90 protein-coding genes and 1 pseudogene (2 of these 91 cut by a window edge) are annotated in these 115,343 nt (G+C 39.2%); 62 read left to right on the top strand and 29 right to left on the bottom strand.

The window, feature by feature from the left end:
* The 6 genes from DFQ12_RS10645 to DFQ12_RS10620 form a co-directional block, all read left to right on the top strand.
* On the top strand, window positions 1-962 hold the 3' portion of the coding sequence (locus DFQ12_RS10645; protein ID WP_120258896.1) for a winged helix-turn-helix domain-containing protein. The gene continues 286 nt to the left of window position 1, outside the view; 962 of the gene's 1,248 nt are visible here — the last part of the coding sequence; its start codon lies beyond the left edge, outside the window; the stop codon is at window positions 960-962.
* A 222-nt stretch (window positions 963-1,184) separates the two neighbouring features.
* Complete coding sequence (locus DFQ12_RS10640) at window positions 1,185-1,730, top strand: RNA polymerase sigma factor (RefSeq protein ID WP_120258895.1); 546 nt, start codon at window positions 1,185-1,187, stop codon at window positions 1,728-1,730.
* A 51-nt stretch (window positions 1,731-1,781) separates the two neighbouring features.
* Complete coding sequence (locus DFQ12_RS10635) at window positions 1,782-2,882, top strand: FecR family protein (protein ID WP_120258894.1); 1,101 nt, start codon at window positions 1,782-1,784, stop codon at window positions 2,880-2,882.
* A 254-nt stretch (window positions 2,883-3,136) separates the two neighbouring features.
* Window positions 3,137-6,499, top strand: a complete 3,363-nt coding sequence (locus tag DFQ12_RS10630; RefSeq protein ID WP_244211713.1) for a SusC/RagA family TonB-linked outer membrane protein — start codon at window positions 3,137-3,139, stop codon at window positions 6,497-6,499.
* A gap of 13 nt (window positions 6,500-6,512) precedes the next feature.
* Window positions 6,513-8,327 carry a RagB/SusD family nutrient uptake outer membrane protein gene (locus tag DFQ12_RS10625; RefSeq protein WP_120259310.1) on the top strand — a complete coding sequence of 605 codons (1,815 nt, stop codon included), beginning with the start codon at window positions 6,513-6,515 and terminating at the stop codon, window positions 8,325-8,327.
* Between the two features lie 246 nt (window positions 8,328-8,573).
* Window positions 8,574-10,865 (top strand): outer membrane protein assembly factor BamB family protein, encoded by a 2,292-nt coding sequence (locus DFQ12_RS10620; protein WP_244211712.1) that lies wholly within the window; start codon window positions 8,574-8,576, stop codon window positions 10,863-10,865.
* Between the two features lie 189 nt (window positions 10,866-11,054).
* On the opposite strand, the gene pdxR is transcribed toward DFQ12_RS10620, so the two are convergent.
* A complete protein-coding gene (pdxR, locus tag DFQ12_RS10615; RefSeq protein ID WP_120258891.1) occupies window positions 11,055-12,476 on the bottom strand; it encodes a MocR-like pyridoxine biosynthesis transcription factor PdxR in 1,422 nt (473 codons plus the stop codon).
* Window positions 12,477-12,576: 100 nt separating this feature from the next.
* Between pdxR and DFQ12_RS10610 the strand changes: the two genes are divergently transcribed.
* The 3 genes from DFQ12_RS10610 (at window position 12,577) to DFQ12_RS10600 (ending at window position 14,489) form a co-directional block, all read left to right on the top strand.
* Complete coding sequence (locus DFQ12_RS10610) at window positions 12,577-13,077, top strand: cupin domain-containing protein (RefSeq protein WP_120258890.1); 501 nt, start codon at window positions 12,577-12,579, stop codon at window positions 13,075-13,077.
* Window positions 13,078-13,104: 27 nt separating this feature from the next.
* The gene (locus tag DFQ12_RS10605; protein WP_120258889.1) at window positions 13,105-14,007 is read left to right on the top strand and encodes a dihydrodipicolinate synthase family protein; all 903 of its coding nucleotides are present in this window, start codon (window positions 13,105-13,107) and stop codon (window positions 14,005-14,007) included.
* Between the two features lie 149 nt (window positions 14,008-14,156).
* Window positions 14,157-14,489: a 2Fe-2S iron-sulfur cluster-binding protein gene (locus tag DFQ12_RS10600; RefSeq protein WP_120258888.1), complete on the top strand. Its 333-nt coding sequence runs from the start codon at window positions 14,157-14,159 to the stop codon at window positions 14,487-14,489.
* Between the two features lie 89 nt (window positions 14,490-14,578).
* Here DFQ12_RS10600 and DFQ12_RS10595 read toward each other — a convergent pair whose 3' ends face one another.
* Window positions 14,579-15,175, bottom strand: coding sequence for an RNA polymerase sigma factor (locus DFQ12_RS10595; RefSeq protein ID WP_120258887.1), 597 nt, complete (start codon window positions 15,173-15,175; stop codon window positions 14,579-14,581).
* Window positions 15,176-15,664: 489 nt separating this feature from the next.
* Between DFQ12_RS10595 and DFQ12_RS10590 the strand changes: the two genes are divergently transcribed.
* The 9 genes from DFQ12_RS10590 (at window position 15,665) to DFQ12_RS10550 (ending at window position 28,977) form a co-directional block, all read left to right on the top strand.
* Complete coding sequence (locus DFQ12_RS10590) at window positions 15,665-16,237, top strand: LacI family DNA-binding transcriptional regulator (protein WP_120258886.1); 573 nt, start codon at window positions 15,665-15,667, stop codon at window positions 16,235-16,237.
* A gap of 443 nt (window positions 16,238-16,680) precedes the next feature.
* Window positions 16,681-20,142, top strand: coding sequence for a SusC/RagA family TonB-linked outer membrane protein (locus DFQ12_RS10585; protein ID WP_120258885.1), 3,462 nt, complete (start codon window positions 16,681-16,683; stop codon window positions 20,140-20,142).
* 38 nt (window positions 20,143-20,180) lie between these two features.
* Window positions 20,181-22,145: a RagB/SusD family nutrient uptake outer membrane protein gene (locus DFQ12_RS10580; protein WP_120258884.1), complete on the top strand. Its 1,965-nt coding sequence runs from the start codon at window positions 20,181-20,183 to the stop codon at window positions 22,143-22,145.
* 39 nt (window positions 22,146-22,184) lie between these two features.
* Window positions 22,185-23,345 (top strand): DUF1735 domain-containing protein, encoded by a 1,161-nt coding sequence (locus tag DFQ12_RS10575; protein WP_120258883.1) that lies wholly within the window; start codon window positions 22,185-22,187, stop codon window positions 23,343-23,345.
* Window positions 23,346-23,417: 72 nt separating this feature from the next.
* Window positions 23,418-25,175 (top strand): M60 family metallopeptidase, encoded by a 1,758-nt coding sequence (locus DFQ12_RS10570; RefSeq protein ID WP_120258882.1) that lies wholly within the window; start codon window positions 23,418-23,420, stop codon window positions 25,173-25,175.
* 284 nt (window positions 25,176-25,459) lie between these two features.
* Window positions 25,460-26,170 (top strand): hydrolase, encoded by a 711-nt coding sequence (locus DFQ12_RS10565; RefSeq protein ID WP_120258881.1) that lies wholly within the window; start codon window positions 25,460-25,462, stop codon window positions 26,168-26,170.
* Between the two features lie 216 nt (window positions 26,171-26,386).
* The gene (locus DFQ12_RS10560; protein WP_120258880.1) at window positions 26,387-26,977 is read left to right on the top strand and encodes a Crp/Fnr family transcriptional regulator; all 591 of its coding nucleotides are present in this window, start codon (window positions 26,387-26,389) and stop codon (window positions 26,975-26,977) included.
* 326 nt (window positions 26,978-27,303) lie between these two features.
* Entirely contained in the window at window positions 27,304-27,945 is a 642-nt protein-coding gene (locus DFQ12_RS10555) for a hydrolase (protein WP_120258879.1), read from the top strand.
* Between the two features lie 441 nt (window positions 27,946-28,386).
* Window positions 28,387-28,977 carry a Crp/Fnr family transcriptional regulator gene (locus tag DFQ12_RS10550; protein WP_120258878.1) on the top strand — a complete coding sequence of 197 codons (591 nt, stop codon included), beginning with the start codon at window positions 28,387-28,389 and terminating at the stop codon, window positions 28,975-28,977.
* A 13-nt stretch (window positions 28,978-28,990) separates the two neighbouring features.
* Here DFQ12_RS10550 and DFQ12_RS10545 read toward each other — a convergent pair whose 3' ends face one another.
* The 4 genes from DFQ12_RS10545 to DFQ12_RS10530 form a co-directional block, all read right to left on the bottom strand.
* Complete coding sequence (locus DFQ12_RS10545; protein ID WP_120258877.1) at window positions 28,991-30,178, bottom strand: c-type cytochrome; 1,188 nt, start codon at window positions 30,176-30,178, stop codon at window positions 28,991-28,993.
* 170 nt (window positions 30,179-30,348) lie between these two features.
* Window positions 30,349-30,987: an isochorismatase family protein gene (locus tag DFQ12_RS10540; protein ID WP_120258876.1), complete on the bottom strand. Its 639-nt coding sequence runs from the start codon at window positions 30,985-30,987 to the stop codon at window positions 30,349-30,351.
* 261 nt (window positions 30,988-31,248) lie between these two features.
* On the bottom strand, window positions 31,249-32,613 hold the full coding sequence (locus DFQ12_RS10535; protein ID WP_120258875.1) for an alginate export family protein: 1,365 nt from the start codon (window positions 32,611-32,613) through the stop codon (window positions 31,249-31,251).
* 33 nt (window positions 32,614-32,646) lie between these two features.
* On the bottom strand, window positions 32,647-34,053 hold the full coding sequence (locus DFQ12_RS10530) for an amidohydrolase family protein (protein ID WP_167457238.1): 1,407 nt from the start codon (window positions 34,051-34,053) through the stop codon (window positions 32,647-32,649).
* Between the two features lie 343 nt (window positions 34,054-34,396).
* On the opposite strand from DFQ12_RS10530, the gene DFQ12_RS10525 reads away from it, so the two are divergent.
* The 6 genes from DFQ12_RS10525 (at window position 34,397) to DFQ12_RS10500 (ending at window position 45,469) form a co-directional block, all read left to right on the top strand.
* The gene (locus DFQ12_RS10525; protein ID WP_120258873.1) at window positions 34,397-35,977 is read left to right on the top strand and encodes a ThuA domain-containing protein; all 1,581 of its coding nucleotides are present in this window, start codon (window positions 34,397-34,399) and stop codon (window positions 35,975-35,977) included.
* 111 nt (window positions 35,978-36,088) lie between these two features.
* Entirely contained in the window at window positions 36,089-37,117 is a 1,029-nt protein-coding gene (locus DFQ12_RS10520) for a FecR family protein (protein WP_120258872.1), read from the top strand.
* A 27-nt stretch (window positions 37,118-37,144) separates the two neighbouring features.
* On the top strand, window positions 37,145-40,504 hold the full coding sequence (locus tag DFQ12_RS10515; RefSeq protein ID WP_120258871.1) for a SusC/RagA family TonB-linked outer membrane protein: 3,360 nt from the start codon (window positions 37,145-37,147) through the stop codon (window positions 40,502-40,504).
* Between the two features lie 27 nt (window positions 40,505-40,531).
* Window positions 40,532-42,175 carry a RagB/SusD family nutrient uptake outer membrane protein gene (locus DFQ12_RS10510; RefSeq protein ID WP_120258870.1) on the top strand — a complete coding sequence of 548 codons (1,644 nt, stop codon included), beginning with the start codon at window positions 40,532-40,534 and terminating at the stop codon, window positions 42,173-42,175.
* 13 nt (window positions 42,176-42,188) lie between these two features.
* Entirely contained in the window at window positions 42,189-44,903 is a 2,715-nt protein-coding gene (locus DFQ12_RS10505; protein WP_208642502.1) for a GH116 family glycosyl hydrolase, read from the top strand.
* Window positions 44,900-45,469, top strand: a complete 570-nt coding sequence (locus DFQ12_RS10500) for an RbsD/FucU domain-containing protein (protein ID WP_167457237.1) — start codon at window positions 44,900-44,902, stop codon at window positions 45,467-45,469. The genes DFQ12_RS10505 and DFQ12_RS10500 overlap by 4 nt, the downstream gene beginning before the upstream one ends.
* Before the next feature lie 123 nt (window positions 45,470-45,592).
* On the opposite strand, the gene DFQ12_RS10495 is transcribed toward DFQ12_RS10500, so the two are convergent.
* Window positions 45,593-45,985: a DUF5367 domain-containing protein gene (locus tag DFQ12_RS10495; RefSeq protein ID WP_244211711.1), complete on the bottom strand. Its 393-nt coding sequence runs from the start codon at window positions 45,983-45,985 to the stop codon at window positions 45,593-45,595.
* Between the two features lie 314 nt (window positions 45,986-46,299).
* Here DFQ12_RS10495 and DFQ12_RS10490 point away from each other — a divergent pair, with 314 nt between their 5' ends.
* The 5 genes from DFQ12_RS10490 (at window position 46,300) to DFQ12_RS10470 (ending at window position 48,334) form a co-directional block, all read left to right on the top strand.
* Window positions 46,300-46,629, top strand: a complete 330-nt coding sequence (locus DFQ12_RS10490; protein ID WP_120258866.1) for a hypothetical protein — start codon at window positions 46,300-46,302, stop codon at window positions 46,627-46,629.
* A 171-nt stretch (window positions 46,630-46,800) separates the two neighbouring features.
* Window positions 46,801-47,082, top strand: a complete 282-nt coding sequence (locus tag DFQ12_RS28280) for a hypothetical protein (protein WP_120258865.1) — start codon at window positions 46,801-46,803, stop codon at window positions 47,080-47,082.
* Window positions 47,083-47,093: 11 nt separating this feature from the next.
* Window positions 47,094-47,450, top strand: coding sequence for a hypothetical protein (locus DFQ12_RS10480; protein ID WP_120258864.1), 357 nt, complete (start codon window positions 47,094-47,096; stop codon window positions 47,448-47,450).
* 167 nt (window positions 47,451-47,617) lie between these two features.
* A complete protein-coding gene (locus DFQ12_RS10475) occupies window positions 47,618-47,905 on the top strand; it encodes a hypothetical protein (RefSeq protein WP_120258863.1) in 288 nt (95 codons plus the stop codon).
* A 153-nt stretch (window positions 47,906-48,058) separates the two neighbouring features.
* Entirely contained in the window at window positions 48,059-48,334 is a 276-nt protein-coding gene (locus DFQ12_RS10470; protein ID WP_120258862.1) for a hypothetical protein, read from the top strand.
* 86 nt (window positions 48,335-48,420) lie between these two features.
* Here the strand turns inward: DFQ12_RS10470 and DFQ12_RS10465 are convergent, their stop codons facing one another.
* Both DFQ12_RS10465 and DFQ12_RS10460 read right to left on the bottom strand, forming a co-directional pair.
* Window positions 48,421-48,720, bottom strand: a complete 300-nt coding sequence (locus DFQ12_RS10465) for a hypothetical protein (RefSeq protein ID WP_120258861.1) — start codon at window positions 48,718-48,720, stop codon at window positions 48,421-48,423.
* A 78-nt stretch (window positions 48,721-48,798) separates the two neighbouring features.
* A complete protein-coding gene (locus DFQ12_RS10460; RefSeq protein WP_120258860.1) occupies window positions 48,799-49,386 on the bottom strand; it encodes a hypothetical protein in 588 nt (195 codons plus the stop codon).
* A 493-nt stretch (window positions 49,387-49,879) separates the two neighbouring features.
* Here DFQ12_RS10460 and DFQ12_RS10455 point away from each other — a divergent pair, with 493 nt between their 5' ends.
* The 6 genes from DFQ12_RS10455 (at window position 49,880) to DFQ12_RS10430 (ending at window position 54,738) form a co-directional block, all read left to right on the top strand.
* Window positions 49,880-50,521, top strand: a complete 642-nt coding sequence (locus tag DFQ12_RS10455) for a MarR family winged helix-turn-helix transcriptional regulator (protein WP_120258859.1) — start codon at window positions 49,880-49,882, stop codon at window positions 50,519-50,521.
* Between the two features lie 25 nt (window positions 50,522-50,546).
* On the top strand, window positions 50,547-52,043 hold the full coding sequence (locus DFQ12_RS10450) for a phytoene desaturase family protein (protein WP_341867859.1): 1,497 nt from the start codon (window positions 50,547-50,549) through the stop codon (window positions 52,041-52,043).
* A 4-nt stretch (window positions 52,044-52,047) separates the two neighbouring features.
* Window positions 52,048-52,884 carry a phytoene/squalene synthase family protein gene (locus tag DFQ12_RS10445; protein ID WP_120258857.1) on the top strand — a complete coding sequence of 279 codons (837 nt, stop codon included), beginning with the start codon at window positions 52,048-52,050 and terminating at the stop codon, window positions 52,882-52,884.
* A 36-nt stretch (window positions 52,885-52,920) separates the two neighbouring features.
* Entirely contained in the window at window positions 52,921-53,379 is a 459-nt protein-coding gene (locus tag DFQ12_RS10440) for a sterol desaturase family protein (RefSeq protein ID WP_120258856.1), read from the top strand.
* Window positions 53,376-54,077, top strand: a complete 702-nt coding sequence (locus DFQ12_RS10435) for a lycopene cyclase domain-containing protein (protein WP_120258855.1) — start codon at window positions 53,376-53,378, stop codon at window positions 54,075-54,077. Before DFQ12_RS10440 ends, DFQ12_RS10435 begins: the two co-directional genes overlap by 4 nt.
* Before the next feature lie 337 nt (window positions 54,078-54,414).
* On the top strand, window positions 54,415-54,738 hold the full coding sequence (locus DFQ12_RS10430; protein WP_120258854.1) for a hypothetical protein: 324 nt from the start codon (window positions 54,415-54,417) through the stop codon (window positions 54,736-54,738).
* Between the two features lie 242 nt (window positions 54,739-54,980).
* Here DFQ12_RS10430 and DFQ12_RS10425 read toward each other — a convergent pair whose 3' ends face one another.
* A complete protein-coding gene (locus tag DFQ12_RS10425; protein WP_120258853.1) occupies window positions 54,981-55,919 on the bottom strand; it encodes a proline dehydrogenase family protein in 939 nt (312 codons plus the stop codon).
* Window positions 55,920-56,330: 411 nt separating this feature from the next.
* Between DFQ12_RS10425 and DFQ12_RS10420 the strand changes: the two genes are divergently transcribed.
* The gene (locus tag DFQ12_RS10420; protein ID WP_167457236.1) at window positions 56,331-57,698 is read left to right on the top strand and encodes a M60 family metallopeptidase; all 1,368 of its coding nucleotides are present in this window, start codon (window positions 56,331-56,333) and stop codon (window positions 57,696-57,698) included.
* 15 nt (window positions 57,699-57,713) lie between these two features.
* Window positions 57,714-58,010 (top strand): annotated as a pseudogene (locus tag DFQ12_RS10415) (discoidin domain-containing protein); the annotation flags it as partial.
* A gap of 63 nt (window positions 58,011-58,073) precedes the next feature.
* Here DFQ12_RS10415 and DFQ12_RS10410 read toward each other — a convergent pair.
* A complete protein-coding gene (locus DFQ12_RS10410) occupies window positions 58,074-59,564 on the bottom strand; it encodes a catalase (protein WP_120258850.1) in 1,491 nt (496 codons plus the stop codon).
* A gap of 276 nt (window positions 59,565-59,840) precedes the next feature.
* Here DFQ12_RS10410 and DFQ12_RS10405 point away from each other — a divergent pair, with 276 nt between their 5' ends.
* On the top strand, window positions 59,841-61,115 hold the full coding sequence (locus tag DFQ12_RS10405) for a S41 family peptidase (RefSeq protein WP_120258849.1): 1,275 nt from the start codon (window positions 59,841-59,843) through the stop codon (window positions 61,113-61,115).
* Between the two features lie 239 nt (window positions 61,116-61,354).
* On the opposite strand, the gene DFQ12_RS10400 is transcribed toward DFQ12_RS10405, so the two are convergent.
* Entirely contained in the window at window positions 61,355-62,236 is an 882-nt protein-coding gene (locus DFQ12_RS10400) for a bestrophin family protein (protein ID WP_120258848.1), read from the bottom strand.
* Between the two features lie 222 nt (window positions 62,237-62,458).
* Window positions 62,459-62,782 (bottom strand): DUF6660 family protein, encoded by a 324-nt coding sequence (locus DFQ12_RS28665; RefSeq protein WP_425275586.1) that lies wholly within the window; start codon window positions 62,780-62,782, stop codon window positions 62,459-62,461.
* A 160-nt stretch (window positions 62,783-62,942) separates the two neighbouring features.
* Here DFQ12_RS28665 and DFQ12_RS10395 point away from each other — a divergent pair, with 160 nt between their 5' ends.
* The gene (locus tag DFQ12_RS10395) at window positions 62,943-65,234 is read left to right on the top strand and encodes a glycosyl hydrolase family 95 catalytic domain-containing protein (protein WP_208642501.1); all 2,292 of its coding nucleotides are present in this window, start codon (window positions 62,943-62,945) and stop codon (window positions 65,232-65,234) included.
* Here DFQ12_RS10395 and DFQ12_RS10390 read toward each other — a convergent pair.
* Window positions 65,231-65,686, bottom strand: coding sequence for a hypothetical protein (locus DFQ12_RS10390; RefSeq protein ID WP_147420382.1), 456 nt, complete (start codon window positions 65,684-65,686; stop codon window positions 65,231-65,233). The genes DFQ12_RS10395 and DFQ12_RS10390 overlap by 4 nt on opposite strands.
* Before the next feature lie 421 nt (window positions 65,687-66,107).
* Between DFQ12_RS10390 and DFQ12_RS10385 the strand changes: the two genes are divergently transcribed.
* The 7 genes from DFQ12_RS10385 (at window position 66,108) to DFQ12_RS10355 (ending at window position 76,604) form a co-directional block, all read left to right on the top strand.
* Window positions 66,108-66,713, top strand: coding sequence for an RNA polymerase sigma factor (locus tag DFQ12_RS10385; RefSeq protein ID WP_120258845.1), 606 nt, complete (start codon window positions 66,108-66,110; stop codon window positions 66,711-66,713).
* A 71-nt stretch (window positions 66,714-66,784) separates the two neighbouring features.
* The gene (locus tag DFQ12_RS10380; protein ID WP_120258844.1) at window positions 66,785-67,897 is read left to right on the top strand and encodes a FecR family protein; all 1,113 of its coding nucleotides are present in this window, start codon (window positions 66,785-66,787) and stop codon (window positions 67,895-67,897) included.
* 91 nt (window positions 67,898-67,988) lie between these two features.
* A complete protein-coding gene (locus DFQ12_RS10375) occupies window positions 67,989-71,321 on the top strand; it encodes a SusC/RagA family TonB-linked outer membrane protein (RefSeq protein ID WP_120259309.1) in 3,333 nt (1,110 codons plus the stop codon).
* Window positions 71,322-71,397: 76 nt separating this feature from the next.
* Window positions 71,398-72,963, top strand: a complete 1,566-nt coding sequence (locus DFQ12_RS10370; RefSeq protein ID WP_120259308.1) for a RagB/SusD family nutrient uptake outer membrane protein — start codon at window positions 71,398-71,400, stop codon at window positions 72,961-72,963.
* A 10-nt stretch (window positions 72,964-72,973) separates the two neighbouring features.
* Window positions 72,974-74,002 carry a glycoside hydrolase family 18 gene (locus DFQ12_RS10365; protein WP_120258843.1) on the top strand — a complete coding sequence of 343 codons (1,029 nt, stop codon included), beginning with the start codon at window positions 72,974-72,976 and terminating at the stop codon, window positions 74,000-74,002.
* A 5-nt stretch (window positions 74,003-74,007) separates the two neighbouring features.
* Window positions 74,008-75,153, top strand: a complete 1,146-nt coding sequence (locus DFQ12_RS10360) for a DUF1735 and LamG domain-containing protein (protein ID WP_120258842.1) — start codon at window positions 74,008-74,010, stop codon at window positions 75,151-75,153.
* Between the two features lie 29 nt (window positions 75,154-75,182).
* On the top strand, window positions 75,183-76,604 hold the full coding sequence (locus tag DFQ12_RS10355) for a BT_3987 domain-containing protein (protein ID WP_120259307.1): 1,422 nt from the start codon (window positions 75,183-75,185) through the stop codon (window positions 76,602-76,604).
* A 142-nt stretch (window positions 76,605-76,746) separates the two neighbouring features.
* On the opposite strand, the gene DFQ12_RS10350 is transcribed toward DFQ12_RS10355, so the two are convergent.
* Both DFQ12_RS10350 and folE read right to left on the bottom strand, forming a co-directional pair.
* Window positions 76,747-77,766 (bottom strand): CobW family GTP-binding protein, encoded by a 1,020-nt coding sequence (locus DFQ12_RS10350; protein ID WP_120258841.1) that lies wholly within the window; start codon window positions 77,764-77,766, stop codon window positions 76,747-76,749.
* Between the two features lie 102 nt (window positions 77,767-77,868).
* Entirely contained in the window at window positions 77,869-78,534 is a 666-nt protein-coding gene (folE, locus tag DFQ12_RS10345) for a GTP cyclohydrolase I FolE (protein WP_120258840.1), read from the bottom strand.
* A 287-nt stretch (window positions 78,535-78,821) separates the two neighbouring features.
* On the opposite strand from folE, the gene DFQ12_RS10340 reads away from it, so the two are divergent.
* Both DFQ12_RS10340 and DFQ12_RS10335 read left to right on the top strand, forming a co-directional pair.
* Window positions 78,822-79,043 (top strand): hypothetical protein, encoded by a 222-nt coding sequence (locus DFQ12_RS10340; RefSeq protein ID WP_244211709.1) that lies wholly within the window; start codon window positions 78,822-78,824, stop codon window positions 79,041-79,043.
* 15 nt (window positions 79,044-79,058) lie between these two features.
* Window positions 79,059-80,255 (top strand): GTP-binding protein, encoded by a 1,197-nt coding sequence (locus DFQ12_RS10335; RefSeq protein ID WP_120258839.1) that lies wholly within the window; start codon window positions 79,059-79,061, stop codon window positions 80,253-80,255.
* Window positions 80,256-80,534: 279 nt separating this feature from the next.
* Here DFQ12_RS10335 and DFQ12_RS10330 read toward each other — a convergent pair whose 3' ends face one another.
* The 5 genes from DFQ12_RS10330 to DFQ12_RS10315 all read right to left on the bottom strand — a co-directional run bounded on the left by DFQ12_RS10330 (window position 80,535) and on the right by DFQ12_RS10315 (window position 85,277).
* Window positions 80,535-81,743: a tetratricopeptide repeat protein gene (locus tag DFQ12_RS10330; RefSeq protein WP_120258838.1), complete on the bottom strand. Its 1,209-nt coding sequence runs from the start codon at window positions 81,741-81,743 to the stop codon at window positions 80,535-80,537.
* Between the two features lie 193 nt (window positions 81,744-81,936).
* On the bottom strand, window positions 81,937-82,644 hold the full coding sequence (locus DFQ12_RS10325; RefSeq protein WP_341867857.1) for a KilA-N domain-containing protein: 708 nt from the start codon (window positions 82,642-82,644) through the stop codon (window positions 81,937-81,939).
* Window positions 82,571-82,744, bottom strand: coding sequence for a KilA-N domain-containing protein (locus DFQ12_RS28570; RefSeq protein WP_341867856.1), 174 nt, complete (start codon window positions 82,742-82,744; stop codon window positions 82,571-82,573). Before DFQ12_RS28570 ends, DFQ12_RS10325 begins: the two co-directional genes overlap by 74 nt.
* Before the next feature lie 353 nt (window positions 82,745-83,097).
* Complete coding sequence (locus DFQ12_RS10320) at window positions 83,098-84,321, bottom strand: TCR/Tet family MFS transporter (protein ID WP_120258837.1); 1,224 nt, start codon at window positions 84,319-84,321, stop codon at window positions 83,098-83,100.
* Window positions 84,322-84,401: 80 nt separating this feature from the next.
* The gene (locus DFQ12_RS10315; RefSeq protein WP_120258836.1) at window positions 84,402-85,277 is read right to left on the bottom strand and encodes a helix-turn-helix domain-containing protein; all 876 of its coding nucleotides are present in this window, start codon (window positions 85,275-85,277) and stop codon (window positions 84,402-84,404) included.
* 453 nt (window positions 85,278-85,730) lie between these two features.
* Here DFQ12_RS10315 and DFQ12_RS10310 point away from each other — a divergent pair, with 453 nt between their 5' ends.
* From DFQ12_RS10310 to DFQ12_RS10285, 6 genes are all read left to right on the top strand, one after another.
* Window positions 85,731-86,324, top strand: a complete 594-nt coding sequence (locus DFQ12_RS10310; protein ID WP_120258835.1) for an RNA polymerase sigma factor — start codon at window positions 85,731-85,733, stop codon at window positions 86,322-86,324.
* Between the two features lie 124 nt (window positions 86,325-86,448).
* On the top strand, window positions 86,449-87,579 hold the full coding sequence (locus DFQ12_RS10305) for a FecR family protein (protein ID WP_120258834.1): 1,131 nt from the start codon (window positions 86,449-86,451) through the stop codon (window positions 87,577-87,579).
* 170 nt (window positions 87,580-87,749) lie between these two features.
* Window positions 87,750-91,454, top strand: coding sequence for a SusC/RagA family TonB-linked outer membrane protein (locus tag DFQ12_RS10300; protein WP_120258833.1), 3,705 nt, complete (start codon window positions 87,750-87,752; stop codon window positions 91,452-91,454).
* Window positions 91,455-91,470: 16 nt separating this feature from the next.
* Entirely contained in the window at window positions 91,471-92,907 is a 1,437-nt protein-coding gene (locus DFQ12_RS10295; RefSeq protein WP_120258832.1) for a RagB/SusD family nutrient uptake outer membrane protein, read from the top strand.
* 34 nt (window positions 92,908-92,941) lie between these two features.
* Window positions 92,942-94,084 (top strand): TlpA disulfide reductase family protein, encoded by a 1,143-nt coding sequence (locus DFQ12_RS10290; protein WP_120258831.1) that lies wholly within the window; start codon window positions 92,942-92,944, stop codon window positions 94,082-94,084.
* Window positions 94,085-94,111: 27 nt separating this feature from the next.
* Window positions 94,112-95,248 (top strand): AhpC/TSA family protein, encoded by a 1,137-nt coding sequence (locus DFQ12_RS10285; protein WP_120258830.1) that lies wholly within the window; start codon window positions 94,112-94,114, stop codon window positions 95,246-95,248.
* A 1,075-nt stretch (window positions 95,249-96,323) separates the two neighbouring features.
* Here DFQ12_RS10285 and DFQ12_RS10275 read toward each other — a convergent pair.
* Window positions 96,324-98,042: a hypothetical protein gene (locus tag DFQ12_RS10275; protein WP_120258829.1), complete on the bottom strand. Its 1,719-nt coding sequence runs from the start codon at window positions 98,040-98,042 to the stop codon at window positions 96,324-96,326.
* A 27-nt stretch (window positions 98,043-98,069) separates the two neighbouring features.
* A complete protein-coding gene (locus DFQ12_RS10270; RefSeq protein ID WP_120258828.1) occupies window positions 98,070-98,255 on the bottom strand; it encodes a hypothetical protein in 186 nt (61 codons plus the stop codon).
* Window positions 98,256-98,722: 467 nt separating this feature from the next.
* Between DFQ12_RS10270 and DFQ12_RS10265 the strand changes: the two genes are divergently transcribed.
* Entirely contained in the window at window positions 98,723-98,968 is a 246-nt protein-coding gene (locus tag DFQ12_RS10265) for a hypothetical protein (RefSeq protein WP_120258827.1), read from the top strand.
* Window positions 98,969-98,989: 21 nt separating this feature from the next.
* The gene (locus DFQ12_RS10260; protein WP_120258826.1) at window positions 98,990-99,217 is read left to right on the top strand and encodes a hypothetical protein; all 228 of its coding nucleotides are present in this window, start codon (window positions 98,990-98,992) and stop codon (window positions 99,215-99,217) included.
* A gap of 277 nt (window positions 99,218-99,494) precedes the next feature.
* Here the strand turns inward: DFQ12_RS10260 and DFQ12_RS10250 are convergent, their stop codons facing one another.
* The 3 genes from DFQ12_RS10250 to DFQ12_RS10240 all read right to left on the bottom strand — a co-directional run bounded on the left by DFQ12_RS10250 (window position 99,495) and on the right by DFQ12_RS10240 (window position 101,204).
* Window positions 99,495-100,292 (bottom strand): hypothetical protein, encoded by a 798-nt coding sequence (locus DFQ12_RS10250; protein ID WP_120258825.1) that lies wholly within the window; start codon window positions 100,290-100,292, stop codon window positions 99,495-99,497.
* Window positions 100,293-100,363: 71 nt separating this feature from the next.
* Window positions 100,364-100,630: a hypothetical protein gene (locus DFQ12_RS10245; RefSeq protein ID WP_147420381.1), complete on the bottom strand. Its 267-nt coding sequence runs from the start codon at window positions 100,628-100,630 to the stop codon at window positions 100,364-100,366.
* A gap of 112 nt (window positions 100,631-100,742) precedes the next feature.
* Entirely contained in the window at window positions 100,743-101,204 is a 462-nt protein-coding gene (locus tag DFQ12_RS10240; protein ID WP_120258823.1) for a VOC family protein, read from the bottom strand.
* Window positions 101,205-101,417: 213 nt separating this feature from the next.
* On the opposite strand from DFQ12_RS10240, the gene DFQ12_RS10235 reads away from it, so the two are divergent.
* Both DFQ12_RS10235 and DFQ12_RS10230 read left to right on the top strand, forming a co-directional pair.
* Window positions 101,418-101,954, top strand: a complete 537-nt coding sequence (locus DFQ12_RS10235) for a cysteine hydrolase family protein (protein WP_120258822.1) — start codon at window positions 101,418-101,420, stop codon at window positions 101,952-101,954.
* Window positions 101,955-102,021: 67 nt separating this feature from the next.
* A complete protein-coding gene (locus tag DFQ12_RS10230; RefSeq protein WP_120258821.1) occupies window positions 102,022-102,420 on the top strand; it encodes a VOC family protein in 399 nt (132 codons plus the stop codon).
* A 49-nt stretch (window positions 102,421-102,469) separates the two neighbouring features.
* On the opposite strand, the gene DFQ12_RS10225 is transcribed toward DFQ12_RS10230, so the two are convergent.
* The 3 genes from DFQ12_RS10225 to DFQ12_RS10210 all read right to left on the bottom strand — a co-directional run bounded on the left by DFQ12_RS10225 (window position 102,470) and on the right by DFQ12_RS10210 (window position 106,158).
* Window positions 102,470-103,642 (bottom strand): GAF domain-containing sensor histidine kinase, encoded by a 1,173-nt coding sequence (locus DFQ12_RS10225; protein WP_120258820.1) that lies wholly within the window; start codon window positions 103,640-103,642, stop codon window positions 102,470-102,472.
* Window positions 103,643-104,005: 363 nt separating this feature from the next.
* On the bottom strand, window positions 104,006-105,283 hold the full coding sequence (locus DFQ12_RS10220; RefSeq protein WP_120258819.1) for an AI-2E family transporter: 1,278 nt from the start codon (window positions 105,281-105,283) through the stop codon (window positions 104,006-104,008).
* 653 nt (window positions 105,284-105,936) lie between these two features.
* Entirely contained in the window at window positions 105,937-106,158 is a 222-nt protein-coding gene (locus DFQ12_RS10210) for a VOC family protein (RefSeq protein ID WP_120258817.1), read from the bottom strand.
* A gap of 88 nt (window positions 106,159-106,246) precedes the next feature.
* Here DFQ12_RS10210 and DFQ12_RS10205 point away from each other — a divergent pair, with 88 nt between their 5' ends.
* From DFQ12_RS10205 to DFQ12_RS10190, 4 genes are all read left to right on the top strand, one after another.
* Complete coding sequence (locus tag DFQ12_RS10205) at window positions 106,247-107,131, top strand: collagen-like protein (RefSeq protein WP_120258816.1); 885 nt, start codon at window positions 106,247-106,249, stop codon at window positions 107,129-107,131.
* A gap of 166 nt (window positions 107,132-107,297) precedes the next feature.
* A complete protein-coding gene (locus DFQ12_RS10200) occupies window positions 107,298-108,032 on the top strand; it encodes a LytR/AlgR family response regulator transcription factor (RefSeq protein WP_120258815.1) in 735 nt (244 codons plus the stop codon).
* 9 nt (window positions 108,033-108,041) lie between these two features.
* Window positions 108,042-111,209, top strand: a complete 3,168-nt coding sequence (locus DFQ12_RS10195; protein WP_120258814.1) for a sensor histidine kinase — start codon at window positions 108,042-108,044, stop codon at window positions 111,207-111,209.
* 463 nt (window positions 111,210-111,672) lie between these two features.
* A protein-coding gene (locus tag DFQ12_RS10190) for a LamG-like jellyroll fold domain-containing protein (RefSeq protein WP_120258813.1) crosses the window boundary here: on the top strand, window positions 111,673-115,343 show its 5' portion. The gene runs 316 nt beyond the window's last position; only the first 3,671 of its 3,987 coding nucleotides appear in the window; the start codon lies at window positions 111,673-111,675; its stop codon lies beyond the right edge, outside the window.

Below are 115,343 nucleotides of genomic sequence, written 5' to 3'. Positions count from 1 at the left end.
TTCGCTTTGTTTTACCGCGAATGTTGGAAGTAAAACAAAATGAATCACATTACTACAATGCGGACCCTAAAATGATGCTGTATATCATAGATACCATTCGGGCTGAAGGTCCCAAAAGAGCAAGAGACTTCGAAAATGAAACTAAAAAACTGGGAAGCTGGTGGAATTGGAAACCTGCAAAAATTGCTTTGGAACGGCTTTTTCTGCAGGGGGATTTAATGATTTCTGAACGCGATGGAATGCAAAAGACGTATGATATCGCAGAAAGAGTACTACCAAATGATATCGACCTGACGAGGCCAAGTTCACTTGAGTTTGCCGAGTATTTAGTGAAAACTTATTTAAGAGCATATGGATGGACTACTGTAAAACAGATTACTCATCTTAAAGCGGGCGAAACGATCAGGAAAAATGTAAATGACGTTTTAAATGCGCTGATTGAGGATGATATAATAGAAAAAGTTACTATTGAAGGCTATCCGTCAGTTTATGTTCTCCGAGATTTAGTAGACAGAAGAATAACTAAGATTCGTGAGGAAATTAATTTGCTATCACCGTTTGACAATGCTATTATTCATCGTGATCGGGTTCAGCAGTTTTTCAATTTCGATTATCGAATTGAATGTTACACACCAAAGGAGAAAAGACAATACGGATATTTTTGTTTACCTATTTTATTTGGCAATACATTTATCGGCAGAGTAGACTGCAAAGCGCATCGAAAAAATAGGCAACTTGAACTGATCCATCTGCATATAGAAAAACAGTCTATAGACTTCGAATTGTGGGTAGAGCCTTTTGCAGAAATAATAAAAAAGTTTGCCGCTTTTAACGGGTGTAATTCCATAAAATTAACACTGGTAAGTCCCTTGAATAATTCGTTAGCCCTACTTCTGAACAATATTTTTTGTCAATATGAAGCTATTTCTGCCCCAATAATAGCAGTTCCCAGTAGTTCCTAGTTTTTTTACGGCATAACTGTAGAATTTGGAAAACTTATACTTGATCAAAAATGGAGTATTATAAGCTTACTCGATCTTCACCTAATTTAAATACTCTATTTTTAAAATTTATTATTTTGTAGCTTGCAGGATGTACAATTTAATGTTATATTAACATCACAATTATACCTTTGTAAAAATCCTCTGGAAATTTGATATAGTGTACATAATAATCAATGTGTCATGAGAGATCTGTCTGATAAAGAATTGTTTGATATTGTGAGAGAAGGCAATACACAGGCATTTTCGGTGTTATTTGATCGCTATGCGGATATTTTATTAAGTTTTATATTAAAGCGGATTGGTTCTATTACAGATGCTGAAGATATCCTTCAGGAGGTTTTTACATCTTTATGGAACAGACGCTATAAAATAGAAATCGAGGAATCTATTTACCCCTATCTTTTCAAAGCTGCTAAATACGAAGTCATTGACTGGATGGCAAGGGATCAAAAACGGATTTCATATTTCGAGCGACTTGTGTTTCCACTGACCAACGAACCAGTTGGTGCAAGTAACAGCGATGAGAAATTGATGGTTAAAGAACTCTCATTTTTGCTGGATAATGAAGTTGCTAAGATGCCCTCCACAATGCAGTCAGCATTTAATCTCAGCCGTATCGAAGGCTTAAGCATTAAAGAAATCGCTTTTCGACTATCAATATCCGAACAGACCGTGAAGAATAATATTTCGCTGGCTTTAAGTCGGTTAAAGCTTAAGGCGAAATAAAAATCATTTTTTTTCGGTACTTCTATCCGCTATCTAAGGTTATATAGATATATGACAGAAGATAATCAAAGAGAGCATGCTCAAAAATTACTAAAAAAATATTTGAGAGGGGAGTGCAATCCAGAAGAAGAACAGCTTGTAACCAAATGGTTCTATTCATTAGATGATGAACCAACATTGCCAAAGAATGAAAGAGAGGCGTTGTTAGGTCGATCCAAAGATGTTTTGATGCACAAATTTGAAGGGGAGATGAATAAGATGAAACCTAACAAAAATGTGTTTACCTGGAAACGGATTGCCATTGCAGCTTCAGTTCTCTTTGCGTTAACTATTACTGTTTTATTCTTGCAACAAGGACAAACAAGCCCTGCTCCACAGCTTGCGGCCATTACTCCGGATACAACAGGCCTGTATAAAAATGATATTCTGCCTGGTGAGCGTTATGCGAGACTTTCCAATGAGCATGGGGAAACACATTCTTTGGGAAAGGAAGATCAGGTCGAAAACATAACGTCCGCAGAACTTAAGGGGAATCTGAAATTAGAAGTACCAGCAGCGGGCACCTATAATATTGTGTTGAACGATGGTACCCAAGTATGGTTAAACGCTGCTTCAACATTACAGTACCCAGATCAATTTGAAGGGGATGAACGCCGAGTAAAATTGATTGGAGAAGCTTTTTTTCAAGTAGCCAAAGATGCCAAAAAACCTTTTCGGATCGAAGTTGAAAACTCTGTTATCGAGGTACTCGGTACGAGTTTTAATGTAAATGCCTACCATAAAGAAATCAATACCTCATTGGTAGAAGGTAAGGTGAAAATTATGAGTCAAGGGCACGAAGCCTATCTTCTCCCAGGAAATGAAGCCATCATTAGTACGGATAAAATACGTATACAGCCAGCAGACATACAAAAAAATACCGCTTGGCAACGGGGGGAGTTTTCACTTGAGGGTAGCAGCTTTTCGGAAATTATTAGTCAAATTTCTAGGTGGTATAATGTGGATTTTATTAATGCGGAGGATATCACCGTAAGCAATAGGTTTAATGGAACGCTTAGCCGGGAATCCAGACTTTCAGAGGTGTTGAATATTCTGTCGTTTGCGACAAACCGAAAGTTTGAAATAGATGGACGGCATATAATCATTCGTTAGTACAGTTAAATTTTTCACCAATTAAAATTTATAAGATATGATATAACCAGACGAATTAACCAAAAGGTCCTATACAATAGAAAAGGGGATGTTGACGCATCCCCTGTTGTAAAAGGCCAAATTTATCGAAGTACGAATTCTATAGATTATTAAACCCTTAACAATTCAAAGTTATGAAATTTTTTTCTCCATTAATAGCATGGGGGGACCGGAGAAGTCATTCTTATACCCTAAGCATTAAAGTCATTTTGACTATGAAGTTGATTTGTGTACTGTTGCTGGCATTTACGGTAGGTGTTAGAGCATCTGGATATGCGCAACAAGTAAATCTGTCCTTGAAGAATGCCAAAATTGAAACTGTCCTTAAAGAGATTTCCAACCAGACAAAGTTGCGTCTGTTTTACGACGAAAGGCTATTTGAAAATGCCTCACGTGTCGATATCTCTGTGGCAGGATCTGATGTAAGGGCTGCATTGGCAAAGACATTGCGTGGTCGCAATTTGATCTTTGATATCATGGGAAGTACGATCGTCATTAAAGAAAAAAAACAGACTGATCGTGAAGTGTCAGGAGCTGTGAAAGATGCTTCCGGACCAATGGCAGGAGTGACGGTGACTGTACTGGGGGTAGCTGGAATATCAACAAAAACCGATAAGGATGGACGTTACAGCATACGGGTTCCAGAGAAAGCAATCCTTTTGTTTCGCTTTATGGGCTATAAAGATGTTGAAATCAATGTCTCAGACAAGAACAGAGCGGATGTATTGATGGAAACTGCAGAGTCTCATCTCGACGAGGTCATCGTTGTTGGCTATGGTACGCAGAAAAAGATCAATCTTTCGGGAGCTGTAGATCAGATTGGTGAAAAGTTTTTGGAAAGTAGACCGATTACAAATGTGGGGACAGCATTGCAGGGCGCTATGGCTAATCTTAATATTACACCGACCTCTGGAAGAGCCAATAGCTCGCCAGGGATCAATGTGCGAGGGTATACATCACTGTCAGGTGGTGGGCCACTTATTGTTATTGATGGGATTCCAGCAACGAACGAGGAGCTCAATCGTATGAATCCAATGGACATTGCTAGTGTTACTGTATTGAAAGATGCCGCGTCAGCAGCGATTTATGGTAGTCGCGCTGCTTTCGGGGTTGTACTGGTTACGACTAAATCGGGTACAACGAAGGAAATTAAGGTCACGGCCAACTCAATCTTTGCGGCAAAAGCAATAACACGTACAGTAGAGATAGAGGATGATCCGTATCAGGTAATGAAATACAGGAATATCATGTCAGCACCATGGTACAATCTTTACGATGAGAAAATGCTCGAATATGGTAAACAGCTGAGTGAGAACCCTTCATTGCCTCGTGTGATCGTAGATCCACAAAATCCAAATGCTTATATCTATTTAGGATCTACAGATTGGTTTAAGGAAGTCTATAAAAATATACAACCCTCATATACCAACAATATAAGCATTGCGCAGAAGAACGAACGCTCTTCGTTTTACCTTTCTGGTGAATACTACAGACAAAATGGTATGCTACGGATCAGTCCAGATACCTATGACCGTTATAATTTCAGGGCAAAAGGTGATTACAAAATCACGGACTGGTTTACTTTATCAAATAATACAACCTTTACAAATGATAAGTATGATCAGCCCTCAGCAATTGATCAGGGGTATCTCTACTGGCATAATGTTAACCGTCAACCTTCGCTAAATACCGTTTACAATCCGGATGGTACCTATACAGAAGCTGGGGTAAATATGATCGGAGCTGTAGCCGAAGGGGGCCGCAGTATCAGTCGCATCAACGATTTTCAAACTAGTTTTGGTGCGAAAATCGACTTCATCAAAAATGTTTGGACCTTAAATGGGGACGCAACCTTTAGAAGGGTTTCTGGAAAATCACACTTCTTTCAGTTGCCGCTTGCCTACAGTACAGGTCCAAATGTGATGAACAGGCAAAACTTCAATAGCTATGCCTCCAATGGAAGTAATGAAACACGCTATAATGTGTACAATATTTATTCACAATATCAGCGGACACTCAATGATCACTATTTTTCAGTGATGCTGGGTTTCAATCAGGAAGAACGGATCTACGAGTCATTTTCGGCATCCCGGGATCAGTTGATTTCCAATTCGCTACCGACAATAGGACTCGCGACTGGTCAAACTCCTTCTGTCGGTGCTTTTGATTATGCCTGGTCGGTAAGAGGGGCTTTTGCCAGATTAAATTATACTTATAAAGATAGATATATCCTGGAATCTAACCTCCGCTATGATGGCTCCTCAAGATTCCCTAAAAAAGATCGTTTTGCATTCAATCCTTCCGTATCTGCTGCATGGGTAGTTTCGCAAGAAAACTTTTTTCAGCCGCTAAAGGAAACTGTATCTAATTTTAAACTGCGTGGATCCTATGGTTCATTGGCAAATCAGGATCTAAGGGACAACTATTACCCTTACATTGCCAATATGTCCAAAGGAAGTGGAGCAATTTTGGACGGCAAGATTGTACCTATTGTGGGTAGTCCGGGCTTAGTGTCATCGACCCTGACCTGGGAAACCATCACACAATCTAATTTTGGGGTGGATATCGGCTTATTTAAAAATCAGTTTTTTGGTTCATTTGATATCTATCGTCGTGATACCAAGGATATGTTGACAGCAGGTAGGACGTTGCCAATCGTGCTTGGTACGGGGGTTCCTCTTGAAAATGCGGCGAACCTAAAAACCAACGGTTGGGAATTAACACTTGGATATAATAAAGAGTTTATGGTGGCTAGCAAACCGTTTTCATTCTCCGCAAGAGTTAATTTAGCAGACAGTAGAGCTTATATTACAAAATACAATAATCCTAAAAATAACTTAAGCGATTATTATGTCGGACAGGAATTAGGGGAGATGTGGGGGCTAACCACATTGGGTTTTTTCCAATCTCAGGAAGAGATCAAGGCACATGCTAATCAAAATGATGTCACTTCTTATCCTGGTACGAGAGGATTGGAACCGGGTGACCTCAAGTTTGCTGATATCAATGGTGACGGCAAAATAAACCGGGGGGATTGGACATTGGATAATCATGGAGATTATAAAATTATCGGTAATTCGAGACAGCGTTACAGTTACGGTATAGATTTGAATTCAAGCTGGAACGGAATTGATTTGCGTGTGTTCCTGCAAGGTGTCGGAAAAAGAAATTATTATCCTCCAGGTGGTGACCACTATTTTTGGGGTATATATGCTCAACCTTGGGCGAGTCTAACCAAGTTTAACTTGGACCATTGGACGCCTGAAAATCCAAATGCGTATTTGCCAAGACCAAAATCCTACGTAGCCGAGCAAAGTGGTATTGAATTAGCCGCGACGCAGACTAAATACCTGCAGAATGCAGGTTATTTAAGGGTGAAAAATGTGACTTTGGGCTACACGCTTCCCAAGTTGATGACAGATAGATGGGGGATAGACCGATTGCGTCTGTTCGTCAGCGGTGAAAACCTCTTTGAGTTTACCAAACTAATGGATTATCTCGATCCTGAAATTGTTGGCGATCGGACGGCATATCCTTTCCAAAGGACCTACTCGTTTGGCTTAAACTTTAATTTCTAAAATGACTATTATCATGCAAAATATAAAAAGAAAAATTATCAAGATTGGAGCGTTGCTGGGGGCCTTGTTCCTGATCATGAGCTGTAACGATGATTTCATGGATAGGTATCCCACGACATCGGTTACACCGGAAGTGTTTTTTAGCAATGTAAACGATCTTAAAACTTATACCGATGGTTTCTACGGTAGTTTGAGTGCGCCGATAGCGGATCTTGGGACAGATAATCTGGCACATTACAATTCTGGAAGTACGATTGATGAGATCATGCGTGGTGGCGTGAGCGCGCAGAATGCAGCAGTGTGGAGTTGGTCAGCATTGAGAAATATTAATTTCTTTCTTGAAAATGCTGGGCGTGTGAAGGGGGCTAGTGCCGCCGATGTGAACCATTACATCGGCATTGCAAAGTTTTTTCGTGCACGGTTTTATATCGATAAGGTCAACCAGTACAGTGATGTTCCTTGGTATAGTCAGACAATGGGAACATCAGATATTGAACTATTGCACAAAAAACAAGATAGCCGGTCGCTTGTTGTCGATTCAATCATGGCTGATCTCGAATTTGCCGCTGCCAATATCAAACCTGATGGGCACAAGTCGACAGTTACGAAGTGGGGAGCTTTGGCGCAATTAGCACAGTTCGCCTTGCAAGAAGGAACTTTCCGTAAATATCACTCTTATTTGAATCTGAGCGGATCGGCCAATACTTTTCTGCAAAGAGCGGTTTCTGCTACTGAGGAGATTATGAAGTCAAATAAGTTTTCAATCAGTAATGCTGGTGGTGTTAACCGTGCTTATCGGGATCTATTTATAAGTCTTAACCTGCAGGCGAATCCTGAGACCATCCTATTTATTGATTACGATAAGGATTTAGGAAGAAGACGTAATGCACATACGGTATTGGATTATGAATGGGCTCTGAGCCAAACGCTGATGGAAAACTATCTGATGAAAGACGGAAAGCGTTTTACGGACCAAGCGGATTATAAAACGAAGAATATAGACCAAATTTTTGTAAACCGAGACCCGCGCCTTGAGCAGACTTTTATGAAGCCTGGGTTTCAGTCAGTCAATGCTGCAACCCCACAGCGACTCAAACCAACGCTCGGAGGGTACAATCAGATCAAATTCTATCCCGAAATAGCAGATATGATCAGTTGGGAGGCAGCCTATACAGATGCATTTGTATTTCGTTATGCCGAAATCCTGTTAATCTTCGCGGAGGCCAAAGCGGAGCTGGGAATCCTCACGAGCCAGGCTGATCTTGACAAATCGGTCAACTTGCTACGTCAACGTGTGGGGATGCCAAGCATGCAGCTGGGCGAGGCAAATGCCAATGTGGATCCGAAATTGCAAGCTTACTATTCAAATGTGAAAGGGGGCAATGTGGGGCTTATCCTAGAAATACGGAGAGAAAGACGTGTTGAACTAGCTTGTGAAGGTCAACGCTATAGAGACATTTTTAGATGGGAGGTTGGCGAACGTCTGGCCGATCAACAACAAGGGATGTATGTAAAAGCATTGGGACCAATGGACGTAACCGGAGATGGTAAAATAGATATCGCTATACTTGAATCAGCAAAGGATACCGGTCCGATTAAAGACTTGACAGAAGAGGAAAAGAAGAACATTTCCCTGTATTATTTAAAAGATGCCAATGGTAATAATACTTCAATTTATCTTGAAAATGGGAACAATGGACATATAATGTTCACTGTAGCCAGAGATAAGAAGAAGACATTTGAAAAACCGAAGTATTACTATTATCCGGTTGCTAATAGTCAGATGGTTCTGGATGGTAGTAAGTTGGTACAGACAAACTTTTGGTAAGGAATTGGTTTTATGCTAGATAATATGCTAAAAGACTAAATTAAAAGAGTTATTTTTTACAAATTTTAAGGTTAAAGATAGGGTACTCCAATCGATGGATGGCACCCTATCTTTATTTGCAATTAGAGTTTTTATATGAAATGTTCTACACATAAATTTATACTATCACTGCTACTACTATGTAGTAATGCAATTTACGCTCAATATCGGGGGCATGTCTTTTTGGATCTTGATAACAACAAAAAGATGGAAAACGCTGAAAAAGGAATGAAAGATATTGTATTATCCGATGGTTACGAGGTTGTAAAAACTGCTGAAGATGGAAGCTTTAACCTAAAAAAGAATGATAAAGCCAGATTTCTCTTTGTGCGTGTTCCAGCTGGTTATAAAGCAAGTGGAACTCATTATATTAAGATTGATCCAAAACTAGAAAATTATGATTTCGGTTTAATCCAAGATGAAAAGCAAGAGGCGGATAAGCTTCGGTTTATTCAGATTACAGATACCGAAACGCCATTATATGGAGAATGGATAGACAATATTCGTAAGTTTTCGCAGCAACAAAATGCTACACTGATTATGCATACGGGCGACATCTGCTACGAGCCAGGGATGCAGTTTCATGCCCGACAGGTAAATACGGAACTGATGGGTGTTCCGACCTATTATACAGTAGGCAATCATGACCTTGTCAAAGGTGAGTATGGTGAAAAACTATTTGAGGATTTGTTTGGACCGGTCTACTATTCATTTGAGGCAGGACCAGCACACTTTGTGGTTACGCCCATGCCTGGCGGTGATTATGCACCCAGTTATAGTCAGGATCAAGTAATCGCTTGGTTGAAAAAAGATCTCGCTCTAAAAACAAAAGATAAACCGCTCATTTTTATTAACCACGATCTGCTTGTCGGAAAGGATTTCGTGATGAGAGGAAAAACCGATTCTATCGATTTGAAGCAGTATAATCTAAAAGCATACCTGTATGGCCATTGGCACAATAATTATAGTTTTGGCAGCAGAGATGGAGTTGCGGTTATATCCACAAATGCTCCTAATAAAGGAGGAATAGATAATTCTGCAGCTCAATTCCTGGTTATTGATGTGGATAAAAAGGGGGTTAGCAAAATAACGCCAAAGTATCCTTATTTGTCAGATCACATCGCGTTAATTTACCCACAAAGTAAGCAAATGCAGATTTCAAACAGAAAAGAAATAGAAATTAGCACAAGTGTGTATCATACGGAAAAGAATGTTATTTCTGTGTATGCAACACTATTAAATAAATTTGGAACTGCGATAAAAACGGCTAAATTGAAACCCGTTAGCGACTGGAACTGGCGTGGAAATTTTACAGTTCCACGCCGTACCGATCAGCAGTATGATATTATGCTGGAAGTAAATTATGGCGACAGTACACAGGCGCATAAGAAATTTGCTTGGCATAACGAACCCACTTCTACCGCTTTTCTTCAATTGGCTTGGTCAAAAAACATAGGGTCTAATGTATGGAAGAGTTCACCTCTGGTACAGGGACAGCGGGTATATGTGGCCAGTATCGATGATGCCATTGGTAGTAAAAGTAAAATTCAGGCATTAAAAGCCCAATCGGGGGAAACCATCTGGACTTTCCATACCCAGAACTCCGTCAAGCAGAAGTTGGCCTATAGCAATGGCTTGGTATTGGCAACAGATATGGGAGGTACAGTGTATGCAATCGATGAAAAAGATGGCAAACTCGTTTGGAAGAAGGATCTCAGTGGGGGACGGCTTCCAGGATACGTAAGTGCTGGAGTTGTTCGCGATGGTATTTATTATACTGGCGCAGGTAATTATCTGTCAGCAATAAAAGTCGAAGATGGGAAAATAGTATGGCAGAATAGTGACTGGAATGGTGGTGAAGGTATGCCTGGAGAGCTACTGATCACCAATGGATATCTAATTACTGGTGCAAATTGGAATGCCCTATTTGTTCACGATTGTAAGACAGGAAAACTCCTATGGAAGAAAAATGAAGATGGTTTGCGATTTAGAACAGGAGGAGCCAGTGCAGATGAAAATTCGCTTTATGTAGCCGGGCTGAACAATCTTTTTAGATTGGATCAAAAGAAGGGCACTGTGTTAACTAAAAGCCAAACTGATGATGATTTTAAGGTTATGGCCTCACCCTTATTAACAGAGGAACTGGTGATCATGCCTACAGCGACTGATGGGATAAAAGCATTTGATCGTAATGCATTAACCGAAAAATGGAGTTTCCAGACTGAAGAGGCCCTTATTTACAGCTCTGCTTATTCAACTCCTGATCTTCACAAGAAAGTTGCAACTGTCGAATCCAGTGTCCGCTATGCGGCTGGAAAGTTGTTTTTCGGCGGATCAGACGGCTATCTATATGTGTTAAATTTAGATGGAACTTTGGTGCAAAAGGTTAATCTAGGCACACCGATATTAGCCGAAGTCTCCATTCATGGAAATGAAGTCTATGTTGCGGACTTTGCGGGTAATGTCTATTGTTTTAATATAACGACAACAACAAAATAAATTACATTGAATATAAGCCGTAATTAGACTAAGGTGGAATAGTTTGATATTTTTATCTTAAAATAAGCTGGGCAACTCACCTTTATATTGCCCAGCTTAATAGAGAACTTAAAATTCCCAGTTCTCCAACTTATTTTACTGAAATAAAGCTCGGGATAGACATACGCTAAACATCGACCGTACTGTTTATTAAAACAAGTCCGCCAAAGCGCTGATAAAATCCTCCAATTCTTGATCAGACAGCGATGCGTATCCCAATCTCATACCATTGAATATTTTATCAAAGCTGTAGCTCTCTGGAGTGATCATGCTGAAACCTTTCATATTGAGTTTTTCCGAAATCAGTACCCAGTCGACCTGCTTTTTAGGCACGATCCAATAGGCAAGCCCACCCTCGGGGATAAGGTAAGATACTTTATTTCCAAGGTGTTTTTGTAGTAATATTTCGGTAATATCCCTTTTTGTCTTATAATAATTTGTTGCTTTTTTTATATGACGTTTTATGGTGCCATCCTTGATCAATTGCAAAACGGCCTGTTCCATAATACTGTCTCCTTGCACATCGATAATCTTGCGCAAACGAGCGACTTTGTTGATCAAAGTACAATCATTACTTGCTATATAACCGATACGTAACGCCGGAGCTACGACCTTGCTCATGGTACCGATATACACATAATTTTTAAGCTCCGTAAAACTTGACAGCGGAAGAATGGGGCGATAACCAAAATGAAATTCATTGTCATAATCATCTTCAATAATGGTAAATCCATATTCATTGGAAAGTTTGATCAGTTCCAGTCTTCTTTTTAGGCTCATTGTGACCGTAGTTGGGTATTGGCGGTGGGGTGTCACATAAATAGCTTTTATGTTTTTGTGCAATTTCAGAAGCGCTATTATATCCTCGATTATCACACCTTCGTTATCTACCCCCGCAGGTAACAACTTAGCTCCGCTTTGGTCAAAGGCCTCCCAAGCGGGTTTATATCCGGGATTTTCAATGATCACATAATCTCCTTTTGAAAGTAAGCATTGAGCTGCAAGATACATGGCCATTTGGCTCCCCCTTGTGATGCAGATATGTTGTTCATTCACCCGCATTCCCCGTTGATGATTGAGCATCTGGACCACAGCCTTTCTAAATTCTAGATTCCCGAATTCGCTACTGTAGCCCATTAATTGCCACTTCGCTTTTTGGTTGAAAATTTGACGGTATGCCCGAGCTAATTCATTAACAGGTGCAATTTTGCTGTTGGGGTATCCATCATCAATTTGCAGTTGAGTAGATCCACTCGTGGCATCATTTGTTGCTTCAGCGATTGGCGCTGTAGTCTGCGTTTCCTTAAAATCGGGCAAGGTCGAAGCAACGAATGTGCCTTGCCGCTCTCTGGAAACGAGCCAACCTTCTATCAATAGTACACTCAATGCTTCTACTATGGTATTTCTATTGACTTTCAGTCGCTGCGCCAGATTTCTACTGCCCGGCAAAGCATCACCCGCCTTTAATCGGCCGGAATGAATATCGTTTATGATGGCATCGGCAATCTGTAGATAAATGGCCTTATCTGATTGTTCATCTAATTGAATTTGAAATTCCCACTCTCGTAACATCTGGACTATTTCTTTTTATAAAAACTGTATCACAACGCTAGTCCAAAGTTAGCATATTTTTGTTATGCAATAATGCAATGAACATTAAATTTTTAAAGTTATGTCAAAATTAGAAGCATCAACAGAAGTAAAAAAATCAATTCATGCAGAACAAAAGCAATTTAGTTCTAAAGATTTTCATCAGACCTTTGCAAGACCTACCTATGTAAGACCTTCACATGTCATCCATAAGAATGTTGAAAACGCTGGAGTACACAATCAATTCTCAGCAGAAAGAAAGCATCCCGTTTTCTTTGTAGACTTACCAAGCAAAAATGTCAGTTTGACGATCGGAGGACTATTACCCGGACAAAAAACGCATTTACATCGCCATACCTATGAGACTGTCCTGTATGTGATCGAGGGCAAAGGTTGGACCAAAGTGGAGGATGAAATTGTAGAATGGGAAGCCGGCGATGCCGTTTATATTCCGTCCTGGGCTTGGCATCAACACCAAAACACCAGTGATACCGAAAGTGCAAAATACATCGCTTGTGAAAATGCGCCACAACTGCAAAACCTAGGGGTTGCCTTGCGCGAAGAAGAAGGAAGAGATTTTTAGTTCAGCATACATTAAAATAGAAACCATATGGATAATGTACCATTTAAAGGGATAATCGCTTATCCTGTTACGCCATTCGACGACAATGAGGTCGTGGATATCCCTTTGTTTAAAAAGCAGGTTGAACGTTTAGTTGCTGCGGGTTCACATGGGATTGCGCCATTAGGGAGTACAGGCGTACTGCCTTATTTGAATGACGCAGAGAAAGAAGCTATTGCTGAAGCCACCATGAAGCAGGTATCAGGGCGTGTCCCTACGTTAGTCGGCGTTTCCAATCTGACTACGGAAAAGACCATTTACCATGCACAGTTTGCAGAAAAAGCTGGCGCGACTGCCGTGATGATTATACCGATGAGTTATTGGAAATTGACCGACGATGAAATAGTAAGGCATTACGATGCCGTGGCATCCAAAATTTCTATCCCAATAATGGCATACAATAATCCCGCAACAGGCGGGGTTGATATGTCGCCAACATTGCTGAAACGCCTGCTCGAAATTCCCAATGTGACCATGATCAAAGAGAGTACAGGGGACATTCAGCGCATGCATTATTTAAGGAAAGAATTGGGAGAGGAAGTTGCCTTTTTCAACGGATCCAATCCGTTAGCATTAGCTGCTTTTACGGCCGGAGCAGCCGGTTGGTGTACTGCGGCTCCTAACCTTATCCCCGAATTGAATATAGCATTGTACGAGGCAATTCAAGTGAATAATTTGGAAAAGGCAAGAAAGCTCTTCTATCAACAGGTTGACCTGCTCAAATTTATCGTAGCAAAAGGGTTGCCGCGTTCCATTAAGGCCGGACTAGATATTTTGGGAATAGGTGGTGGTGGTTTTAAAAGTCCTTTGGGGCCGCTCAGTGATCATGATATCGCAACATTAGAAACTATACTCGCCTCAGTAAAAAGTGAAGAATACCAATATCAATAGAGCAGAAAAACGGAGCTAATGAAAATGTATAACATATTGGCTTTAGGACATCTATTGAAGATTTAAAATAATGATTTTTAAAGCCCGAAATGCTGCGAGCGTTCGGGCTTTGTAAACCGAACTTGTTGTAATTTTATAAGTGAAAAAGTATGAATCTGGACGAAGAATCAAAAACTACCGAAACCGATGCCGAACCATCGGATTGTGTATTAGTTTCATTAACCTTGAATGGAACTATCAGCAAGATCCGCTGGGACAGGAAAATATCCTTGCTTGATGCTATCCTCGATGCAGGGATTGCTGCACCACATAGCTGCTGCCGTGGTAATTGTGGGACTTGTGTGTGCAAGCTAGAGGAGGGGGAAGTGCGTTTGAGACGAAATTTTATTTTGTCAGAAGCTCACCTACAGCAAGGTTTAATTTTAACTTGCGTAGCGGCGCCTGTAAGTAACACAATAAAGATAAACTACGACGAATTTTAGCTATAATAGATTTTTTTTAAGTTGATTGTGTCTGAGCTACTAGCCGACATCTTAGGTTGCTATTCAAGCAGATATTATCTTTACTTTTGTCAAGAGAAATACAGCGATATTAGGAAAGCAATAGAATAACGGTTGTTGCCGAAATTTTGTCGAATGGAGCTGATTGCTCGAGCATGAAGCTTATAAGAAGCTTTAACGGTGATACCTATTGTGTCAGATATCTCTTCGAAAGTCATGCCTTTGACATATTTCAGATACAATATTTCTTTTTGCCGATCAGTAATATTTTCTAATGCATGTTTTAGGCGTTGGCGCGTTTCCTTTAATTCTTCCTTTTTTATAATTCTGGCCTCAAGCGGGAGTTCGAAATCAAACGCGTAAACCTGTTCATCCAAAACATCAAAAGCATACTTATCCTCCTGTCTTTTCCGATTTAAAAGCTCGTTGCGAACAGATCGGTGTAGGTACACCGTCACGTTCTTCACCTCTTTAATATAATTCCGTTTTTCCCAAAAATTGATAAAAACATTTTGTATTACATCTTTAATTAAGTCATCATCTTTTGAAAAACGAAGGGCATATAGAAATAAACTTTTGAAATTGGAATTATAAATTTTCTCAAAAGAGCTTCTATCTCCTTTGAGGAACTTCTCCCATTCAATTTCTAATGTGTTTTCTTTTTGCATTGTTATATGACTGGCTATAAGCCGTGTGACAAATATACAGGTATCTCGCTGGGATTTATAGTCTTTAATTTTACTTTTCCAAGATTGTCATTTGTAACCTGAAACAACATTTGAATTGAAAATAAAATTTTTGTAACGATTATTTATCAATAGTTACCTTTCAATATAGGATTTTATATCCAATACTCACTATCAGTCAGGGGATTCGATCGTTGCCAGATGTTGTGGCCTTGCATTTGACCATAGTGATCAGCAGGCTTTATCCGATTTGATTGCCCTGTTATAATATTGTCTAATATGAGGTTAAAATTTAAATAATTATAGCTCATTTAGAGTTTTTTATATTTTTTATTTTTTTATGGGTGACAAAAGTGATTTATGGTGTCTTTAATATAACGACCAAAAATTATATAACTAAGGCTGAAATTTTGTAAGCATAACTAAGTCAATTTTTGACCAATATATTAAACCAATATAAACGTTTTTTTAATGAGAAAGATAACTATAAAGGATATTGCTGTTGCTTTGAATAAATCACAAAGTACTGTTTCAAAAGCGCTTGCTGGCCGTGAGGATGTGAGTGCCGAAACCAAAAAGCTGATCATCGACTATGCAACCAAATTTAATTTCCAAAAAAATAAATTTGGAAGCAGTTTAAGGACTGGTAAGTCAAAGCTTATTGGGGTTCTACTTCCTGACATTACAGATAAGTTCTCTGTATCATTATTAAGTGAATTGGAGGATGAACTTTCGGAGACAGATTATAATTTTATCTTAATGCAGAGTAAAGGAGACATAAATATAGAAAAACGTTGCATTGATAAATTATTTGATCGGGGTATTGATGGGCTCATTATTTTACAAATTGATAAGCATATAAATAGTGATCGACTAAAAGAACTCGAAAATTTAGGGTTGCCAATTATAATGATTGATCGCAATATCGGTCAATTCCTAGGGGAAGTAGAAAAGCTAAAAGTTAATAATTCGCGGTACTCTACTATTAATGGAATAGGGCGAAAAGCCATATTACAAGTCATAACGAATTGTGAACAGAAATAAACAAGATTTTCTGTTTTTTTTCGTTTACACCAAGTCAACAGGGATATTTCAAATTATTGTTGTTACGAAATCGTTTTTGTAGAATCGTTTTCGAAACCTACGCAAACGTTTGATTAAAAAAAATACTTTTTTTATCAAATTATCTATAGAATACTTGCTTAATCAAACCTCAATTAACGAATTAAAATTATGACAAGAAAAACTACCAATTTCTCAGGAGGCACATAAAGTGTGTCACATCTCATTATGTAACAATCAGTAATATAAATCTGATTGCAGTTCTTTTGTTCGTTTGGGATTGGTGAGGTGAAAAGTTAACCTAACCTGATAAACGAATGCAGACCTCTTTGCAGATAGAATTAAACTATCTGACACGCTTTCGTGTCGGACAGGAATTCTTTTGCCAGGAGTTTTTTTAACCAATATAAAACCCTTATTAAAGTATGCTTACATTTAGTTTAGTACGCTTAGTTGAAAGATCTAATAAATTCAAACCGTATTTTTCTATACCTTTCAGTAAAAAATTGCTTGTATTCCTTTGTCTGAGCTTTTTGTTTGCCCTACCACAAGCCTCCGCTCAACGATTAAATTTTGAGTTTAAGAACGCAACATTGGATTCAGCCTTTTCATTGATAGCGGCTCAGACAAATTACAAGTTTCAATATGATAGTCTGGTTATCAAGAATGCGAAACCCCTGAATCTGATTGTTAAGGATGATGAAATCACATCCATATTGCATAAGATTTTTGAGAATCAGCCGGTAAATTATGAATTGAAAGACAATATAGTTATTGTTAAAAGTAGAGATTTACCAAGGTCGCAAACTACGCAATCACCAAGTAATAGATCAAAGGTAGTGACTATTAGTGGAATGGTCGTTGATGAGAAAAATAACCCTCTCAGTGATGTTTCTGTCCGTATTAAAGCGAATGCGCTTTTTGGTACTGTCTCTGGCAAGAATGGTTATTTTACCCTTTCTAATATACCTCGTCGGGCACTTTTGGTATTTAGTTCAGTCGGTTTTGTAAACAGCGAATTTGATCTATCATCACTAAGTGATGAACACTTAAAGAACCTTAACATTGTACTAAAAGCAAATAGTGGCGATTTGGATGAGGTTGTCGTCGTCGCGCTTGGTGTACAAAAGAAAATTAGTGTAGTCGGCGCAATTGCGACCGTCAATCCTCGCGAATTGATTGGACCAACGCGATCTTTAACAAATCAGCTGGCCGGACGTGTTGCCGGGGTCTCCTTTAGCCAAAGCTCAGGTCAACCCGGTAAAGATGGGGCTAATTTTATAATCCGTGGGATAAATTCCGTAAAAGGAAGCAGTGAACCATTGGTATTGATAGATGGTTTACGTCGGAATATTGACGATGTAGATCCCAACGATATAGAAAGCTTTTCAATCCTCAAAGATGCATCCGCAACTGCCGTATATGGATTGGAGGGTGCTAATGGTATCATTGTGATCACAACAAAAACTGGAAAAATTGCTGATCGGCCAAGTGTGAGCATGTTTTTGTCTAGCTCAGTCAATAACGCAACCTATAAACCGAAATGGATAGATGCTGTCCAATACGCAAAAATTAGAAATGAAGCCTTCGCTGTTCGTGGAAAAGATAAACCCTATAGTGATGAAATTATTGAAAAATTTGGCGATCAGGATATGGATTTTTATCCGAATATCGATTGGTACAATGCATTGATCAAACCTAATAATCTTTCACACAAAGGAAATTTTAATATTGGCGGCGGTGGCAATGTCGTCACCTATTATATGTCGGGAGGATATTATATGGAGGATGGAATGTTCCGAGGAAATCTCGAATCTTATAACTCTAATGCAAAATACAACCAATTTAACTTTCGGTCCAATTTGAAGGCCGATATTACAAAAACAACAACATTGGGATTAGGATTCGATGGTAGATATAATAATACGACCGAGCCGGGGCAGGGTACTAATCAAATATTAACAATTATCAATGAGATTAATCCTACCCTTTTTCCAACACAATATTCTAATGGAACAGCCCCGGAAGAACCCGCCGGAACGGTAAATCCGTTTTCTTTACTTAACAAAACAGGTTTTGTCCGAAACTACTCGAATGTGATGTCAACGAACTTAAATATCACGCAAAAGCTGGATTTTTTAACGAAAGGATTGTTTTTTAACGGAATTGCCTCATTTTCAAAAATCAACGACTATAGCCATCAGTATATAAAAGCCTATCAACAGCATCGTCCCGATTTTACGAATAGTTATTTAGGTAGTGGGCGAGATGAGGATGGAAATCTTGTAACGATCAATACTACGCCGGATCTAGATGATAAAATGCGATTTGTATCCGCTCCACCTTCAGGAAATCGCGTAGTCGAAGTGCAAGGAAGTCTAAATTATGCGCGCGATTTTGGTAAGGATTTTACTACCTCTGGATTAATACTCTATAAACAGCGTGAGTTTATGGCAGATGTACCTGCTGGTACGGGATCAACGCTCCTTATAAATGCACTACCCATTCGTGAGCAGTCCATCGCTGGTCGTATAACAGGTGGATATAAAAATAGATATTTCACCGATATTAACTTTGGTGCTTCGGGCTCCCAAATGTTTACTCCGGACAAACGATGGTCGACATTTCCGTCCGTAGGTCTTGGATGGGTAGTTTCCGAAGAAGGATTTTTTAAGACCATTAAACCTGTTGTTAATTTACTGAAATTTCGCGGCTCCTATGGTGTTGTTGGCGCAACTGGTAACGCCTTACGTTTCGGGTACTTAGCCGGTACAGCACCACGTGATGGCTATACCTTTGGGTTTGGAGGCACAGCTTATAGCGGTCAGAATATCCAGGGAATAGGTGAATCTAAACTGGAACAATTAGGACTGACCTGGGAGAAAAACAAAAAAATGAATCTTGGTTTAGAGTTAGGATTATTTAATAGTTTCAGACTGATATTGGATTATTTCAGAAATACACGAGAAGCACAGCTAATTAACCTAAACCGCTTACCTGCCACCTTAGGACTTGTTACAGTACCTCAGGCCAATCTAGGTGAGATGTATGCCAACGGAATAGATCTGGATGTTTCTTACACTAAAAGTTTTGGAGATTTTCGAATAAACTATATCCGCGGAATCCTTACCTATAATGAGAATGTCATCGTTGAAAATGGAGAATTAGATCCAAGAATGCCTTATCAAAGTGGTATTGGACTGGATTGGGGAAGGGGCCTCAATTATATATCATTAGGTCTTTTTAAAGACCAAGAAGATATTGATAATAGTCCGGTACAGACCTGGAATCTTGTCATGCCCGGAGACATAAAGTATAAAGATATCAATGGTGATGGCCTCATCACCCCAGAAGACAGGATCTGGTTAGGAAATACGAACCCAAAATGGACCTATTCCTTAGCCGTTGATTTTAGTTATAAAAACTGGGTGCTAGCGACACGTGTAATAGGGAAAGCCGATATGTTCCGTACGATTAATGGCGGCCGTATCCCGTTCAATGCAAGTGGTAGTAACGGTGCTATCTACCAAGTCGCCTATGACAACCATTGGACACCAGCTTCATACTCAGGTAACCCGGATACTGAAAACCCAAACGCTGTTTATCCAAGACTAGGTGTAGGGTCTGATAATACGAACAATGCACAGCAATCTACCTTTTGGCTGAGAGAAGCAACTTATTTACGTCTCGCGGATATCGAGATTGGCTACAACTGGATTCCAAAAAGTGAAAACATGCCATTTAAAAGTGTCTATCTCTTTATGCGCGGAGACAATGTAGCTACATTTTCCAAATTTAAGGACTGGAATCCTGAACAAACTTCTTCTTACGCTTATCCCCTTAAACGCACTTTTTCATTAGGTGTAAATGTAAAATTTAAGTTGTAAAACCTTTAATAGAGTTGAAAAACAAAACAGTATCTAGCATGAAAAAAATGAGTACAAAAATAATGGCATTAATCTTTATGGTATCCATAAGTGTCAATTTTCAGTCTTGTGATTACCTAGAATCCGAAGAATATTTACATGAAGTAGATAACCTCAATGATATTTGGAAATCAAGAAAAGATATCCGTCAATCATGGGCGGCCTGCTTTGGTTACCTGCCCAATTTTACGGACATGCATAATAGTTGGGCTTTTGCCGGAGCGGGGGACGAAGGCCATTCAGGCTTGGATGTCTATGTAGCGCTGCAACTTTCTCAAAATAAGTATAACGCAGATAATATGCCCGATGCGTTGAATTATTGGACGAAGCTGTATCAAGCCATCAGAGCATGCAATCTATTGCTTGAGAAATCTACCTTAGCAGATGACAAACTATTGAAAGAAGGCGAAGTGGAAGGCTACCAAGCTGATGTCCGTTTTCTACGCGCTTATTATTATTCTCTATTATTGGAAATTTATGGCCCCTTTGTTATTGTCGATAAAACCATTGATTATGCTTCTGGAGATTATCCAACTTCCCGAGCAACCCTTCAGGAATGTGTGAATTTTATTGTAGGAGAACTAGATTTGGTTGGTCAACAATTACCAAATCAGGCGGCTATACTATCTTCGGATCTTGGAAGACCATCAAAAGCAGTTGCCATGGCGACGAAAGCCAGGGTATTACTTTGGTCAGCTAGTCCCTTGGTCAATGGGAATACCGAATACAGTACATTTAGAACCAAAGCTGGTGAACCCTTTTTCAACCCATCTTATGATGCATCTAAATGGCAGGCAGCAGCAAATGCATATAAATCAATTATAGATCTTAATCAATATGAATTATTGGCTTTGCCTGCTAATGAAGGCTATAAGACAGTTCCCCTTGGAAATTTTGTTGGCAATGATGTCCCCTGGCCCAATGGACCCGCAGGTGTAGATCCCTATAGGTCGTTCAAGGCTTTATTTAGCGGTGGCGACCATTATTGGAATAAAGAAGTTATTTGGCAGGTCTCCCGCCCGAATCAAAATGTGAATTTGACAGCCTTAGGCTGGCCCCGCGGACATAAGGCATCAAATTCAGGTATAATATCACGTATTGCCGGCACACAAAAGCTCGTTGATGCATTTTATATGAATAATGGCAAGACCATCGAAGAAGAAAACCGAAAATTATATGAAGACAATGGCGCCTCTAGATCGGCGGACAACTATTACATTAAGGGCGATGGCGCCTCTGATTTGTCTCCGATTCGCACCAATTTCCTAAAAGGCAATGTTTATCCCTCTATTCCTAATCGTGTAATGAATAGAGAAGCACGCTTTTATGCGACATTGGGCTTCCATGGAAGAGGTTTTAAACAAGACGATAAAACAGATCCCTATTATTATGCGGATTTTAGGGCAGAAACAGCCGATGGATATATTGAGACCGATCGCCCCTCTGTGCGCACAGGTTATTCCATCGTGAAATACGTCAATGATGGTGATATGCGAATTGAAGGAACTTTTGAGAAGCAATTTCCAGTTTATCGGCTTGCGGAAATATATTTATCCTACGCTGAGGCTTTAAATGAGTTTCAACCCAATCATCCAGATATTCTTAAATACCTAAATCTGATACGTTTTAGAGCAGGATTGCCGGGGTTTACGGTAGGTAGTCAGGCCGAAGTCCGCGCTTGGATAAAGAAAGAACGGATGATCGAATTTGCATTTGAAGGGAAAAGATTTTTTGATGTAAGACGCTGGAAAGACGCCGAAAGAGTACAGCGTGATATTTGGGGAAATCCAGCCGGTGTCGGTGGACCTGTCTATGGAATGAACTATAAAAAAACGGATATCAGCTTTTATGACCGTACAATCATAGATGGATATTCCTTTAAGAAAAAGGATTACTTTTTCCCGCTTCCTTTTGTCGATGTTTCTAATCACTGGGGAGAACTTGTACAAAATCCTGGTTGGTAAGATAGTCATATTTATAAACTAAGTAAACTGAAAAATTATATGAAAAGACAGCAGTTTTTTACACGTTTTATCATAACGGTTATCCTTTTTCAACTGCTCGGATGCGGAAAATTGGATTACGAGAATAAAGAGTTTTTTAAGCAAGAAATCTATATTGTAAGCGGTGAGTCCACAGCAGCTTCCGAACGGGTCATTACGGCAATTCAGGCCTATACATTTAAGGATACGTTGAAAATTAAAAACGACAACTATGATGTTGATCTGATAGAAGATAAACGCAATGGATCAGTAGAGATCAAATTTAAAGTTGGAGTAGGAGGATCACTTCTGGCAGACAGAGATATCCCAGTACAATTGATGTTTGATGAAGAGGTCTTGGCAGATTATAATACAGAAAACAATACGAAATATTTTATTCCGGGGGCAGATGAATATGAGGTTAACGCTGCCTTTGATAAGGTCGTTAAACTATTTACCGTTGTCATACCTAAGGGAAGCGCCTCAAAGTCGTTAATTTTCAAAATTCCCATCAAGCGTGAAAAAATAGAACAGTATCTGAATTATGCTTTTCCTTTAAAAATAGTCAATGGTGGCGAAATTGCAAATTATTATAACAATTTTATGGTGGGTAATTTGGTCGTCGATATAGACAAGGTCGTCAACTGGTCAGGCTTTCCGATTCCAGAACTACCTGAAGGACGATATCACTCAGCTCGCCTGCAGGGTAATGGAGCGGAGAATACGGTTGGCGGTGTGCACCATACCTACAAGTTCATTACCAAACTTAGTCATGATGGAAAAAATAAAGGGCAGTTTGTGATATGGGGGACAGGGGTTTGGAGTTTTGAAGTTTTTGGTATCCATGGATCAGGCTGGATGTACAATAAATTGTTTTTAAACAATGAGGTTTATGGTACATATACCATGGAACCTGTGTTGCAGGGAGATCCGAATTTTCCTGTCCGGACATTCAATTATTCGACAACGCAGAAAACCAGTATTGACAATTCTTATGATCCGAAAACCAAGACCTTGACATTGCATTATAAAAGTGTCATTGGGTCGGATTATACCGATATCCTTACCTACGTAGATGATAAACTTGATATTAGAAACCCTAATGCTTCAAGTGCGCCACAAAATTGGCAACGAATACGACAGCTAGGATATAAGTATTGGTTACCAATCGATCCTAAATAAGTTTATTCAATTCATTAGAAAGAAGCATATCATTTTTTTATTAATCAATTTATAAACATTAACTTTTTTATTATGTTAAAAAATGCAATTAAATTATGGTTTTTGATAGCTGTTGTTATTTTTTCTGCTTGCCAGAAAAACGTAGTTGTCATGGAAGAAGTGCCGATTGATAGTTTGGCTATTAGTTATGACACTATTCAGGTTTTTAATGAAGTACCCTCTGGGACAAAAGAAGCCAAACGATTAGGGCAACGAAATCCTGCATCCGATTTTACGGCAACCGGATTCTATGTGGCTCCGAATGAAACGCTTACGATCCATGTAGAGCAATTGGAAGATGGCAGTGGTGTTCCGACACTTTTTATTGGAACTTTTTCCAGGTATAAAGCGAAGTGGAATCCTACAGTCGTACCATTAACCGCAGGAATTAATACCATTCAGGCAGATGAGTACGGGGGGCTCCTATACATCCGTTACAATGCAAATGACAATAGTGCACCGACAGGTAAAGTTCAGCTTGAATTTAGAAGTGGCCACCGGCCTGCACCGCACTTTGTCCTTGGAAAGACGACAAATGCACAATGGCAAACGATGTTAGATACATGGACAACAGCTCCAGATGTCATTTTGGAAAGCAACGAAACAATGTTAGTGGCATCCCGTGCCAAAGCATTGGAATATCGGCAGGAAAATCAGCAACAGTTGATGCAAACTTTTGATGAAATAACAAAAGCTGAATATGCCATTAGTGGTATTGACAATTCTTCGGCCCAGCACAAAGAAAATGTTCATAAACTTTTAATGACAGAGACCGATAATACAGATTATTACATGGTAGCAACCTGGTATCGGACTGCGTACATTAGTAGTGTTATGAACGTAGTATTGACTGTTGACGGAGCCCGTAATAATGGCTGGGGACCTTGGCACGAATTAGGACATATGCATCAACAAGGCGCCTGGACCTGGGACGCCCTTGGCGAGGTTACCGTTAATATCTATTCCTTAGCGGTAGAACGGAAAATGGGGCATCCAACCTCACGATTAACTGGGGATAATGTGTGGGTCGATGCGATGGATTATTTGATAATTCCCTATGCGGAAAAAGATTTCAATGCAAGCAGCACTTCACTTTTTGTTCGATTGGCAATGTTCCAGCAATTATGGTTGGCATTTGGCGATAATTTTTACCAGACCTTGCATAAAGAAACGCGAGAAGAGCAAGCTACGTTTTCGACAAGAGAACAACAGATGCGTTACTTTATGTTGAAAGCCTGTACAATCTCGGGTAAAAATTTAAGTGCTTTCTTCCGAAAATGGGGACTTAAAGTGAGTGAATCGGTCTACACAGAAATTGGAAATCTCAATTTACCAGCATCCGCAGAAGACCTTACAAGCAAAACTGACGATCCAAATTGGGAAAATAAATGGCTCGTAGTCGGTTACACCAATCAAGAGACAGCTTCCGAAAATGGGCGAGCAGCAAATATGATCGATGGCAATGCTGCTACCTACTGGCATTCAAGATGGTCAAGTACTCCTGGGACTTATCCATATTTTATCGCTGTCGATATGAAAAAAGATACAACTGTAACAGGATTTACCTTTACACAGCGAAATGGTCCACGAAGAGTAAAAGATATAGAGATTCAGGTAAGTCCGGACAATATAAATTGGAATAGTGAAGGTCAATTTGTGTTACAAGATGTGGTTACTCCGCAAAATATAGCTTTGCCAGCAGTGAAATCATTCCGTTATTTTAAACTTATTTTCAAATCTGCATTTGATGGTACTCAAAATGCAGCGATGGCTGAAGTAAAAGTTTATTAGCGTATTTTAATTAGAGGAGCGGAGATTGGTCTCTTAAACCAATCTCCGTTTGCTTATTTGCACCGAATGTATTTGGTCATCGTTTAAGGATGATTCACAGGATATAGATTTTTAAAGAAGAGACAGAGTGAAATAGCGCTATTGTCAGATTTTTGTTGGATAGCATCCGGTTGAATTTTTCTTCAGCGTCAATTAAGTTTTTACTTGATCGATCTTAACAAAGATCAAGTGGTACAATCTCTATTGATCGTAGCTTTGAAAATAAATCATTAAAATTAAAAACGATGAAAAATTTACTAATCTTATTTTTTTTCTGTTTGTCATTATCAGCAACAGCACAAGTCGCCAACAATAATTCTAAAGCAGGCTTACAAGCTCTCCTAACTCCGGAAAATAGCGTACTGATTTTAATTGACCATCAACCATTTCAATTCGCCGGATTGGGAAGTCATAATTCTCAAACAATTATTAACAATGTCGTCGGACTTGCAAAAACCGCAAAGGCATTTGGCGTTCCAACTCTCCTCACTACGGTTGTTGAAGACTTAGGTGGAAATCTCTTAAAACAACTCCAAGATGTATTTCCTGAACAAAAACCATTAAATAGAACATGGATAAATGCTTGGGAAGACCCAAAAGTTGTTGATTGGGTAAAGAAAACCGGTCGGAAGAAAGTTGTGATAGCTGCTCTTTGGAGCGAAATTTGTCTTGCGATGCCTGCGATTCAAGCGGCGGGAGAAGGATATGATGTGTATGTCGTAACAGATGCTTCTGGTGGAACAACTCTTGAAGCACATGAAATGGCTATACACAGAATGATTCAGTCAGGAGTAACTCCAATCACCTGGGGTGTATTTGGAGGAGAACTTCAACGAGATTGGGCGAGACAGAAAACGGTTCCTGCCATGAATAAAATTATGGTTGAACATCAGGGCAATGTTGGAACAAGCTGGTTATGGGAGCAACAGCTGTTAAATAATACGAAGCAGAAATAATAGTTTTTTAGATTAGTTTCTATTGAATAAGACTTATACTCATATCGTATAAGTCTTATTCAATAGAAACATTCCCAATGACAGCTAAATCTTCCGCCTTGACTATCGAAACTCGGCTACATATAGATTATTTCAAGGAAAATTTATGATAGCAATATTGAATTAATCACAATCTTTGATATTGTATACTTTTAATACAACAATAAAATAAGAGGTATGGTTAGACATAAACATCAAGGTTTAATTGATAACATCACTAGATATGTAGATCTAAATGATATTGAAAAGGAAGAGATCTGTAAGGTGTTTCAATATGTAAAAGTCAATAATGGAGAAATCGTGTCTCATCCTGGTAATATATGCAAGTATCAACATTTTGTCCTAAGCGGATGTTTGAAACTGTTTTATTCGGCGATTGATGGTAAAGATCATATCTTATACTTTTTACCTGAGCAGTGGTGGGCAAGTGATCTATATTCCTATTTTAATCAATACCCATCGGAAATGATGATTCAAGCTGTTATAGATACAGAAATTCTCCAGATAGAGAAGAAAAACTTTGATAAGTTGCTTAAAGAATTTCCGGTTTTTGAGTCTTTTTTTCGTATTATATATCAAAATGCACTTTGTGCTCAACACAAGAAGACGATAGAAACACTTACGCTATCTGCACGTGAAAGATACCTCAATTTTATGGAAAGCTTTCCGATGCTAATCCAGCAAGTTCCTTTAAAAGATATTGCTTCTTATTTGGGAATTACTCCTGAACATTTAAGCAGATTGAGAAGCCAAATAGTTAAAAAATAAACTTCTCCTTTCGTTCGCTTTTGGTAACTGCTGGGCGATCCTATAGGATCTGTTTGATAAGGCCAAAAAAATGAATAAGCCAATTGATCGAAGAATCTTAAATAATAAAAAAGTGCGGACTTAATCTAGGTTAAGTTTTAAATAATGACAGTGGCTTATTTTTGAGTAAATCAAAATGTTTGATAAGGCTATATTGTTAAATAGCTATAGTATCCATAGATGCCGTTGCAATTTGTATAAATAAATTCAAAGCAATCTATGGCATGCAATTTTTCAAGAAAATGATTCTTTAATTCATGTCATTATAAATTTAAAAAACAGAAAATATGAGTTCATTGCCAATTCGTAACCAAGTGGAGGATCACTTGCTTACTTCGCAGAATTCTGCGTTAATCGTTATCGATTATCAACCTGTACAGGTTAATTCAATTGCTTCTATGGATAGGCAATTGTTAATTAATAATATTGTGGGTGTAGCTAAAGCGGCTAATCTCTACGATATTCCAACAGTTTTGTCTACAGTAAATGTTCAGACAGGTTTCAATAAGGAGACCGTTCCACAGTTGAAATCGGTATTAAAGCATTTACCATCTTATGATCGTACCACAATCAACTCTTGGGAAGATAAAGAGTTTGTAGAAGCTGTAAAAGCAACAGGAAGAAAGAAGTTAATTATGACTGCATTGTGGACAGAAGCCTGTCTTACCTTTCCTGTTTTGGATGCCTTAAAGGAAGGATATGAGGTATATATTGTTGTAGACGCAGTTGGTGGGACGTCATTGGCAGCTCACGATGCAGCTATTCGTAGAATGGAGCAAGCAGGAGCTGTTTCAATAAGCGTAGCTCAATTATTTTGTGAGTTGCAAAGGGACTGGAAACGAGCTGAGACGGCACCGGGTTTTATGAAGTTGTTCATTGAAACAGGAGGTACTGCAGGTATACAGTTTTCTTACGATGCTAACGAATAATTGATTAATATTTTTAGGGCAGATTGCCAGATAAAATTGTAATCTGCCCATGAATAATTTACCTTGATAATGGTAGAGTAAATTTGACCACATTATTCTCATTTGTCTAGTTATAATTTCCGCAAGAGCAGTTGGTTTCTAAAGAATTCTTCTCGTGAAATAATACGAGAATCTGATATTTCCCCTTATCTACTACCCTTGAATATAAAAACGATATCATATAGTGATTGAAAGCCTTGTGTTTATCAATGTAATTGGTGGTTACAGCTTACTGTATTTTGATTTATTTTTTTAACTTAAACACAGGTGGTTAGTTTCTTTTTATTTATTCTATGGGGTGAAATTGAAAGAAGTGGTGTCTTTAAATTAAATGGATATTGACTTTAAAAATTTTCTGCTATAACTATTCATTTGGTGGTGAATAAACAATGATCGTAGACAATGAAAAAACAACTCCTTATTGAACATATTTCCAAATATGTAAAACTATCCAAAAATGAAGTGGCATTGATACGTTCATTTTTGAAATTGAAAAAGGTAAGACGGAAGCAGTTAATGCTTGAAGAAATGGAGATACAAAAATATGGCTTTTTTGTTATCAGTGGATGTCTGAAGAGCTACACACTTGAAAAAAATGGTTTCGAACGTGTTTTGCAATTTGCACCGAGTGGCTGGTGGATTGGCGATATGTTTAGTCTGAAAAATCAAGAACCAAGCCGTTTATATATTGATGCAGTTTTCGATAGCGAAATCCTATTGTTGTCTCATTTAGATCTGAGTAATTTGTACGAAATGGTGCCAAATTTGGAACGTTGCTTTCGTTTGTTGGCGGAGAATGCTTTTGCGGCATCGCAGCGTCGTATAATTGAAACAGTTAGCCTGACAGCACTTGAGCGATATGAAAATTTTAAAACGCGATATCCAGATTTGTTTGAACAACTTCCCCAAAAATTGATTGCCTCTTATATTGGTATTACACCTGAATTTCTAAGCCGCGTTTTACGCGAATTATCCAATGATAATTTGAGGTGAGGTGGATGTTTTATTATTCATCTTGCCCATCTTTTTTTATGCTGTAGGATTTCTTTGTGAATTTGACAACTGGGTTATAAATAGGAGGTAGTGTTTTTAGATAAGCATATATTCTTCTTAGATCAGCTTCTTCTATATATCGAAAAGCAGACCAGGGCATTAGTGAGTTGACAGATCCTTTGGATACTTTGTAGATGGCCGAACTATCTCGATAGGATAGAAAACGATTGACAAAAGCCTCTTCGGACCAATCTCCTATACCACTTTCATCGGGTGTTAGGTTGGCCGAATGTACAAATCCTCCGGTCGGCATCGGAAATTCTATACCGCCCATAAGAGCACGTTTTGTGTCGAAAGAATCGTCCCATTTTTTAGGTGTGTGGCAGTCATTGCAGGCTGCCAGCGTAACCAGATATTTACCTGAATCAATAGCATTTTTTAGATCTGATTTATAAATTGGCTTTGGCGTTCTTTGAATCAATCGGTTTGTCAATTGATAGAAGTAGTCAATTTGTGTTTTTCCTACTGGTGAATTATGAATGGGATCCAGGGTGCGGAGATAGACAATAATGGCTTTTAAATCTTCGGGATCGGCCTGTCCAAAAGCCTCAAATGGCATAGCATGGTTGATAGTACTGCCATCTGGCCTTATTCCGGTAGTAAGTAGGTGGTACAGCTCCGTATCTGTCCATTGGCCAATTTCTCCAGCAGGAGTAATGTTGGGTGTAAAAGACTCACCAGGAAAATCAAATCCTCCTTTCTTGGATAGAAAGGGTGCCCCAGCACCAGCTTGTTCTGCAATCACAGGCCAGGAATAACGACTTGCATCCCTTGGGCTGTGGCAGTCGGTACAAATTGCAACATGTTCGACAAGATATTTTCCCCTTGCCAGTAAGTTTGTGTCTTGATGATTGATATTTACTTCAATTACTTTTGGCGGTAAAGGAAGCACGAATTGGATGAAACAGATTCCAATACCCATGACCAATATGGTAATTGTAAGGCTAACGAAGATATATTTTTTCCAGCGTTTCCATTCAAAAAAGCTGTTGAAGATCCAATCGACCGAACGCATAAATGGATCGTATTGTATGGCCTCGTGATATTGTTTTTGTTTGAGTACTTCGAGCATTCGATCGATCAAAATAAAAACAATAACCAAGAAAATTAAGAATAGTAGTGTCAGTAATACGATGTTCATAAAAGCCGATTTAGTTCATAAGTTACCTTCAATTATTAATATGGGGTTAAATCGCTTCGAGGGTAAGAAATGACCTAGAAAAATTAATCTTCCAAAAAATAATATTAGTTATCCCCGTGAAAGCCGATAGAAGCAATCCCGGGGATTTGTAAAGCAAATTACCAAAGCCATTATTTGTTTTCGAGAGCAACTTCTTGTGCTTTATAATAACTTTCAATTAGTGCTTGATAATTTGGCATTACCAGAGATAGTGCTTTTGCGTATTTTGCGGAATCTTTATGTTTCCAGCTTTTTAATATTTCGCTGATGACAGCAGTTGTGGTGATCGGAATCGCTCCCGCCAGCTGTAATCTTGCCAGGGTTACTTGTGTAGATAGTGGGCTCATATCTCCAGAGGCGTCAATAACGGCAAAGACCTCGTATCCCTCAGCAATAGCAGAAATAGATGGAAAAGCAACGCAAACGCTCGTTAACACCCCTGCAATAACTAATTTTTTCTTCCCGGTATTCTTTACTGCCTCAACAAATGCCGGGGTATCCCACGCGTTAACCTCTCCATTGCGGCCTACATATACTGCATGTGGAGCGTTCTCGTGGATCTCGGGCATTAATGGACCATTAGGGCCTTTTGGTTCTGATGCTGTTGTAATCACTGGGATATTCTCTACTGTAGCAATTTGAGACAGAGCAACTACATTGTTCCGTAAAGTGGGGACCTCAATGTCTTTTACAGTTTGAAATAGACCACTCTGATGATCGATTAATAGAAATGCAACATCGTCAGCATTGATTCTTGTTGTGAGTGCCATGTTTTTAATTTTTTAAGTGTGAATATGTAATTAAAAGAATAATAGTATTGGCGCGTTTATAAATAACCTACTATTATGTTTCTGTTAAAGTTACTAAGACAAACTTTACTGAAAAATAAACTACATTAAGTACAAAACTTAAGCTATATTAAGTTTTGCTTCCTGGGGTTTTACAAGTACATCCTATCGAATAAAACAGAAATGTATTTTTCGATAAACCATTTGAGCAAGTCGAGATCTTTCGTAATTCAAATCTCTTCTTCAGAAGCTAAATTCGGCACCAAGTACAACATGTACCATCGTTCTGTTTCTTCCACTTTCCTTGAGGAATGTACCTGGACAAACGATATTGGATTCCAGCTCAATATTGATAAAGTTATTCGGCTTATATCCCATTACTGTGCCGATTTGATAAGCAATAAAGCGTCGGTCATTTAGATCGGCATAGTCCACCTGCATTGAAGGGTTATAGAGCGCGTCACGTACAGAATACCGCCAGAATATATCATAGTCAACCTCAAAGAAAAAATTGTTGACGTTCATATTTATATAGGGGTGCAGATCGATAAAATTGGAAGGTGTGAAACTGGCTACCCTTCCAAAGTAAGCCCCCCTGGGATAGAAGGGGTCAAATGTATTGTTGACCTTATCATCAGGATCCGTATCTCCGCTGATGAGATTCGATTTAAAGCCTAGTGTGGCTGGTCGATCCCCAAATTTAATTTTTTTTTCAGCCTGTAGTGCGATGGCCCAGGCACGGATACGCTGGTCAGCGATACTTCCAAACTGAAAGAAGATTTCATTGTTAAAATCTACACTACCGAAGGAACCAAAATGGCGTGCGCCAAGTAAAGCTCTTCTCTCGTTTCCGGATATGTTGCTGTAATTTACATCATCATCTTTCTGATACATAAAATAGGTATCCAGATTATTGACCGCATCTAATTTTTTCGTGGTATATACAGCTGTTAAGGTCTCCTTAAAATCAAGATAACGGTTGTCGAATATTTCGGGTTGTACACTGCCGGTTGCACCAAAAAAAGCATGCACTGTCAAATCGTCCTGGCTATATTTTACTTGTACCATGTCAAAGGCGCGGCGTACTCCTGGACCTTCCCTGGGATCAATGACACGGCCACTGCCGAGTTTAAGGTTTTCCCTACCGATACCCACTTTAATGGAGGGGGTAATTTTGTATTTTATGAAAAGCTGGTTAATATCCATTTTTTCAGCATCCACAGGGCTTAGATCATTTTTTCCATTGGCACAGCTGCTCAATAGTTCACCATAAATCTCTCCATTCTTGAATCTGAGATGGCTATTGAACAAAAATCTGTTCATCAGCCAGATACGGTTTCCGTTGTCGATATCCACAAAACGCTGGTTCTTGAAACTTTCCATCTGATACCGCCAACTTCCACCAAAGGAAAGACTAGTGTTCTGGGATAGCTTTAATAGTTTGGCCCGCTGATAGAGATTCTTTTGACTGTTGGCTAATTGCAACAAGGTATCGATGTTGTCATTCTGACGCAATAGACTAAATTCAAATACATCTTTCACTTGGGCATAGGAGATGGAACAACACGATAATAGGAGTATGATGAGCGGAATTAGATAATGTACCATTGGAGCTCACGGTTTTAAAACAGTTTACAAATATTATGAGCCCTCGACCTGACGCTGGATCCGCTTAGAAACTTCCTGTGCTTCCTCAAACAGCTGATTCGTATTCGGATAGGTGAGTTTACCATTCTCTTTAAGTATCTTGCCGCCGATCATAACCAAGTCTATGTTGGCAGCGGATGCAGCTTCGATTACAAGACGCTCAGTCTGACTGTTACCGGAAAAGTTGAGATCATCCTTGCGCATAAGGATCAGGTCAGCCTGCTTTCCTACTGCAAGTGAGCCCACCACATTATCAATGCCTAGTATCTTTGCTCCATTGATTGTTGCCATTTCCAATAGTTCGTAAGGATTCATGTAGAATTCATCCAACGTAGTTGCATTACCTACATTTTTCAATAGTTTTAAAGTAGAGAAAAGATTTCCATCACCGCTTAGCGCAACAGTATCAATGCCGACCCCCGTCAATATCGCATACTTTTTAAGTATTTTAATAGGAGGAAAACCATATCCTACACGCATTTCCGAATAGGGTGTCATTGTGATGGAGCTACCAGCGCGTGAAACATAGAGCGCCTCTTGTTCTGTTATTGCATTACCATGGATGATATTAACATCTTTACCCAATATCCCCATATCATGGAGCTTTTTTATCTCACCTTCGTGGGCATTCACACGAGAAGAGGCGTGGATAACAATACGCATACCCAATTGTCGGGCATTGTTCCAGTCTTCCTGTATTTTGGGGTATTTTACAGAACGGCTGCCCAAGTCCAGACGAATTTTCTGGTATTTTTTGTCTTTTGCCACAAGCTCAAGTAATCTCTTTATCTCCGCAAAATTGGTAGGGTCGCTTTCTTTCAGATCCCGGTGGTCACCATATAGAAATTGCCCGCGCATATCCATTTCAGCGAATGCATCAAGGCCTGCCTTCGCATGCTCAAAGGTCCGTGTGTTATGATTAAAATCGCTGATGGAAGTGATTCCCGAATTAATAGCTTCCGCCAGTGAATACTTGGAGATAATTTTCATATCCGGTCCTGACATCAGACGGCTGTACTTAACTGACATCGGGAAATACCCCTCATCCGAAGAGTATCCGGGCATACTGCGCATTACCGAAGTCCATAGGTGCCAATGGCTATCAATAAGACCAGGCATGACTACTGCATTATGGCCATCGATAATTATAGCATTGGCTGGAAAGGAGACTGTGGAACCAATTGCTTTTATCACCCCATTTTCGATCAGTATGCTACCCTTTTGTAGATGCCCTATTGCAGTGTCCATGGACAATATTTCCGCATCCTTGATCAGATAAACGCCGGTATTGCTTAAGGTTTTTGATTCTAGTGTAGGTGTCATAGTATCAAAAGGGTTGCTTATCAGCAGCGGACTTAAAGATAACAGCGAACTGTTTTTTAAGAAATCTCTTCTATTCATAATGTATCGATTTATAACTAATACCATTTGAAAAACAATGAATGATTGGGTCACATGTCCATCAGTCTCTTTTCAAAACACCCACAAATTTAAGTCTGATCCAATTATAAAATATTAACATAGATTAAGAATCTATAAAAAGCTTGTTTGTATGTTTCTTTTCTTAAGTTCTATAAATTACCACAGGAGCATGATGCCATTGTATTTTTTTAAGGTGTCAATGGGTGAAAAGATAGATTTATCGTGTCTATATAAAATAGGGATTCAATTATAAACTACACAATTGTATACTCGATACAATTTGTTCGCAACGTTTTAAATATACAGATTAAGGAATCAAACAATGAAGAAGAACCTAATGATGATTATCGGCTTGATTATTTCTATAAGCCATGCCATTGTCCACGCCCAACAGTTGCGCATACTCAATTTTTACGGAGACTCGGGATTCCGCCACTTATCTCAGCCTGTTGCTGTTGATATGATTGAAAAGATTTGTGCTAGAAATAATTGGGAATGTGTCAGCACCAAGCAGGCAGCTATCTTCAACCTTCGGGATCTGGCCTCTTTTGACGTCGTTGTATTCAATAATAACTGTGGTAATGAAGGTCAGATTTTTAATGAAGAACAACAGGATGCTTTTCGTTCATTTATCCATGGTGGCGGAGGATTTGTTGGGATCCATTGTGCCGGAGCTATCTGGAATGAAGGCAAGGATTTTCAGCAATGGTATCAAAATCTGCTTGGCACAACATTAATCGATCACCCTCCGGTTCAAGACGCGGATTGTATTGTTGAAATAGAAAATCACCCGATCACGAAGCACCTGCCCAAGATTTGGAAAGTGCGTGATGAGTACCATCGGATGTTGCCCAATCCTCGTGGCAGTGTTCAGGTATTATTGTCCGTCAATGAAAATTCTTATCAAGGTAAAGAAAAAATGCACGGCGATCACCCGTTAGTTTGGACACATTTATTTGAAGGCGGGAAGTCTTTTTTCTCCTCTTTAGGCCATACTGATGCAATTTATAATGATGGAAAGTACATCCGTCTTATAGAAGAGGGGATACGATGGGTTGCAGCTAAAAATACGATAACACCAACAGACGGACTTCAAGTAGACTTGGATGCAGACAAAGGAGTTGTCTTAAACAGCGCTAATCGTGTCACAAAATGGTTCAATCAGGCTTCCAATTCGGAAGTGAAAATTTTTGAATCCAATTCCACGGGGCGAACAGAGGACAATCCTGGCCAACCATTTTGGAAAGTAGAAGGCCCTGAAATAAATTGGCATCGAGTATTGTTTTTTAATAGGCAAGAGCTTGTTAGTCAAAGTGAAAGCTGTTTTGATGCATTGGTTGCCGGTAGTGGATATACTTGGCTTTGTGTTTTGCGACCAGGGCAGCAGCAGGGGGAAGTTAAAGATGTTAATTCCTTTTTTGGTAATCTCAAAAATGGAGAGAATTATGAAGGCTTTTGGGCGGGATTAAATAATGATAATACGGTTTGGATGGGGAGCAGAAATGGTCGAACTTTTGGTCGCTGGGACCAAAATAATCCAAAAGTCGAAAGCCGTTTAATCTTGGATAGCAACAGGTTTCATCTCTTGATTGGACGTATGGAAAAAGGAACTCAAAAGGTACGATTATCCTTATTTGTAAACAATGTATTTCAGGAAGCAGCTTTTGGATATTTTCCAGTCGATTTGACTGCTAATGCCTCCAAACTAGTAATTGGACAGGAAAGAGATGCAATTGATCACCCAGGAAAAGAATCATTCATTGGCAGTATTGCTCGTTTCATGCTTTTCGATCGGGCGTTATCTGATAAAGAATTGTCTAGGCTGGGCGAGGAGGTAGGTCGCTATTACGGACTCAAAATTTTGTTCGACACAGAGAGTTCCAGGTCCGACAAAAGAAAATAGAGTCTATTTTTTTTTACCTCATTTTCAGTGTTTTATATTTTTTTTATTTTTCGATGGGTGACAAATTAAAAAAAATGTGTCTTTGTATTAAGTAAACCGAATTATTGATAAATGACAATACATACCGAAATGTTTGGCGATGATCAGCTTCTAGAGGAGCTGTTTAACGATCCTGATTTTATACAGTTAACTGCACAGCAGGATCTAGTTGACGACGCGCAATGGCTGTTCTGGTTTGATAAACATCCGAGATATCAAGAAGTAAAATTGGTTGCAAGAAAACTTTATGAACTCAAGTATTTCGAATCTAAAATGGCTGTAAATGAAGTTTATCGTTCAGAAATTTGGTCAGGAATTATAGCCCATTTGGAAAGTAAGGAGGAAAAAGTTGTCCATCATAGATTTAGACGATTAAAAATTCAGCAATGGTTACAATATGCAGCGATTTTTATTGCTGCCTGTGTATTAGGTTTATGGATCTATTTGCAGAAAAGTGCCACGGTAACTGGCGAAAGCTATGCAACCTCTACAAGCAAACAAGAGTTTACCTTGCCCGATGGTAGTAAATTGTGGCTTAATAAGAATAGTACAGCTGACTACCATGAAGATGCTTCGGGCCGAAGGTTGGATCTAATCGGTGAAGGATATTTGCATGTGACAAAACAGATTAATGATGGGCAAAAAGTACCATTTATAGTAGAACATGACGGATTAAAGATAGAGGTACTTGGGACACGTTTTAACGTAGTTAGCACACCGGCAGTTAAATTGATCGCTTTGGATGAGGGAAGTGTACGTGCGCGCTATGAGAATCAACATCTGATAATGAAGCCCGGTGAGGTTGTCAATGTTGACCGGGGTATATTGAAAAGATTCCCTATTAAGTCTAATTTAATTAATAGTTGGCAAACAGGTACACTGGAATTAAGTAATACACCACTTAGCGAGATTGTAGTTTGGTTGCAATTAACCTATAAAAAGAATGTAACCAGTGAATTACCTCAATATTTGATGAATGTGACCGCGCGGGGACAAATAGATGTCTCCGATATGCAAACGGTTTTAAGTTCTTTAGAGAAAATCTACCATATTAAGATCTATGACCAATATGACAAATTTGTGATTACAACGAATAACTAATTTAAATAGTATAATAAACTCTACTTTATGAAAAACAAATGGATTCGACAATTGGCTTGTGCTGGGCCGATGTTGTCATTATGTGTTGTGAGTAACAATCTCTGGGCTGTAGAAAAATCTATGAATCCGGAGAAACGGATGTTCGAACAACAGACCCAAAGTGTAAATATAGGCCGTTCTATGAAAGTCGCCGATATTCTTAAAAACGTGTCCAAAAAGGAGCATGTCTATTTTGCATATGCAAATAAGCAGATTGATAAAATTACAATCGCTGGGGTGGATCCTCTCATACTAAAGCTGGATAATCTCCCTAAAATCTTAGCAAAGGCTAACCTTAATTTAGTTAAAGTTTCAGATAATCAATATATTATAGAAGAAATTAGCAAGGTGCGCAATCGTGGAGATCAACAAAAAAGTCAAGATTCAGAACAAAACACTGTTGTTAATCAAGAATTTATAAGTGGTTTTGTTCGTGATACAAATGGCAATCCTTTATCTGGGGTTACGGTAAAAGTACAAAAAGGTACGGCTACAGTTAGAACAGATGACGAAGGGAAATTTTCAATTGAAGCGACTGTCGGTAACACACTTCAATTTAATCTCATTGGTTATGAAAGTAAATCTTTGGAAATTCGTTCTTCAGATCCTATTCATGTGCAATTAGCAATAGGTATTACCAATCTGGAAGAGGTTGTCGTGGTTGGATATGGGACCCAAAAGAAAGGCGATCTTACAGGAGCTATTGGAACGGTAAATGTGGAAAAGCAATTTAAAGGCAGAGCTGTAACCAATGTACAGGAATTGCTGGCAGGGTCTATTCCTGGGTTAAATATAAGAAAAACTTCTGGTGCAGTGGGTTCTGGCGCTAGTATTAATATCCGCGGCACTCAAACTATGGGAACTAGCTCCGGCGTACTTGTGATAATAGACGGTATGGTCGGTAATATTAATACCTTAAACCCAAATGATATCGAAAGTGTGTCTATTTTAAAAGATGCCGCGTCAGCTTCTATTTATGGGGCAAGAGCTGCTAACGGTGTGATGCTTGTGACGACAAAAAGTGGTAAAGTAGGAGATGGAAAACCAGTGGTAGAATTTAATGAAAGCATTGGTATACAGAAACCACAGTTTCAGTTAAAATTTGTAGGTTCAGCAGATTATATGCGGCTAAAAGATGAGCAATTAAGAAATGATGGACAAACCTCTGGTTTTTATGGAGAAGAAGGGCAGCGCAGATTGGCAAATGGAGAGCTGCCAGATAATGACTGGTATAAACTTATTTATAAGAATACTAGCGCAATAAGTAATAATAACGTTGCCATTTCGGGGCGCAGTGATTATATCACCTACCGGTTATCGACATCATACGATTATCAGGATGGTACATTACCCCAGAATAATTATAACAGGTATATTTTTAAACCTTCGGTGACGATACGATTATCTGACAAACTTAATATCGCAAGTAATCTCCAATACACAAATACTTATATTTTAGAACCAAATGGTGGTACGCAGGGATTTCAATCGCAGGCGATCAGAAATTCTCCAGTTGTACCTGTAAGAACTCCGGGGGGGCAATACTTTAATACTGGATCTATTGGTGGAAATCCACTCGCAGCCATTAACGAAGGGGGGCACAGGAGAGATCAATTTAAAGAGTTACTGGGTAATATTACTATTAACTATAGCCCCATAAAAAACCTTAACTTTCAAGGGCTTTTCGCAAGAGCGCAGATGGATCAACACCGAAGAGACCGAACATTAAGTTACCAGCTATTTAATGTTGATGAAACGGTAGGTCTTAGGGCAAATGCGCTTACCTCACAACGGGAATATCAATTTAGTAACTATAGAAATACTTTACAGGCCACCGGTGAATATTCCTATAAAACTGGAAAGCATGATTTTAAAGCAATGGCCGGTTATTCGTATGAGTATTATAATAATTCAAATTTTCAAGGATATAGGGAAAATATGCCATTTAATGATATCAATGTACTAGGCACAGGGGGGAGTGTAAACCAACAGGCTAACGGAGGTGCTTTTGATTATTCATTTTTATCCTATTTTGGCCGGCTTAATTACAATTATGATAACAGGTATCTTTTACAAACCACTGTACGTGCTGACGGAAGTTCTTATTTTGGCCCGGGAAATAAATGGGGGTATTATCCTACAGTATCCGCAGGTTGGAATGTGCATAATGAATCTTTTTTTAATGTTGACAAGATATCGCAACTTAAATTAAGAGCTTCTTACGGTGAAGCCGGAGATGCCCAAAAACAGTTAGATCCAAATAATCCCAATTATTATCCTTATGCGGTTATTTTAAGTTATGATCCGGCCATCTACGGATTTAATGGTGGCGCTGTTTCTGGTGCATATCAAGGGTTAGCGGTAGATCCCAATATTGTGTGGGAAGTTTCCCGTCAAACAAACCTCGGTCTAGATATTGGTCTGTTTAAGCAAAAGCTTGTCTTTTCGGTAGATTACTTTGATAATGAGCGGGATCGTATTCTTTACAGAAGTACTGCACCAGCCGAATTTGGATTAGCAGGTCCATTAACTAATGGCGCTGTGTTAAAAAATAGAGGATGGGATATCAGTGGTAGTTATAATGATACTAAAAATGATTTCAGTTGGGGAGTGGGGTTTGTTTTAAACTGGTCGAAAACGGAAGTGGTGAATAGGGGTACCAATCCACTCATTGTTGGAGATCGAATTTCTACCATAGGAGATCAATTTGACCTGATGTATGGTCTTGAATCGATGGGTTTGTTTCAGTCAGCGGAGGAGATTGCTGCAGCACCTTCTCAGGGGACTAATATCCTTCCAGGAAATATTAGATATCGTGATATCAGTGGACCCGATGGAATTCCCGATGGAGTAATAAATGGATTAGATCGTACGGTCCTGAATAGAAAAATACCTCTTATTTACGGGCTTAATTTTAACTTCGGATGGAAAAATTTTGATATTTCTGCAAATCTAAACGGCCGACATAACAACGTGATGTATTTATCTGGTTATTCTGTTGTTCCTTTTAATCTGACAGATAATGTACCCGTCATTGGAATGGATGCATGGTCGCCAGAAAATACAGATGGAACAGCACCCCGGTTGTCATCTTCAAATACGGCTAATGATACAAGATTCTCGAGTTTCTGGTTGAGAAAAGCCAACTATATGAAAATACAAAATGCACAAATAGGATATACTTTTTCGAACCAGCTTCTGGATAAGATAAAAATTAAAAGCGCCCGGATCTTTATATCCGGGCAGAATTTAGCAACCATTTCTTTGATCAATTTTGACCCGGAAGCAGACTTAGGTTATTACCCGCTATCACGGACCTATTCTTTTGGTATAAATGCAAGATTTTAAAAATATAAACCAAATTAAGATATACGAATGAAAAAGTTAATATATATATATGGAACCATTGTGCTTTTTACAGCTTGTAATAAGAGGTTAGATTTAGACCCATTATCCAACGCATCGGAAGCTACATATTTCCGAAATCCAGAAGAAGCGGGAGTGGGGTTGAATGCAGTATATGCAACCCTGCCAGGTGAAAGAGATTTTTGGAAAGATTGTAGTAGCGATAATTCTATTATGACCAATGCCTGGGGGGAAGGAGGATTGGGTTTTATTAATCAAGGGTCGCAGCAGGCATCAGACACTTATTTGAGAGAGGAGTATGTCGGCGCCTATGGAAACATACGTAGGGCATTATACTATCTCACAAAATTAACCCCCATCGATTTTGGAGCCAACGCTGCTTTGAAGACAAGATATGAAGCCGAAGCCAGATTTGTGCTTGCAATGTGGTATTTTAGACTTGTAGAGCATTTTGGGGACGTTCCGCTAATAGTAGAGCAACCAGTTTTATTAGATGAATCAAAAATTCCGAGAAGTCCGAAACAGCAAGTGTTGGAGTATGCGTTACAATGTGTCAATTTTTCTGCGGCCAATCTTCCCACATCATATAGTGGATCCGATAATGGAAGGATAACAAAAGCGGCAGCATTAATGCTACGTGCAAATATTTATCTGTATATGGCAAGCTGGGAAAAATTTCATAATAATAACAACAATGTAGAATATTGGCAAAATGCGGCCAATGCTGCAGATTCTGTGGTAGCTTTAAATCAGTACACTTTAGTGGCTAATTATGCCTCACAGTTTACAGCTGCCGCTAATAATGCAAATTCTGAAATTATTCTTGCTCGTCAATATGTGAAGGATTTGGTGACACATATGCTTCCTACTTTGGCGTCTCCGGGAGGTGTTGGTGCAATAGGCGGTGGTTGGGCTGCTTTTTGTCCTACCCGGGATTTAATAGATTCTTATGAGTGTACGGATGGAAGAAGTATTCGAACTTCGCCCTTATATAATGTAAACCGACCATATGAAAACAGAGACCGAAGACTTACGCAGACTTTTATGTTACCGGGTATTCCTGTTAAACGTCCCGATGGTAGTATGACCCCCTTTTCGCCGCATCCTTCCTCAGGAATGCCAGAACGGATTGGTAATGAAGGTGGTGGTGGTAAAACTGGATATATGTATCTTAAATTTAATGATCTAGAAACCATTACTCCAGAAAGGTCATTTATCAATTGGCCAATATATAGGTATGCTGAGACTTTATTGATTCTTGCCGAGGCGCTTAATGAAGCAAATCCCGGCGACGCCAGAATTAAGACGTCTCTCGATTTGGTAAGGCAAAGAGCTGGTTTACCTGTTGTAGATCCTTCTATTATTACAAATCAGGATGCTGTAAGAAACATCATACGTAATGAACGCAGACATGAATTTGTCGCAGAGCACAAAAGATATTTTGATATATTGAGATGGAAGATCGCTGAAGATGTGTTAAATACACCAGCTTTTGGCATTAATTCAAATGTGTCAGATCCGACAGGAGATTATAATGCTCCAAAGATCTTGGCACAGCAACGTAAATTTACTGCACCTTTAATGTATCTATGGCCAATTCCTCAATCTGTAATTGATGCCAATAATTTAATTATTCAGAATGCCGGATGGTAACCAAATAGAACGAATGGATAGAAGAAGCTTTTTTAAAAAAACAGGTTTACTTGGCCTAGGTGTGATAGCCAGCAGGTTCCCTGTGTGGTCAAACTCGATGTTTGCCTGGGATAATCCCATACATAACATTCCGGAGGAAAAAAATATTGATAAACAATGGCTCGCCTCTTTATATGAAAGAAGCGAGAAGATTGCCTACCGAAAGAGTAAAAATGAACTGCGTTATATTGGTATGCCTATTGGTGGATTACATGCAGGTACAGTGTATATCGGAGGCGATGGACGCTTGTGGTTATGGCAGATATTTAATACCGCTTATGATGGCGAACGTGAAGGTATAGAACCCAAAAATGTGATGTGGAACAACGGCAAAGAACTTGTGCGTGTTCGTCCACGTGATGGATCGGCCTATGTCGAACCAGCTATTGCAGATAATCTGCGTAGTATGGAACAAGGTTTTGCTGTTTCCGTTTTTTTTAAGGGCAAACATATAGTCAAAGAACTGCGAGAAAATCATTGGGACGAGATTGTGTTTGAACCGACTTATCCTACCTGTCGTATAACGTATCTGAGTGCTGACTTTCCTGTGGATGTTGTTCTTACAGCTTATTCACCGTTTATACCCTTGGATCAAGATAATTCTTCCTTACCTCTGACAACTTTGCACGTCGAACTGCGCAACAAAGTTGAGACACCCATTGAAGTAGTCCTTACAGGGTGGATGGAAAATGGTGTACATAAGGGACGTAAGGATTTTAAGGCAGTAAAAAAAGTGTCGCATCTTACAGAAAAATCAGGCTTTAAAGTGCTTAGCTACAGTTGTGATCAAGTACCTGATGTTGCCAAACAGGCAGGAGATTATGGGACGATGGCATTTACATGTACAGATTCACAGGCTGTGGCAGTGACGAGACTGAAGGACTGGCCGATTGCACCACAAAACATAAAATCGGAAAATAGTGATTCGCTAGTTGATTTTTCTGATTTTCAGGTGGGTGCTTTTACCGTAAAGCGTACACTAAAGGTGAAAGAAAATAGTCAAATTTCATTTGCAATTTCCTGGCACTTTAATAATCCTCATCCAAAGTTGCAGCAGCATATCAAAGATGCCAAATATGGCTATTGGTATGGTACAAAATTTAAAGATGCAGCGGCAGTAATAGAATATTATGTGACCAATAAGGAAAAACTGGATGCAGAAACTTTGGCTTGGCAGCAGACCTGGAATAATACAACATTGCCCCATTGGTTTATGGACCGTACCTTTGTTAATATAGGAACTTTGGCGACAGCGAATACAATGCGTTTTGCTTCAGGAAGGTTTTGGGGTTGGGAAGGTATCGGTGCCTGTGCCGGTACTTGCACCCATGTGTGGCAGTATGGTCAGTCTATGGGACGTATATTTCCTGATATTGAGCGCAATTTGCGCGAGGTTACTGACCTTGGGGTGGGCTTTCAGCCAGAAACTGGCGCAATTATCTTCCGGGCAGAATATGAAAAAAGACCCGCCATCGATGGGCAGGCTGGTGTTATCCTTCGTTTTTATCGGGATCATCAGATGAGTACTGATGACACATTCTTAAGACGGAATTGGCCAAAACTTAAACAGGCGATTCAGTTTGTCCTCGATCAGGATAAAAACGGAGATGGTATGACCGATACGCCAATGGAAAATACATTGGACGCCGTGTGGGAAGGAGAGATCGGCTGGATTGTAGGACTTTGTCTCGCTGCCATACAAGCTGCGGCATTGATGGCTGAGGAAGCTGGCGATAGGAAATTTCAACAGATCTGCATGAACTATGTCAGAAAAGGAACTGAAAACATGGATAAATATCTTTTTAACGGAGAATATTATATCCATCGGCCAGATACGATTCAGGGAAGGAAAAAGCTGGGTTCCTACAATACTTGTCATATAGATCAGGTCTATGGACAGGCCTGGTGTTTTCAAGTGGATATGCCCCGGATTAATGACAGAGAGAAAACATTATCCGCCCTGAAGGCACTTTGGAAATATAATTTTGCGATGGATGTGGGACCCTATATTAAGACACACCTCGGGGGACGGCCATATGCATTGGCAGGCGAAGGGGGGATGGTCATGAATACAAATCCAAAAAATGAGGAAAAAGCTTATGGCGATAATACGACTTGGCAACTGGGTTATTTTCATGAATGTATGAGTGGGTTTGAACATCAAGTTGCTGCACACATGATGGCCGAGGGTATGATCGACGAAAGCCTGGTTATGACCAGGGTAATTCACGACCGCTATCATGCGGCAAAAAGAAATCCCTTTAACGAAATTGAATGTAGTGATCACTATGCACGTGCGATGGCGAGTTACGGAACCTTTATTAATGCCTGTGGCTTTAGTTATCACGGTCCAAAAGGGCAGATCGGTTTTGCCCCTAAAATAGGATCTTCAGATTTTAAAGCGCCTTTTACCACCGCGATGGGATGGGGGACCTACATTCAAAAGCAGCAAAGGGGAGGAAAGCGTGTTTGTCAGTTAACATTAAATTATGGCGCGTTGGAACTTAAAGAATTTCATCTGGGCAATGCCGAAGAGCTTTCACTTGATCCTAAGCAGATCACTGTTCTACAAAATGATAAACAAATATTACTTCATAAAGTGAAACGTCAAGGAGAACGTTTGGTGATCAATTTTAAAGACAAAGTAGGACTAGAAAAAGATGATACATTAACTATTCGATGGTTATGAAAAAAATAGTGAATAAACTGCTTGTGATAATAAGTCTTTTCTTGGTTATGGGATGTATGTCATCAGCAGATCAAAAGGCCGGATCTGTGCCGAAATCCGATTGGGGAGAGGTGCTTTCGCAAAAAATACCCTTGCTTGGACATCGCAATTGGATATTGATCGTTGATAAAGCTTATCCCGCACCAACGGGAGCGAATATACTTGTTCTCGATTCAAAAAAACAGATGCCGGAAGTACTGGACGATGTCGTACAATTGCTCAATAAACAGCATCATGTAAAACCTATCTTTTATTTTGATAAAGAATTTGATTATTTAGACGATGGGCTTGCACCAGGATTAAAGGAATACAAAGAGAGCCTAACCAAACTTTTACCGCATATAGAAAAACGGTCCCTCTTACACGAAGATGTTTTTGGGAAAATAGATAAAGCAGCTGACCTTTTCCAGATAATTGTCGTGAAAACAGAATCACTTATCCCGTATAGTTCAGTTTTTATTGAACTTGACTGTAAATACTGGGATGCCAACCGTGAAAAGATTTTGCGTGAGCGGATGACAAGGTAGACAGAATAAAGCCTTCAATCTTGTAGTAATTTAGACAATTAACTGCAGAGCTAAATGGATAAAATAATTTATGCATCCATTTAGCTCGGTAGTTGTCCAATGTGTACTTCTTAGGTTTTGGGTTTAACTGTTCTTTCGCATTCCAACCACAATCGATGTGAGTAATACAATGCTATATGCCCACATTAACCAAGAACCAAAAGTTGTCGCACTGTTTGGGGCCATGTTAGGAAAGATGTGTTCAAAAAACTGAATAATGAACGTATCGAGAACCATTCCTGGTAATACCAACAATACGCCAGCGACGATATTTTCGAATCCTGAAAGTTTAAATTTTTTGAAAGTTAGAACTGAAATCAATACTAATGCGGGTATTACAACTACATATAAACTAGTAAGTATTGGTAATGAATCTGTGATAAAAAAGAATTGTCCTGCAAAGCGGAAAGCTAACGTTGCTAAAACCCAAATTAGAAAACCTATCGTAAGAACCGGCAAAATAAACGTATTTTTCATTTTGAACATGTTGAATAAAAGAGATATTCGGTAAACCTTGCTTTCGAAAACTCATTTACAGGAAAAGCTATACTTAGTGATGAAATTACAGAAATCTTTGTAAATATAGGGGCTTCAATTCCCTGATTTTGCATTCAATATCAAGGTCCCTTCCATTAGCTTATCAAAATGTGTAGATTTATTTGAAAAATAGGAGGATCTTTTAGTAAATATTGGCTATTTTAGTTCGTAGCCAGGAGGTTGAACGATCTTTTGTTAATTGTCATAAATATAACCGAATAATACAAACAATTAAAAGAATAATAAAGCCTAAAATGAACGATGAATTACTGGAGTCTCTGAAAAGTGATCTGGATTTAGAAGGATCTTTTAAGAATGGGCAATTTGGTATTTATTCCGACTATCGGGAAAGGGATGATGTATACTTCATTAAAGCGAATAAAGAAGGACTAAAATTGTTTGCTTATCAGCTATTATGTGCCGCGAAGGATTTTGAACATCAGGAACAAGAACAGGCATTTCAGAATATTGCATTGGAAGAGGTCTCTTGGATGCTTAAAGATTCTGAGATTGTTTTAAAACACATTGAAGATCCTTCGATGATTGAGGTTAGTGAAACCGAAGCAACTAAATCGAGCTGGTAAGATAGCGCTGTAACAATAGGCTGCTTTATTATACTCGCATTCCTTTTGATTTCATTGATTGTCGGGATTTATACAGTCATTAATTCTATTTTATAAAGGTTATGCAATTAAACGTATTATATTTAGTTTTTTTTCAATCAGAGGATATTTTTAATCAATAATATTTGCCATATGCGGTACCTAAAAGAAAGAAAATTGCCATTTTTTATTGCTTTAACCTATGTAGGAATAGGTACTCTATCCGTATGCTCTATTCTTCCTAATGATCGGTTTTATAACGAATGGTTTCTTGTTGGTCTGGTATTTACATTTCCTGTAACTATTGTAAGTTTTGCATATCGATACGCAGAGGGGAATGTCCTTTATCCTGTATTTATTATTCAGGCGATTATGTTTGTGCTTACATTTTTAATATTCAGCAACCTATTAAAAGTGAAAAAAGATAAAAAATAATAGATTGTACTATGCTTATAGTAGTTTTAGTTGGATTAATACTAGGTCTGTTTATTTGGGGAATTTATGAACGTAAAGGAATTATTCGGACAGCATTTGAAGAACATATTTTTATTGATCTCGAAAGACATCAATTGAAACTAATATCAAATGAACAGCTGTTGTTCTGGTCAGTTGGTAATTTTACTTATCCAAAGCATGACGATATTGATTATTTAGGCAGTAGATATCCGCCTTATAAAATTTATATAGACCTAAAATTGAAGAATGAAAAGAATAATGTTTCAACAGTTACCGTTAGAATTAAATATGATACTTTTGATGGAATCCAACATATTGACTATGAGCCTCTGTTAGATTCACTTTGAACTGTATACGCCTTATAAATTATCTAAAATTAAAGTTTTAACATTATCAATGAGATCAAAAATTTACGGAAGACTAATTCCCTGATAAGCCAACAGAAGTATGCGGAACATGAAAAGAAAATTGAATTTCTATCATAATATCAGTATTAACCAAGTAAAGATATCTAATGGAATTAATTAAATATTTCTCAGATCCTAATAAGGCAGTTTTAACAACATCATTTGTTTTGGATAGGACAGATCAGATAACAAGGGTATATCATCATCTAGAGGACAGCATGTGGGAGTTTATTAGTAATAGGGAAGTTGGAGAGTCGGATTATAAAGTTATTTCTATAGAAGAGATATTGGCGATAGACAAGACTTTGTTATCTCTTTCTGATATGGAACCAGGCCTTTTTGCCTATAGAAAAGATTGTAATGCTAATTTTGAGATAAGAATCATCAGAGAATAATCTGTTTTCTAAATGTTTAGGATGCTTCTAATGTAAAGGGTAAGCAGAGTGACATTACTGATAATGTAAACTTTGGTGAGTCTACAGTAGGGGAGATGATTAAGAATACTTAAAAATTATTGACAGAGTTTTTAGACTCAAAAATGAATACAAATGAAAGTTCTTTTTAAAAATTTAAGTAAAACTAATATTAGGTTTTCGACTCTTTTCTGGCAATTATTTTTCGGGGTATTGCCATTTACATTAATTATATCTGTGATGGCTTATACAGGACAAAAGACTGCAGAACTTAATGGAGAGTACTTTCAGGGCATATCTGGCGCTTTAATTTCTTTAATAGCCCATCCTATAGTGATTTTTATCGGAAGTATAATGATATGGACAGTTTTGTCTATTGGTAAAAATCTCCTAAAATTATTTTTTACCTAACGCTTGCTACGATGGGATCTGAAGATCTGTTTGTTTCTAAAACGGAGAATGATAGAAGGACTTAACCATTGTCTTGTTATAACCGATTAGTCGCAATAAGCAATCAGTCCACTTTGTTTTTCGATCGCCGTATTAAGGATGTTGATTAATTTTTGTACATCGGTATCAGTTTGTAGATGCTTTTGCAAGATGTTGTTTTTAATCTGTTTGATGACTACAGTCGTTAACCTGAAATCCGAGTAAAAGTCGAAATTTTTATCGATGATGTTTTTCTTCTGAAGATTCTTAAATGTTCCGTCATCAAGTTTTCCAACAAACTCTAATCCCATCTCAGTTGGATCGTTTGGCGTTGGCTGATGATCATCAATAATATAAAAGTCTAACATTTTTAAGAGAGTCTTTAAATCCTAAATTTAAAATTCATTGGAAATTGCGACAGAAATTATCCATAATTCTTGGGACGTTTATTTAATTTTACTTGCTAAATCTAAATAATACTGCTTTCCATATTCATTATTGGACTTTTGCGCTTTGCTTTTAAAATAATTGCTAGCCTCAACTTTATATTCTGCCGGAATGTTATCTATGTATAAACCTATTAAGGCTTCAAAAGCACTTTCCGCTATCTTTTTTGGAGACATCATTTTGATATCCATAATATACTTCCATTTGTTATTATATGTCTCGAAAGAGGTCAATCTCGGCAGAAACAAAGCGACATAGGCGCCTACATTTTTTCTATAGCTATTTTTCAACATGAATTCATAAATAGCCTTCGTTTCAGGTAGACGATATCGCTGTATCATATTTCCGATGGAAGAGATGAGAAGGACAACAAGCTTGGTATTGTCACTATGTTTGTCATAAATAGTCAAAAGGTTTTCCACCAATTTGGCGTCGTTAAAAAGGTCATTATAGAATTTGGAAACTTCTAGCCTGGGCATTTTCTCAAACTCCTTTATTAACTGAAATAGTTCATCATCATTTAACCTATTCCAGTCCTTAATCTTCTCTACTAATAGACGGATCTTTTCGACGTTCTTTTTGGACATAACAGTAGTATAGCAATATTCTAGGTAAGATACAATTTATTTCTTGGTTATTGTTTTTGCTATTGTGTACTGTTAGTTTTACTTGTCACTTTCAAATCCCTGAAAAATCCTGCGGTTCCGATATCGACAAAAAGACCAATTCTCCAGTTTTATTGACGCCCATTTTGAGCTCATTGACAATAAAATGAGGTAGTTTGGCATCATTTATAAATAGCTTGGCTGTTTTACCTTTTACCTCAATTTTTAATTTGATCTACTCATTTGGTGCGATAGGCGCATAAGCCTCATATTGCCCATATGCGGTAGTTCGGGAAGCCGTAAACTTAAGAAATACCCTTAACCTAGTTTAAGGGTTAAGCCTCCCTCGTACTGATGTTTTTATCAATTCATTTCCAGAACTATTTCTGGTTATTTAGTGTATTTTTATTCTAAAAAATCATTATTTTAAAATAAATAAAACTTTAATGGTATATTAGTGTTCTAATTTGGTGTTATGAAGTATAAGCTTTTAGAAGAAATCCTACCATTGATTGAGCAATTCGAGGCAGATAATGTAAATGGTAATTATGCCAATGATGCTGAAGGTTTTAAGCGCTGGATTGTAAATGTGCAAAGTAATAAGCTTGTCGATCCGCACTGGGAAGGTAAAGAAAATGGGCGTAGTCCGGAAAGTGTCATCAGTACTCTAATTGTGCATATGAACAGATTCGCAAAGAGTTATTCAAAAGCTGCAATTTGGGGATCTGATTTTTCTACCCAAGAGGAATTTATCTATTTGATTACGCTAAAATCATTTGGAGAGATGACAAAAATGGAATTGATCAAACGAAATATTCATGAAAAGTCAGTTGGTATGGCTATTATAAATCGTTTGCTCAAACAGGGGTGGGTAAGTCAGGAGGAATCTGAATTGGATAAGCGAAGTAAGATGATCTACATTACAGAAACTGGTTTATTGGCATTGGAGAAGCAAATGGGAAGCATACGACATGCTACACGGATTGTTTCGGGAGATCTCACTAATGAGGAAAAAATGATACTTATCAACTTGTTAACTAAACTGAGCGATTTCCATCAGGTGATTTACGATAAAAACATTGCGACAGAACAATTATTGGACAAAGTTAAAATATAGCGAAACAGATGATTAGTAGAATAGGATCCTTAATCAGAAAAAAATGAAAAGGAAAGTAGCTGTAATTGGTGCAGGTTTTTCGGGGCTTTCGGCTGCAGCTTATTTAGCTAAGGCGGGTTATGACGTACATGTTTTTGAAAAACATGTACAGCCAGGTGGGCGTGCACGTCAGTTTTCTACGCCTGAAGGCTTTAGGTTTGATATGGGCCCCAGCTGGTATTGGATGCCTGATATTATTGAGTCCTTCTTTTCGGACTTTGGCCATAGCGCAGCTGATTTCTTCGAACTTGTTTCATTGAATCCACAGTTCGAGATGATGTTTAATTCCGGACAGATCAGTGTGCCTGAATCATACGAGGATTTAAAACAGTTATTCGAACGGATTGAAGTTGGGGCAGGGAGGAAACTGGACAAATTTATGCAGGCAGCTAAATTCAAATATGAAGTTGGGATGCGTGATTTTGTCAATAAACCTTGCCATAGTTGGTTGGAGTTTGTTTCTCCAAAAATTGCGCGCAGCGCCTTCAAATTAGATCTCTTATCAAGCTTTAGGGCTTACGTTGCAAAATATTTTAAAGATGAAAGGTTACGGACTTTGATGGAATTTCCCGTCATTTTTTTAGGGGCCTCTCCTAAAGATATTCCGGCATTGTATAGTCTGATGAATTATGGTGGTTATGCACTGGGTACCCATTACCCGAAAGGAGGATTTTTTCAATTGGTGCTGGCTATGCAGCAGGTTGCCGAGAAGCAAGGTGCCACTTTCCATTTCAATCATAATGTTGATGCGTTAAAGATCGAAAAGAATAAGGTCACCTCGCTACAGGTTAATGGCGCGTATCATGAGTTTGATCTTGTGGTTGCATCGGCCGACTATCACCATATTGAATCGCTGTTGCCCCAAGAATTGAGAAATTATGATGATACCTATTGGAAGAGCAGGACTTTTGCCCCCTCTAGTTTGATTTATTACCTAGGTATGAAATCATCCATTCCTAATCTGACACATCATTCGCTGTTCTTTGAGCATCCACTGGACGATCATATTGACTGTATCTATGGCGAAAAAAAATGGCCTCAAAATCCGTTGTTTTATGCTTGTTGTCCTTCCAAAACGGATGCTCATGTTGCACCCTCGAATGCTGAGAATCTTTTTTTGTTGATGCCTTTAGCAACAGGTATATCGGATAACGAGGAAGTACGTGAAGAATACCTGATGAAAATGTTAGAACGTCTGGAAAAGCATACTGGTACAAAAAATCTATACGAGCAGATTTCATACAAACGAAGTTACTGTGTCAGCGACTTTGTGAACGATTATAATGCTTACGGTGGAAACGCTTACGGATTGGCCAATACACTTAAGCAGACTGCGGTATGGAAACCAAAGGTGAGAAATAAAAAAGTGCACAATCTTTTTTATACAGGTCAGTTGACTGTACCCGGTCCTGGTGTGCCGCCATCCATCATTTCTGGAAAGATAGTCGCTAAAGAAGCCATTGAATTATATCATAAATCATAAGACCATGAAGAAGTTATTTGATGAACTCGCTTATGAAGTGAGCAAAAAAACAACTGAGAAATACAGTACAAGCTTTTCGCTTGGCATTTTGGCTTTGAAACCAAGCATCCGTCATAGTATTTATGCAATTTATGGCTATGTTAGACTTGCAGATGAAATCGTCGATAGTTTTCATGGATATGATCGGCAACGATTATTGAGGCGTTTATATTTAGAAACAAACGCTGCTTTGGAAGAAAGAATTTCCTTGAACCCTATTTTGCAGTCTTTTCAAGAGACCGTACGCAAATACGACATCGACATTGACCTTATCAATCAATTCCTGCACAGTATGGAGATGGATCTGAAAAAGATAGATTATGATTCAGATCGCTATAAAGAGTATATCTATGGCTCAGCAGAGGTTGTAGGATTGATGTGCTTACAGGTTTTTACCGAGGGAGATAAACAGCGCTATGAGGAGTTAAAACCATATGCGATGAAACTTGGTTCTGCATTCCAAAAAATAAACTTTTTGCGGGATCTCAAAGATGATTATCATATCCTCGGTCGCACTTATTTTCCAAATTTGGATATGGCTGTATTTGATAATGTACTCAAGAGCAAGATTGAAGATGAAATCCACAAGGAGTTTAAAGAAGCACTTTTAGGCATTAAAAAATTACCTTCCTCAGCTAAGTTTGGTGTTTATCTGGCTTACAAATACTATCTTTTACTTTTTGCAAAGATCCGAAAGAAATCATCGAAGGAAATTTTAGAAAATAGAATTAGAATACCGAATACTCAGAAAGCCTATGTTGCTCTCAAAAGCTATTTGAGATACAAGGCTGCTTATTTATAATTCTGCACAAATTTAAAATCATCAGCGAATAAACATATGAATTTTATTACCGTACTGATCACTTTTGTTGCCATGGAAGGTGCTACCTGGCTTATTCATAAGTATATTATGCATGGTTTCTTATGGATCTTGCATAGAGACCATCATGATCATAGCAATGAAGGTTTTTTGGAAAAGAACGATTACTTCTTTGTCATCTTTGCATTACCTACCATTGCGCTGATGTATTTTGGATCGCTAAAAGATTATAACTACCTATTTTATATTGGTCTAGGGATTATGTTCTATGGTATGGCTTATTTTTTTGTGCATGATATTTTTATCCACCAACGTTTCAAATTTTTGAGTAAAACAAACAATAGATACTTTTTGGCACTTCGTCGTGCCCACAAGCAGCATCACAAACATTTGGTCAAGGAAGAAGGAGAATGCTTCGGCTTTTTATATGTTCCGTTGAAATACTTTAAAATGTTCAGTAATAATGAAAAAACATGATGCAGTATACTTATTCGCTTATCTTATTTTTTACGGTGATAATATGTTTTGTCGCTTCCTTCGACAGGCGGCTTCGATTTGATCGAGAGTTTGTCCCATTTTTTAAAGCTTCAGTTATTGTTGCCCTGTTTTTTATTGCATGGGATGTCTGGTTTACCAGTCGTGGTGTTTGGTGGTTTAATACAAAGTATACCTTGGGCATTGAATTAGCTGGATTACCTCTGGAGGAATGGCTATTTTTTATCTTTATTCCTTTTTCATGCATATTCACCTATTTCTGTCTGGATAAATTTTTTAGATGGCAACATCTTAGTGCTTTTAACAATATTATTGTCTTTGTCAGTATAATTGTATGCGCAGTGGTAGCACTTCGCTATGCTGATCGAATGTATACCTTGGTGACTGCTGTAGTCACGATAGTGACATTACTGGTGTTTCACTTTGTTATGCGGGTACAATGGATCAGCCAAGCCTCTTTGGTTTTCACAATACTAATGTTAGGATTTTTGCCTGTCAATGGTATACTCACAGGAACAGGATTGGAATCACCAATAGTCAATTATAATCCAGCGGATTTTATGGGTATTAGAGTATTCACGATTCCTATTGAAGATGCCGTTTATGGATACACCCAGTTTCTATGGGTACTTTATTTTTTTAAAAAATTTCAACCCAGGGAGCATGAACCCAATTCATAAAATTATTCTTTCGCAAAAAACTCATGGACAGCATAATGTTCCCCGTTGTCGAAAATGATTAATCTTGATGATCCCGAATGAAACCATTTTCCTCCCCGAACATCAATCCCTGTTTTTCCAAATGTTGATAATCTAATTGTTTTTGATATGCGCTAACTTATAAGGAATTACATATTTTGTTCCAAATGCGACGGATATAAGTGTATCCACTCCAAATATAGAACCATGGTTGTAAGAGCAATTATTTAATCTGATTTTTATCCGTATAGAAAAGAAGCTTAATGGTTTAGCTTGTTTTAAAAGCATCCAAACTAGTTTAATTATAAAAGATAGAAATATGAAGAAATTAATTTTTGCAGGCATTGCCTTAGTATCATTTGCTGCGTTGACCCCTGACGTAGCAAAGGCTCAACAGAGCGCGTCAAAACAGAGTTTAGAGATTTCAGCGGAAAGCACCCCTCAGTTAGATCTTCAGTCAAGACAAAAGTTGGATAATCAGATGGATGCTCAGGGAAGAAGAGGCCCTGGATATTGGACACAGCTTTTTAATGCTTACTTAGATGTATATCTTAAATATGGCTATTCTGCAAATGACGCAATAGAGCGAGCACATCAGTCTGTCTATCGGGAAATTGAAATTTATTATGGTGTAGATCTTTAGATATTACTCCGATTTTAGAAAGTGAAGTTTCTATCAAACTTCACTTTCTTTTTAAATTCCAAGCCTAATTCTCCAATAATTGGATACAAAGACTATCTTATTTATCTACAAAAAGACGAAATTTTTTCTAAGGCCTTTCGTCTTTTATTGATATGTGTTTGTAAGATGAATGGAGTTACTGATAATATTCTTGTAGTAGTAATTTTGATCATTAATGAGATTTATACTAATAACCTAAATGATTACTGCGTTTCGACAATGTCCTGTAGTGCTCTGAATAAATTTAGCGGATATTCGGCTAATCTGTTGCAAAGATAGAGATACCATTCTTGACCATATACGAAATACAGTTTTGTTGGATACCCTTCATCTCTCAATTGTGCCAGCTGTTCTGTCTGTATGCCATATAAACTTTCAAATTCATAGCATTTCTTTGCAGGCTGTAATCTATCAATAAGCTTTTTGACCTCCTGTTGAATTTCATGGTGATGTGTTGCAATGGAGCATAAATGACTTTTTGAAAGCAGCTGTTCGACGTAGTAAAGATAGCGTTCATTGAGTTCCTGACCGCGTGGTAGCGATAAGCCTTTGGCTGTTTCGAAAGCCCCTTTCACGATGCGGATACGTCCTCTTTCTTTGCACATCGCATCAAAATCATCCGTTGTTCGATGGAGATAAGCCTGCAATGTAATGGACAAGTTTGAGAATTCTTTAGAGCCCTTCTGATAGAGCTTTAATATGTTGTCAGTCCTTTCCGTTCCTTCGGCACTTATGATCACTTCTTTACCTTTGGCTGATTCACATATATTGGAAAGATTTTCATAACAGAGGTTTTCAGAGATTTCCAGTCCAATGTGCGAAAGGTCAAGTGAAATCGTTGAATTGAGATTGTGTTGCTGTATTGCATCGCAGATGCCCAAAAATTCAGTAGTTGCTTTTTCAGCTTCATGAATAGTCCGCGTACTTTCGCCCATATACTCGATCGAGCACTTAAAACCACTATCATTTGAAGCTTTTACTTTGGTTAGGGTTTCCGTAAGATTTTCACCGCCAATATATCGGTCAGCGGCTTTCTTCATTAGTTTATAAAGTGCTTCATTATTCAAAATATAAGCTTTAGCATCTTCATTTAATGCAGCTTTCCTCAGTGCTTCAGCACCAGCTGTAAGTAATTGTTCCATTTAGCAATCTTAAAATTAACTATGTAAAATACAAAAAATAGAAAGTAGAAAAAAATGAAATCCCTATTTTCGGTAGGACAAATCAATTTTTAATTAATAATATGATACAGTAGACGAAAGAACTCTCCGTCGGTGATATTGTCAGTTTACGGGGAACATATCTCCTCTATTCGGGCATATGGTTAATGGGTTTTACAAAGAAGGAGGCACCATTGCAGATCCGGTAGTATAGCGAATTCTGTAGTTATAATGTTTAATAGAGTGGTAATAACTTTAATTTTAGCTAAATTAGTAATATTATTTAATCAATTATATAACATTAACTTTTTTATTATGTTAAAAAATGCAATTAAATTATGGTTTTTGACAGCTGTTTTAATCATTTCTGCGTGTCAGAAAAATGTAGTAGTAATGGAAGAGGTCCCGATTGATAGTTTAGCGATCAGTTATGATACTATCCAAGTTTTTAATGAAGTTCCATCTGGTACAAAGGAGGCCAAACGGTTGGGGCAACGAAATCCCGCTTCAGATTTTACAGCAACGGGATTCTATGTTGCTCCCAATGAAACCCTAACGATTCATATGGAGCAATTGGAAGATGGTAGTGGTGTTCCTACACTTTTAATAGGCACTTATTCTAGGTATAAAGCGAAGTGGAATCCAACAGTTGTTCCATTGACCGCAGGGGTTAATACCATTCAGGCAGATGCGTATGGTGGTCTCCTATACATCCGGTATAATTCAAATGACAATAGTATAGCAAGTGGTAAAGTTCAGCTTGAATTTAGAAGCGGCTATCGGGCTGCTCCACACTTTGTCCTTGGAAAGACGACAAATGCACAATGGCAAACGATGTTAGACACCTGGACAACAGCTCCGGATGTCATTTTGGAAAGCAATGAAACAATGTTGGTAGCTTCTCGTACCAAAGCGTTGGAGTATAGACAGGAAAATCAGCAACAATTGATGCAAACTTTTGATGAGATTACCAAAGCAGAATATTCCATAAGTGGTATTGACAATTCTTCTGCCGAGCATAAAGAAAATGTCCATAAACTTTTGATGACGGAAACCGATAATACAGATTATTTTATGGTGGCAACGTGGTATCGTACAGCTTATATCAGTAGCGCAATGAATATATTATTGACTGTTGACGGAGCACGTAATAATGGATGGGGTCCTTGGCACGAACTAGGACATATGCACCAGCAAGGAGCCTGGACCTGGGATGCACTTGGTGAGGTTACCGTTAATATCTATTCCCTTGCAGCAGAGCGAAAAATGGGACATCTAACATCTCGGCTGACACGAGATAACGTTTGGGTTGATGCAATGGATTATTTGATAATTCCTTACGCTGAAAAGGATTTCAATGCAAGTAGTACCTCGCTTTTTGTTCGGTTGGCCATGTTCCAACAGTTGTGGTTGGCATTTGGCGATAACTTTTATCAGACCTTGCATAAGGAAACACGCGTCGAACAAGCAACGTTTTCTACAAGGGAACAACAGATGCGTTATTTTATGTTGAAGGCCTGTACTATCTCAGGGAAGAATCTGAGTGCATTTTTCCGTAAATGGGGTCTTAAAGTGAGTGAATCAGTCTATACAGAAATCACAAATCTCAATTTACCAACACCTGCAGAAGATCTTACGAGCAAAACTGACGATCCAAATTGGGAAAACAAATGGCTCGTTATAGGCTATACCAATCAAGAGACAGCTTCCGAAAATGGAAGAGCTGCAAATATGATCGATGGCAATGCTGCTAGCTATTGACATTCGAGATGGTCGAGCAACCCAGGTACATACCCCTATTTTATTACCATTGATATGAAAAAAGATACTGCTGTAACAGGCTTTACTTTTACACAGCGAAATGGTTCGCGAAGAGTGAAAGATATAGAGATCCAGGTGAGCCCGGATAATGTAAATTGGAATAGTGAAGGTCAGTTTGTGCTACAAAATGTCGTCACTCCACAAAATGTCGCTTTGCCAGCAGTGAAATCATTCCGTTATTTTAAACTGATCTTCAAATCTGCATTTGATGGTACGCAAAATGCAGCAATGGCTGAAGTGGCTGTCTATTAATAGAAGCTTTCTATATCAAAATTATTAAGCGGAGACCGGTCTATTCCACCGGTCTTCGTTTGTTTATATGGATTCAAACCTTTTCATTTCATATCCTTCGTATTCGAAAACGGTCTCCATGGATAGACCCAATGCTGCAGCGACACCTTTCCCATATTCAGGATCTGCCTTATAACAGTTTCTGACATGTCTAATTTGGATAAATTGCTGTGCTTTGCCCACCTCTTTGGCTGTATTTGTGCAAAGCAATTTTCTTTTTTCTGTTGTCATCAATCGAAAGAGGTCACCGGGTTGACTAAAATAATCTTGATCTTCTCGATGATCCCAATGTGCAGCTTCGCCGGTCACTTTCAATGGCGGTTCGTCAAAGTCGGGTTGATCTTCCCATTGATTAAAGCTGTTTGGTTGATAAGCGATGGTATCACCATAATTTCCATCAACGCGCATTGGACCATCCCGATGATAGGAGTGATAGGGACATTTCGGTTCATTGACAGGTATTTGATGGTGATTTGTTCCGAGGCGATAGCGTTGGGTATCACCATAAGAAAACAACCTGCCTTGTAACATTTTATCTGGTGAAAATCCTATTCCGGGCACGATCGCAGCTGGATTGAAGGCCGCCTGTTCCACTTCAGCAAAATAATTTTCTGGATTTCTATTTAACTCCAGCTCACCGACTGGAATCAACGGATAGTCCCCATGGGGCCATACTTTTGTGAGATCAAATGGGTTGATGTGATATGAATAAGCATCCTCCTCATTCATGATCTGTACATATAAAGTCCATTTAGGAAAATTTCCATTGTTAATATTGTCCATCAAATCCCTTTGATGGCTCTCCCTATCATTTCCGATTAAAATAGCAGCTTCTTCGTTGGTCAAATTTTCAATCCCCTGTTGTGACTTGAAATGGAATTTGACCCAGTATCTTTTTTTGTCTGCACTGATGAAACTAAAGGTGTGGCTACCGAAACCATGCATCGTTCGGTATGATTTTGGGATACCCCGATCACTCATCACTATTGTTACCTGATGAAGCGATTCGGGGATCAATGTCCAGAAGTCCCAATTATTGTCTGCGCTTCGCATGTTGGTTTTGGGGTCCCTTTTTACAGCTTGGTTAAGGTCTGGAAATCGTAATGGATCTCGTAGAAAGAATACTGGCGTATTGTTCCCTACAAGATCCCAATTTCCCTCTTCGGTATAAAACTTAATGGAGAATCCTCGGATATCCCTTTCAGCATCTGCGGCCCCACGTTCTCCGGCTACAGTAGAGAAACGCATAAAAAGATCAGTTTGCTTACCTATTTCTGAAAAAAGTTTTGCTTTGGTATATTTCGTTATATCGTGCGTTACTGTAAACTTGCCATAAGCACCCGAACCTTTTGCATGCATTCTCCTTTCCGGAATGACACCACGGTCAAAATGTGCCATCTTCTCCAAAAACCACACATCCTGCAAAAGCGCAGGCCCACGAGCCCCTGCTGTCAAAATATTTGTGTTATCAGCTACAGGAGCACCCGTTCGATTTGTTAACTTTTTCTTTTCCATTTTTTAAAATTTACTTTGTTATGAACCCATTGTTCAATCCGTTGCTAAATCTTGTCAACGATCTTATCGTTCTATAAAAATATCTTAGATTTAAGATCGATATGTCATCCAGTTGATCTAAAAGTCGCTGGTCCAACAAAATGAATTTGGCCATTTAAACCTATCAAAATTTTGTTGGTATCCGATCAGAGACAATAAGGAATGAAATTGTGTGTTTTTAAGTTAGGTACGTATCTTGTAGTGAGATAAATAATATTAGTTGTTTTAAAATTCCGTATGATAAGGTGTTATTTCATTTTTCTGTTGCTTTGGTTGGGGCTTAATAGTTATGGGCAGGACAAGACGGTTGATCTTCCGTACAGACAGTTGACAAAAGAACAATGGCAAGAAGATTTTCATGCTTTATATGATAGCCTCCGTACAAACCATCTCAATTTATATCATTTTACACCAAAGACCGTTTTCGATCAAAAATACCATGCTATTTTTAATGAAATACCCAAGCTCAGTAATGAACAAATTCTGTTGAGGTATAAGCAATTTGTATCACTCGCTGGGGATGGGCATACAATGCTTTCCGATCCAGGAGATTTTCACAGGTATCCACTGGATTTTTTTATTTTTGGTAAGCAGGTGATCTTAATCCAAAGTGAGGCAAAGTATAAGCAAGCGCTGGGGCTGCGGCTTCTTTCTATCAATAACTTTCCGATCACTCAGATCAGGGACTCTTTAAACAGCATTATAGATCATGGCGAATCAAAGACCTATCTGCTCAAGCAGCAGACAGATCGGTTAGGCGTCTACGAATATCTTTCCGCTTTTGGTTTTATTTCGAATCGGGACTCTGCTGTATTTGAATTTCAGGACGGCAAAAAGACCATCGAACTCAAGGTGGCTGCAATACCTGCCCATCAGTCCGTAGATTGGCAATGGGCATTTCGGCCGTTACCGTTATTTTTGGAGAATGGTATGGAACCGAGTACGCCTATTGCACATAAATCTATTCGTTCAGATACTTACTATATTAACTTTGCGGGATATCCGTCTTGGGAAGATTTTGAAAAAGTTACCACAACGATTTATGATAGCTTGAACCATCAAAAAGCGCACAAGATTATTATTGATATGCGTTTAAATGGGGGCGGAAATTTTGACAAAGGTCTGAAGCTGATGCTCCCCCTATTTTTAAACTACAATGCGCTACATCCGGGGACTAGTTATTATGTTCTGATCGGACGGCGGACGTTTTCAGCCGGCATGTCCAATGCCGTACATTTTAAAGATTGCCTTAATGCGATTTTGGTGGGTGAACCTACGGGAGCAAGACCCAATGGATATCAGGAAATCAAGTGGTTCAAGTTGCCTTATTCTAAACTGGAGGTGTCCTGCTCACTACTATTTTATAGTTTTCAGCAAAAAAATACAGATGGTGTCCTACCCGATAAAACAATAATGCCATTATTTAAAGCCTATAGCGAAGGCCGGGATCCAGCATTGGATTGGATTTTAAAGCGGACATCAACACAGGAAGTATCACGAGGTAGGAGGTAGTGCTGTCATTTTTATATAGTTGCCAACTATATTTTTTTGTAATATCATTTTTGCTTTTTAAATACTTGGTTATAAAGGAGATATGGTTGTTGTGACAAAGGGCGGGCCGAAAAGTGTATATTTAGCAATTGTAGATAGTTGTGGTTTTTTAATAAAAAAAATCGAGCTATTTACCTATGTTAATAGCTCGATTTAATGCGCCAAATTTTAATACAAATTTCACTTGAGGCAACGAAATTTTACATCTGATAATAAAGTTGCTGTTTATTCTTTATCGGTACATTTTCCATCCCTGTCATTTCTCGAATATTGCTTTCTATTGTTTGTGCAAGAGCAGTCATTGGAGTATCTACGGGCGTGTTTTCAAACGGATCCTGCATGATAATGGCTGTTTTCTCAATGGCCACAAAGACGATAGATAAAAGCATGGTTATGACAATTTCTACAATTAACTGAGAGTCGTCCATTCCAAAAGGTAATATAGCCGCAAAGACATAAATCAATGTATGTACTAATAAGCTATAAGATCTAGGGAAAACTGTGTTTTTGATTCGCTCGCATTTTCCCATGCTATCACATAGTCGAGCTATCGTTTCATTAAGTTGAAATTGATTGAAATTTGTTACTATTCCATCTCTTGCAAGTTGTTTTACCATCTCCGAATGCCTATCCAGCAATATATTTGGTATATTCTGCCCTTTGATTCCATTGATATAAAGATAGGCTTGGACTGAAGGTGAAAAAGGTTGCTTCCGGAGGGACTCTCCAAGCGCATAAACCCAAATAATCTGCCTGTCGGCAAATTCTCTTATCATATTATTGTTGTTCTCAGGTACAAATTGAATAATCTGTCTTAAAAGGGTACGAGAGTCATTCACTATAGCTCCCCATATTGTACGTGCTTCCCACCAGCGCTCATAAGATTGCGCAGTCCTAAAAGCAAGTAGTAGAGAAACAGCTGTACCAAGGAGAGCGGGGATGCTTGGGGGAATAGAAATTTTTTGCAGTATTGGATGCAAATCCATAATACTAATGAAAAGACCAAACAGACAAACAAAAAAAACAGGTTTTTTAACTTCATTGATGAAGTACCAAATAGATATTTTTCGATTTAATAACATAATTCAATAATAATAAGAGTTGAAATGATAAATAAACATCACTTTCATACAGTTTTTTTAAGAGAATATTCTGGATTCTCTTAAAAAATTGCGCTAGTTTACCCGATTAAAGAGATTGTAGTATACATAGAAAATGTAGATCGGGTATTTTAGATCATCATCACTATAATCTTTTTTACGGGATTAGATTTTCCGACTAACGGAAGCGAGAAAGGGAGGGTATCAACAATAGAATTTTGGGGGCTGCCAGATACTATTTAAATAAGCTGTAAAAAAAGAAGGTGTTTCTTTTACTTTTCTTTGTGAAAAAAATAATATTGGAAGGATACTATACTTGTGAGGGACAAATTGAGTGTTCAGCGCCAAACTACCACAGCAACTGCAATAACAGAAGGGTGTACACATATCATCTTGATTCGAATTATGATCATGAACTATGTCATTTTCTGTTGAACCAAAACGACTACTATTGATACTAGTATCGCCACATGGGACCATGAAAAGAGCAAATATGACAACTAATAATAATGTTGCTATCCATTTCATAATAATACAATTATAAAAAAAATAAATCAATTTAATGACAAAGGAAAAAATCCTATTCTCGAATGAAGCATTCTTGATAACTAATGTGATTTATCAGTTACGTTTACAGGATTTTCAGTCGTAAATAGTAAGTTTATAATAGTAATAACCCTTATAAATTATGAACATGAAACTATCCATTAGCTTTGGACTCTTTTTTTGCCTGTTCACATTGCTATCAAAGGCTCAAACGAAAGCCGATCATGATCTTTCTTTTACTACTTTGGCAAATCAATGGGACGAAGCTTTACCTATTGGTAATGGGTGGTTAGGAGCATTGGTCTGGCAAAAGCAAGACAAACTTCGTTTTTCATTGGATAGGGCAGACCTGTGGGATATGCGTCCAATGAAGGGCTTGCATAGAAAAGAATTTAGTTTTCGATGGGTTATCGATCAGGTTAAGAAGAAGGATTATCGGCCCGTTCAGGAGTATTTTGACGAGCCATATGACCGGGAGCCAGGGCCGACCAAAATACCCGGAGGAGCATTGGAGTTTGATACCAAGGGTTGGGGCGAGGTAAATCGTGCGCATCTTTCGTTAAACAATGCACTTTGTGAGGTACAGTGGTCGGGCGGAACAAAACTTCAAACCTTCGTAAATGCGGAGAAACAATACGGATGGTTTAAGTTTGAAAATGTAAAAGATAATTTTGAGCCGCAACTCTTAGCACCTCGGTACCAAGGTGCTGTGACAGTATCAGGGAATCCCGTAGGTGGAGATGATTTGGCTCGATTGGGTTATAAACAAGGAGATATCAAGCGCAATGGTAACCACATCACCTATCGGCAGGAAGGATGGGGAGGATTTCAGTATATCATCTCGGTCAGATGGAAAAAAGTCGGAAACACTACTGTAGAGGGAGTCTGGACGATCTCTAGCCATTACCCGAATAAGGTCATGACTGAAGCCTCTCGTATAACCGAAATTGCACTCGCAAAATCATTCAAAGAAGATTTGAAGGTTCATAGCTCTTGGTGGAAAAGCTTCTGGAGCAAGTCCGCAATACAGATTCCCGATCAAAAGTTGGAAAAACAATGGTATCTTGAACAATATAAATTTGGTTCGTTGGCCCGTAAAGATGCGCCACCTATTTCACTGCAAGGCGTATGGACAGCCGATAATGGACGGATACCGCCATGGAAAGGTGACTACCATCACGATCTCAATACACAGTTGAGTTATTGGCCCGCTTATGGTGCCAATCATCTGGACGAAGCAATGGGTTATATCAATCATTTAGAAGAGAATAAAGACAATTATTTGCGTTATACCAAGATGTTTTTCGGTATAGATGGTTTGGCAGTGCCTGGAGTGACGACTTTGGATGGTACTGAAATGGGAGGATGGATACAGTATTCATTATCACCGACGGTATCTTCTTGGCTCGCACAGCATTATTACCTGCAATGGCGATATAGTATGGACCGGGAATTTTTGAAGAACAAGGCATACCCATGGCTAAAAAAGACCGCCAATTTGTTGGAAAAGCTGACGGTTAAAGATGCCCAAGGATACCGCCAATTGGAAATTAGTGCAAGCCCGGAGATCAATGATAATAGTCTGAATGCTTGGTTTTTGCAGAATACAAATTACGACCTGGCATTGATGAAGTATACTTTTGGGATCGCGGCGGAATTGGCCACAGATCTGGGGCTTACGAGTGAAGCTGCACATTGGACAACTATTTTGAATGAGTTTGGCGACTATGCGTTGACAGCTAACGATGAACTTAAGTTTGCGCCATCGATGGACTATAATCAGTCACATCGCCATTTTTCGAATATGATGGCGATTCATCCCTTAGGTCTGATCAAATGGGAGGATGGGGCTAAAGCGCAGTCTATCATCCGTCATAGCATCGCACAACTAGATGCGGTGGGGCCAGATTATTGGTGTGGTTACTCTTATTCTTGGTTGGGGAACCTTAAGGCAAGAGCTAAAGACGGTGCGGGGGCGGCCAAGGCTTTAAAGATTTTTGCCGAAGCATTTTGTTCAATCAATAGCTTCCATTTGAATGGTGATCAGACAAAATCAGGTCTGTCTAAGTTTACGTATCGTCCCTTTACATTGGAGGGAAATTTCGCTTTTGCGGCCGGTATACAGGAGATGCTTTTACAAAGCTATGCCGGCTTTATTGAGATTATGCCTGCTGTACCAGCAGCGTGGAAGAACATTGCTTTTGATCAGTTGCGTGCTGAGGGAGCGTTTTTGGTGAGTGCCAAACGCGTCGATGGATTGGTATCCGAAGTGAAGATCTATGCCGAAAAGGGAGGGGAAACCATCTTGAAATTACCTTTTGCTGATTACCGTGAAGTCCAAAATAATGGATTTAAGATCGAGCGTAAAAAAGATGGGTATTTGAAGCTTATCGCAAAACAGGGGGGCTTGTTGACCATTAAGCCAATGGGTTAAATTTTCAATTTTATTCCGATTCCAATGGATAAGACTAGGAAACTGCTTAGCCAAAAAAAATAACCGGGACCTAGTGCTGTTATGATCGATTCGGATCCCGATTCGCTGGTCATAATTGTGTCCATTTGTGTGAATGCCAGCGCGATTAAGCAGGGAATGAGACTCAGATAAAAACCAGCTTTTTTGTTACGGTTTAATATAGCACAAATAGAAAACAGGTAGATCGGGTTAGCACACCAAAATAGGAATAATACAATAGCTCCAGCCAAAGGCGATAACCAGCCCATTAAAAACATGACTAGACTACCTATCTCTTCAGGATATTCCCCACCGCGATCGACAAAGACAGCGGGCATCGTCAGGGAGGTAATCAATAGCATTATGCTTAAAAGGATTGCTCCTTTTTCAATTGAAGATAAAAAGTTAAGCCTGTTATTGATTTTCTTTAGCATATTTCCGTTATCCTCTTTGATAAATTGTAATTGTGTTTTTAGGCTAAAAGGCACCTGATAAAATTCATAGTATAAACCAATGTCCCGGATTCCTAGATCTGACCATGTTTAACATTTAGTTTTATAGATTTAGATTATTATTTTTTGTTTTCTTTCTTATTATTAAGAATAATACAGTTTAAAAATAGGTTTTTTTTGTACAATACAGCTGTTAGAATCCAACCATGCTATTTGGTGTTTAGTTACCGGAATAGAATCCAGGAGTATCCTGTTACGCAAGACGGTAAAATACAATCTGCTCTGTCCGGTTGTAATATTGGCGATAAAGAAATTCAGATTGGCTATAGCGTAATTTCCAATCTTCTTAGATATCTGTTATATTTACTGTAAATAAATAGCTTATAAACTTAACGTGAAAAGAATGGGAAACGCTGATAAACACTATTTCAGTTGGTCCGAAGAGGAATTGCTTTCCGAAATACAGCGGGGAGATTATGCAGCATTCACCGAAGTCTATAACCGGTTTGCCGCCAAACTATATAGCTTCTCACAAAAAATCGAGCTTGATACAGCAGATCGTGAAGATATCATTCAGGAAGTTTTTTCTGCACTTTGGGTACGGCGGGAAGTTATCCAGATTGATAATCTCGGCGCATGGCTCTACATGTCCGTCCGTAAGCAGGCGCTTTATCAGTTGCGGAAGAAGAAATACAGGGATAATCACATCCAGAGCATAATTAATTTTGTGACACCATTTTATGATCCAATTTTAGGGCAAATCCAGGAAAAAGAGCTGCAACACTTTTTGGACCGTCAGTTAGAAAAACTTCCACCACGAGCCCAAGAAGTATTTCGCCTGAGCAGACAAGAACATCTAACCTATAAAGAAATTGCTGAACAATTGGGAATTTCCGAAAAGACAGTTCGTAAACAGGTTCAGAATGTTCTTAAAATTTTCCGCTATAAGCTTGGGCATAAGACCATTGAGGGACTCGTTATCATTGCCTATCTCTACGAAAAAAAATAATTGAAATTTTTTATACCCCATAAGGGATACTTGTGCAACATGTATTTGATTAGGGGAAAAAATAATCAATTATGACCAAGGATAAAATAAAACTATTACTGGATAAGTATGCCAAGGGTACCTGTTCTGTCGAAGAGCGGCAGCTACTGGAGTTGTGGTTCGAGCAGCAACAAGTTATCAATGAAGAGTCGTTCAGTCCGCAGGATAAAGGACGGGTATGGCGGTACATCGACGCCAAGGCTAATCCTGAATCAATCAAAAAGGTCCGAATGCCCGTATACTACCGCTGGGCTGCGGCAGCAGTTGTACTATTTTGCCTAGCAATTGGTGGCTATTTTATTCTTCAACGTCAGACACTAAAGGATTCTGCAACTGAATTGCTGGCAAATGAAATTTTACCTGGTGAGAATAAAGCTGTATTAACCTTGAGCGACGGACGCCAGATTGCACTGACACCGAATAATGCCGAAGCGACAAGAGATCAGGGCGTTGTGATCACAAAAAATGCTGCCGGCCGATTACAGTATAAAATAGACCCTAATCTTGTTACTGGAACTGGCTACAATACCATCGAAACTCCAAGAGGTGGTCAGTATGAAGTGATTCTTCCCGATGGATCTCAAGTCACCCTAAATGCCGAATCGTCTTTACGGTTTGCGGTTAATATGCAGCATCAGCCCAAGCGTGTCGTTGAATTAAAGGGTGAGGGATATTTTGATGTCACCAAAGACCCGAGACGCCCTTTTATAGTGAAATCAGATCAGCAGGAAATCCAGGTATTGGGCACTGTTTTTAACGTGAATACCTATCATTCCTCCCAAAAACTGACGACATTGCTTGAGGGGTCAGTATTGGTCAACAAGACACAAAAGCTGCGTCCAGGACAACAGGCTAGGGTAGAAGCCGATCGTATTGTCGTGAAGGATGTAGATGTGAACGACTTTGTGGATTGGAAAAATAATTCCTTTATTTTCAGAAATGAAAATCTAGTTTCAATCATGGAACGCATAGGCAGATGGTACAACGTTCAATATACGTTTAAAGATGTGGACACGAAGAAAGTGATGTTCAATGGCGAAATATCCCGGTATGCAAAGGTTGAGGAAGTCCTCCATCTCTTGAGCGTCACCTCAAAACTTGATTTTGAGATCAAAAACCGAACAATTGTGATTAGTAATCAATAACCAAAAAGTCCCTCCGGGGCAGTTATAGCTTTTATAAACTCAATAGAATCAATTAAAATCCAACGTAATTATGTGGTTTAAATCATTTCAAATGATAAGAACTATAGGCATCTCTATGCTTATGCTTCAGATTTCCATATCAGCTGCGGGACAGGCAAATATCACATTGCGCAAGCAACGGATCAAAGCCATAGACCTCATTCGGGAAATCAAAAAACAGACTGGTTTTAATGTGCTGTATTCCAGTCAGATTTTGGATGACAATCGCCTGCTGAATGTCGAATTCAAAAATGCACCCCTGCAACAGGTTATGAACATGTTGCTTCAGGGGCAACAACTGTCCTACGAACAAAAGGATAATACTTTACTGATAAAAGCTTTGCCGGCAAAGGATACGTTCGGCAGCGCAGTGCAAACACCGAAGACCATACAACAACAGCCCCTTCAAGGGAAGGTTGTGGACCAGACAGGTAAGCCGCTGGCGGGAGCGAGTGTAACAGTAAAAGGAAGCAATAAAGGCGCCCGCTCAAATGCTGAGGGGATTTTTACCCTTCCTGATGTCAGACCTGGAGACGTACTCGCGATACGCTATGTTGGCTATGTGCCACAAGAAGTTACTGTCAGCGTGTTAAACAAGGAAATTCAGATTCAGCTCGCTCAGGAACAGGCGACCATCGACGAAGTTGTTGTGACTGCATTAGGGATTAAACGCTCAGAAAAGGCGCTCAGCTATAATGTTCAACAAGTGAAAGGTGATGACCTCACACAGGTCCGCGATGCCAATATGATCAACTCACTCAACGGCAAGATTGCCGGTGTGACCATCAATAGCAGTTCAGGTGGTATCGGTGGAGCAGCCAAAGTAGTCATGCGTGGTGCCAAGACCATTGAACAGGATAATAACGTACTTTACGTCATAGACGGTATCCCGATGTTCAACAAAAAGTCGACTGAAGGATCCGAGTTTTCTTCGACAGGTACTTCCGAAGGTATTGCAGATCTTAATCCAGAAGATATTGAATCCATGTCGGTGCTGACCGGAGCAGCTGCTGCAGCCCTCTATGGATCAGATGCTGCAAATGGTGCCATCGTCATCAATACGCGCAGAGGAGTCGCCGGAAAAACTTCCTTGAGCCTGACACAGAATACCCAATTTCAGAACGCCTTTGTGCTGCCGTCATTCCAAAATCGCTATGGTACAGGTTCCAGCCTGGCCGCGGGCGTGAATGATAAAAGCTGGGGAGCAGCATTGACGGATGTAAATAACTACAATTATTCGCCCGTTAAAGATTACTTCCGTACCGGTGTTGTCGCTACTGAAGGGATTTCCTTATCTACAGGGACGGATAAAAATCAGACCTACGTTTCGGCAGGAGCAGTCAATGCAATGGGAATCGTGCCTAATAATAAATACGACCGCTATAATTTTACTTTTCGTAATACAGCTAAATTCCTGGACGATAAGCTTACATTGGATGCAGGGCTGAATTATATCAAGCAACGCGATCTTAATATGACCAATCAAGGAATCTATTCTAACCCCCTGACTACCGCGTACCTATTCCCTCGTGGGGATGACTGGGAAGCCATCCGGATGTACGAACGTTATAATGTGCAGCGTAAGATTAACGAACAATACTGGCCACAGGGACTAAATGAAGTGGTCGGACAAAATCCGTATTGGATCAACTACCGTAATCTCAGGGAAACGAAAAAGGATCGTTATCTGATCAATGCCAGCCTGAGTTATCAGGTAAACAATTGGTTAAACCTATCTACCCGTGGCCGAATGGACAATACCACTGGCAGGTTTACTGAAAAACTCTATGCCAGTACCAATACGACGATCACTGAGGGGTCAAAAAACGGTTTTTTTGGTCTTGACGAACAAAAATCAACACAATACTATGGTGATATCATGGCCAATATCAACAAGTCATTCCAAGATTTTAGCTTACAGGCTAACCTAGGTGGTATTATCCTGCATGACAAAACGAGCTCATTACCCATCAGAGGACCTATTCTCGAAAATGGTCTGACCAACAAGTTTGATATCACCCAGATTGATGACCGGAAAAAATCCCCTATGATTGACCGTAGCCGGGAGTCGCAGTCGGTATTTGCCAGTGTGGAACTCGGTTATAAAAACACCTATTTCGTAACGGCTACAGGCCGAAACGACTGGCACTCCAATCTTGCAGGACCCAAGTCTACAACTTCATCTTTCTTCTATCCGTCAATAGGTGCGACGGCGGTGATTTCACAGCTAGTAGATATCTCGGATATTTTTCAGTACCTCAAAGTACGTTCATCTTACGCTTCAGTAGGAAGACCATTTCCGGAATTTCTGGCCAATCCGATCTATGAGTGGGATGTAGCCACCCAGCAATATAAAGGCCTGTCGCATTATCCGATCAGCGATCTTAAACCTGAGCGTACCAATTCAGCTGAGGTAGGGTTGAATGCCAAATTTCTGAATGGATTTAATCTGGACCTTACGCTATATCATGCAACCACCCTCAATCAGACTTTTAACCCACAGCTTTCGGTATCTTCAGGATACAACCGGCTATATGTACAGACAGGTAAAGTCGTGAATAGGGGTATTGAAGTCGGCCTCGGTTACGAAAAGAAATGGGGTGCATTGCAATGGAATTCGAATTATACCCTCACGGTAAACCGCAATAAGATCAAGGAGCTTGTCCGAGATTATGTACATCCGGAAACTGGTGCTGTAATCAATAAAAACCGCCTGGATGTCGGCGGACTTTCACAGGCAAGGTTTATCCTTAAAGAAGGGGGGACCCTAGGCGACCTCTATTCGTTATCGGATTTGTTACGAGACGACAATGGTAAAGTCTACGTAACAGCTGATGGCAAAGTGGTCAACAGCAACACTGTTGGGGATATTTATTTGGGTAGTATATTCCCTAAATCCAATATGGCGTGGCGAAATGCATTTCAATATAAAAATTGGATGCTTGATTTTACGGTTGCGGCACGTTTTGGAGGAGTAGTCTATTCTGCAACACAAGCTTATATGGATTACTATGGTGTTTCTGAAGCTTCGGCGCAAGCCCGGGATCATGGCGGTTTTACTGTCAACGGTACAGACATTGTTGATGCAGAAGCCTATTATAATGTTGTAGGTGCAAATTCAGGAATCCCGCAGTTCTATACTTATAGTGCTACCAATGTGCGCCTGCAGGAAGCAACAGTGGGTTATACTTTCCCGAAATCATTTTTGGGCAACAAAGCCGCATTAAGTGTAAATCTGGTCGGACGTAATCTCCTCATGATTTATAATAAGGCACCTTTTGATCCCGAATCGACAGCAAGTACGGGCAACTATTACCAAGGAATAGACTATTTTATGACGCCGAGTACACGGAATTTAGGCTTTAACGTTCGTCTTAAATTTTAATTCATTATGAAACTATTTTTTACCAAAAGACTAAATGTATATCCGTCAAATGTTAATTCTAAAATATATAACAGTTATGAAAAGATATAAGATTTTATTTTGGGGAGTGCTGCTATCGTCAGCCACGCTTTTCTCCTGTACTAAAAACTTTGAAAAATATAATACTGATCCAGCAGGTGCCACAGCAGAGGAAGTTGAGCGCGATGCTTATGTGCTTTCCTCCGCGATGATCGGGCTACAGGCCTGGGTGGTGCCTTTGGATGTCAACGCCAACCAATTTATTGAATGTTTATTGGGCGGTTCAATGGGGGGCTATCTGGCAGACTCCAATAATGGATTCAATGGGAAGAACTTCGCGACCTACAATCCAGAAAATGGCTGGTCCCGGGTACCGTTTAATGATATATTGCCCAAGCTATTTGTGCAGACCAAAACCATAAGACAGGTTTCAAGTGATCCTTCTATCCACGCTGTTGCCGATATCATCAAAGTGTTGGCAGTGTCTCGTGTGACTGATATTTACGGTCCGATACCCTATTCCAAAGTTGGTGAAAATGGAGCGTTGGAGGCACCCTACGATTCCCAGGAACAAGTATATGATCTCCTATTTACCCAGTTGGATGATGCGATCAAGATATTGACAGAACGAAGGACCCAGAATTTTTCTAGTAAGGCAGATCTAGTGTATAGCGGTAATGTATTGCAATGGATCAAACTGGCCAATTCCATTAAACTCCGTCTTGCCATGCATATTTCTGAGGTCAGTCCTACAAAAGCACGTCAGAAGGCCGAGGAGGCCGTTAATCACGAAATCGGCGTCATCCGTGATAATGCCGACAATGCCTTTGTGAAGCCAATCAACAGAAATCCCTTTCGTGTGATCATGTACGAATATAATAATGGAGATTCACGTGTTTCGGCAGATATCACCTCCTACATGAATGGATATGCAGATCCCCGGAGAGCCAAATATTTTACCCCTTCAACCTTTGGTGGCACTGTCAGCAATGGCTTTCATGGTCTACGTTCGGGAATACAGATCCCGAGTGGAGACATCCCCAAACAATATGCTAATATGAATGTGACTGAGACGGATAAGCTGCTCTGGTTTAACGCGGCCGAAACATCGTTTCTACAGGCCGAGGCAGCTTTAAAGGGATGGAATATGAAGGGCACAGATGCCGCTACCCTATATAATCAGGGAATCCGTCTATCCTTTATGCAATGGAATGTCAATGGAGCTGATGATTATCTAAACAATAGCAGCAATAAGCCCGCGGCATACATCGATCCCCTTGGTGTCTTTTCTTATGCAGGGCTACCGAGTACGATTACAGTAAAATGGGAGGAGAGCAGTACGACGGCACAAAAAATGGAACGTATCATTACCCAGAAATGGATTGCCAATTTTCCGCTTGGTGTAGAAGCATGGACAGAATATCGTCGTACAGGATATCCAAAGTTAATGGAAGTCATGGTCAATAACAGCGGTGGTCGTGTGGACAGCAAACGAATGGCTCGTCGTCTGCCTTATCCGCAGGAAGAGTATACGGAAAATAACAAGAATGTAACCGAAGCGGTCAGCAACCTGTTAAAAGGCGCCGACAATATGGGAACAGATCTTTGGTGGGTAAAAAAATAATCGTTGCGTTATGAACTTAATACTATTCAAGATAAAGAAATATAGCCTGGCCCTGTTGCTTGGAGCAACGGCGGCTGGTATGGTCTCCTGCAATAAATGGACGGAAGCAGAGCCGCTGAAAATAGCAAGTCCGGATATAGAAGAACAAAATCCGGCACTCTATGCTAAGTATTTAGAAGATTTACGAGCTTACAAAACCAGCCCGCATACCATTAATATGGGCTGGTTTAATAACAGTAAAAAGACACCCTCCAGTCAGGGCGATCATTTTTCAAAAGTTCCGGATAGCCTAGATTATATCGTATTGGAATCGCCCGTGGATCTGGTAGACCGAGAAGTAGGTGAAATGAACGACCTGTTGAATAAGAAAGGGAGCAAAGTAATTTTTGAGATTGATTTTAATCAAATTAAAACTGCTTACGCCAAAAAAGAAAACAACACGGTGACGTTTCAGAATTTCTTAACCGACACCGTGAGTTCAATACTATTGGCGGTGGATAAATTTCCCTACCAGGGCTTGGTACTTTCCTATATGGGCAAAGAACAGATGCACCTGACACCGGAAGAAAAAGAGCTGCTGGAAGCAGAGGAGAATATTTTCTTTCAGATGCTAAATCCATGGTTGACAAAAAACACTGGTAAAAGTCTATTTTTTAAAGGTAGTCCGCAAAACCTGATCAACAAAGATATTTTAAAGCGTGCAAGCTACATTGTTCTGCCCACAGAAAATGCAGTCGATAGTGGTGGATTGAACTACACGCTCCTGTCAGCAACAGTGGACGGCATACCGACAGACAAATTTATTGTTCTAGCAAGTATGACTTCGTATAAAGCAGATGAGGCCAAATTGGGCTATTTCCAAAACGGGAGCCGTTCGTCCATCGCGACTGCTCGATGGGCAGCAGCCGTACAGAATGGTATTCACATCGCTGGTATAGGTTATAAAAATTTGGCTTATGACTACTTCAATGTATTGAAGAGCTATCAATATAGCCGTGAAGCTATTCAAATTACAAATCCGGCAATCAAAGTAAAATAAAGACCATGAGAAAAAGACACATTTATTCTTTAGGGTTAGTATTGGTGTTGCTCACCCTTTTTACGGCCTGTAAAAACGAAGAATCCTTTGATAACAAAGTATTTATTTCCACTGGAAAATTGGAGCGGATTATCAACAAGCCTTCCGTCGGTCAAGCCCAGTTTGACATTAAAGTCGGGATGGCCAATCTCGAATCCACGGCCGTGCGAGTTGATCTAGCGGTGGACCCTCCGAAGCTGGATGCCTATACTAAAATTTACAATGAAAAAGCAGAAATACTCCCGGCCAATTTTTATAGGTTGTCGAGCAATAATGTCGAAATCAGTCAGGGCGCTGTGGAATCAAGTCCGGTAACCATTGCATTTGACAAGATCAATACCCTGGACCGAGACAAAGTTTATGTGCTTCCCGTATCCATTATTCCCGGAAATGTTGCGGTCTTGGAAAGCCAAAAAACAGTTTATTATGTCATTAAAGGTGGGGCATTAATTGATGTTGTGGCAGATATTGAAAACAACAATCTGCATATCGATCAATGGAAGACGCCAGCTGCGGTAAATAATCTATCCAAGTTTACGCTAGAAGCGCTTGTTCGTGTACGTAATTATGATCGTATGATCAGTACAGTTATGGGTATTGAGGGGAGATTTCTCATTCGGTTGGGAGACGCCAACTTTCCACCAAACCAGATCCAGGTGGCGACATCAGCAGGTAATATACCGGGAGCAGATGCCGCAACAAAGGGGCTTCCGACTAACCAATGGGTACATATTGCGGTGACCTTTAATGGGGTCGATAGGAAAATTCGAGTCTATGTTGACGGAAAGTTACAGTCCGAAGCAAATACCAATTTATCCACGGTTAACTTCGGTGTGAATGGGCAAGACGGATTTTATATTGGCAGATCCTATGCCGATGACCGTTTCCTCGCAGGCGATATCTCGGAGTGCCGTATCTGGAATATCGAACGTACAATGGACGAAATTGCCAGTACTCCTTACGAAGTAGACCCTGCGGCACAAGGCTTGGTTGCTTATTGGAAATGTAACGAAGGAAGTGGCAGTGTTATTAAAGATCATACCGTTAATGGAAATGACCTAACAGCAAAAACGGCATTGAAGTGGACGGCGGTATCGCTTCCGGCGAAATAACCAGTGGTAATAAAATAAATATGATAATTATGAAAATTTTAGCAAAGATACATAGCCTTTATATTTGGGCGCTGTTGCCCCTTGTTGTGATGGTAGCGTTTCAGTCCTGTAAAGATGATGCCATTCTGGTAAAGTCAGTCGATGAGTCTAAATATGAGGTAAAAGGCGAGTCTATCGGTTTCTTAAAAGGCGCAGATGGCAAGGTCGATCAGTCGAATCTGGAGTTCCGGAATGAGGGCGTTTATGAAGTTGTTTTGCAGCTTTCCAAGCCCAATGCTCAAGTGGTAACAGGGAGCGTCATTTACAATGAAGAAGTACTTAATGCTTACAATAAAAAGAATGGTACCACGTTTAAGGCTTTTCCAAAAAATCTGGTTACGCTTTCGGGTAATGGACAAGTAGAAGTGAAAGCCAGTGCGATAAGTTCCGCTCCGGTTAAAGTATCGGTAAAAAGCGGTGCTGAGATTGACGGGCGGGAACCCTATGTTATTCCGTTGAGTACAACGCTACAGTCAGGAGCTGTTCAGTCGAGCTCAAGTGACCTTTTGCTTTTTGTCAATGATCTCTCTAAAGTCCCTTCGACGGATAAAAGTACAGGTATCAAAATTATAAGCTGTATGGAGGTAAATGACGCTAATCCCTTAAGTAACCTTAGCCTGAAGCTGAAGAATAGCGATAAGTACCTGATTGATATGGTTATCCTATTTTCGTCCAATATTAACTATGATGAGGCGACGGGTAAGGTTAAAGTAACACACAATCCAAATGTCACCCATCTGCTTGCCAATCGTGCCAAATATCTCAAGCCTTTGCAGGATAAAGGGATGAAAGTGATCTTAAGTATCCTTGGCAACCATGACCGGTCGGGAGTGGCCAATCTTTCCGATGCTACTGCTAAAGCATATGCGCAGGAAATTAAAGCTGTTTGTGAGGCCTATCATTTGGATGGAGTATTTTTTGATGATGAGTATTCGGCCTATCAGTACCCACCGCCGCCAGGATTTGTGACGCCATCCAACAAAGCTGCGGCCCGTCTGGTGTATGAAACAAAACAGGCAATGCCCAATAAGCTGACGATGGTATATGTTTATTCAAGAACAGGATATTTTGGAGGATCCGATGCTCTTGAAGAAGCCGAGGCTGGACAGTATGTAGATTATGCATTACATGATTACGGACAGTCCTATGACCTGACGAGTAGTTTTCCAGGGCTTCCAAAATCCGGATGGGGAATGTCGTCCGCGGAATATGCACGTGGTTATATCCCATCAACAAATGCTCTAAATAATATCCGTACCGGAGGATTTGGTGCACATATGATTTTTGCATTGGATCCTAGCAGATCAAATTTTAATAGCACACAGACTAGGGCACTGCAAAATATTGCCAAAGTCTTGTTTGACGATGAGCTCGTTATCGATCGAAGCCAGATCTACAGCAAAGACTGGTAATTTCGAATGATCTTGGATAAATGGTGGTTGAGGCTGTCATCCTTCGGGAAGGCAGCCTTTTTTGATTTATTATTTTGATCTCATTATAAGGTTCTCCATGTTTTGCCGCATTTCCGATCAGGTGAACAAATGCCGTCCCATTTTATTTTTTTTCAAAAGCTGGAATTTTCAGCATTTGATTCAGTAGCGTTTCAATATTTAGTTGATCGAGTTTTTTTCCAATAAAGACAAGTACATTTGTTTTTTCTTCACCTTCTTCCCAATAGTCGCCGTAGCCCATGTCCACTCGGGACCCTACCGTCTGCAGGACAATTTTTTTATCGTTATCACTTTTATAGCCTATTCCTTTCATTCTATAGATCCGATCCGTATGCTTTCCAACGAGCTTACTGAGTGCGAGAAAAAGATCTATATAATTAAATTCTCCAACGAATATATACGTTCGATAGGAGATGTCAGAAAGATGTTGCTGCACGGATGATGAAAAAGTTTTCGCTTTTACAGCAGATAGCTTATCGTTTTTTACTAGTGAGAATGATTTATTGTTGTTATGAGAATAACTCACTTGCTCTATTTCCTCAAATGGAAATTGTTTTTTGCTGGTAGCGCAAAATAATCTTGCTAATGGATTTAATGCTTGCAAGTATGTTTGTAGATCATTTAAATAATCTGGGTGTACGGATTCGGTTTTGTTAATGAGGAGTAGATCGGCAGCTGTTATCTGTCTGAGCACTTCATCTCTTTCTTTCATCTGATCCGTTATAAATTCTGCATCAATTAGGCAGATTACCCTTTTTAGCGGAAAATATTTTCTAAAAATAGGGTGGATCGTGAAAGGTTCCATAACCGCACTTGGCATTGCTAGGCCAGTACACTCAATGACCAATTCATCAAAGCTATCTCTGTCGGCATGAAGCGTTTCGAGGGCGCTATAGAGATCATCGTTTAGCGTGCAACAAATACAGCCATCTTGAAGTTCAATAAGCTGTCCATAATTTTTAGCCAGCAACATGCCATCAATATTCAACTGCCCGATTTCATTTTCAATAATAGCGAAACGGCGTTCAGCATAATGCTTTAATAGCGCATTTAGGAAAGTTGTCTTTCCCGCTCCCAGAAAACCTGTCAAGATCGTTACTGGTCTTGCCTCAAGATCATTCATGTGATTTTATTCCTATCTGGTGTCTTTTAAAGTAGATTGTATCCATCATTTCAGGTAAGTATATAGCTAATAATTAGCAATAAAGGCCGAAAGCAACTGCACTTATTTTATTAAGTTAAAAAATTCAGCTCTTTTGTCTGCAGTTGAAAAGATCCCACCGTGCTCTACCGTGAGCGTACTGCTTGTGATGTCTTTTACTCCTCTCGCTGATACACAGAGATGATCTGCTTCGATGACCACAATGATATCATCCGTCTGTAAAATAGATTTTAATTCGTTGAATATCTGAATGGTCAATCGCTCCTGCACTTGTGGTCTATGCGCGTAATAATCGACTATTCGGTTCAATTTAGAAAGACCGATTACTTTTTCCTTTGCCAGGTAACCAATATGTGCCTTCCCTACAATAGGAAGAAAATGATGTTCGCATGCAGAATTCACTTGGATATCTTTTTCGATCAAAATTTTATTGTAGCCATATTTGTTGCTAAAGGTAGATAGATTGGGTTTGTTGAGCGGATTTAACCCGTAGAATAACTCATTGATATACATTTTAGCAACTCTATGGGGTGTTCCGCTCAGACTATCATCGGTTAGGTCAAGGCCAAGCTCATGCATGATACCATAGAAGAGTTTGGCAATTCTGTTTATTTTTTCTGATGTTGAGACCGCAAAGGCATCTGATCGCATCGGAGTTTCTATTGAGGTCATGACATGTGAGTCGCCTATGTCATCTATGGAAGTGTTTTTATCTTTTAATGTATTCATTTATAGTGATGTAATGATTTTTGTACCTATTATCCCTTTATTATGGATAACCTTGAACGACCAGTTTCCTCTCATAATCTGAGATATTATCCTTTCCAGGAAATCAGTTGAACAGATGAGCTAAAAGGCCCTCATTTCAATATTTTTAATACAGTTGCATCAATCTTATAAGCTTCATTGCATAGCTCGTTGCGCTATATAATTCAAATATAGATAAAAAAATATAAATGCAACTAAATTGCTTTTATGTATTATTGTTCTTAGTTTTGTTTTTAAATAAGAAGAAGATGAGCATAATTCCTAAAAACTTTGATGACTGGAAATGGTGTATTGAAAAAAAATGCGGTATTCCCTTAACGATAGAATTTGCTAGGCAACGTCTGGCAGTTTATGAAGATCATTCCAATGTGGAGACGCAACGTTTTATTTCAAATTATGGCGTGGAACATCTTGAGAACATAAAAAATTGGATGCGTATTGTGCTGGGGTCAGAAGAGAAAAAAATATAAATTAATTTGGCGAAAATGAAAAAAAAACTACCAGTCACAGTTCTAAGTGGCTTTTTAGGGGCAGGTAAAACATCCTTGTTGAATTATATACTTCATCACAAGGGGGGCAAGAAAGTTGCTGTGATTGTCAATGATATGAGTGAAGTAAACATTGATGCACAATCCGTTGAGCGTGAGAATGTGTTATCCCGGACAGAGGAGAAGCTTGTTGAAATGAGCAATGGATGTATATGTTGTACATTAAGGGAAGATCTTATGATTGAGGTTGAGCGTTTGGCCAAGGAAGATCGATTTGATTACCTTCTGATTGAAAGTACAGGTATCTCAGAGCCAATTCCCGTTGCTCAGACCTTCAGTTACGTTGATTCTGATGATAATATTGACCTTTCATCATTCAGCTATATTGATACAATGGTCACTGTAGTGGACTGTTTTAATTTCGCTAAAGATTTTGGCAGTTCTGAAACCTTGTTAGATCGGGCGTTGGCAGACGATCTTATGGATAACAGGACAATTGTAAATTTATTGACCGATCAGATCGAGTTTGCAAATGTGATTATTTTGAACAAAGCAGATCTTGTGTCGGAGGAGACCATTGGGACTTTGGAAGCAGCAATTGGTAAACTTAATCCAGGAGCGAAGCTTATCCGTGCTCAATTTGGCCAGGTTGATCCAAAAGAGATCATGGGAACAGGGGCGTTCGACTTTGAAGAAGCTTCTTCGTCTGCGGGTTGGTTAAAAGAACTAGGGGCGGAGCATGTTCCCGAAACTGAAGAATATGGGATTTCATCTTTTGTTTTTCGCTCCCAGCGACCTTTCCATCCACAACGATTACACCGTTATTTAAATGACGATTATCCTCATAATATTATACGGGCTAAAGGATTATTTTGGCTAGCGTCGAGGCCAGATACTGCACTTAGTTTTAGTCAAGCTGGCGGAAGTATCCGTTTGGAAAGCGCTGGTTCGTGGTGGAGTAGCATGCCAGAAGAGATGCGGTACCAACATCCAATTTACGCCGAAATAAAAGCGGATCTATTAAAACGCTGGCATCCTGAATGGGCGGATCGTAAAAATGAGTTGGTGTTTATAGGGCAACATTTGGATAAAGAGAAATATATTACAGAATTGGAATCTTGTTTATTGACCGAGGAGGAGGCTGATGATTGGCGTTTCACGTGGTGGAAAGATGAATTCCCCAAAAATATCTAGTGTTAATTATTCCTCTAATACTGGGTAAAAATTGCAGACCTTTAACAAGTTGCTTAGAGTATGTGGTAAAGGCTATTCATGAATGGGGGGTATCACAACGCTATTGAGACCAGCTTAATATATACCCATCGAATTCGATAGGTATATATTAAGCTGGTAAATAATCCCCAAAAACCTAGCAGTCCAATGGTGTCACAATTTCTCATTTCATCATTTCCAGTCTCCAGTGGATTTGTATTTCTATCCAGCGTACACTATTTTATTATAGCATTTAACAGACTATTGTCCTGTCAGTTTTAGCAATATACGTTCGTATATTACTTTGTCTACCAAGTTTAGTTCAGCCAGATGGAGCTGTACAAATTCCCAGCAACGTTCTTTCTTTTTTGATTTTCCCTGTTGTTGATAGACCAGAGTTAAATATATTGCTATCAATAGCGTTGTGCTGTTCACATAATCAAAATCCATTTGTGGGGACAACATTTCCTCGCCGCGATCCCATTCTTCGTTTTCGACCAAAATGCAGCCCCAAGTATGGCGTATAGGATCGAACTCGGGCAACAGATGAAGCGCCTGCTGCCCCGCTGCGGTAGCCTTCTCGATATCACCTTGGACCAGATAGATATTAGCATAAAGATTATGTAGATATCCGGCTAAGTGTTCAACCTCTTTCAAGGTCAAAAGATCTTCCACTTTCTTAAGTGTGCGCAACGCTTCGTCGTAATTCCCCAGATGAAAATAACATAATCCGATATTAAACCGAAAGGTAGAGGTCAGTGTTGGGCCAGATTCCGAACAGAGTTTTAGACATTCCTCAAATTTCGTTAATGCCTCGTCATATCGATGTTCTGCTACATAATCCTCTCCTTCCATACTGAGATCTATCGCCTCACTGCTTGCTTCCTTTTTGTATTTTCCCAGTAGTATGTTCAGCATAATTCGTCCATCGAAATCCATCGGGAAACCATTTATTTTTTTTCTCGAGGGCAGTAAATTGGCTAGTCCTATCAATAACTGCATATAACCAAACCATATACTGAAAGTAATTGTGTCTGAAAAATCAATGGAAAATGGAACCATCATTATTACAGCAACTCCGATAGCGATATTGACCAGAGGTCCTCCCAGTACACCTACAAATGTTTTGAGCCCGTAATATTTGCCATCCCTAATATTGAGCATAACATAACCCCCTTGAAATTTAGAATTCAGATTTAGCTTGCTTTTAAAGAAATGTGTACGCATCAGCATATGACCTGTGCCAATGACAATGCGTTTCGGATATTCACCGACCAGCCGCGTGAAAACCCAATGTCCCCACTCGTGTGTGATTAGAGCAATAGAAAGACCCAGTAGACAAAAGGAATAATTTATGCCCATCATACCGAAGCGATTAAATGGCATTGGCATAAATAATGCAATTGTTCCGAAAATTAGGCTCATCCAACCATACTTGGACATGAATGCGAGTAGTAATTTTTTTGTCATTAATGGGATTTATATACAAATTTTAGCGTAGTCATATAATTGGTATAAAACAGCTTTAAATTCAAAATAATTAGATTTTAAATAGATACTTGAACTAATTTAATGAATTTATTATATCCGAAGATATTTATTTCTAAAATCTCAGACCAGTTAATTTGGAACAAATTTGATTACGAAAACTCGTGATAGCTTTTTATTTCAATTTTTTAACAGCCTTATTTTCTACGAGTGACTTCATTTGGGCCACCGCTACTTTATTCAGTTGTATAAGCCGTTCATTTTGAGGTAGACCTTGTTGAATTAATAACGCATTTATATTTTCCATGTTGCTTAGTACGACTAACTGTTCTATGATCGCGTAGTCTCGAATATTGCCCTTCTTGTCGGAATTAGTATCTCGCCATTCTTTCGCTGTCATTCCAAATAGTGCAACATTCAGCAGATCGGCTTCGCTGGTATAAATGAAACTCGCTTGTTGTTTGGTAATTTCCGATGGATAGAGATTCTCCCTTATGGAATCAGTATGAATGTGATAATTTACTTTGGCCAGTGTTCTCTGTAAGTCCCAGTTTAATTTTAAAAGATCGTTTTCATCGTCTTTGAGTCGTTGAAATTCTTTGATTAGGTAAATTTTAAAATTGGGACTAATCCACATGTCGAATTCAAAAGCTATATCAGGATGTGCATAAGTCCCTCCATATCTTCCTGCGGCCGCTTTTAAGCTGATGGCATTTGTCCTTTCAACCCAATCTTTAACACTGATTTTATAACTATTGAGTCCTGCCTGACTTTTAATTATGGCGAATTCGCCATAATTAAAAAGCGGGTTATAGATGCTTTCCCAAATATTCAACTGTATTTCTGTTTCGAAGCCAATCAGAAATGAAAAAGTCTCCATCATTGGCTTTTAACATATCAGTAAGTGAAATAAACTCTTTGCCATTGTCGAGGATGATTGTTATCTCCTTCCCTTGTATATTAATCTTTTTATTCTTAGTCATTCATGTTTTGAGATTTGATAAGTTATTCTTCGTCAGTTTGAAAAAACTATAGCTAATAATTGGCTATTGCAGTTTTTATTTTTCTATTTTACGTGAGTAGATATACTAAAAAAAATAGTAATTCACGTGCCCAAAGTCCAATAATTTTTATCTGATTTTGAAAGATGAGGATGGGAATCTGGACCTGTTCACGTGTAGCTTCGGGATCAGGCCCGTTTCTCACAACCTTTGGTTTTCAATAAAACCAAATACCTTAGGATCAAAATTTAGATTACATAGAAAGCTCATAAATTGGGAAGTATAAAAAATGAAATCCTTATTCAACGCAGTAAACTATAAAGTACAGATTACACCTATTTACAGTTACATTTTGATTTAAAAGCGATACGCACGATCACGACACTGATCCCCATCAATAGAGCAGCAAGAAAGAAGGGAGCTCCAGTAAATTTAAAAGGTGCGCTATCCTGTGTAAAGTAATAAAACAGATTCGTCATCATTGGAGGGCCTATAATTGCCGTGACACTAGCCAAACTGGTCAAAGCCCCTTGAAGCTCCCCCTGTGCATTTGCAGGTACATTTTTTGTAATAACCGATTGCAAGGCAGGACCACATATACCGCCGAGACTATAAGGGATCAGGAAAGCAAACATCATCCAGCCTTCACTGGCAAATGCAAATAAAAGCAGGCCTATGGCATAACATAACAGACCATAGTAAATACTTCGTTGCTCACCTAATTTAGGCGACGTCCACCGGATCAACACTCCCTGCACCAGTCCCAATAGTAATCCCAGCAAGCCTAGCGAATAACCCACCATTTGCTCATCCCATCCAAATTTGTACATCGTAAAAAAATGCCAGTTGCTCTGCACGGCGTGGATACCGATGTAAGTTAATATCAATGCCGTCACAAGGCCCGAGACCTTCGGATATCTCACCAAAAATTTAAAGGAACCAATCGGATTGGCACGTTTCCAATCAAATGGTCTCCGTTTTTCCTTATCCAAACTTTCAGGTAGAATAAAATAGCCATACATGAAATTCAGTAGACATAGAGCAGCGGCGGCGTAAAACGGAACCCTCGCCCCAAATTGTCCAAGCAGGCCACCGATTACGGGACCAATTATAAAACCAAGCCCGAGTGCGGCCCCGATCATCCCAAAGTTTTTGGCCCGATCTTCATCTGTTGATATGTCCGCTATATACGCAGTAGCAGTCGACATGCTGGCACCTGTAATCCCTGCAATTACCCTTCCTACAAATAGCCAGCTTATTGTGGGGGCGAGCGCCAGGAAGATATAGTCTATGGCAAACCCAAAAAGTGAGATTAAAATAATTGGCCGTCTACCGTATCTGTCGCTGAGATTACCTACGATAGGCGAAAATAAAAATTGCGTAAAGGCATAGGCAAAACCGAGCCATCCACCGTAGGTCGCCGCTTTACTGATATCCGCATGTATAAGTTCTTGAATGAGTTTTGGAACCACTGGAAGTATGATTCCCCATCCTGTAATGTCGATCAGCAAGGTCACAAATATAAAACCGATAGCTGCTTTTTTTGTTGCGATTTTCATGCTGTAAAAGTAGGCAGCAATCCATCGTAGATGTTTTACACTTTTATGGTCTGTATGTACAATTTGTAAGATTGGGCAGATTATTGTCGGTTTCTAAAAACACCAGGAGAGGCGCCAGAAAGACGTTTAAAGAACCGGCAAAATACGCTTGGTTCATCAAAATTTAGCTGGTTGCTGATCTGTTTGATCGACAAGCTGGTTGATTTGAGTAAGGTCTTGGCATGCATGAGCGTGATATAATCAATCCATTGTAAGATAGACTTTCCTGTTTTCTGTTTGAGGAAAGTAGAGAGGTATTGCGGTGTGAGATGGAGTTTTTCCGCATAAAAATAAACACTACGCTCTTGGGTGGCATATTTTGAAATCAATAGATAGAAGTCGTCAATAATTTCATGTGTACGGCTTTTTACAGGATTATTGTGATCAGCTAGCGCGGTATAAGACTCGGCGATCAGGCTCATCAGTGAAATGACAAGATGCCGTAGCATTTCGGTTTTTTTAGGACTTTGATTTTTGTGATATACCTTTTGTATAAGGCTTAGCAAATCATTTTTTAGGATCATTTCTTCAGCTTGAAGACTCAGAACAGGCTGCCAGCGAATCTGGTTGTTCATGACAAAGTCATGTAGCATTGGATATGTCGAAATGAAATCCACAGAAAGACCGATCGTAATGATCTCCGCATTTTCAGTCATCGATAGTGTCTCTAACATTAATTGAGGTTGCACAATAGCAATCTGGCCTGCACAAAGCTCGTACTCCAGGAAATGGATACGGGCTTTCATGGAACCTTTTATCATGAATGCAAGAATCAATCCATCAAACAGACGGGGATTTTCCGAATAGGCTTGCCCGTTGACGTGCTTTTGCTGGAGCACAGCAATCCCTTCTATCTTTTTGGAAAGATCAATATTGTAGAGTTTATACACGTTGTCCGATGTAAGGAATAATGCCATATTCAAATATCGTCAAATTCATTTGCATGGCAATACAGATATTTTTCGGTATCTCCCCGACACCACTTATCTACAGTGTTTTTTCCTCGGATCCCATTATCGACAGACTTACTTTTGCTATACGAACTAGTTCCAGCTGTCCGGCACTTGGGTAATGGTGATAGGAGAGGTATTATCAACGTTGGAAGCAATGCTAAATTGTTTCACAGTTTTGATTATCTATGTCTGTAAAATACTATTACGTAAATAATTCTAGCTAAGCTTTATTTAATACTAAAAAAGGGCATAATCGCAAGTGTGTAATTTAGAAAAGCTATATGTTATCCCATGACAATAAAATTTCAAAATGCAATCTTATTTTATATTATTTTCCTACTATTGTAGTGGATAAATAATTTTTGACATTTCCTATGCTTATTGAGCTGTGTTCTTTAATGCAGCCGTACAAATAAAATGAACAAGTATAAAGTTTTGACAGATAGTAATCTTGTTTCTTTGCTTAAACAAAGAGATCGGAATGCCTTTGCCGAAATTTACGATAGATACAGCATGATGATCTATTACAAGGTCAACCAGATGCTCCGCGATGAGAATGCCGCCAAAGATCTTGTACAAGATCTCTTTACCTCAATTTGGGAAAAGTCGGATTTTATCAGAGATAACGTCGGGATCTCGTCATATCTTTACGTTGCATCGCGAAATCGTGTCCTGAACTACATTCAAAAAGGAAAAACTAAAAGTGACTATCTGGCTGAAATAGGAAAATATAGCCTACAGGTTAGTGATGAAACACTTGAAAAGCTAGATGAAAAGGATCTTATGCTGTTGATAACAAGTGAAATCGCCAAACTGCCGGCTAAGATGCGAGAAGTATTCGAATTGAGTAGATTGGAAGATTTGTCCCACCGTGAAATTGCGGAAAGGTTGAATTTGAGTGAATCCACAGTGAAAAAGCAAGTGCAAAATGCACTAAAGATATTAAAGGTTAGACTTGCCCATTATAATTCTCTTGGCATCATGCTGTTGATTTTTCTCCGAAGCAACTAAACCAATATATACCACCAAGTTATTCTTTTTTAAGAATTTTTATTTTTTTTTCAATTCTTCTACTCCCAAAGCTTTTTCCAACTGTATTATACTAGTTAACGATTATAAACCTCGATTTCGACTTATGGATAAGAAACTTGGAGCACAGCTTGTAAATAAATATCTTTCTGGTCAGGCAACACACAAAGAAACCCGTGTTGTTGAGGAATGGTATGCTTTTAACCGCATCGAGGAGCCGGCTATTGATTCCCCTGAGGATTTTATACGCATAAAGTCGGAAATGTGGAATGCAATCGATCATCAATCAAAGCATCATGTTAAAGTTCTGCCAATACGGAGGTGGCTTGCTTATGTCGCAGCGATCTTAATGATTGTGGGGAGTGTCGGAATTTACAAACTGTATGAAAAACAACAAGTGTATACCATAGACACTTACGCTGGACCAACAATTAAAGCAGGTCATACCGGGGCAACTTTGACCTTGTCAGATGGTTCTACTATAGATCTTTCCAACGCTAAAGTTGGCGAACTCCTGACTAAACAAGGGATGACAATTTCTAAGAATGGGCAGGGAGTGGTTGTTTACAGTCAAAACAGTTCCATTAAAGATGTAAGCGAAGTAATCAAAAATACGATTACGACAAGAAATGGTGAAATCTACCAGGTCGTTCTACCGGACGGTTCTAAAGTTTGGCTTAATGCCGGATCCAGTTTGACCTTTGATTCCGATCTGCTGAATAGTGAAAAACGCATTGTTAAATTAATAGGAGAGGGGTATTTTGAAGTGAGTAAGCATGATAAACCATTTATTGTTAGGACAGCATCACAGCAGGTACGCGTTCTTGGTACCCATTTTAATATCAATGCATATTCAGAATCGAAGGGACTGGTCAGGACCACCCTAGTCGAGGGGCGGGTTAACGTAGTGACTACGAAGGGCGAGCAGTTGATCGAGCCGGGGGAGCAGGCTGTTAATCGACGTGGTGATATCGACGTCCACGAGCAAGATACCGAAGATATACTCGCCTGGAAGAACGGATATTTTAAAATTGATGGGGAACTTTCCGAGGTGATGTTATCCTTAGGCCGTTGGTACAATATGGAAGTTCAATTTACAGAAAATACACCAAAAGAGTTAAAACTATGGGGCTTTGTCTCCAGGTCGAATGACTTGATTACAACACTTCGACAGATTGAACGAATAAATAAAGTAAAATTTAAAATAAAAGAAAGGACAATTATTGTAACAGACTAGCTTGATCCGTATGAGATCAGTAAGAGCGCATTTGCTGCAAAAAAATCAGAAAGACCGCAAGGTGTCCTACCACCTCGCGGTTATATGAAAAATGATGCTGTAGCTGAAAATGCCAACTTAAAGACAAACGACACAAATCAGTTTATGAACCATCTAACCAAAACAAAAGTATGAAAAAAAATGCGCTATTGGGTACTTTTCACCATGAGCGGTCACTACCTAAATTTTTATTGATTATGAAATTAGTTTTATTTATCATGACATGTCTACTCATGCATACCTATGGGGCTACGTATGCACAACGTGTCACGATAAAGGAGCGAAATGCTACTTTGGAACAGCTTGTAAAACAGATGCGACAGCAGACTGGATATGACTTTTTGCTGGACAAAGATATTCTGCGACAACATCGATCGATCAGTGTAGACCTGAAAAATGTTGGCCTAGTGCAGGCTTTACAGTCCATTGTTAAAGGACGAAATCTCAGCTTTTCTATTGAGGATAAATCGGTCGTGATTACAAGTGGAATACAGGATGCCGACTCGAAACTCGTTTCTCCAGACGGTAATAAAATCGGCAAAACAGAAGCGTCAGGCCGAGCCAATGACCTTGTTTTTGGCTCAAATAATCCTATTGACGTTACCGGAAAAGTGGTCGATGAAAATGGCAAACCGCTACCTGATGCCTCAATTGCTGTAATAGGGGGCACTCAATCAACCAGAACGAATGGAGAAGGTGATTTTACACTCAAAGACGTCGATGAAAAAGGGACTTTATTGATTTCCTATGTGGGTTTTGAACCAAAAAAGGTAAAGGTATCTTCTAATATCGGACAGATCAAGATGCAGAAAGCTGTAGGTCTATTGCAGGAAGTTCAGGTGATCAATACCGGTTATCAAACGATTTCCAAAGAGCGCAGTACCGGATCCTATGCCAAGCCTAATATGACCATCCTAGAAAATCGAACCGGCAGCATGAATATATTGCAGCGTCTTGATGGATTAGTTGCGGGGCTGACAGTCAATAATGCGCCAAATGCTTCACAAAATCCATTTCTTGTTCGTGGACTGTCGACGATTGGTGTACGCAGCCCGGAAGGCAATGGATATGTTGGCACCAACAGAAATCCGCTCTTTGTGGTTGATGGTATACCTATTGATGATGTGTCCAGTATCAATCCACAAGATGTCGCTGACATTACGGTGCTCAAGGATGCGACAGCCGCCTCCATTTGGGGAGCAAGGGCTTCCAATGGCGTCATCGTCATCACGACAAAAAAAGGATCCAATGATGATAAACTAAGGATAAACTATGATGCATTTGTCAATTTCCAGGGTAGACCGGATCTTAATTATTTTAAAACCCTCAATAGTAAAGAATTTATACAGGCAGCAAATGAAACATTTGATGCGGAGATCTATCCTTGGGAAAGTGTATTTCCATATGTGTCTGGTGGTAGCGGTGTTGCACCTCATCAGCAGATTCAATATGATCTGGCCCGGGGACTGATTAGTTCTGCTGCCGCAAAAGAACGTCTGGATAGTCTGGCAACAATAGATAATAGGAAGCAGATCAGGGATCTAGTTTATAGAAATGCATCCCTAATGAATCATACACTGTCGTTTTCGAAAGGTGGAAAAGCTTATTCAGCGTATGGCTCTGGAGCCTACACAAATTTGGTCAGTAGCCAGCCCGGTGAGAAGAGTAATACCTATAAACTCAATCTTCGTCAAGATCTACAGGTCGGTAAGTTTATTCAGCTGAATCTTATTAATGACCTTACCTATGGCGTTAACAGTGCAAAGAGGAATGTTCAGATTACGCCGAATTTTTATCCTTATCAATTGCTTCGGGACGAGTTAGGGAGAAATCTGTCCATGCCCTACATGGGTGAAGTCAGTGAAGAGGTACGAAACGATTTTGAAGCACGCAGCAGAATTAGCTTGGATTACAATCCTTTGGATGAAACCAATTATGGCCATACCGAAAGCAATAATTTCCTGAGCCGCAATGTACTTGGCCTAAGTATAAAGCTCTGGGATGGATTGAAACTTGAAGGTACCTATGGCTATACAAAAGGAACAGGAAAAACAGAGATCTACGATGATATCCGGAGCTACCTGGTTCGGAACGAGCTTGTGCAATTTACTGTTGCACCGACGGTAGAATCCACTCCTGTTTATTACCTGCCCAATAATGGTGGAAAATATAGTATCAATAATCAAAATAGGCAGAGTTGGACGGTAAGGAATCAATTGAGCTATAACAAGAACTGGGATGAGGACATGCATCAGCTAAGTGCATTAGTAGGGCATGAAGCACAGGAACTATTGGTTAATTACAATGGCAGCACGGTCAGAGGATACAACGAACTCCTACAGACTTATGGCGCTATTGACTATGTGACACTTGGTGTCAAAGGTCTCGCAGATCCTGTCATGCCAAATCGTGGGAGCCAAAGTCTATTGAGCAACGACTACTTTACACGGACCGAGTTACTGACCCGGTTTGTTTCCTATTATGCTAATCTTGCGTACAATTACAATCGCAAGTACGCAGTGAACAGTAGTTTTCGTATAGACAAAAGTAATCTATTTGGGCTTGACAGATCCGCTCAGAACAGACCTGTCTGGAGCATCGGTGGGAAATGGATCATGAGCTCCGAAAGCTTTATGGCCAGCACAAAATGGTTGGATAATTTAGCCCTCCGGGCTACTTATGGATTGACCGGTAACTCACCCGACCCCGGTATCGCAGCTTCGCAGGATATCTTAAACGCCATTCAGAATGGCAATTTACCGGGTGGTACAGGCGTTGTGGTCGGCACACCCGCCAATTCAAAACTTACTTGGGAAAGCACGAAAAATATAAATCTGGGGATTGATTTTGGACTATTTGACAACCGTGTCAGTGGTACAGTTGACCTTTACCAAAAAAAGACAACGGATATGCTCGGTGTTTTTCCAACCAATGCTTTTAGTGGCTATTCCACAATCATCGGAAATCTTGGTGACATGCAGAATAGAGGAATTGAGCTGAGTTTAAATACCCTAAATATTAAAAAAGGCGACTTTAAGTGGAGCACTGTCTTTAATGTTGCCTACAATAAAAATAAGATCACAAAACTAAATGTAGAGTCACAGATCAACTCTGGTATGGACCGCATTTGGCAAAATTATCTGGAAGGGTTTCCGGCTTTTGCACTCTTTGCCTACAATTTTGTCGGATTGGATGAACTGGGAGATCCACAGATACGCCTTGCGGATGGCTCTGTGACCAAAACACCCAATGCGGCGAAGGCGGCAGATGTGATTTTCAAGGGCACCTATCAACCCATCTGGAGCGGTGGAATGGCCAACGTTTTTAACTATAAAAGACTGACTTTAAGTGCCAATGCAATTTTTAACCTGGGACATGTGATGCGGAGTGATGTAAATACCGTCTATACCGATCGGCTGTATCACGCTAATGCCCTTCGGGATGGGTTAACAACCGGAAATCTGCATAGTGACTTTGCCAAGCGATGGAAGCAGCCCGGAGACGAATTGAATACCAATATTCCATCCTATGTTTCTAATTCTTCGTTGAGCTATACCCGTCGCGATATTCAATATTACACCTATGCAGATGTCAATGTAATCAGCGCGTCTTATATAAAATTGCGGGATATTACCCTCGGGTATAGCTTGCCGGAATCCTTAATGAATAAATTGCATACCGAGCAAATTACATTACGGATGCAGCTATCGAACCTGATGCTGTGGAAGGCCAATAAGGAAGATATTGATCCTGAATTTATTGATGCCACAACTGGTATACGCAGTATGCTATTTAGCCAGGGGACTCTTTCATTCGGAGTAAATGTAAAATTTTAATGTAAAGCAGATGACAATGACAAAAAGATTTAAAATTGGGGTAGTTCTGGCGGCTGCTATAAGTTTTACCTCCGCCTGTAAAAAGGATTTTTTGGAAGTCACACCAAAAGGACGTTTGATAGCGCAGAAAGTTTCAGATTATGACCTACTGCTGAATAATCTCGACATGATCAATATCAGTACCAACTCCCAGGTGGCCATGAGTGATGAAATAGCAGCTGTTCAGCCTTATTTCGATGGAGCTAGTCTAAAAACACAACGCCTATTTCGATGGGACGCTGTTATTTATGAAGCTTCGGAGAATGCTACTGAGATGGATATGCCGATGAAAAATATCTACACCTTCAATAAGATCATCCAAGAACTGCCGGCAGCCACTGATGGCACAGCACAACAGAAACGGTCCATTGCTGCCGAAGCTACGGCTGGAAGAGCTTGGACTTATTTTCTGTTAGTGAATTATTTTGGTAAACCTTACGATGTCAATACGGCTGGGACAGATCCCGGGTTTCCAATTTTGACCAAAGCCGATGTTACGGCTAATCAATTTACACGGGCCAGTGTTAAAGAGGTCTACGAGTTTATCATTAATGATTTAAATAAGGCGATACCTGATTTGCCGGCAAAGACAACTCATTCCATGCGCATGTCGAAAGCTGCGGCCGAAGGCTTGCTGGGCAAGGTCTACCTTTTTATGGGTAAGCCCGAATTAGCTTTGCCGCATTTTGATGCTTCACTTTTGGCGGTAGCAAATTCGGCCATTCCTTTAGCATTATATGACTACAATAAAACCTTGGCTCCCGGAGGTGAGTTTTTGCCGATAGGATCTTATGGACCTTCCTATCCAAGTGCTGTAAACAATAAAGAGTGCGTTTATAATAAACAATCCAGTAATTTTTGGACCTTCTTCTATAATGAGTTTGTGATCGACAAAAAGACTGTGAGCCTTTTTGAAAGCACTGATTTACGACTTAAGTTTTATTCAAGGAATGCCTATTATGGACCGGAATATCCCGCTGGATTGCTTCGCAAAATGGGACCCACATCCTTTCAGTATGGAATCTTGCTTCCGGACCTGTACTTATTACGGGCTGAGTGTAAAGCAAGATTAGGCGATTTGACGGGAGCAAAGGCCGATGTAGAACAGTTGCGAAAAAGCAGAATGCCATCAGTCAATGCAGTTGTTCCGGCAGCAATTGCAGGGCAACAGCTTGCACTACTCAACTTTATATTGGAAGAACGTATACGGGAGTTTGCCCTGAGTGGATACCGATGGTTTGATATGCGGAGACTGTCTGTCGATCCCTTATTCAAGGCCAAAACTTATACCCACACACTTTATGCAGCGACGGGGGCTGTCGCCGGTACATTTACACTTAAACCCGAACGTTTCGTGTTGCGCTTTCCACAAAAAGTAATGGATCAAAACCCCGGAATGGAAAATAACCCTTAAAAAAACATATAAGTTTCATTTAAATAATTGAAAAATGATAAAAATTACAATCGCTACATTAGCTAGCCTGGCTGCGCTTTGTGCCAATGCGCAGCAATCTTTCTCTATACAAGGCCAACTTTCTAGCCATCATGACGGGAAAAAAGTACTTTTGCAGTATCCTAATCCAGAAGGGTTGAAAGACCCGATAAAAGACTCCACTTTTGTCAAAAACGGCGTGTTCAAATTTGAAGGCAAGTTATTTAAAGATGTAGAACGGGCCATATTGATTCTGAGTGAGCCTAATGAAAATGTAGATCTTTCCGAATATTGGAAATATTATGAAAGAGACCTGCAATATATTATGCTCGAAAACGACAGCTTTCAATTATCGGGCCCAACGATCAAAGAAGCCCATGTAACAGGCGGTAAAGTACAAGCGGATTTTAACTTGCTGAATGAACAGCTAAAGCCCTGGAAAGAAAGGATGCAGTTACTCTCTCAACAGTCTTTAAAACTTAGTAGAAGCGGGCGAGAGAAGGCTGCGGAGGCACTTTGGCCAAAAATGAAGCCAATTACTGCCGAAATAGACCAGATAGAAAATAACTTTAGAATCAGCCACCCCGATTCCTTTGTGAGTCTCTATCTGATTGCAATGAAAGGTGGTATTGATCATCCCGATTTTGAGTCTCAATTTAATGCACTAAGCCCACGTGTTCAAAATTCAGACCTTGGAAAAGAAATGGATTCCACACTGAAAGCAACCCAAGTTGTTGCTGCCGGCAACAGGGCATTAGACTTTACCCTAAATAGTACACAGGGACAACCTGTCTCCTTGTCGTCTTTCAAAGGTAAGTATGTATTGCTTGATTTTTGGGCCAGCTGGTGCAGTCCCTGCCGGGATCTTCACCCCCATATGATCAAAGTATACGAAAAATATAAAAGTGAAAATTTTGAGATCGTTGCAGTCTCCATGGATAGTAAAAAAGAAGCCTGGCTAAAAGCCATCAAACAAGATGGAATCCCCTGGATACAGTTAAGTGATTTAAAAGGTCTTAAAAATCAGGCAGCGATTCTTTACGGTATTACAGGTATTCCACAAAACTTTTTGATCGATCCCAATGGTGTTATTATTGGCAAAGAACTAAAGGGAGAAGCACTTGACAAAAGACTTGCTGAGGTTCTGGATGTAAATTAATCTATTCAACACTACAAATAAAAACACATGATAAAGATTGTATTATTTACCATCATGAGCCTAATTGGGCTCTATGGTTACACTCAGGACGCTTACCTTATTAAAGGAAAATTGTCCGGCGATCACGAAGGATATAAAGTCTTTTTGCGTTATATGAATCCGAATGGTCTAAAAGAGTTTATTGTAGATTCGACCTATGTCAAAAATGGCAATTTTATATTAAAAGGCAAACTTGCAAGTGATATGGTAAGTGCTAAATTGCATATGACTGCCCTCGGAAAGGAACTGGATCCACTAGACTGGAAAAATTATCATAAACTGGATCAGCAGGAATTTATGCTTCAAAATGCTGAATTCCATGTTACCGGACCCAATATCAAGCAAGCCCGTATTACAGGAGGCCCTGTTCAGACCGATTATTTGGTTTTATTGGATATCATCAAGCCGCTTCAGCAAAAAGCAGATTTAATTTCAAAAAAGATGATGGAAAATGCTGCCGCTGGTCACTCGGAGGCCAATAAAGAGCTCGGACCAAAATACAGCAGCATGGCTAAAGCGATAGAAGATGCTGAGTTGAGGTTTCTTGATACACATCCAAATTCTTTTGCCAGTCTCCTTATTGTCAGCAATCAAATGGGGGTTGAAAATCCAAAGTTTGAAGAGCGTTTCAATAAGTTGAGCACAGCTGTTCGAAGTTTGTCATTAGCGAAGGCTCTTCAGGCTCAATTAGATGCTCAAAAAACGGTTGACATCGGAAAGCATGCCATTGATTTTGTGATGGCCAATGACAAAGGGGTGGTTGTTTCTTTTTCTTCCTTTAAAGGCAAGTATGTTTTACTTGACTTTTGGGCCAGCTGGTGCGGACCTTGCCGTTCTGAAATGCCATTCATTAATGAAATTTACCAAAAGTATAAAGACAAAAATTTCGAAGTTGTTGCGGTTTCAATAGATAGCAAGAAAGAGCATTGGCTAAAAGCGATTAAAGAAGACAAAATGTCCTGGGTCCAGTTAAGCGATTTAAAAGGGTATAAAAATGATGCGGCCCTAAAATACGGGGTCATGGCAATACCACGTAATTTCCTGATCAATCCCGAAGGAGCTATTATCGCAAAAGACCTGCGTGGAGAGGACATTGAAAAGGAATTGAGCAAAATTATCAAATAGCAGTCGAATGATAAGATCGAGGGCGTTCATCTTTTGTCAAAAGGTGGAACCAAAAGTGTTGTTGCCAAGGCATTCAATATTTCCGGTATTCCAAGATATGTAATCATCGGCAGGAATGGTAAAATACTAGATAATGATGCTCCGAGACCCAGCAATGACGAAACATATAATCAGTTGATGAAGGCCTTGAATAACAAATAGATTGCGTTGGATTTATTCTTTTATAACGGTTTTTGGCATATTGCCAAAAACCGTTGCTTTCCCACTAATATGCCGGAATCACAGCCTGTTTTTTAGATTTTTTGAATAAAGAGAATAATTTATCTTTGCGGTTAGGTTAGAAAACTAATGATCCTGTTGACACCTAACTTTACTTTTCGGTAACCATTCCAAAATAAAAAACCAGGAAGGTATCTACCCGCCTCCTGAGCCTGTTGAATAACCTATTTCTTCTTTTCTTCCGTATCAACAGATATAGAGAAATTGTTTCCCTGCACGAATAAAAGAGCTCATTCACCATCGGTGTTACTTCTCATTAGAACAGTGTTCCCGATGATAGACCATGTGTGTATAACCTAGTCGCTAATTACCTTATTCAAAGTAGGCAGGCCTTCCTGTGGAGGCATATCGTTGAAGCGTCCAATCTATGTGAGTTCACCTATAGACCCGAATGATCATCGAAAGTGCTTTTACGGCATGTGTTCGAGTAAGGTGATAAATGTTTTTTTGATCTTGTGGTGGAGTGGAATATGGCTGTTTTACAAAAAATATTTTCGGAGATATCTTTTTTGTGAGCAATAGGGAGCAGTATCCTTTCGCAGATAAAAGATTATGTGGATAACACGATCGATCTGCTGAAATGGGATGATATTTAAAGTGCGTAAGGCATAATATGACTGAAATTCTGATAGAACAATGATAGCATAAAGTTTAATTTTTAAACGTTTTTACAAAAAAAATTGGGATTAAATCCAATCTAATTTAATTCTACCCCCGGGAATAATATCCCAGGGGCAAAATTAAAATAAAGACTTCTGCCATTTCAAAAGCTTATAGATTTAAAGCTTTTATTAATTTAATTATTAACAATTTGTCTTACACAACGGATGTTTCTACCCTCGGCTTTATTGAGATTAGGGTAAGTCACATTTCCCCAAGAGAATAGCCAGGCAACCCTTGTAAATGCGGACTTCACTGCATATGCAGTATTGGAGTCTCTATTGTCGGAAGTCCAATAATGACATTCCCCACTGGCAAAAGCACCCAAAGCGATACCACCCGGGCTCCCTACTACAGATGTCGATCCACCCAATGTGCTTGGCTTAGTACGGTATCCACCAAATGATAACGTAAGGTCATTGTCATCATAAGCTGGATTCGATGGATAGTCACTGTCTCTATTCCATTTGTAGGCATATTGTGCCCCCCAGAATAATCCCAATACCTCTTGTTTATCATTAGGTTGCCCTATTGATTCCCACTCTTGCTTGGTAGACATACGCCAAGTACCTGCTGGATATACTGTAGAACAAGGGTCAGTGCTACCTGCGGCCCCTGTCGGTGTAGAAGATTTCCAGTTCCAGAATTCAGTATCCTTTGTCGCTGGAGTTGACCCGCCTGGATTGGATTTTAATCTATAATGATCCATTTCAGTTGCGCTATACACCAGATTGGATCGTGCCCACAAAACGCCTTTAACTTTAACAGGAGATTCAATAAGACGGATATTCAATCCATAAGTAGCACCTATTGTTGGAGTATATGCACCAGGATAAGTGTAAATTTGTGGAGTAAACGTTCTTACACGCGAATCATCCAATGTTACTTTCAACGTGTTAAATTTCATTTTGAAACTATTCGCGGGGATCGTTGTCGTATTCAATGTGAAGAAATTGGCAATTTTAACTGTATTGCTAGGGTTTCCACTTTCCTCCACCATTGAATTCGCCAGTACGGCCTTATCCACATCCACCACATTATTAAACTGCCCAGTTAGGATATTCAAATCACCCATTTGCAGAACTGTTGTATTTGTGCTGTTTTTAACAAGTGATATGCTCGTACTGTTTTCGATTCTGGCAAAAAGTCCTCTGACATTTAATTTCACTTGAATTCGAGCGGTCATGCGCTTGAACACAATATCCAGGTAATTTGCTCCATTTACAGTGCTGATTGTGCCGGATACATATAGCACATCTTTGTTCTCGATTCCCGTACGGGAGATAACACCGGCTCCATTTATATCCGGAACATTCGCATTCTTTTCATTTACGGATACCGCATACCAAGTATATTGCTTATTGGCGTCCACCTTGATTTGTGGATCGGTTCCTGAAGTTACAACTTGATTCACTACCAAAACATTAGCAGCATCATAAATCAGAAGCCGAAATTTAGTGCCATTTTCCATTAAAGAAGATGTTACTGCTTTGGTCGTACCTGAAGCCGCTTTTTTACTTAATGTATCCGTTGAGCTCACCTTGGCTGTTACTGGAGCATCCTGACTGACTGTACCCTCTCCAAAATCCACAAATGCATCTACGCCACCCAATGATACCAGCGACTGCCTACTAATGTCTGTATTTCCCTTGTTGGACAATCTAAGACTGCTTCCCGTCCCGCCGGCTACGACTTCTTCTATTCCTTTTACACCAACTTTCAATACTGCGCCCTCTTCAACAGGAGCCATCTGTTCATCTTTCGAGGAGCAGGATGAGAAACTGGTCAATAATAGGCAGAATACGGCCAGACCGGATAAATTTTTCCTCACGTTATTTGATATTTTACTTTTCATTTCTTGTCTTTCTAATTAGCTGAACCATTAAATATCAAAATCCGTGTTTTGAGATCCATTATCAAACCAATCTTCAGTTTTGGGACTGGAAGGATTGGACGTGCCACCTGGGTTGACCGAAGCCGATCCTGCAGCAATCCCCTGTTCTAATTCAACAACCGTAGCGGTTACTCTTGGTTCCACATAAGGTGTGCGTTTTTGTTGTTTTTTCATACTTAAAAAAAATTTATTCAATGATATTTATAACTTGTTTGGCATAGTCGTGAATACGTGAGCAAAACTATATCCAAAAATGTTAAAAATTATTGTTTTACAGTGTGTTATGTTTTGTGTGTAGATATCGAATGACAGTCGTGTAGTAGAATCGCTACAAATTGCTATATTTTTCATTACACTAAATATTTCAATATTTGATATTTTTAATGTTTTTTCATTAAAAATATTAATGTTTATACATGTATGTTTGCACTTTTATTAAATATAGCTCATTATTTAGGGTGTGGGTAAGTTTATTTTAATCATAACTATGTAGAAATAAAGCTACAGTTTGTGGTTGCGATTCTACAAGCCTGTAATGAGAGACTGATAAAACGTATTTTTTCTTATAAAAAGAATCACATTTGTTAGTGATATTTCATCATTTGAAGTATATAATAAGTTGTAAACCAAAATAAACTACAATGGAAAAAAAAAATAATGATCAAAAGAGAAGCTCGAATAAAGTACGGCTCCAATGGGCAATTTCAGATATAATGAATGGTTATTTATTTTTAAATGAGGCTGTAGAGAAATATGAAGTTCCCGCTTCCACTATTATTCTACATTTAAAAAAAATCCAAAAAGAAAAGAAAGAAGCCTTGGCATTTAACAATTCTAAAATAGCAGCTAAGGAGTCCAGTAACTTGAGAAAAAAAGACGATAAATAAATAGAATAAACAACCGAACAAATGAAAAATGGCAAAAACATTATTGAGATTTTGGATAATAGATATAGCGCCTATTTGGAAGAAGAAGGAAAATGGCTCAATGAAGGATTTAGAAACATTTTTATTGAGAAGGAGGCGAAAAGAGAAAATTTAAAAATACCAGTTTATCTGATGTTACCCAAGGAGATCAGGGCATGTGTGGATCAACTTTTATCAGGTGAAGGTAGTTTAATATCTGCTGTGTCGTAAGTTTAAAAATCTCTCCATATTTCTTGGATCTACTTTTAAAAATATCGCTTGACTACCTTCAAAAACATAAGGATATAGTTTATTACTCTATTCTTTCGCAATGTTTGATCAGGTACGCAATATCATTGATAACTTTATGTGCTAACTCTTTAGATAATCGTATGCAGATTAGCTCAGGATGCAGATAATTTTCTGCTAGACCAATGCTATTTTGCTCTGTTTATATGAATCGTCAGGATTTTTACAAGTATGTTTATCTTCTTCGTTCATGATGAGGTCAAGTCCTTTTTTCGAGAAAGTTATTGATTTCTTTATTTAGAGACCAAATCGAAAAACAATAAAACCCTAAATTTAAAATTCCTATCAATGCAATCATAGCTGTAAGCCCTTCGTCTTTATACATTTTGTATGCAATTATTGAAAAAACAGGACATAACAGAAATAAGATAATGGCAATAGTTAATGATTTCTTGTTGAATTTTTGTTTTTCTACAATGACTGCGGTTTTTCTGTTGTTGAGTTCTTTCTGATAAGACAAAAATGACGAAAATTCTTTGTTTTCACTCATTGCAAACCCAGTTCCTTGTCCGATAAGATCTTCAATTACTAAAAATTTAATGTCGGCCGGATTATCTTCTTCTATTGCGTTCAATTCCTTCTCAATTATATGATAGAAATTATTTAGCGAATTGTAAAATGCGGACAATTGAGTTATGTCAATTTCAAGCTTGTCATCGGTTTCAAATTGAGCTTTGATATACGTAATAAAATCATCAAATAGTGGAATTGTTTCTGGAAAATGCTTTTGTAAAAATATCCTGCTTTTTGACGAGTTTATATTTAAAGCTTGATCGCTTAAACTAATACTGTTGGGATTAAGTTCTGAAAATTGTTCAAATTTCTGTTGACTACCGGCTTCTTGATCCGCTAGAGACTTTTGCCAATCCTGAAAATATTTTTTTAATATTGTTTTGTCTATAAGTGCAATCCAAAAAAATGGCAATGAATTGTTTGCCTCAAAGAGGTACAAATTTCTGCCGGTTTTTCTCAGATATAAATAACTTCTATATCCCATTTTCTGAATAAATTATTGCTCAACTGAATACAGCTATACTTGAATTATTCTGTTGTCATGTTATACAAAGATTATAGGGAATCAATTTCTTTTTTATCCAACACAGTTCGCAAGGCTTTGTATATTCCTAAAAGCAGGATGATCAGGCAAGTCAGTGTTAAACCGAGATATTGCACCACCCAACCGATAAGAATTGCAAGGATATGGATCTTGCCGTTTTCCGGTCTGAACATATTCCCTGTGAAAAGGTAAAAGGCAAAGGTAATGAACACGCCCAGCCAGATCAGCGCATAAACATAGTGCAGCGGATTTTTACTGAATTGATAATTTCTCAACATAGTCATCTTAAACTTAAATGTACAGAGATTTGCGTCTTGCTTATGGAAAGATTTACAATTCGCTTGATGAGATTTATGAATCGTTGGGTCGTGATCGATCAGCATCTTGTTTTTAGAAATCGGCAATAATGATCTTTTTCATTCCCATCATTTTTTTGAATGCGCCGGGTCTTTTGTTGAGTTCTTCCCAATTTTCAGGACAAACCTGCCAGCTTAATCCGTATTTGTCTTTCAGCCATCCACAAACGCTCTCTTGTCCTCCACCCGATGTCAGTGCTGCCCAGTAGTAGTCTATTTCAGTCTGGTCTTTGCAGGGGATCATCAGCGAAATAGCCTCGTTAAATTTGAATATCGGTCCGGCATTGATCCCAATAAAACGCATTCCCAAAATTTCAAACTCTACGGTAAGCACTTTTCCGGCAAAATCCTTCTGGAAATCAGCCAGCCCTTCGGCTTCAGAATTCGGGTAATACGTAATATTGATTATTTTTCCATCTTTGAAAACCGATAGGTAGTATTCTGCGGCTTCCTGCGCGTTGCTGTCAAACCATAGGTTTGGAATTATCTTTTGCATAGCTTTATATTTTTTGGTTATTATCTACTTATTTGAACTATGATAAGTTGCTGTCTTACAAATTTAAAAGATTTGTTCTTTGATCGACTTGGCATAGGATAAGAAATAGAACTGCATATATAACGCATTTTATCTCGTTCGTGGTCGAGTATACTGTTTGATAATAAACATTTGTTATATTTATCCTTCAAATTATCGCTAAGCAAGTTTAGGATGAAGGCCTTACTGATTATAGATATGCAACAGGGAAGTTTTAAGCCCTATACGCTGCGGTATGATACCTTTGGCGTCATTGATCGGATAAACAAACTTTCTGAACAGTTCAGAAAGAGCGGTAATCTGGTTATTTTTATACAACATGATGGCACAAAGGAGAACTGTTTCCTTCCTGGTACAGAAGATTGGTCTTTATTGCCTGAATTGATCAGAGGTCCTGAAGATATATTTGTTTCTAAGACAACGAATAATTCGTTTTATAAAACAGATCTTCAGACGATATTGCAGCGTAGGGGAGTGAAGGAACTGATCGTGACCGGATGTGCTACAGATTTCTGTGTGGATGCCACGATAAAATCAGCGCTAACAAGGGATTATTTTATCACCGTAGCTTCAGATGGACATACGACAGCTGACAGACCAATGGTTCCCGCTAAGCAGGTGATATCCTATTTCAATTGGATATGGTCAGAAATGACCCCGACGCAAGGTATGATCAAAGTTGAATCCTGTCATGCTATTTTAGAGACTTAAGTATGGAGTGGATATACCGTATGCGGTACGCAAAAGAATGTTTTGAATTTCGAGAATCCATCAGATTATGAAACAATCCATTGCCCGTATTGCTTTAGTAGTGGGAGACTATGACGAAGCAATTGAATTTTATACGAAAAAACTTGATTTTAGTCTTATTGAAGATGCAAAACTTGATGAGCATAAAAGGTGGGTCGTTGTAGCACCTCCAGGTTCAAATGAATGTTGTTTGTTATTAGCAAAAGCTGCAAATCATGAACAATTAAAAAGCGTTGGAAATCAAACTGGAGGAAGAGTTTTTTTATTTCTTTTTACAGATGACTTTTGGAGGGATTACAATAAAATGAAAGATAGAAGTATAAATTTTGTAAGACCTCCTGCTGAGTATGAATATGGAACGGTTGCGGTTTTCGAAGATCTGTACGGAAATCTATGGGATTTGTTGCAACCTAAATCCCCGATTTAAAATTTCTGATTTTGTATTTCGATTAACACTGCATTGGACAACAAACCTATTATTTTATCGGTATCCAGAGTTTGAAGGTGATTTTCGTGTCCTCTTTTACTGTTTCCACATCCCCTTTATGAAATTTCGCTATTTCTTTGCTTACATACAGTCCCAGACCGAGTCCCTTGCTACCTAAACCTCGTACGAATGGCTTAAATAGATCCGGAGTATTTGGTAGATGGCTGGTTGAGAGGTGATTTGTTATGCTGAAAATAAAATTGTCCTTTTCTATAAAAGCACTTATTTCGATTTCTTTATGAGGTGCCCCATGCTTTATCGCATTACTAATGAGGTTGACAAAGGCACGTCCCATTTTGTTTTTATCACTGTGCACATTGAGGGGAAGTCTCAGAGTTGTTAAGATCTTTCTGTCATGTATTACTTCAAATTCGGACAATATTTGTTGGATTAACTGCTCCATACTCACAAGCTCGGTAAGACTTTCAATCTTACGACCAAACCGGGTATTGCTAAAATCTAAAATATCATCTATTACCCCTTTCATACGGCTAGAAGTATTTTCTATTTTTTTTGCCAGAATTTTTTGTGTTCCATTCTCTAGATTCTGCTCTAGATATTGAGATAATAATTTTATTATACTAATGGGATTGTTGAGGTCATGGGCTAATGAAAATAAAATAAGATCTCTGTTTTTGGAATAAATACGTTCCTGCTCGAGCATATTTTTGAGATGCTGCGTTTCATTTTTATGGCTAAAATCAATAACAATGAGATCACCGCAGAATGGAAATAGCGTTTCCAATTTGGGGCGGTCAAACTCAACTGGTTTATCGTTCATAAAACTTAAGTGGCCAACAATAATTTTATTTTTATTGAGTATGGGATAGGAAATGTAGCTTTTTAATCCAAATTCCTGAAGGAGTTCACCCCATTGCTGTTTTGCACATCGGTCTATATTGTCAATATAAATTGGTTCCAAACCTTTTCTTATTTCCTGATAGATTTTCACATAGATATCACTATCTTGAACGATGATCTGTTGAGATTGGTAGTCATAAACACAGCAATTTTCCCATTTATTACCTTTTTTTTTACGTATCAAGCCGTACCTCATTTGGATATGATTACACATCGTTTCCAGAATTCTTTGGCTAGAATTGATCTCGCCTATGTCGGTATATTTTTTGTTCCGTTGATTTGTCTTATTCTGGAATGTCATATCTCGTATTGTTTATTTGTTTGACTAGTGCGCTTATTCTTACCTGAAGACCATGATGACAAATGCTAATTTCTCAAATGAGTACTAATAGGATTGTGATGGTCTCTTATAATTTTATTTAATAGCAATTTGCTTGAATAACAATAAATAGACGCAGATCGTTTCATAATTTTAGATTTTAATAATGAAATGGATCCAATTCTATTGTGTCAGGCCGTAATCAAGCTTTCATTAGAGATTCCGAGGGAAACGAACATAATTTTAATGCTTTAAAAGCAGGCAATTGACAAGTCAGTTGTTGTTTGCACCCATTTCAATATGACCCTCAACGCGATGATGGATTTCGGATGTGGATTTATTGGATTATTTATGATCTTCGTTGTCTTCATCTTTCGATAGATCCTTATAGGGGATTTCTTCAGACTCATTGATTTCGGTGTAGGAAATTTTTGAATTGGATGTACCGGAGCTTTTATTTTCAATGTGTACATCGACATCCATTTTAATATTCTTATTATTTTTGGGCATTTTGACAATACCCCATTTCATTAGGAGTTGCTGTGTAGAATTTCGTTTGAGATGATCTTTTTCAGGTTCGCCGATCAAGAAACCTATGGCCTCCATATTTGGGTTTGCGTCAAATATAACCTTGAGGGTTGCTATGAGGGGTAAAGCGATGATTAATCCAGCTAGCCCAAAAAGCATTCCACTTAAAAGAATACCGATAATTGCCATCAGGGGATTAATGCTGACTTTGCTGCCCACGATATTAGGTGTAATAATATTGCCTTCTAAAAATTGTACCACTTGAAACCAGGCTATTACGCCTATAGCATACCAGGCACTATCTTTTATTGCCAGGGCGAAAAGCGCAGGCAGGATAGATCCGATAGCAATACCGATATAAGGTAAGAGCATTAATAAGGATGCTAATGAGCCAAAGAACCATGCATAGTCAATCCCTAACGCCATTAATCCCAGTGTATTTAAGACCGCTACAATACCCATTACTGTGATCAATCCAACAAGGTAACTCTGTACGACATTGTAAATTTTATTCAATACTTCGTTCACTTTATGTTGTGGTGAGGATCTAAAAGCTTTAAAGAAAAATTCACGAAAGAAATCGCGGTAATACAATAAGAAAAAACTCAGAAGCGGGACCAGAATTGCACTTGCTAATATATTGCCGATAGAACCGAAAGTGCTTGATAACATACTGCCTGCATTTTCCATTGTTTTATTGGTTTGTTCGTGTAATTTTTCGACCACTTCTGTCCGTTCAATACCAAAGGTCGTTTCGAGCCATTTTTGCCCACTTTCCAATACTACCATTACGTTTTGGGTAATAGCAGAAGCATCCTTGCTAATGATGATACTTTCATAAACAATAAACCAAGCTAATCCGGAAATTACGGCGATGGATACAATAACTGCTAAAATAGCTGCAAAGGCTTTTCCAAGACGTACTTTTTCAAATAAGCGAGCAAGAGGATAGAGCGAAATTGCTATTAATATGGAAAATATTACTGGAAGCAATACGCCCTGTGTGACATACATAAGAGCGAGGATAAGTGTCAAAGCTAATAAGCTCGATGCCAATTCAAAAGAATAAGGCTTTTTGTTGTCGTTATTTTCCATATTATATCTATAAGCAGAATCGCAGACAGAATGTTTTGGATTTTTATAAAATCCACCTCTTATGGTGTCAGATCTATTTGCTGACAAAATTGAATCAACTCCTTGCCTGTCTTATGATCAATAGACGAATAACAGGATGTTTTTTTATTTGCTATTGTCCGCTTCGCAGAATATGCCGGAGAAAAGTATAATTCTCTCTATTTTAGAATTCATAAACTAGAAAAGGATAATTGTGACAATCGAAGTTAATGGGCGGATAACAACAGATTTTAAAGGCTGGATGTATGCTCCTGAGAGTGCGGAATTGCAGGACTAATGAGACGATACGTATGCCATTAACCTTTACGATTATTTTATGAAGGAGTTTCAAAGATTTTTTAATGAAAAAAAATCAGATGAGATTTATAGGCGATCGTCCGCTATATATCAATCTAAAATTTCAAAAGAAAAGTTTTCGCTGGGAATGCGGAAGTTTGTGGCAAATGTGGGGTTAATGCAATATTTTTCTTTTGTTGCTGCGGCTAGCAGCGGATATAATTATACCATTAAATTTGAAAACTCCGACCAATTATTTTCTTTTCTGCTTAATAATGAGAAACAGGTGCTAAGGATGAATTTTAAGGAGGGAGCATAGATTTTGTCGTTACCTAGTTTTAGAAATCCGCAATAATGATCTTTTTCATTCCCATCATTTTTTTGAATGCGCCGGGTCTTTTGTTGAATTCCTCCCAATTTTCAGGCGAAACCTGCCAGCTTAACCCGTATTTGTCTTTCAGCCACCCACAAACACTCTCCTGTCCTCCACCCAATGTAAGGGCTGCTAGGTGAACAGGTTTTCCCTTTCGTTTCTTTACTAAATATTTAGGTTTATTCACTCAATGAAACTCTTGTTTCGCTCATTACTGATTTTTTACAATTGAGCCAACAATATATTTGGGTAAAGTTTAAAAACTAATTATTCAAATGAAAGTTTTAAAAAGCATGTTGATGGTCAGTCTAGGACTGGTTATCTTTTTCTCCTGCAAAAAGGGTGACACTGGTCCGCAGGGAGCCGTTGGGGAAAAAGGCGAGCAGGGCGCCAGGGGAATTCAGGGGGTAAAAGGTGATGATGGGGCGACAATTTTCTCTGGGGATGCGGTTCCTGTCGCTACGCTGGGGAAAGCTGGAGATTATTATATCCGTAAAACGACTTCCGAAATATATGGTCCCAAAACGGATGCCGGATGGGGCAAAGCTGCTTCTTTCAAGGGGGCGACAGGTGCCAACGGAGCGACAGGTGCCAATGGAGCGGCGGGATCCAAAATCCTGAGTGGGACCCAAATTCCAGCAGTGTCGTTAGGTGCCATAGGTGACTTCTACTTTAAAGTGGATAGTTATCAATTTTTTGGCCCTAAGACTGCATCCGGATGGGGAACAGGGGTTAACCTGAGAGGAGCTACGGGTACTGCTAATGTACTCTACAGTGGTTGGCAAAGTACTACAATGGTTAAAGATTCTATTATGGATGGTACGACGGTCAGAATTGGCCATCTTGCTGCCAAAGGACTGTCCACAACCATATTGAGTAGTGGAACTGTAATTGTTTATCTGGATTATGGGGGCGGAATTTTCCAGCTGCCTTATACTTCAAGAGCTGGAGGGAGAATGAGTACAATTTCCCACCATCCGAAAGAGAATAGGATCATTGTCTACCGGTTTGTCTACGATGGTGGAAATCTCGTGGCATTACCTGCTCAAATTATGTACCGTTATGTAATTATTCCGGGCGGAACCATGGCCAGTCTGAAACGTAAGGGCGTCGATCTAAACGATGCGAATCAGGTTGAGGCTGCATTAAAATCGGAATAGAAATGTTAAACTAAAAAAGTGTTGATCGAGAAGGGTAAACTACTAGCTAGCTTTCTAACATAGATGTCGCGAATGGAACGCAGGTGAAATATTTTGCTAAATATATTGTATATTTAAGATAACTATTCGATTGTTTTCGAGCTTATCAATGTAAACGAAATAGATTATGATCAAGGCAGTCATTATTGATGATGAGCTGAAAGGTGCCACTTTGCTCCAGCATAAACTCCGCGCTTTTTCTGATAGGCTTTCTGTCGAACGGATATTTAGTGATCCCTTTGCTGCCCTACAGGACCTTCCATCCATTAGTCCGGATATTGTTTTTCTGGATGTCGAAATGCCGCTGATGGATGGATTTAATTTTTTGGAAAATCTAGGAAACATCCATTTCGAGGTTATTTTTGTTACTGCGTATAATGTATATGCCATTGAAGCCCTGCGCGCGGATGCTTTGGATTATCTGCTCAAACCAGTGGATACTGATGAACTAACGGCTGCAATTGAAAAATTATCCAAACGGATTGAATGGAAAAAACAGCGCCAGAAACAAGGTATTCATATGGGGAGCACCTGCGCATCGCGGTTGGCCCTGTCTACTGCAGAAGGTATTTATTTTGTAAGGAAAGATGAAATCGTCAAAATCGAAGCGATGAGTAACTACTCGGTGTTCTATTTTTCTGCAGGTAACAAGATCATTGTTTCCAGGACACTGAAAGAGTTTGAAGGATTGCTGGATGGTGATTGTTTTTTGCGGATCAACCGGAGCACGATCGTCAATCTTAGCTGTGTGATTCGCTATAAGAAAGGGGAAGGGGGGACCTTACAGCTTGTGGACGGATCAGAGCTAGAGGTTTCCCCATCCAAAAAAAGTCTGCTTATGGAATTGTTATCCCGTACTTAACCTGCAGTTATGGTTAACGTAAAGTTATTGATTCGGTTATTTGTCGTTGTGATGGTTACCTTATCGCGGGGGCAGGCACAAGAACGGATTTATAACTTTCTTCATTTTACCAGTCGTGAGGGACTCCCCAGTGACAAAATCAGAGATGCCGCTGTCGATGAAAAAGGATTCGTATGGATCACAACGGGAAAGGGTCTGTGCTATTTTGATGGGAATACCTTTTTCCCTGTTAGTTCTACGCAACATTCGGATTTTTCGTATGATCTGGGAAATCTCAGTATAGGAAGTAATAATAAGATCTGGGTCGCGAGCTATAACCGGGGGTTAGTATGTTATGATCGGTCCAAACCCCAGCATGAGGCCTGGACTAGTTATAGTGCTAAAGCGGCTGGCGGAGATGTTGAGAAACATGAACTTTATGCTGTTCATGAGTCAGGAGGCAAGGTATTTTTTGGTGGGCAAGAAACAGACCTGCAGATTCTGGATCCGGTATCGGGACGCATATCATCGATAAAACTGGCACCGGCAGCCTATGTAACTATTTTCCGCATCCAAGAAGATCAGCGTGGGATTCTGTGGATAGGTACGCGCTATCATGGTTTATTTTCTTACGAACCCAATTCTGGGAAGACAGTTCATTATGATCTGTTGAACAAGGGTGAAAATGCGGTAACGGGAATCTGTATGGCAGGAGAGCAGGTTTTTGCTGCCTATTATAATCATGATCTGATACGGTTATTGCCTCAAAAACAGCGGATTGCACAGCGATATATTCTGGGTATTGGTCCTAATGTTGCACATTATGATAACAATATCGCTGATGTCTCCTTTTTTTCGGACGAGAATAAAATATTGGCAGCCCATAGTGGGGGCAAGCTGTACAGTTATGACCTATATAATAAGCAGGTTGTCGAGATACCGTGGAACAGGGCTGATCCAGAGGGATCTGCTGTTAAAATTAATCGTATTGTATCAATAGATGGAGGATATTTTATATGTTCAGATCATGGTCTATTTTATTATTCGAAAAAGTTAAATTTAATTAAAGACCTCATACCTATTCAAACTGACCCTATCCAGCATATCTTAAAAGTAGGTGACAAGAAGTGGTATATCTCCAAGGCTCAGATCGGTGAATTGTCTCCAGATTTTCAACTACGTTTATCAGCCTTCTCCCTGAATAACCTTAAGGTCAGCCAACTTACGACTATAGGGATTTATATTTATATCTCCACCGTAGACAGCGGAATTTATGTTTTTGATACGGTGAGTAAAAAGCTTAGGGCATTAAAGATTGTAGGAAACACTTTTGGTCTTGAACGAGCCGACTGCAATAGTGTGATTTGGGATTCAGTCAATGGAAAAGATATCCTATGGATCGGCTCCTGGAACTCGGGACTATATCAATATGATCTTTCTACCAATAAGGTTGTCTTGTACAATAAAGAGAGTGGTCTTATTGACCATAAAGTAATCACATTAGGAAAGGATATTTCTGGCTCTCTATGGCTGGGTATGGATGGCTTTGGTGCAGTTAAAGTAGTGGATAAGGTGAATATGAAATTTATTAATTTCAAGCATCAACGGCAGTCTGGAGAAAGTCTTGCAGCCAATACCGTGTTTTCCTTTCTTTTGGATATCGATCGCCATTTTTGGTACAGCAGTAGCCAACAGGGTATAGGGATGATCGTTGAACAGCCGGGGAAAACACGTTTCCTACAGGCTAATGACCATAATCGTTTCCCCTTGTTTTATGCCCATACGCTAAAAAATGATATAAAAGGACGAATCTGGATGAAAACTCAAGATGGAGTAATGATTTTTGATCCAAAGTCCAGAACGTTTTTACAGTTGGGAGCAGGACAAGGCGTATTCCCGCCCGAGCGATTTTCGACCCATAGTTTTTATTTTGATTCGGATGTATTGGTTTGGATGACGGATAAAGGTCTGATCAAAGGGCCGATGGGTGAGATTGGAAATAAAACCGAAAATATAGCCCCCGTTATAAGCGCATTCAGGATACTGAACCGTGATAATACCTATCGGCTTGTAAACGGAAAGATCGCGCTCCAGCCTGATGAAAATACTTTTTCTTTTCAGTTTGCTGTACCTGGTCAGCTTGCGGACAAGATCTTACGTTTTAGCTATAAACTAGAAGGGGTTGATCGGGAATGGATTGATTCAGACGCAAATCAACAGGCGGTTTACAGCAATATTGCAGGAGGAGATTATCGTTTTGTCCTTCGAGTGGGGGACGAGAATGGAAATTGGTCGAAAGCGCAACTGGATATACCTGTGTCTGTAAAACTGTTATGGTATCAAGGTTTATGGTTTAAAGTCGGTCTGGTGACTTTTGTTTTTCTTGCAATAGTACTGATTTTGATCTATCGACTCGCGCACCAGGAGAAAATTAATCGGATGCAGCAGGAATTTAGCCTAACCTTACAGCATGAGCTGAAACAAAATGAATACAAGATCAGGGAACAGAGCGAGATCCTGGAAATGGAAAAGGAAAAAAAATTGGCCTCTGAGTTCCGGCAACAATTATATGAAAGTGAACTGAAAGCTATTCGTTCGCAGATGAATCCACATTTTATTTTCAATATTTTGAATTCTATTGAGGCCTATGTAGTCGAAAATGATGCAATACAGGCCAGCAAGCTGATTCAGAAATTCGCCACTTTGAGCCGTATCGTACTTGAGAATTCTCAATTCTCCAAGGTGACCATCGCTTCGGAGCTTCAATTGGTCAAGCTGTATCTGGATCTCGAGCAAGAACGTTTCGATCATATATTTACCTATAGCATTCAATCGGATGAGCGCTTAATCAAAAGCAATAAAAAGATTCCGTCGATGCTGATTCAGCCAATTGTCGAAAATGCCGTACATCATGGTATGAGGAATCTCCATGGCAAAAAAGGCAAGATATTGATCCGGACAGCTTTAAAAGAAAAGGAAATTAGGATTGAAATTCTGGATAATGGTGTTGGTTTTGATCAGTTTCATAAAACTGGAAATAGCAATTTCAAAAGTACCTCGTTTGGTTTAAAAGGAGTACAAGAACGATTACGTATGCTCAGTAGTGATGAGTCAGCAGAATCCGCTTCACTCACAATTGACAAAAAACCTGATGAGGATGATTTTACTGTCAGGATTACGATCACGCTTCCTTTATAGGCAATTCCCTCCTTATAGGCATTTTCTCGAAAAACATACTTATGCATTTAAGCTTTTAGTCGATTTTTAGAAGCGCATCCGGCAACCTTCCTAAGTTTAATGGCCTTGGAAAGATTCTCTGTTTTCAATACCTAGCTTCTCTTCATTGAATGATGTATGATATCGGACGGTCCCCCCCCTGTCAAGCACGGGGTGACGCGTATATATGGTTGTGGTTGATAAAGATGTTGATTGATCTTGCTGAGGAGTGCCGAGATCTTGGTAACGAGTTACGGGTGACAGGTTGAACAGCTGCTCCCTAATTGATTCTCCTTATTCACACTGAGTTTGCAGTCACTTACTCATTGATAGTCTGTAAAGGTTTTTTAAAAACTTAACTTTAATCTGATCGTTACAATATTTTGATTCTTTTCCGTCCACTAGAAGAGAGAGGAACCAATTCATTCTTTAAACAATAAAAATCATGGAAAAATTAATTGCATTAAAAACCACAGGAAATGCAGTATTTAATGATGTTGGCACTTCCTCTTCGTTAAAATTGAAAGGAGACATTCAGCTCACCTCCACAAATGGAGATTTTAAAGTTAACGGTGGATATTTAGATATGGATATGTTTGTTAATTCAAAAGAATTGCAGTCATTTACCATAGAAGCGATGGTCAGCCCTAATTCGATAAATGGGAATAAGCAAATGCTTATAGAGTCTGATAATTTACTGGTTTCAATTTACATTGATGAATCTGGATTTCTGATGGCAGATATAGAAACAACGGCAGAAAAGAGTCAATTAAAAAGTACGCAGAAACTCGTTGAGGGAAGCCCTCAGATGGTTCGGTTATATCGGGATGAAAGTGGCGAAACGTTTTTAGAGATAGATAATCAGGTCGTAGCAAGAAAAAAAATTACAGGTGAATTTAAAGATGCTTCATCTAGTGTATTTCGAGTGGGGGCTTCATTGAAAAGTGAAGACTCGACATTTAAGGGGACAATCGGTCAGATTAATGTGAGTGCCGGTGTATCCACATTAGCTTCCATACAACAAGATTTTAAGTATTCCAGAGAATTGGAGAAGACCTTATCCGAAGCATTAAAGGGTATTGTCGTTCATGTAAATTATGAATCTTATGAGGCCAGGAAAAAACTACAACGTGTTAAACAGATTATGAATGCGGCGGGTGTAGAAAGTTTAAGTTCACTAGGAACAATGAAATTCACTTCAAATAGAAAGATACAAAAGGGCAATATATGGATTCAACCTGGTTTTGTATTTAAGCCTATCAAACATTGGGCAACATTGGGTGTTGACCTGATCAAAGCTGATATGGCAACTAAACGTCGCTTGATGGCAACAGAACTGACCAATAAAAATAGCATAAACTATATAAAAATCTTGAAAGAAGGACCGCTAGACCAAAAAAAGGCAGATTTTGGTAAGTTGAAGAAATTGAACAAAAAGCTGGCGAATGGCGAAGTAAAGGGAGTTAAGGAAAGCTCGAATATGTTCACTAAAAAAGATGGTCAGTTATTTGTTTATGATAAAAAGCTATTTACAGAAAATCTAAAAGGAAATAAACCTCAAAACTGGCAACAATTGGGAACCTTGGATTATCATTTTCACACCTTAAATATCATATCACAAAATGAAGCTATAATTATTGCTAAGAAATTGGATTTGACAAATTGTAGATTAGAAGTGTCTGCAGATGTAGATAAGCTTATAATTTTGGCAGAGGAAGTGATATGTGGTCCTAATGCGGAGATTTCATGGAGACGACCTGGAGGTTATACCCAAGGACATGCTGATGATCCATATTTAGATGGGATCCCAAATCATAATACAGCACAACGTGAATTCAATCAAGATCAACGAAGTGGGTATGCTGGAGGTTATGGAGGGAAAGGAGCCGCTGGAATAGTTGGAGCAAATGGCAGAAAGGCGCCATCCTTAGAAATGTGGGTTAAGAACATGACCAATTTACCAAATATAGATTTAAATGGAGAAGACGGCATTACAGGAGGTATTGGTCAACGAGGAGGACGAGGAGGAAATGGGCAAGGAGGAAGTGTGGGTACATATTGGCCAATAATTAATGAATGTAAAAAAAATGCGGGAAATGGTGGTAGAGGTGGAAATGGTGGAAATGGCGGCGATGGTGGTCGCGGCGGTGAAGGCGGAAATGGTGGCAATATTAGCATTGGTGTATTGCAGGGTACATTGGAAGGAACGGTTACCAACAACAGCTTTCGTTGGAAAAATCAAGGAGGACAGCCAGGCCAAGGAGGTGCAGGCGCATTGGGGGGCGATGGAGGATTGGGTGGTCGAAGTGGAAATGATAAAGATTATTGTCATAATGCGCGCAATGGCGATGTTGGTGCAAACGGACAACGCGGTTATGACGGACAAGCGGGCTATAATCATGGCTTAGATGGTGTTAATGAGTTTTTTCAGTTTTCTTTAGATGCTTGGAATGAACAGTTAACAAGACCTTTTATTACATCTGTTAGTACATATGAGGCTTTTCCAGGAGATACAATTGTGGTAAAAGGAACTACTTTTGCGAATTCAGATAAAGTTATTTTTGATGGTTCTATAGAACTACAGCATCATGTAAACGCTGATGGAAGTATGAATGTCGTTTTACCGTTGGATACTTCGGGAGGTTCTAAAGCATTATTTATACTTCGAGTAGCAGATAATTTTGAAAGCAATCGGGTAAATATTCGAATAAAACCGCAATTAGACGTATTTGCCGATCAGATGATGCCTGGAGTTTCAACAATATTGAGAGGTAGAGCATTTGTGCCGGGAGCATCGGTACTGATTAATAATCAAAGTATTGCAGCAGAAGTGGCAGCCTCTGGCAAAGAATTAACATTTACTATGATAGGTTTTCTTAATCAAGGGAATTCATCTGTAGTTTCAGTACAGGTCAGAAATCCAGATGGTATGCTTAGTAATGAACGCAGTGTCTCTCAAGCTGGAGTTTTAGAAATACCCTATCGCTTTGGCAAAAACAACCTATCATTCCATAATCCGAATATAGGAAAGCCCAGCTTTGATACGTTTAAAAAGACATTTGGTTCAAGTGAGGTATGGCATGAATCTTTCGACCCAATATTTGGCCATCCGATGTTAACAGCCGCTTTCTTTGTATTTTATACCTACTTTTTAAAAGGTAAAGGAGATGGAGGATTGGCAACGGGTTTCTGTACAGCCATGTCCGCTAAAGTTGCTGATAACCTTTGGACAAATAATGTGGATATTACAGGTATTCAGGAAGCAGACATCATAGAAGAACTAACCGCTATACATGGAAAGTTGTTAAGCAAAGAGTCTTTGATTCATTTTCATGATTGGGGGCGTACTTTCGCCGATAATGTAGATTATGCGATTCGTTCAATTGAGACAACTTTCCTTAGAGGCTGTGATCGGAATAATACGCCTTTATTGTTTTTTATACCAGCAGGTGAGGTGTGGGACAGTGGATATTTTGATAAACTTAGCGATTCTCATTGTTTATATCCTTATCGATTTGTATACCCAGCAGGTCATACTGGTCCTAAGCTTTCAGCAGATGCATTGAGTACCGTAAACAGCTTGGATGGCGTTAAATTGTACTGCTATGATTGTAACAACGAAACCAATCCAGACTGCTTCTTAGAGTTTAGTACCGTAGATGGTAAATTAACCTATACCTATAATAAAAAGCCAGGATTTAGGCTAGACAAGCAGATTACGATAGGCATTATGGCCAACGGAGCCTTTACACTCGCTGATCATGATATGCCATTTAATGGTCCATTTGGTGTATTGGGCTTTGCAATGGACTTTATGCTGAGTCCTGCAGATATTGAGATCACCGATGAGTTAGGTTTAAAAGCAGGGCATATCAATGGAAAGATTTATAGTGAAATTCCTGGTAGTCACCCATGTTACTTAGTGCCAGGGGCATATTTACTTCCGACAGGAAAGAACTTAACACGAAAGATTAGAGGAACAGCAAGCGGCACGTATACTTTCAATAGTGTTATGCCTAACGGCGCTATGATAAAATTGGAAAATATAAAAACTAACATAGGAGACGTGGATACCATACTGGTAACTGCGGATAACTCACAAGTGCGATTAACGAC

The organism is Sphingobacterium detergens (assembly GCF_003610355.1).
GTDB lineage: Bacteria > Bacteroidota > Bacteroidia > Sphingobacteriales > Sphingobacteriaceae > Sphingobacterium > Sphingobacterium detergens.
Note: the sequence above shows the minus strand (reverse complement) of the source record. Positions and strands in the feature narration are given on the sequence as shown.

Excerpts from the sequence above, each read along its gene's own strand:
- DFQ12_RS10600 (WP_120258888.1), top strand. The coding sequence starts at position 14,157 with ATGAATCTGGACGAAGAATCAAAAACTACCGAAACCGATGCCGAACCA.
- DFQ12_RS10500 (WP_167457237.1), top strand. The coding sequence starts at position 44,900 with ATGAAAAAAATAGTGAATAAACTGCTTGTGATAATAAGTCTTTTCTTG.
- DFQ12_RS10390 (WP_147420382.1), bottom strand. The coding sequence starts at position 65,686 with ATGCTAAAGAAAATCAATAACAGGCTTAACTTTTTATCTTCAATTGAA.
- DFQ12_RS10540 (WP_120258876.1), bottom strand. The coding sequence starts at position 30,987 with ATGGCACTCACAACAAGAATCAATGCTGACGATGTTGCATTTCTATTA.
- DFQ12_RS10580 (WP_120258884.1), top strand. The coding sequence starts at position 20,181 with ATGAAAAAAATGAGTACAAAAATAATGGCATTAATCTTTATGGTATCC.
- folE (WP_120258840.1), bottom strand. The coding sequence starts at position 78,534 with ATGAATACATTAAAAGATAAAAACACTTCCATAGATGACATAGGCGAC.
- DFQ12_RS10360 (WP_120258842.1), top strand. The coding sequence starts at position 74,008 with ATGAGAAAAAGACACATTTATTCTTTAGGGTTAGTATTGGTGTTGCTC.
- DFQ12_RS10355 (WP_120259307.1), top strand. The coding sequence starts at position 75,183 with ATGAAAATTTTAGCAAAGATACATAGCCTTTATATTTGGGCGCTGTTG.
- DFQ12_RS10305 (WP_120258834.1), top strand. The coding sequence starts at position 86,449 with ATGGATAAGAAACTTGGAGCACAGCTTGTAAATAAATATCTTTCTGGT.
- DFQ12_RS10365 (WP_120258843.1), top strand. The coding sequence starts at position 72,974 with ATGAACTTAATACTATTCAAGATAAAGAAATATAGCCTGGCCCTGTTG.
- DFQ12_RS10585 (WP_120258885.1), top strand. The coding sequence starts at position 16,681 with ATGCTTACATTTAGTTTAGTACGCTTAGTTGAAAGATCTAATAAATTC.
- DFQ12_RS10235 (WP_120258822.1), top strand. The coding sequence starts at position 101,418 with ATGAAGGCCTTACTGATTATAGATATGCAACAGGGAAGTTTTAAGCCC.
- DFQ12_RS10370 (WP_120259308.1), top strand. The coding sequence starts at position 71,398 with ATGAAAAGATATAAGATTTTATTTTGGGGAGTGCTGCTATCGTCAGCC.
- DFQ12_RS10230 (WP_120258821.1), top strand. The coding sequence starts at position 102,022 with ATGAAACAATCCATTGCCCGTATTGCTTTAGTAGTGGGAGACTATGAC.
- DFQ12_RS10315 (WP_120258836.1), bottom strand. The coding sequence starts at position 85,277 with ATGGCATTATTCCTTACATCGGACAACGTGTATAAACTCTACAATATT.
- DFQ12_RS10225 (WP_120258820.1), bottom strand. The coding sequence starts at position 103,642 with ATGACATTCCAGAATAAGACAAATCAACGGAACAAAAAATATACCGAC.
- DFQ12_RS10510 (WP_120258870.1), top strand. The coding sequence starts at position 40,532 with ATGAAAAAGTTAATATATATATATGGAACCATTGTGCTTTTTACAGCT.
- DFQ12_RS10505 (WP_208642502.1), top strand. The coding sequence starts at position 42,189 with ATGGATAGAAGAAGCTTTTTTAAAAAAACAGGTTTACTTGGCCTAGGT.
- DFQ12_RS10495 (WP_244211711.1), bottom strand. The coding sequence starts at position 45,985 with ATGAAAAATACGTTTATTTTGCCGGTTCTTACGATAGGTTTTCTAATT.
- DFQ12_RS10260 (WP_120258826.1), top strand. The coding sequence starts at position 98,990 with ATGAAAAATGGCAAAAACATTATTGAGATTTTGGATAATAGATATAGC.
- DFQ12_RS10560 (WP_120258880.1), top strand. The coding sequence starts at position 26,387 with ATGGTTAGACATAAACATCAAGGTTTAATTGATAACATCACTAGATAT.
- DFQ12_RS10310 (WP_120258835.1), top strand. The coding sequence starts at position 85,731 with ATGAACAAGTATAAAGTTTTGACAGATAGTAATCTTGTTTCTTTGCTT.
- DFQ12_RS10300 (WP_120258833.1), top strand. The coding sequence starts at position 87,750 with ATGAAAAAAAATGCGCTATTGGGTACTTTTCACCATGAGCGGTCACTA.
- DFQ12_RS10335 (WP_120258839.1), top strand. The coding sequence starts at position 79,059 with ATGAAAAAAAAACTACCAGTCACAGTTCTAAGTGGCTTTTTAGGGGCA.
- DFQ12_RS10375 (WP_120259309.1), top strand. The coding sequence starts at position 67,989 with ATGATAAGAACTATAGGCATCTCTATGCTTATGCTTCAGATTTCCATA.
- DFQ12_RS10490 (WP_120258866.1), top strand. The coding sequence starts at position 46,300 with ATGAACGATGAATTACTGGAGTCTCTGAAAAGTGATCTGGATTTAGAA.
- DFQ12_RS10620 (WP_244211712.1), top strand. The coding sequence starts at position 8,574 with ATGGAAAACGCTGAAAAAGGAATGAAAGATATTGTATTATCCGATGGT.
- DFQ12_RS10520 (WP_120258872.1), top strand. The coding sequence starts at position 36,089 with ATGACAATACATACCGAAATGTTTGGCGATGATCAGCTTCTAGAGGAG.
- DFQ12_RS10220 (WP_120258819.1), bottom strand. The coding sequence starts at position 105,283 with ATGGAAAATAACGACAACAAAAAGCCTTATTCTTTTGAATTGGCATCG.
- DFQ12_RS10475 (WP_120258863.1), top strand. The coding sequence starts at position 47,618 with ATGGAATTAATTAAATATTTCTCAGATCCTAATAAGGCAGTTTTAACA.
- DFQ12_RS28570 (WP_341867856.1), bottom strand. The coding sequence starts at position 82,744 with ATGACTAAGAATAAAAAGATTAATATACAAGGGAAGGAGATAACAATC.
- DFQ12_RS10430 (WP_120258854.1), top strand. The coding sequence starts at position 54,415 with ATGAAGAAATTAATTTTTGCAGGCATTGCCTTAGTATCATTTGCTGCG.
- DFQ12_RS10625 (WP_120259310.1), top strand. The coding sequence starts at position 6,513 with ATGCAAAATATAAAAAGAAAAATTATCAAGATTGGAGCGTTGCTGGGG.
- DFQ12_RS10350 (WP_120258841.1), bottom strand. The coding sequence starts at position 77,766 with ATGAATGATCTTGAGGCAAGACCAGTAACGATCTTGACAGGTTTTCTG.
- DFQ12_RS10320 (WP_120258837.1), bottom strand. The coding sequence starts at position 84,321 with ATGAAAATCGCAACAAAAAAAGCAGCTATCGGTTTTATATTTGTGACC.
- DFQ12_RS10405 (WP_120258849.1), top strand. The coding sequence starts at position 59,841 with ATGATAAGGTGTTATTTCATTTTTCTGTTGCTTTGGTTGGGGCTTAAT.
- DFQ12_RS10250 (WP_120258825.1), bottom strand. The coding sequence starts at position 100,292 with ATGGGATATAGAAGTTATTTATATCTGAGAAAAACCGGCAGAAATTTG.
- DFQ12_RS10285 (WP_120258830.1), top strand. The coding sequence starts at position 94,112 with ATGATAAAGATTGTATTATTTACCATCATGAGCCTAATTGGGCTCTAT.
- DFQ12_RS10635 (WP_120258894.1), top strand. The coding sequence starts at position 1,782 with ATGACAGAAGATAATCAAAGAGAGCATGCTCAAAAATTACTAAAAAAA.
- DFQ12_RS10195 (WP_120258814.1), top strand. The coding sequence starts at position 108,042 with ATGGTTAACGTAAAGTTATTGATTCGGTTATTTGTCGTTGTGATGGTT.
- DFQ12_RS10565 (WP_120258881.1), top strand. The coding sequence starts at position 25,460 with ATGAAAAATTTACTAATCTTATTTTTTTTCTGTTTGTCATTATCAGCA.
- DFQ12_RS10420 (WP_167457236.1), top strand. The coding sequence starts at position 56,331 with ATGGAAGAGGTCCCGATTGATAGTTTAGCGATCAGTTATGATACTATC.
- DFQ12_RS10200 (WP_120258815.1), top strand. The coding sequence starts at position 107,298 with ATGATCAAGGCAGTCATTATTGATGATGAGCTGAAAGGTGCCACTTTG.
- DFQ12_RS10245 (WP_147420381.1), bottom strand. The coding sequence starts at position 100,630 with ATGTTGAGAAATTATCAATTCAGTAAAAATCCGCTGCACTATGTTTAT.
- DFQ12_RS10440 (WP_120258856.1), top strand. The coding sequence starts at position 52,921 with ATGAATTTTATTACCGTACTGATCACTTTTGTTGCCATGGAAGGTGCT.
- DFQ12_RS10455 (WP_120258859.1), top strand. The coding sequence starts at position 49,880 with ATGAAGTATAAGCTTTTAGAAGAAATCCTACCATTGATTGAGCAATTC.
- DFQ12_RS10550 (WP_120258878.1), top strand. The coding sequence starts at position 28,387 with ATGAAAAAACAACTCCTTATTGAACATATTTCCAAATATGTAAAACTA.
- DFQ12_RS10295 (WP_120258832.1), top strand. The coding sequence starts at position 91,471 with ATGACAAAAAGATTTAAAATTGGGGTAGTTCTGGCGGCTGCTATAAGT.
- DFQ12_RS10630 (WP_244211713.1), top strand. The coding sequence starts at position 3,137 with ATGAAGTTGATTTGTGTACTGTTGCTGGCATTTACGGTAGGTGTTAGA.
- DFQ12_RS10470 (WP_120258862.1), top strand. The coding sequence starts at position 48,059 with ATGAAAGTTCTTTTTAAAAATTTAAGTAAAACTAATATTAGGTTTTCG.
- DFQ12_RS10425 (WP_120258853.1), bottom strand. The coding sequence starts at position 55,919 with ATGGAACAATTACTTACAGCTGGTGCTGAAGCACTGAGGAAAGCTGCA.
- DFQ12_RS10240 (WP_120258823.1), bottom strand. The coding sequence starts at position 101,204 with ATGCAAAAGATAATTCCAAACCTATGGTTTGACAGCAACGCGCAGGAA.
- DFQ12_RS10445 (WP_120258857.1), top strand. The coding sequence starts at position 52,048 with ATGAAGAAGTTATTTGATGAACTCGCTTATGAAGTGAGCAAAAAAACA.
- DFQ12_RS10515 (WP_120258871.1), top strand. The coding sequence starts at position 37,145 with ATGAAAAACAAATGGATTCGACAATTGGCTTGTGCTGGGCCGATGTTG.
- DFQ12_RS28280 (WP_120258865.1), top strand. The coding sequence starts at position 46,801 with ATGCGGTACCTAAAAGAAAGAAAATTGCCATTTTTTATTGCTTTAACC.
- DFQ12_RS10325 (WP_341867857.1), bottom strand. The coding sequence starts at position 82,644 with ATGATGGAGACTTTTTCATTTCTGATTGGCTTCGAAACAGAAATACAG.
- DFQ12_RS10290 (WP_120258831.1), top strand. The coding sequence starts at position 92,942 with ATGATAAAAATTACAATCGCTACATTAGCTAGCCTGGCTGCGCTTTGT.
- pdxR (WP_120258891.1), bottom strand. The coding sequence starts at position 12,476 with ATGTTACGAGAGTGGGAATTTCAAATTCAATTAGATGAACAATCAGAT.
- DFQ12_RS10400 (WP_120258848.1), bottom strand. The coding sequence starts at position 62,236 with ATGTTATTAAATCGAAAAATATCTATTTGGTACTTCATCAATGAAGTT.
- DFQ12_RS10265 (WP_120258827.1), top strand. The coding sequence starts at position 98,723 with ATGGAAAAAAAAAATAATGATCAAAAGAGAAGCTCGAATAAAGTACGG.
- DFQ12_RS10555 (WP_120258879.1), top strand. The coding sequence starts at position 27,304 with ATGAGTTCATTGCCAATTCGTAACCAAGTGGAGGATCACTTGCTTACT.
- DFQ12_RS10275 (WP_120258829.1), bottom strand. The coding sequence starts at position 98,042 with ATGAAAAGTAAAATATCAAATAACGTGAGGAAAAATTTATCCGGTCTG.
- DFQ12_RS10480 (WP_120258864.1), top strand. The coding sequence starts at position 47,094 with ATGCTTATAGTAGTTTTAGTTGGATTAATACTAGGTCTGTTTATTTGG.
- DFQ12_RS10270 (WP_120258828.1), bottom strand. The coding sequence starts at position 98,255 with ATGAAAAAACAACAAAAACGCACACCTTATGTGGAACCAAGAGTAACC.
- DFQ12_RS10525 (WP_120258873.1), top strand. The coding sequence starts at position 34,397 with ATGAAGAAGAACCTAATGATGATTATCGGCTTGATTATTTCTATAAGC.
- DFQ12_RS10605 (WP_120258889.1), top strand. The coding sequence starts at position 13,105 with ATGGATAATGTACCATTTAAAGGGATAATCGCTTATCCTGTTACGCCA.
- DFQ12_RS10340 (WP_244211709.1), top strand. The coding sequence starts at position 78,822 with ATGAGCATAATTCCTAAAAACTTTGATGACTGGAAATGGTGTATTGAA.
- DFQ12_RS10640 (WP_120258895.1), top strand. The coding sequence starts at position 1,185 with ATGAGAGATCTGTCTGATAAAGAATTGTTTGATATTGTGAGAGAAGGC.
- DFQ12_RS10545 (WP_120258877.1), bottom strand. The coding sequence starts at position 30,178 with ATGAACATCGTATTACTGACACTACTATTCTTAATTTTCTTGGTTATT.
- DFQ12_RS10595 (WP_120258887.1), bottom strand. The coding sequence starts at position 15,175 with ATGCAAAAAGAAAACACATTAGAAATTGAATGGGAGAAGTTCCTCAAA.
- DFQ12_RS10590 (WP_120258886.1), top strand. The coding sequence starts at position 15,665 with ATGAGAAAGATAACTATAAAGGATATTGCTGTTGCTTTGAATAAATCA.
- DFQ12_RS10460 (WP_120258860.1), bottom strand. The coding sequence starts at position 49,386 with ATGTCCAAAAAGAACGTCGAAAAGATCCGTCTATTAGTAGAGAAGATT.
- DFQ12_RS10395 (WP_208642501.1), top strand. The coding sequence starts at position 62,943 with ATGAACATGAAACTATCCATTAGCTTTGGACTCTTTTTTTGCCTGTTC.
- DFQ12_RS10380 (WP_120258844.1), top strand. The coding sequence starts at position 66,785 with ATGACCAAGGATAAAATAAAACTATTACTGGATAAGTATGCCAAGGGT.
- DFQ12_RS10610 (WP_120258890.1), top strand. The coding sequence starts at position 12,577 with ATGTCAAAATTAGAAGCATCAACAGAAGTAAAAAAATCAATTCATGCA.
- DFQ12_RS10410 (WP_120258850.1), bottom strand. The coding sequence starts at position 59,564 with ATGGAAAAGAAAAAGTTAACAAATCGAACGGGTGCTCCTGTAGCTGAT.
- DFQ12_RS10570 (WP_120258882.1), top strand. The coding sequence starts at position 23,418 with ATGTTAAAAAATGCAATTAAATTATGGTTTTTGATAGCTGTTGTTATT.
- DFQ12_RS10435 (WP_120258855.1), top strand. The coding sequence starts at position 53,376 with ATGATGCAGTATACTTATTCGCTTATCTTATTTTTTACGGTGATAATA.
- DFQ12_RS10330 (WP_120258838.1), bottom strand. The coding sequence starts at position 81,743 with ATGACAAAAAAATTACTACTCGCATTCATGTCCAAGTATGGTTGGATG.
- DFQ12_RS10575 (WP_120258883.1), top strand. The coding sequence starts at position 22,185 with ATGAAAAGACAGCAGTTTTTTACACGTTTTATCATAACGGTTATCCTT.
- DFQ12_RS10205 (WP_120258816.1), top strand. The coding sequence starts at position 106,247 with ATGAAAGTTTTAAAAAGCATGTTGATGGTCAGTCTAGGACTGGTTATC.
- DFQ12_RS10535 (WP_120258875.1), bottom strand. The coding sequence starts at position 32,613 with ATGGTACATTATCTAATTCCGCTCATCATACTCCTATTATCGTGTTGT.
- DFQ12_RS10530 (WP_167457238.1), bottom strand. The coding sequence starts at position 34,053 with ATGAATAGAAGAGATTTCTTAAAAAACAGTTCGCTGTTATCTTTAAGT.
- DFQ12_RS10385 (WP_120258845.1), top strand. The coding sequence starts at position 66,108 with ATGGGAAACGCTGATAAACACTATTTCAGTTGGTCCGAAGAGGAATTG.
- DFQ12_RS10465 (WP_120258861.1), bottom strand. The coding sequence starts at position 48,720 with ATGTTAGACTTTTATATTATTGATGATCATCAGCCAACGCCAAACGAT.
- DFQ12_RS28665 (WP_425275586.1), bottom strand. The coding sequence starts at position 62,782 with ATGAAATGGATAGCAACATTATTATTAGTTGTCATATTTGCTCTTTTC.